This is a genomic window from Bacillus sp. LH1 (assembly GCF_057924895.1).
Map to the genome: position 1 here is coordinate 377,672 of NZ_CM175007.1, position 115,343 is coordinate 493,014.

Here is a 115,343-nt window from a genome sequence, read left to right on the forward strand (position 1 = left end):
CCTTGGTTTACATCAACGCGAATAGCGATGTCATTTCCTACACGTTCTCGTACAGCTTCAATACGTTTCACATCTTCTTTTACATTCGTACCAACTTTCATTTTGAAAGATTGGTAACCTTTTTGAATCATAGAAGCAGCTTCTTCAGCCATGTTTTCTGGATCGGCAATACTTAAAACGTGAGTGACAGGGAATTCTTCATGGTAGCGCCCGCCAATTAATTGATATACAGGTTGATTTAGTTTTTTGCCCATTATATCAAAACAAGCAATATCAATTGCGGCTTTCGCTGTTGGAACACCGTAAATTGTATTGTCCATCATGTCGTGTATTTTTTCGATATTCATTGGATTTTGCCCGATTAGAGCAGGGGTTAGCGTATGTTTTAAAGTATAGAAAGTACTTTCCCATGATTCACCTGTGACGTGATCATCAGCAACGCCTTCACCGTAACCGATAATACCTTCATCTGTTTCCATTTTGACGATAATAGAGGGCATATCAGAATAAGAGCCATAACTAATAACAAACGGATTGCGAAGCGGTAAACGAATTGCGTAAAGATGAATAGCTGTAATTTTCATTGAATAGAAACCCCTTCCTGTTTACAATAGTTTTATACATTTGATATAGTTGACGTTAAATAGTCGTTAATTAATGATAAGGAGTTAGAGAAAATGATGATAAAAATTGCAGTTGTCGGTTCAAAGGAGTTTATGGAGAACCTTTTTCCTATTGCTCAAAAATTAGAAGGAATAGAAATTGATCCATATATTTACCTTCATCCGGCGGAATCTTCTGAACTATTAAAGTGTTTAAAGCCTTGTGATGTCATCTTTTTCTCAGGTGCTTTACCTTATTATATGGCAAAAGAAATAAGAGAACAATTACGAATTCCAAGTACATACTTACAGCAAGACGAGACAACTGTCGCATCTTCAATTCTTTCTATCATGTATCATCAAAGTATTCAACCACATAACATTTCCATCGATTTAGTAGACCGCTCGTTTATTACAAATGTGTTCCATGATATCGGTATAAAAGAAAGCCCGCAAGTGTTGGATTATGAAAATATGCTGTGGAGTAAAGATGAGATAAATAGAGTTATCGATTTTCATGTAGCTAAATATCAATCTGGAGAGGCTCATTTAGCTTTAACTAGTATTCACGCTGTTTACGACGAGCTTCAAAAAATAGGTGTTCCTTCAGAGCGTATGATTGATCCAACACAATCCATTATACATGGGCTAAAAGATGCAAAAATAAAAGCTGAGTTAGCAAAAAGCTATTCAGCTACTGTTGGTGCTTGTATTATTTCTTCCTTAGAATTACGAACGAGTTTGCTTGAAAAACTAGATGTCATTTCAAAAGAACTACGTGGTTCATTTAAACAAGTGGATGAAATGACATGCATTTTGTATACAACTCGTGGTGATATCGAATCGATTATTAAAACAAATGCGATAGATAACTTGTTTGCGAGCATAGAAGGAACGATAGCTATTGGATTTGGTTATGGAAAAACCGTGAAAGAAGCGGAGCAAAATGCAAAAATCGCTCAAAGTTTTGCAAAGAATAATCTAATAGATCGTTGTTTTTATATACTAACAAGTGATAAAGATTTGTTTGGTCCGTTCCCGAAAGAACAGAGAGTACAAAGTTTGAAAAATGATAATCCGGAACTAATGAAAATAGCGAAGGAAACAAAGCTTAGTCCGGCCAACTTGTCAAAAATCATTCAATTTAGTCAATCGCACCCGTCATTGAAGTTTACAGCAGCTGACCTTTCTGAGTATTTACAAGTGACTCGAAGATCGACAGAAAGGTTGTTAAAGAAATTAGTTGATTACGGGTATGCTCATATTTGCGGCGAGGAAATGCCCTATCAACAAGGGCGACCTCGCGCACTATATGAACTGAATTTACCGCTATTTTTAAGCTTCTAGTTGAGCTTTTTGTTTCTTTAGTAGTTCTGCTTTTTCAATGTCTGATAGTTTTACAATTGTGAAGCCTGTTATACCATAAATGATTGAGATAATAGGTACGATGAAATTCAAAATAGCATAAGGGGCATATTCAAATGCACCTACGCCAAGTGTAGCGAGAATAAATACACCGCACGTATTCCAAGGAACGAAGACAGAAGTTAATGTTCCGCCATCTTCTAATGCTCTGGATAAGTTTTTTGAATGTAGTCCTTTTTCTGTGTATGCATTTGCGTACATTCTTGAAGGGACAACAATTGAAATATATTGTTCAGAGCAAGTAAGGTTTGTTGCAAAACAAGATGCGATAGTAGAAGCGATAAGCCCTTTTGCTGATTTCGCTAACTTTAAAATTTGATTTACAATTGAGCGAAGAATACCTGTATGTTCTAATACTCCTCCGAAAGTCATAGCGACAATTGTCATCGAGACTGTATTCATCATCGAATCTAAGCCACCGCGGTTAAATAGTTCGTCTACTAGCTTGTTTCCAGTGTCTATAACAAATCCAGCTTGGAGTGCACCGACAGATGCTGAGACAGAACCACCTTGAATAAAGACTTGTGATAAAAATCCTAAAATAATACCGACGAGAATCGCTGGTATAGCAGGGACCTTTTTAGCGACCAATACCATAACGACTACGGGTATAATGAGTAGGAAAGGTGAGATAACAAAGTTTTGTTGCAATACTTGTAACGTTTGATCGATACTCTTCGCATCAATATTGTTAGCGCCGAAGCTTCTTCCTAAGACCGCGTAGACGATAAGAGTAATAATTAAACCTGGAACTGTAGTAAATAACATGTGACGAATGTGTGCGAATAAATCTGTATTTGATAATCCTGCGGCTAAGTTAGTGGTATCTGAAAGCGGTGACATTTTATCGCCAAAATAAGAGCCTGAAATAATGGCACCAGCAACCATTGGAGCTGGGATTCCCATACTTAGGCCAATTCCCATTCCAGCAACACCAATTGTTCCCATTGTAGACCAAGAGCTACCAATTGCTAATGCAACGATAGAACAAATGACGGTAATGGAAACTAAAAATAGTGATGGAGTTAAAAGTTTTAAACCGTAATAAATCATCGTTGCGACGATTCCACCGCCAATCCAAGCACCAATTGTTAAGCCAACAAGAATAATAATGACGATAGCAGGTAATGCAAGACGAATCCCTTTATACATTGCTTCTTCAAGATCATTCCATTTGTAACCATAACGCCAAGCGACAATAGAAGCAACGGTTGTACCAATAATAAGTGGAACGTGAGGAGTTTGTTTTAATACAACAATTGTAACCATCATAACTGCAACGGTAATGATAATAGGGATAATCGCTATTCCAAAAGGTATTTCTTTTTTCATAAAGTTCCTCCTTGTTACGTATGTTTGTTTGTATTTTTAGAATTGTCGTAAAATAGACGTTTATTAGGTTATGATAACTAAAAGTTTATGTAAGCGTCAACATAAAAAACAGAAAATAAGGAATGTTCTAGTTGTTTGTTTAGTTTGTAATATAAGTGCAGAGTAAGCTTTTTAAGTATTTAAAAATAAATAATTGACTTTTTTCTTAAAATTCAATATGTTCATAAAAACATCTGTTTTTCATAAGTATAATTAACCCGGATCGTTTGTAATGTGGGAAGGAGACTGGAACGTTGAAAACATTAGAACTACAAGAGCGCTTAACGGAGATTTTTCAGCATTTACACGAAAACCCTGAAGTAAGTTGGAAAGAATATGAAACGACAGCGTATATTACTGACTTTTTAAAAGAAGAAGGAATTTCATATAGAACATTTGATGATTGTCCAGGTGTAATTGCTGAGATTGGAGGCGGGAATCCAGTTATTGCGATTCGTGCTGATATGGATGCACTTTGGCAAGAAGTAAATGGAGAATTTAAAGCGAACCATTCATGTGGCCATGATGCTCATATGACCATTGTAATGGGACTTATTTTACAATTGAAAAATATGAGATGGAAAAGTGGTACGGTTAGATTTATTTTTCAGCCGGCAGAAGAGAAGGGGAATGGTGCTTTGAAGATGGTGGAGAAAGGTGCTGTAGATGATGCTGATTTCTTATTTGGCGTCCATCTAAGACCAATTGAAGAACTATCTTTGAAACAAGCAGCCCCATCTATTCGCCATGGAGCAGCAGGATTTTTAGAGGGTATGATTCATGGGGAGGATGCACACGGGGCAAGACCACACCAAGGTGTGAATGCAATTGATGTCATTTCCATGATTAATATCGGTTTGAAAAATATTTGGCTGCCACCGCAAAGTTCCTATTCAGTAAAAATGACGAGATGCCAAGCAGGTGGTGATAATTTAAATATCATTCCGGGAAATGGTCATTTCAGTTTAGATGTAAGAGCTGAGAGTAATATACTATTAGAAGAATTAAAGAAAAAGATTGAGCATGTAATAGAATCAGCTGCATCGATGGGGTCGAAAACTTCATACGAATGGATGGATCTTGCACCAGGAGCAGAGGTTTCCGAAGAAGCAGAGCGCTTTATGCGTAAAGGTATTCTCGAAGTGTATGGGGAAGAGAGATGCACAGGGCCTCTCTATACGACAGGAAGCGATGATTTCCATTACTATACAGTGAAAAGACCACATTTAAAAGCTGTCATGCTTGGACTAGGAGCAGACCTACAACCTGGATTACACCATCCGTATATGAGGTTTGATCATAGTTGTATTATGGATGGGGTAGAAATATTGAAACAAACTGTATTGAAAGTGTTAGAAGACAGGGGCTAGAGAGCTCCTGTTTTTTTTGTCGTGAATTGTCGGCAAATCGATATATTTGAAAAACCGTTGATATATTTTGAGTTATGATAGATATATTGGGAAAATCGTTGATATATTTGAAGTTATGATAGATATATTGAGAAAATCGTTGATATAATTTCACGTACCTATTAATTTGATGAAAAATGAGCCTCCAGTACATGGTGTATAATAATAAGTACCATTTTTTAATAGGAGAAAACGAATGAACGAACAATATTACGATGCAGTTTTACATATAAAAACAGTCGGTGAGCAAAAAGGGTTTAACAAGTCTATGCATTATCATCGCTATGAACCGACACCGTATAGCGGGTTAGATGAGTTATTGAATCAATATGAAATACGAAGTAGCGACCGAATTGTAGACTTTGGGTGCGGAAAAGGGCGATTAAACTTTTATATGCATCATAAATGTGGTGCTTCAGCAGTTGGAATTGAAATGAATGAAGAGTTTTATAAAGAAGCGATGGATAATCGAGATCGTTATGCACGAAAGGCACGAAACAGTAAGGGGAAAATTCAATTCCAATGTTGTTTAGCGCAGGAATATGAGATTGATCCACATGATAATAGGTTTTATTTCTTTAATCCATTTTCTGTGCAAGTGTTTATGAATGTAGTAAATAACATTTTGCTTTCAGTAGAAGAAACGGGGAGAGAAGTGGATATTATTTTATATTATCCTTCTGAGGACTATATTTTCTTCTTAGAAAATCAGACTGCGTTTGAGCTGAAGAAAGAAGTTAGATTGCCAGGTGCTTATGAGAAGAATGGGAATGAGAGGTTTTTAGTTTATACATTAGGGTAATAAAAAAACAGGTGCCAAGGCACCTGTTTTTTTATTAGTTACGGATTAAGTAATCAAATGCACCTAAAGCTGCGTTTGCACCTGAACCCATAGAGATGATGATTTGTTTGTACGGATTATTTGTACAGTCACCTGCAGCAAACACTCCTGGTACGTTTGTAGCGCCGTGCTTGTCTGTTACGATTTCACCGCGAACGCGTTCAACTGTTTCGCCTAACCAGTCTGTGTTTGGCACAAGACCGATTTGTACGAATACACCTTGTAATTCAACGTGATGAACTTCTTCAGTTTCACGATCGATGTAAGAAATACCGTTTACTTTATCAGTACCAGTGATTTCTTTCGTTTGAACGTTTTTCAGAACAGTTACGTTTGGTAAGCTGTTAAGACGCTCTTGTAATACAGCATCAGCTTTTAATTCTGGCATGAATTCAAGAACAGTTACGTGCTTAACGATACCTGCTAAGTCGATAGCTGCTTCAATACCAGAGTTACCTCCGCCGATAACTGCTACGTCTTTTCCAGTGAATAATGGACCGTCACAGTGTGGGCAATATGCTACACCTTTATTTTTGAACTCAGCTTCACCTGGTACGCCAACATTACGCCAGCGAGCACCTGTAGAAACGATTACGCTCTTACTTTTCAGAATAGCGCCGTTTTCAAGTTCCACTTCAATAAGTTCTTTTTTCTCTAAACGTTTCGCACGTTGTAGATTCATTACATCGATGTCGTATTCTTTTACGTGCTCTTCAAGGCTTGCTACTAGCTTAGGACCTTCAGTCTTTTTCACGCTGATGAAGTTCTCAATGCCCATAGTATCCATTACTTGACCACCGAAGCGCTCAGCAACGATACCAGTGCGGATGCCTTTACGTGCTGCGTAAATTGCTGCACTTGCACCAGCAGGGCCGCCACCAACAACAAGAACATCGTATGGATCTTTATCAGAAAGCTCTGATGCATCTGGACCGTTACCCATTTTAGCTAAAATTTCTTCAAGTGTCATACGACCGCTTCCGAAAGATTCGCCGTTTAGGTAAACAGTTGGTACTGCCATAATGTCTTTGCTTTCTACTTCCTCTTTGAATGCAGCGCCATCAATCATAGTATGTGTAATACCAGGGTTAAGAACGCTCATTACGTTAAGAGCTTGTACAACATCAGGACAGTTATGACAACTTAGGCTGATATAAGATTCAAAATGATATTCGCCTTGAATGTTTTTAATTTGATCGATTAATTTTTGTTCAACTTTTGGAGCGCGTCCACTTACTTGTAGTAAAGCTAACACTAATGATGTAAATTCGTGTCCTAATGGAATACCAGCGAATACGACACCAGTGTTTTCACCAGGGCGGTTTACGCTAAAGCTTGGTGTTCTCTCTAATTCAACTTTTTCTACTGTAATCTTAGATGACATAGTAGCTAATTCGTCTACTAGAGATAACATATCTTTAGATACGTTATCGTCTCCTGCGCTTACTTTAAGTAAAATATCGTTCTCCATTAATTGAAGGTATTGGGATAGTTGTGTTTTTATATCTGCATCTAGTATCATTTTGATCGAACTCCTTAGATTTTGCCTACAAGGTCAAGGCTTGGTTTAAGTGTTGCAGAACCCTCTTGCCATTTAGCTGGGCAAACTTCACCTGGGTTGTTACGTACGTATTGAGCAGCTTTAATTTTGTTAACAAGAATGCTTGCGTCACGGCCGATACCGTCAGCATTGATTTCCATAGATTGGATAACGCCGTCTGGATCGATGATGAATGTACCACGAGCAGCAAGACCTTCTTCTTCCATTAAAACGTTGAAGTTTGTAGTGATTGTGCGAGTTGGGTCACCAATCATGATGTACTCGATTTTGCCGATAGTTTCTGAGCTATCATGCCATGCTTTGTGAGTGAAGTGAGTGTCTGTAGATACAGAGTATACTTCAACGCCTAAGTCTTTTAGAGTTGCGTATTGGTTTTGTAAGTCTTCAAGTTCAGTTGGACAAACGAATGTGAAGTCAGCTGGGTAGAAACAAACTACACTCCATTTTCCTTTTAAACTTTCGTCAGTAACTTGGATAAATTCTCCATTATGGTAAGCATTAGCTTTAAACGGTTTTACTTCTGTGCCGATTAATAACATATTAAAATTCCTCCTAAATGTTGGTTTTGAGCATCAAAAAATAGTGTGCTCATAAAATATATTTTTTAATTAACTATAATAATTCTAATTCGATATTAATTATCATATAGAAGTGGTTATTTTGTCAAGAGAATAAACCAACTTTATACCGATTTAATTAATATTTATTCTCAATTAAGGCTAACAGAGAATGGAAAGGTAACTTTAAGTTTATAAATTTTCAATGATTGTTTGAAAGAGTAGTGTGTATGTTAGAGATATGGTGTAAGTGTAAATTCTTAGGAAGGAAATATTTCTTAGAAGTTATGTATTTGAAAAGGAACTGCTTACTTCTATTTTACAAAGAATTGTGCGATAAATAAAATAAAATGAATCGAAATCTTTTTGAACAATTTTTGTCATCGCGAATATATAATTAGGAAGTATATTACGCTGATAGTTAGAAATATTGACTCAAAGTGCTAACGAGATATAATAAAACCTAGATATACCTTTCAAAAAGAAGAATACATATTTATAGGATGAAAAAATTCAACCTATTATTTTTTATAGCTTTTAGAAAACGCTTACAATTGGTGTGGAGGGGAAACCATGTCTAAGTTCACAAAGTATTTTTTAATGGAAGCTAAAGATGTGATTGCATATGTGAAAGAGAAATTATCTAAGTTTGAACATGCAAAGGGGTTACAGTGTAAAGAAATAGGTGATGGCAATTTAAATTATGTGTTCCGCGTTTGGGATGAAAAAGAGAACATGTCTGTCATCGTAAAGCAAGCTGGGGATACAGCTCGCATTTCAGATGAGTTTAAGTTGTCGACGAATCGTATTCGTATAGAATCAGATGTTTTGCAGTTAGAGGATGAGTTAGCACCTGGACTTGTTCCTAAGGTGTATTTATTTGATAGTGTGATGAATTGTTGCGTAATGGAAGATTTATCGGATCACACAATATTACGTACAGCACTTATAAATCATCAAATATTTCCGAGGCTTGCGGATGATTTAACTACTTTTATGGTAAATACACTTTTGTTAACATCGGATGTTGTAATGAATCATAAAGAGAAGAAGGAACTTGTGAAGAATTATATAAATCCTGAATTATGTGAGATTACAGAGGACCTCGTATATTCAGAACCATTTACAAATCATAATAAGCGTAATGAGTTATTTCCGTTAAATGAGGGATGGATTAGGGAACATATTTATAGTGATAAAGAGCTTCGTATGGAAGTAGCGAAACGTAAATTTTCTTTTATGACGAATGCACAGGCATTACTTCATGGTGATTTACATACTGGTTCTGTTTTTGTAAGAGATGATTCTACAAAGGTTATTGATCCTGAGTTTGCTTTTTATGGACCTATGGGATATGACGTTGGGAATGTAATGGCGAATTTAATGTTTGCTTGGGTGAATGCAGATGCAACGATGTCACCTGGAGCTGAGAAAGATACGTATATGGATTGGTTACAAACTACGATGGTAGAGGTAATTGATTTATTTAAGCAGAAGTTTTTAGGTGCTTGGGATATTCATGTGACCGAGATTATGGCGAGGGAAGAAGGCTTTAGCGAAGTCTATTTGCAATCTGTATTAGAGGATACAGCTGCAGTGACAGGTCTGGAATTAATTCGCCGTATTGTTGGATTAGCGAAAGTAAAAGATATTACTTGTATTGGGAATGAGGAAGCACGTGCTAGAGCGGAGCGAATTTGTCTTCAAGTAGCGAAGGGTTTTATTTTACGAGCGAATCAATATAGAACGGGCACAAGTTTTGTAGAAACGTTAAAAGAACAGTCAATGCACTACGCGAAGTAAGGGGAGAATATGATGGAAGAGCAATTAATACCAATTCAGTGGAAAGATGATGCTTTAGTTTTGTTAGATCAAACGTTATTACCAAATGAAATTGTCTATGAATCTTTTAAAACAGCTGAAAGTGTGTGGGATGCGATTCAAGTAATGAAAGTACGAGGTGCACCCGCGATTGGTGTTTCAGCTGCTTATGGAGTGTATTTAGGGATAAAGGAATTTGCTGAAAGTACGGAAGAGGGATTTATGGATGAAGTAAGAAAGGTATGTACATACTTGGCAACATCAAGACCGACTGCCGTAAATTTATTTTGGGCACTTGAAAGAATGGAAAGTGTAGCGACAGATAATATTCATTTATCAATCTCACAGCTGAAAAATAGATTACTAGAAGAGGCAAAAGAGATTCATAGAGAAGATGAAGAAATTAACCGTCAAATTGGAGAACATGCATTAACATTATTCCATGATGGAATGGGAGTATTAACACATTGTAATGCTGGTGCGTTAGCGACAACTAAGTATGGTACCGCGACAGCTCCCATGTACTTAGCGAAAGAAAAAGGATGGGACTTAAAAATCTATTCTGATGAAACACGCCCTAGATTACAAGGTTCAACGTTAACAGCATTAGAACTGCAGCGAGCAGGCATTGACGTTACTGTTATTACAGATAATATGGCAGCTATGGTCATGTCACAAGGGAAGATTGATGCGGTAATTGTTGGATGTGATCGTGTGGCAGCAAATGGTGATGTAGCAAATAAAATTGGCACATTAGGCGTATCTATTTTAGCTAAGTACTACAACATTCCGTTTTATGTAGCAGCGCCAACACCGACAATTGATTTAAAGACATCGACAGGAAAAGAAATTCCGATTGAAGAAAGAGATGCTTCTGAAGTGATTAATCGCTTCGGACAATATTCTGCTCCGAAAGAAAGTAAAGTATATAATCCAGCATTTGATGTTACTCCACATGAAAATGTAACAGCGATTATTACAGAAAAAGGGATTGTAAAGGCACCGTTTACGGAGAATTTAAAAAAGCTATTTCAATAAGTAGATAAATGTAAAAGTCAGTCATCATAAGCTTCATACTTAGGGGGATGTATATGTTATTACAAAAAGAAAGAGAAGAAATTGTAGCGTATGGAAAGAAAATGATTTCTAGTGGTTTAACAAAGGGAACGGGCGGTAATATTAGTATCTTTAATCGTGAACAAGGTCTTGTTGCGATTAGCCCAAGTGGTTTAGAGTATTATGAAACAAAGCCTGAAGATGTAGTTATATTAAACCTAGATGGTGAAGTAGTAGAAGGAGAGAGAAAACCATCAAGTGAATTAGATATGCACCTTATTTACTATAGGAAGCGTGAAGATATAAATGCGCTTGTGCATACACACTCTCCTTACGCGAAGACGATTGCATCATTAGGATGGGAGCTTCCTGCTGTATCGTATTTAATTGCTTTCGCAGGACCGAATGTGCGCTGTGCACCGTATGAAACATTTGGTACGAAGCAATTAGCGGAGGCTGCTTTTGAAGGCATGATTGATCGCCGTGCTGTTTTACTTGCAAATCACGGTTTAATTGCTGGTGCAAATAATATAAAAATGGCGTTTACTGTTGCAGAAGAGATTGAGTTTTGTGCTCAAATTTATTATCAAACGAAAAGCATTGGGGAACCAAAGCTATTGCCAGAAGATGAGATGGAGAATTTGGCGAAGAAGTTTGAAGGGTATGGGCAGCAGTAGAATGAAACAAAAACACCCTCAAGAAATCTTGAGGGTGTTTTTTAAGCTTTTTTAAGCAACAAATACATAAAGTAAGGAGCCCCAATTAAAGCAACGACAATACCTGCTGGAATGCCATTAGGATCAACGATATTTCGTCCGATTGTATCTGCTAATAATAATAGCCATCCGCCGATTAAAAGGGCGATAGGCATGAAGATTTGATGTCTTGGACCTACTAAAGATTTCGCGATATGAGGAGCCATTAATCCGATAAAGCTAATTCCTCCTGTTACGGAAACAGCTGCGGCTGCAAGTGCAACGGCTGCAACTAATAAGTACCTGCGTTCTTTTTCAATTTCAATTCCAACGCCAATTGCGACTGGTTCGTTTAATGCTAAAATGTTTAATCGATTTGCTTTATAGAAAACAAACGGAATGAATACGATTAACCATGGGAGCATTGCTAAAACGAAAATCCAGTCATCTCCCCAAATATTTCCGGCAATCCATTTTGAGATAAAGTCCACTTTCATACGATCAGCGGATGAAATAAGGACAATCATCGCTCCAGATAGTGCAAATGCAAAACCGATACCAGTTAATGTTAATCGTATTGGTTGAAGTCCAGTTGATTTACTATATGAAAACACGTAAATTAGAACAGCTGTCAGAAATGCCCCAATAAATCCAACGACAGGTAGTAAGTAAAGAAATGAACCTACGTCTATTGGAAAGTATAAAAAGAAAATAGCAACAGCAACACCAGCCCCAGAGTTAATACCAAGAATACCAGGTTCAGCTAAATCATTTCGGGTAATTCCTTGCAGAATAGCCCCTGATAAAGCGAGAGCCATACCAGCTAATAATGTAATGACAATTCTAGGTAGTCTTAAAGAGTATAAAACAAACTCCTCTTTAAAAGTCCCTTGCCCCATTAATGTTGGGAGTAGTCGATCATAAGATAAAGATGCTGAACCAAGTCCCATTCCAACTACAATGGTTGTGATGATTACTATAAGTAAAGCGAGTATAATGAGACGCTGTTTTCTTAAAATAGATTGCATCATGAGAATGTTTTTCCTCCTTTACGTACAATGAATAGGAAGAATGGTAACCCTACAATCGCGACAATTGCCGCAACTGGTGTTTCGTATGGAGCGTTAATAGTACGTCCGATTGTATCTGCAAGTAGCATAAAGGAAGCTCCAGCAATTGCTGACATCGGTATAACAAATCGGTAATCTGGACCGACAATTGGGCGTACCATGTGAGGTACCATTAAGCCGATGAATGCCATATTTCCAACAAGAGCTACAGATGCACCTGCAAGTAAGATAATAATGATAAATAAAATAGTTTTAATAACAATAATTTTTTGACCTAGTCCAATAGCCACTTCCTCACTGAAACTAAGAACTGTCAATTTTTTTGCTAGTAAGATAGCGATAAAGATACTAATTGAAATGACCGGAATAATAATTTTTAATTGGCTCCAAGTTGTTCCAATTACGCCCCCAGCAGTCCAAAGTGATACATCTTGTGAAATTTTAAAGTAAATGCCGATTCCTTCTGAAATTGCGAGTAGAAATGCTGAAACTGCAGCGCCCGCTAATACAATTCGAAGAGGAGAAAGGCCGCCTTTTTTCACCATACCAATTCCAAATACCATAATTGCGCCAATTGCAGCACCGATAAAGCAAGCTAATGTTAAGTAAAGATAGCTGATGGAAGGGTTGAAAGCAAGTGTCAGTGCAAGCGCAGCATTTGCTCCACCAGATAGCCCTAATAATCCAGGATCCGCAAGTGGATTTCGTGTTAATCCTTGCATAATTGCCCCAGAAACGGCTAATCCAGCTCCTACAAAAATAGCAGCAACTTCACGTGGTAAACGTATTTCTCGAATAATAGATATTTTGTCTCCTTTAGCGGAGGAAGTGAGTGCTAACCATACATCTTTTATCGAAGTATCTGCAGCACCTAATACCATTGCAACCATAAAAATAAGAAAGAATGCAATTAAGCTTAAAATTAGTTTGTATGTAAAAGCTATAGAACGTGGATTGTCATGATCTTTTGTCATTCGTTTCACATCTTTTCTGTTCATAGAATAAAGGAAGAGGAATTCTTAAATTAAGAATTCCTCATGTTTGTATTATTTACCAAGAAAGCTCTTCTTGAAGAAGTCTAGTTGGAAATCTAATGTAAGTGGATCATTGAAATAGAATTCCATCATGTTTGCTTCATATACGCGATTATTTTTTACTGCTGGGATGTTTTTATATGATTCTGTCTCTTGGAATGAGTTATCAGTATCTTTGTTTTTACTTACGATTAAGTAATCACCAGCAAATTCAGGTAATACCTCAGTAGATAATGCGTAGTAACCTTCTTTTAATGCTTTTTCTTTTACTTTTTCAGGCATTTTTAATTTCATTTCTTGGTACAGGATTTCTGTTCCACGGCCCCAGTTCTCGCCGTATACATAAAGCTGTTTGTTGAAGTTTTCTACAACAGAAACTGTTGCGTCTTCACCGATTTTTGCTTTAATTTCTTTACCAGCTTCTTGTGCACGTTTCTTGAAGTCATCAACCCAAGTTTTTGCTTCTTTTTCTTTATTTAATAACTTACCGATTTCTAAATGCTGTGTTAAGTAATCAACTTTTCCGTAAGTGTATGTTACAGTAGGCGCGATTTTCTTTAACTTATCGACATTTTTAACATTTGATAAACCGATGATTAAATCTGGATTTAGTTCAGCGATTTTTTCAACATTTTCATCAGATACTTCAGCAACATCTTTAAGTTTGCTATCAAAACGTGGGTTTTGTTTAGACCATGAATCTACCCCAACAAGATTTACACCTAATGACATTACGTTACCAGCGAATGATGATAATACAACAACGCGTTTTGGATTTGCAGGAACTTCTACTTTTTTACCATCTTCAGATTGGTATGTAATTGTTTCTGATTTGCTACCTTTTGCATCGTTCTTTTTGTCTGTAGAGCTATTGCTACAAGCGCTCATAACAAGAACGAAAAGGACTGTTAGTGAAATAAATAACTTTTTCATCGTCTTTCTCCTTTAACATAGATGATATGTGTATACAATAATTTGTTTAACTGCAATCTTTTTGAAATAGTAGTGGTAATGCAAAATAATTTATTAAAAATCTTGAATATGAGATTTTATAATATAGTAATAACCATATTAATGAAAGAAGATGTAATCTCAAATTTGCTAATTATTAACAAAATGATAATGATTATCACTATTGATTCTTTAAATAATATAATTTTATATAGGTGTATTGTCAATAGTAATTTTGATTGTAAATTTTGCGGAAACAGGTTATATTTTATTGAGAATGATAATCAACGATTAATAGCTGAGGAGTGAGCACGAATGAATCGAGAAGAATTGTTTGATGTAACCGTGATAGGCGGAGGACCTGCAGGGCTTTATTCAGCTTTTTATAGTGGACTCAGAGAAATGAGAACGAAAATAATAGAATTTCAACCACATTTAGGTGGAAAAATACATGTGTATCCGGAAAAAATGATTTGGGATGTAGGAGGACTATTGCCAGTTACAGGTGATAAGTTAATTGAACAACTTGTACAGCAAGGGTTAACATTTAAGCCGGAAGTTGTATTAGATACAAAAGTAGAATCGATTATTCGTAATCAAGATGGTACTTTTACATTAAAAACAAGTACTGGCGAAGAACACTTTTCAAAAACAGTTATCGTCGCAACAGGAAGTGGTATATTGAAACCGCAAAAGTTATCTATTGAAGGTGCTGAGCGATTTGAAGTATCGAATTTAAATTATACAGTTAAATCTTTAAAGCGTTTCAAAGGTAAAACAGTTATTATTTCCGGTGGAGGCAATTCTGCTGTTGATTGGGCAAATGAATTGGAACCAATTGCGAAAAAAGTGTATGTAACTTATAGAAAAGAAGAATTATCTGGTCATGAAGCACAAGTAAAACAACTTATGAACAGCTCAGCGGAGTGTTTCTTTAATACATCGATTACAAAATTAATTGCCGGTGATAATCATGAAGCGATCGAATATGTAGAATTAACAAATCATGAAACAGGTGAGGTTTCTCATTTACCTATTGATGAAGTTATTATTAATCATGGATATGAACGCGACATTACATTATTAGAAAATAGTGAGTTAGACGTTGCAATTATAGATAATTATTATATTGCAGGTAATGCAAATAGTGAGTCTTCAGTAGATGGATTATATGCTGCTGGAGATATTTTAAAGCACGAAGGGAAACTACACTTAATTGCAGGTGCATTCCAAGATGCTGGAAATGCTGTGAATAAAGCAAAACAATTTATCCAACCAGATGCAAGTGAGTACGGAATGGTTTCTTCTCATAATGAAGTATTTAAGAAGAGAAATCGCGAACTGATTAAGCAGATGATGAAATAATAAGGAACAAGTATACCCCCACGTATTTCTCTATTCAAGTGAATGAGAGATGTACGTGGGGGTTTTCCTGTTTACTATATTTTCTATCATTATAATGACACCGGTTTCATCAGTTCATATGATATGAACATTTTATTGGTAAAGCATCCTAGAAAACAATTTAGCTATGTTTTGCTTACACAGAACATGACTAAATTACGCTGTCCCTTTAGCGCGTTTATTAGGAAATGGCATATTTAGTATAGAAGCAATATACTGTTTTCCGTGTTTTCGAGCCAATGATTCTAATATTTGACGGACGCGTTTTGTAAGATGACCTTGTTTTTGGATGGCTTCACAATATGCGTCATAGAAGGCATATTTAGCCCAAAGGAAATCATCTTGTTGGAATAAGAAATGATTTTTGTACCATTCACCAATTGTATGATAACAATTGTTTTCATGTATTGCTGTGCTTTGAGAAAGAAAACGATCAGATAAAGATACATTCAAATGAGAAATTGTGTTTTCTGTTTCAACTTGCAGTGTTTTTTCTAACATTGTAATGATGTGACGAGTAGCCATATGTTAACTCTCCTTTGTGTAAATGGGTAATACCATTCTATATTTAAAAAATTCTTACTATATAATACTATACAATATATGGAATGCATCTACCTGCTTTTTGAACTGCATTTACAAAATCTTTTTTATTTGTTTACAAAAATAAAGTAAAGTAAGATACAGTATAGATGAAAAAATAATAAAGGAATGAACGCATTGTATATAACAATAGAAGAGACTGCGGAGTATTTGAATTTACCAAAATCGTATATTGAAGAGTTAATTCAGCAAAAGAAAATTCGTGCGCTATTCGATGGAGAGCAATATTTAGTAAATAAAGAACAATTCAATACGCATTTAGAACAAATGGAGAAATATAAGCAATTAGTGGAAGAAATATTGAACGAACCAATTCCAGAAGATATGGATGTTAAAGACGAAGATTAAACTATGGGAAATCCCTTATGAAGATATGCAGAAATGTATCTTCATAAGGGGTTTTTTGTTTGAAGATATCAAAAACATAAGGAGTTCTTAGCCTTTCTTCAAATTTTGATAGGTAGTAGTCTACCATGTTAAAAGCATATTTTTTTCTAGCTAGGACAAACATAGAGAACGTAACCTGTACAGATACATATACTATCAGTGCAAAAGCTTATAAATTAATGGAAGGGGTTTTCTCGTGAGTTTATTTCATTGTGATTTTTTGAAAGACTTAATTGGATCTTTTGTGAGAGTAAACAGGGGTGGTCCAGAATCTCAAAAAGGAACAATAATATCAGTATGTCAGGACTACTTCGTATTGAAGAATGAAAAAGGTGAGCTTTATTACTATCAACTTAAACATCTAAAAAGTATTACAAAAAATGCGAAAGAATGTGGATCAAGTGATTGTGAGTGGGAAGATTGCGCCTGTGCAGAAGATTTTGAAGCACTACTTGAAAGTTTCAAATATTGCTGGGTGAAAATTAATCGCGGCGGTCCAGAGAAAGTGGAAGGCATTTTGCAAGATGTTTCTTGTGACTTCGTAACATTAATCGTAAAAGAAGAAATTATATTAATTGCAATAAAGCATATTAAAAGTGTTAACTATAATGCTTTAGCATGCGGAGAGAGCGATGAGAGCGACGATAGTAAGGAAAGTAGCGATAATTCAGGTCGTGCTCGTGCACAAAGACAATCAAGTAGAGGAAGATAATAAGAAAGGGGGATACGAAATTGGAGAATGTATTATGCTGTGACCAAATTAAATGTTTAGTTGGTGAGACTGTAAAAGTAAACCTTCGTGGACCAGAAAGTCGAGTTGGTGAGCTCGTATCGTTAGGAAAAGATTATCTAACGTTACAGTTACCTCATGGTGAATTAGTATATTATCAGTTGAAACATGTGAAGAGTCTAGTGAAGAAAGTGAAAGAAAGTAAATGTGGCGATTGCTATAGTTCATGTTTCTGCTCTGATGAGGATACTTTTTTAGATATATTAAAAGACTTGAAGTATAAGTGGGTAAAAATTAATCGTGGCGGTCCAGAGTGTGTGGAAGGTTTATTAAGTGAGGTACACCATGGCTGTATTACACTAGTAAACGGTGATGAAGTTATTTATGTAATTAAGTCTCATATTAAGAGTGTGAGTCAAGTAGTTAAATGTAAAAAGAATGAAGATGAATAATGTTTAATAAATAAGAGGGGCATTATGAGGGAAAGAGAAGAACAATTTCTTATTTCGATAGTATGAAAAGGAATTACTTACTATTAAAACAGAACTTTGCCCTGATTATTTTTTTAGAAATGGAAGACAGATAAGAAGAAATTCGTAGGAAGGAGGATATAGATGAATGAGTTAAACAAAAGTATTGGAGAAAATATATATGTTAAATTAATCGGTGAAAAAAGATTTAAAGGTGTATTAATTGATGTAGGAAATGATATCGTTGTTCTTTACAATGGACAAGACTACGTATATATATCTTTATATCATGTACAATATTATAAGTTTTTAAGATCAAATGATGAAGAAATCTCAAAACCAGATGTGGATTCTGTAATTAAGAGAGAGTCTCCTTCAATTTCTTTGAGGAAAGTATTAAGTACATCTAAAGGGATTTTTACGGAAATTTATGTAGCCGGAAATGCTCCAATACATGGTTATGTTACAAGTGTGATGAACGATTATATTGTTTTTTATAGTCCAGTTTATAAAACTGTATATATATCTTTAAAACACTTGAAATGGTTAATTCCGTATAAAGAAAATCAAGTGCCTTATGCCCTCAATAAAAATGAACTCCCCGTGAATCCGTTAAATATTACGTTAGCTCGAACGTTTGAAGAACAGCTTATTAAAATGGCTGGGAAAATTATGGTGTTTGATTTAGGTGAGGAGTCCAATAAAATTGGAAAAATGGCGAAAATTGATGAAGGTCATATTGAAATATCAAAAGCACGTGATGCGAAAATGTATGTAAATATTCAACATGTAAAATCTGTCCATTGTCCGTAAGCTAGTTGAAAGGGCTGGCTTTTTCTTTTATATGCAGAAGAAAAGGTCGAGCCTATTTGTTTTAGTTTAATTTGGAGATGAGGGGAAAATGAATTGAATATAAGCATAGTATAGTGTGATTTTTTAAAAGGTAACTTTGCACTAACTTATAAACATTGTGTACGAGCTATCTTATTATATATTCAATTTATTTTTTGAGGAGGAGCTGCTCAACTAATTTATTAAAGGGGTTTTGTTTGTGGAGCAGTTTCCGAATTCGTTATCAATTACATTGCTTGGTAGTGCTGGTGGAGCAGCAAAAGCAGTTTTAGCAATTTTAAATCAAGCGATAGCAAATGAAAAAGATCCAATTTATGAAGTATTAAAGAATGCCAAATTTCATTTGGTGGATATAAAACAAAAAGATAGGACTTATTATGATGAGTTGTTTTCGAATCTGAAAGGTCAATTATATTTATATGAAATAAACCTTCAAAATGTAGTGGAATTTAAACAACATTTAAAAGAAAAAAGAACGAGTGTTGTGATTGATGTTTCAGGGGCAGATACAATTAGAGTATTAAGCTGCTGTAATGAACTAGGAATTTGTTATATTAACTCAGCCTTGGAAAATGAGGCAGTAGATCAGGACGATAGCTTAATTGGCTTTCAGCTTACGGAAAGATATACAAGGTTTGAGAAGGAGAAAGAGAAATTTACAAATACAAAAGCGATTATAGGTTCAGGTATGAATCCAGGTGTTGTTCAATGGATGGTTGTTGAGCTTATGAAGGAACGACCAAATGAAAGGCCAAGAGCATGTTATATTGTAGAACATGACACGTCATTTTTGAATGATACAGCACTTATAAAGCCACATACACTTTATGCTTCATGGGCAGTAGAGCGATTTTTAGATGAAGCAATCTGGAGTTATCCGATGTATATGAGCCATCATCGTCCTCTTTACTTTTATGAAGATGTATATGCTTCAGAGTATAAAGTGAAGTTAGGAGAAAAAGAATTCTATGGTTGTTTAATGCCACATGAGGAAGTATTAATTTTAGGGAAAAACTTTAATATGGAAGTTGGTTTTCTTTACCGAATTAATGAGTATACAACAAATATAATTAGACAGAACTTAGATCAAGTAGAAGATTTATGGAACTGGAATCGTAAAGTGTTTAATCCAGCGGAAGAAGAGGTTGCTGGAGAGGACTTGGTCGGTGTGTTACTCGTTTATGAAAATAGTGAGACATATATGTATAATGTGATGAATAGTAGCCAAGTTTTTCGTAAATATAAAACGAATGCAACGTATTTTCAGGTAGGGTGCGGGATTTATGCGGGCTTGTCCAGTTTACTTTTAGATCAATTTGAACAAGGTGCTTATTACGTTGAGGAGTTGTTATTAAATACAGAAAGTAAGTACGGTGAGTATTTAAATTTATATATGAAGGATTTTGTAATAGGGCATAATAATTTTACGGATGGATTGTTACATGACAGGGTAAGATGGATGTAAGTTGTTACCAAAAGGAAGGAGAGATCTCCTTCCTTTCAGTATTATAAGGTTAAATATTGCCCTGAAAGCAATTTCATACTTATACTTTAAGGAGATAACAATAAAAGTTTTTTGTATCGATCAAGGGGAGTTTTTATATGAATAAATACAAGAGCTTGATTTATGAAGAAAGAAGAGCCTTAAAGGTATTTATATTATTATTTTATATTATATTCTTTTTATATGACGCTATATATTATTTTGTATATCCTGCTATGAATATTAGTGGAACAGCGGTAGGTTGGCCAGAAGGTAGTCTTGGGATAGGTGTGCCTATATTTGTAATAGCATTATTTCCTATTTCTATATATCTTCAAAAAAGAGGGTATGTATATTCTGTAAAATATTTATTTTTATTTGGGTACATGTTTATCAATCTTGTGAATAATTTAATGATTTATTTGCGAACGGATAGACCTTTTGAACATGGCAGTATGGTAGAAATGTTATTAATTTTATTTGCCCCAGTTTTCGTGAATAGAAAATACTTTTATTTAGTGTCCTTTAGTGTAATTGGAAAGTACGTATTTTTCACATTGCTATTACAAGATTTAAAAGTGATAATTCCACTTGTTTTATGTGTATTTTATTTCATTATTTCACATTCTTTATTAAAACGATTTCAATCTTATGTAAGAACAGTGGTTGAAATGATGAACAATATGAAAGAGACGGAAAATTTAGCTGTGATTGGGACTATGTCTACAACAATTGCTCATGAAATTCGAAATCCGTTAACAGCGTTAAAAGGGTTTACGCAAATGCAAAAAGAAAGAAATCCAACTGATACGATGAGCTACGACATTATGCTACAAGAAATTGAAAGAGTCAATGGATTTGTTAGTGAATTGATGTTGTTAGGAAAACCAAAGCCAACAAATTATGAAAGGTGTAATATACGAGACATCATTCTATATGTTGTGCATCTAATGGAAAGTTATGCAACGCAATATAGAGTTAAATGTCATTTACAAGTAGATGGGAATTTACCGGCTATAAACGGTGATGATAAGCAATTAAAACAAGTGTTATTAAATATCATTAAAAATGGAATAGAATCAATGCCAGAGGGTGGAGAAATTCATATCCGTGCATATCAAAAAACGCAAGGACATTTGTGTATTTCTGTTGAAGACCAAGGATTTGGTATAGAGAATGAGAAGTTAGAAAAAATTGGCAAGGCGTTTTACACAACAAAGGAGACTGGTACAGGACTTGGATTAATGATTACATATAAAATTATTAAGGAACATCAAGGGAGTATCACGATCCAAAGTAGTGTAGGAGTAGGAACGAAAGTAGAAATTTTTTTGCCGACCTTTTAATGTATTGGGAGAAAAGATTTTTCAGAAAAGTGTTCTTGTTGTGTAAATATAAACATTTTATAAAATGTTTCAAGAAGGGTTTTTTTTATAAAATACTTCGTTTATAATGGAGGAAAATATCGACATGAGATTGATTGCTCATGTAGCGGTTCAGTAGTGTTATGAAAAGATAAGAAGGGGTGCACACGCATCCTTTTTTCTATGCAGATATTATGAAAGAGGTGGTATGATGGAATTAACATTAAATTCGACTGTATGTTTACACACGATTCAATTTCGAAAAGAGCAAAAGAATTATATTGTAAAAGATACAATTACAGGAGAAAAATATGAAATGCCGCCACTTTGGATTGATGCATTGGCAATGATGCGTGACGGTTTTTTATTGGGGGAAATTGAGGAGAAATTAAAAGAAGAGTATCCATCCGAAGAAGTGAATATGTTAGCATTCACGAGGCAACTGTTAGAACTAGAACTTGTTGAAATGGTAGATGGAGAAGAGATAGCTTGCACAAAGAAGAAAGAGATAGATTGTTTAGCTTGGGTGCGTCCTCGTGTGGAACAATTCTTTCTTAATTTAAATAGAAAATATAGAAGCAAAGACCAGTAGTGGCCTTTGCTTTTTTTATAGGCTATGTTTAAAAAATAACAGCAAATGCTCTTGCGAAAGCACCGTCACTATTTTTAATTTTTAAAGGTGCTGCTGAGAAAAAGAAACGTTTTGCTTCGATAGCATCTAGATTTGTTAAGTTTTCAATTAAGTAAATATCATTCCCTAGTAATATGTGATGAATCGGTGATGTTTCTGTTGTGACTTCATCAGGAGAAATGAAATCTAAACCGATAGATTTTACTTTTAATCGCACTAGTTCTTTAGCTAATTCTTCAGAAAGATAAAATGCTTCCTTCTCATAAGCTTCTGTATTCCATTTTGTGGATAGATTAGAATGAAAAATAACAATATCACCTTCTTTTATGTCAGTATTATGCAATACTGTCTTAGGTAATTTTCGCTCTTGAATATGTGTTACATCTATAAGAACAGCTTCACCTACAAATTGATCCAGCGGTAATTGATCGATGGTCGTTGCGCCTGAAATAAAATGCGCAGGAGCATCACAATGCGTGCCAACATGAACGACAGAATGAAAATCTGTAACTTGATATCCTGATTCTTCAACACTTGTAACAGCTTCTAGTTGTATTTTAGGTGTTCCAGGAAATTGAGACATATTATTTTCAAATGTTTGTGATAAATCAATTACTTTCATTTTACATACCTCCAATATATGTTTTTCAAATAATAAAAAGCTCATCCTTCAGTATCAAGAAAGATGAGCTTTACATGCTAGTTGAGTTTTATCTTCCAAAATGCATTGCATTTTGCAGGAATTAGCACCTATTCAGTTTGTATAAACTGAGGTTGCTGGGCTTCAAAGGGCCGGTCCCTCTGCCTCTCTTGATAAAGAAGTATTCAGTTTTTAAAATCGGAATTTTCCGATAGTTAAATTGTAATTCATTTCCTTTTTGCGTGCAATACAAAATAGGTATTCACCCAAATAAAGCTGCTCGCATATTGTAGCTTATGTAAATAGAATGCTGCGAAGGAGTGAGTGCAGTGACAGGAAATGTATTAAATTATTATGCTGGTGGTAATACAGCTAGGGGATTTCACAATTTATACGAAGAGAATTTAAAAGGATTAGACAGATTATTTATCTTAAAGGGTGGCCCAGGAACGGGAAAATCTTCTTTAATAAAGGCAATAGGTCGTGAATGGATTGAAAAAGGATATGATATTGAATTTTTACATTGTTCTTCTGATAATAAATCGGTTGATGGTGTAATTATCCCAAAATTAAAAGTAGGAATTGTTGATGGGACATCGCCGCATGTTATTGAGCCAAAAATGCCAGGAGTTGTTGAAGAGTATATAAATTTAGGAATTGCTTGGGACTCAGATAAACTAAGAAAGCAGAAGTTAGAAATTGAAAGATTTGTTTCAGAAGCAAGCAAAGCTTTTCAGTCTGCTTACGCACGTTTTAAAGAGGCATTGGTTATACATGATGAGTGGGAGAAGATATATATTGATAATATAGATTTTAATAAAGCAAATGAACTAACCAATCAGCTAATCCAGAAATTATTTGCAGATAAAAGCGGGAGACAATCGCTTGTAAAACATCGTTTTTTAGGAGCTGCTACACCGAAAGGAGCAGTTGATTTTGTTCCTAATTTAACAGAAGGGTTACCACATCGTTATTTTATAAAAGGGCGCCCAGGTTCTGGAAAATCAACGATGCTCAAAAAGTTAGCTAAGGCAGCTGAAGAAAAAGGGTTTGAAGTTGAAGTATATCATTGCGGATTTGACCCGAATAGTCTTGATATGGTTATCGTAAGAGAATTAGGTTTTGCAATTTTTGATAGCACCGCACCACATGAATATTTTCCAAGTCGCGAGGGTGATGAAATTATTGATATGTATGCCCTTATTGTTACGCCAGGGACGGATGAGAAATATGCGAAGGAAATTCGTGATGTTTCCATTCAATATAAAGCAAAAATGAATGAGGCGATGTCTTTCTTAGCGAAAGCAAAATCGATTCGTGATAAATTAGAACGAATTTATATTGCTGCTATGGATTTTTCAATAGTAGATGCATATAAAGAGGAGATTCAAAAAGAGTTTGAACGAATTGCTGCTACTGTAATTGAAAAGCAACAATAGACGTTTCATTAGGCTGTCAGTAATTTCTGACAGTTTTTTTAGTATGTAGTAAAATTAATAGTGTATTGTCGAATTTCCAAGGAAATAATCAAAAAATGGAGATGTTATGAAATGAGAGAGAAAATCGAGTTGGAGTTAGAAAGAATTGAAAAAGAGAATGATGTAAAAATTTTATTTGCGGTGGAATCAGGGAGTCGTGCTTGGGGGTTTCCATCGAAAGATAGCGATTATGATGTTAGGTTCGTTTATATACATCCGGTAGAATGGTATTTATCAATTCATGACAAACGAGATGTAATTGAATATCCAATTAGTGATGATTTAGATATAAGTGGTTGGGATATTAAAAAGGCGTTGCAACTATTCGCGAAGTCGAATCCTGCTTTACTTGAGTGGATTCGATCACCAATTTTTTATTCGAAAAACTCTAATTTTCCAGAACTACTTCAACAGATGAGTGAGAAGAATTTTGATCCAAAAGCAACGATATATCATTATTTACATATGGCTTCGAAAAATTATCGTGAATTTTTGCAAGGTGAGAATGTAAAGCTGAAAAAGTACTTTTATGTATTACGTCCCATTTTAGCTTGTAAGTGGCTAGAAGAGAAAACGACTTTACCTCCTGTAGAATTTGATCGATTAATTACAGAATTATCATTAGAACGTAGCGTATTAGATGAAATTGAAAAGTTGTTAATAAAGAAAAAAGCAGGTACTGAATTAGATGTTGGATTGAAAATTAAGGTGCTAAATCAATTTTTAGAAGAACAAATTCATTACTATCAGCAATATGTAAAAGGAATTGAAAAGGGATCAGGAATCGATATTGAGAGTTTAAATACATTGTTTCGAGATATGTTGTTTGAAGCATATGAAAAAGAGCACAAGTAAGTTTGTGCTCTTTTTATTTTGTAGGAATGAAGAAAACAGATATAGCTGCGATAAGACCTGCAAAGGAGAATAAGTAAAAATTCCATGCTAAGTCATATTGCATTGTCATAATAATACCGACGAGAATTGGGCCAGCAATTGCACCAACTCGGCCAAGCCCCAGTCCCCAGCCTAAGGAGGTAGCTCGGATATGTGATGGGAAGTATTGTGTTACATATGCATTTAATATTTGAGTAATACCGACTGATCCAATACCAGCAAGGCCAATTAAAAGATAAATGATTGTAACAGATGGTTTGATTGTTAATAGTCCGATACATATGGCTGCCATAAGATAAGAGATGCTAATAACAATTTTTGCTCCTATACGATCAGCAATTGCTCCAGCGAATAGTGCGCCGATAGCTGCGGTAATATTTAGCATAAGTAGAAATGACAGACTAGACCCAAGAGGATATCCTGCCTGGCGCATCATCTGTGGTAACCAAGTGTTTAAACCATATATTAAAAACATTCCCATTATATAAGTGATCCAAAAAAGTAGCGTTGCTTTTATGTATTCTTTTGAGAATAAAGTGAAAAATCCATTTTTCTTTCGTATAGTAGATGGGTCTTGATGAGTTTTATCTTTTACATGAAATTCAATTTGAAAACGATTAAGAATTTGGTTCACTTCTTCTTGGTGATTACGTGATAATAAAAATTGAATGGACTCGGGTAAATAGCGAATAATGAAAGGGATGAGGAGTAGTGGAATCATTCCGATACCAAACATAATTCTCCATCCGAAATCTTCTAACATAAGCATGGACAAAATAGCACCTAACACGATACCTAAAGGATAGCCAGTAAACATAAGAGCATAAATAAAAGATTGCCTTTTTTTTGGTGAATATTCAACAGTAAGTGCTGAAGCTGTTGGGATAACACCGCCTAATCCGATTCCTCCTATAAATCGAGATAATCCAAATAACTCAGGAGAAGGAGCGATAGCCGCTAAACCCATTGTGATAGAAAAAAGTGCTAAACAGCATATAAGCGTCCATTTACGCCCAATTAGATCTGTAATCGTTCCAACTAGAATAGCCCCAATAAACATCCCAAATAAAGCATAGCTTGCAATTGTACCAGCATGCGCTGGTGATAGCGCCCAGCTTTTGTCTTCTAGGAGCTTTGGTAGAACGGCACCGTAAATACCTAAATCATATCCATCAGCTAAAATGGCTAGCCAACAAATAAAAACAACAAGTTTTGTAATAGAGCTTGGAAAGATAGTTTCTGTAGATTCTAGATGAGGTGGAGCTGAAGGTTGCATAATATTCACCCCTTTTAATTTGTAGATGAATATATTATTTTATTTAATGTTAATATTTTCCTCCTTGTGTCGAATTTTATCTGAAAAGGGTTTATAACAAATAAAGAAGTTCAACAGTAATTTTGTTGAACTTCTTTATTTGTTTACTCATTATCAACTCGTTTTAACGGTTGATCTGCTGGGCCTTCAAGAACGTCTCCCTCAATTGAAAAACGAGAACCATGGCAAGGGCAATCCCAAGTACAATCACCATTATTCCATTCAACTTCACAGCCGAGATGTGTACAAGTTGTATCGACGATATGTAATTTTCCTTCTTTGTCCTTATAAGCACCTGCTCGTTTACCGTTAACATGTACGACAGATCCTTCACCAACTTCGAGATCTTCTGGCTTACGTAATGCGGTTTCAATCTTTCCTGCAATTAAATGTTTCGCAACATCAATGTTTTGGGAGAGGAACGTTTTTATATCTGGATTTGCATGGAAGCGTGATGGTGCATACAGTTCTTTATAGGGACTGTGAACTTTTAGGATGGAGTCCTTCAGTAGGTGAGCGGCAGCAGTTCCAGTTGTCATTCCCCATTTGCGATATCCAGTTGCAACAAATATATTTGGATTTCTTTCGTTAATATGTCCGATATAAGGAAGCTTATCTAGAGTAATTAAATCTTGTGCTGACCATCTATAAGGAACTTCATCTATTCCAAAAGTGGCTTCAGCAAAAGAATAGAGTGCTTCATAATGAAGCATCGTATTTATTCCCTGACCTGTTTTATGACTCTCTCCGCCAATCAAAATTAATTTTACTCCATTGTTTGTTATATAGCGTAAGGAGCGCTTTGGATCATCAATACTTAAATACATGCCACCTGGATACTCCGTTTTTGCTTTTATTGCAAGAGCGTAGGAGCGTTCTGCGTACATTCGCGTAAAGAAAAAGCTATTCGCATCATAAAAAGGAAAATGTGAACAAGAGACGACATATTCACAAGTGATATGATGGCCCTCTTTTGTAATTATTTGTGAATAATCGCCCTTTTCCACATCCATAGCTGTTGTTTGTTCGTAGACCTTTCCGCCCATCTCCACAAACTTTTCTAAAAGTGTTTTTAAATAAAGAAGGGGATGGAATTGTGCTTGATTTTTCATTACAAGCGCAGATTGTACTGGAATAGGAATCGATAGAGATTGAACATAGTCACAAGGTATATTTAATTTTTGATAAGCTTCATATTCTTTCGATAAATTTCTTAATCCGTTATCAGTAGTTGTATATAAATATGAATCTTCATTTGAGAAATTACAGTCGATTTTATATGTTTGAACAGTTTTATTTATGAATTGTAGAGCCTGATTATTTGATTCATAGTAAAGCCGGGCCTTTTCTACACCGAAATGATTTATTAATTCATCATAAATAAGATCATGTTGTGCTGTTACTTTCGCTGTTGTATGCCCAGTCGTTCCATTTAAAATACGACCAGAATCAATTAAAACAACATCGATGCCTTCTTTTGCAAGTAAATAGGCAGTAGTAATACCTGTAATACCAGCACCGATAATAGCAACTTTCGTCTTTATATTTTCGGATAAACGAGGGAAAGTAGGAAACTGAGTAGATTCAATCCAATAAGATAGCGGCAGTTGTGGAAATGTATCACTTGTCATTGCGGAAACCTCCTGATTTTAGAACAATTTTCCTTTTAATATTTCCATATTATATGAAATTCATGTGTGTTGTTTTAGAAGTAGTCTATTTTTATTAAAAGAGGTTATAAATTATTTTAATATAATTAATTAGGTGGGGCATTATGATGTAGTAGGATTTATATAAAACTAAATTCAAGTGATTCTGTTTGTTGATTACATAGGGAGTTATTGAATGAGATAGAGTCTATGGCGTTTAAGAAAATGTCTATATATAGTGGGTAAATCCTTATGGAATCTATACATTTTCTTTAGTGAAATAAAGTATGATTATAAAAATATAACCACATTTTATTACTAGGTCATAAAAGGTGTTGACAATATAGAAATTCTATTGTTATGATTCATCATGTGGAAAGGTTGATAGAGAGTAAAAAGAGAAATGTTTTTCATTGATAATAAAAGCGAAAAATAAGTGACGATAGAGTGAGTATATTTTCCTTATAGTAGATGCTTTTTGGATCATCTAGTAAAATCAATCTGGAAGCAAGAATTGATATATGTAAGTTGCGCAAGGCGCGGCATAAGAAAGGAGCAAAAGGATGAAGGAGCTTCATACGTTTGGGTGGTATGCAGCACGTGTATCACCACATTTGCCGAAAAAAGCATTTAAACCAGTGCCTACTCGTTTATTTGGTGGACTGGCTTATTTGCTTGTGGCATTGGCGGGATTAATATCGATTGGTGTATTTGAATTGAATGTGTGGGCGAATCTAGGAATTGCGATTGTTCTTGGATTATGTTTTGCTTCACTAGGATTTTTAGGGCATGAAATTTTACATGGAACTGTTGTAAGAAAGGCATGGCTTCGTGACTTCTTAGGCGCGATTGCATTTATGCCATTATCAACAGGGCCAAAGCTTTGGAGAAAGTGGCATAATGCAACGCATCATGTTCATACACAGCATGAAGAGAATGATCCAGATGCATGGCCGACACTTGAGAAACTTAAGAAGAGTAAGTTTTTGAGTTGGGTATATCGTATGCCTTTACATGTACGTTCATTCTTTAGTTTTCTGTCACTAACAATTCAATTTACATTGCATTCGACTCGAATGTTCTTTCATTTTATAAAAGAGTTCAAGTCATCCAATCAAAAATCTGTATGGCTTCAACTTCTTTTGCCTTGGACAGTTTGGATTAGTTTATTGTTTATTATGGGACCTGGAAAATGGTTATTTGCATATGTCATTCCGTTGTTAATTGCTAACTTTATTGTAATGGCATATATCGCAACAAATCACCGCTTAAATCCAATTGTTCCAGTAAATGATCCGTTAGCAAACTGTTTGTCAGTAACAGTGCCGCGCTGGGTAGACGTTTTACATTTCAATTTCTCATATCATACAGAACATCATCTGTTTCCCGCTATGAGTTCTAAATACTATCCGTTAGTAAAAGAGAAGATTAAAGAAATGTGGCCGGAACGCTATCATGAGATGCCGATGACAAAAGCTTTGGCAGCGCTATGGAATACACCACGTGTGTATTATCAAGGAAGTGAATTAGTGGATCCGCATAGAGAGCATTTCTATGGTTCTTTAGGAAATGGACTAGATCCTCATAATATTTCATATCGTGAGGAACATATAGAAGAAGAAAAGAGTATTAAAAAAGTAAATCAGTAAAAATTAATATATTTTTGCAATGAAAAAGCAAGCCATCTCAGGCTTGCTTTTTCTTATAAAGAAACTTCCTTTTTGTTCCTTTTATGGACTTGGACGGAGTTAGTTTCTTTTCGTTGTAGTCGTTTTTCTAAAAGATTAACAAAATAAGTAAATAGAAGAACAAGTATGAGATAGTATGCACCAACGATTATGTAAGTATCTAATTGTTGGAAATTACCTGCTGCAATTGATAAACCTGAACCCCATAATTCGGACATTCCTACATAAGCAACAAGTGAAGAATCTTTTAATCCGATAATAAATTGGTTTCCTAGAGGAGGAAGAGACAGACGAAATGCTTGTGGTAATATAATTCGTCGCATAGCTAAAGGATAAGGCATGCCTAAAGAGCGAGCTGCTTCTAATTGTCCCCGGTCAACGGATTGAATAGATCCACGGAAAATTTCCGTAATATATGCTCCGTTATGAATTGCTAAAGCGATTGCACCTGCCCAAAAAGGGGTGAAAACAACAACGGATGTAATTCCAAAATAGAGAATGGCAATTTGAACAATTAAAGGTGTACCACGAATAATAGCAATGTAGACATGAGCGATACTATTTAAAACTTTATTGTTAGAGATTCGAAAGAAAGCGAATAATAATCCAATTAATGAACCGAGTACTAGGGAAGTTAATGTTAATTGTAATGTGACAATAGTAGCCTTTAAGAGTGTGGGATAGGAAGAGATAAAAATTTCAAACATGCGTTTCACCTCATATTGTATAGATTTTAGTAGAGAATGAAATGCCCCACATAAAATGAACATTTAATCAGTGGGGCATTGTTTATGAATCTTTTGAATGGCTAACTTACTTCGTTTTTTCCTCTTCACCGAGAATATTACGCCCGAACCATTTTTTACTGATCTTTTCATACGTACCATCTTTAATGATTTCATCTAACGCTTTATTTACTTTCTCAACCATTTCTTTATCATCTTTGCGAATAGCAATTCCCATTTCATCAAGATTTAATGGTTTTCCGGCTTCTTTTATCTTCGATTTTCCTTCTTTTATCATACGTAGACCAACCATTTGATCCGTAATTACTGCGTCAACACGCCCAGGCTCTAAGTCCATAAGAGCAGTAATATCGCTGTCATATTCTGTGATTTGATCTGTATATTTTGCAACAAGATTTTTAAAGGTACTAGCTTTTACAACACCAATTTTCTTACCTTTTAAATCTTCTGGAGAAGAGATAGCGGTATTCTTTTTAGCCACAAAAATTTGGGCGCCAGATCGATAGTACGGATTTGAGAAACTAACAGCTTTTAAGCGCTCCTCTGTAATTGCCATACTACCCAGTATTACATCATATTTCTTCGCTTGAAGACCTTGAATCAGCGTTTCCCATGGGTTTGTAACGGGCGTAGCCTTCATGTTCATCTTTTTAGCAAGAGCTTCACCGATTTCTACATCAAAGCCGACAAGTTTGCCGTCATTTTCTTTATAGTTAAAAGGTTTGTATAATCCACTCATCGCATAGCGAAATTCTTTTTCACTATTTGATGAAGTAGTAGAGCTTTCTTTGCTACAAGCTCCTAGTATGAAGGATGTACATAGTGTAATGCTCGCAACAATGGTTAATAGTTTTCTTTTCATAAAACCCCTCCTATATATTGATCATACGGATGGTTTTTTAGTATGTTATTGAAATATTTTATTTGGATGATTAGTTGTGCACCGTATGAATGTATTCCTTTTCGTTTGAAACAAAAGTTACATTATAAAACGTTGCGTAAAAATTGTTTTGCCCGTTCATGTGATGGAGCTGAAAAGAATTGTACTGGCGGAGCATCTTCTACAATCTTTCCATCGTCCATAAAGATGACGCGATCAGCTACATCTTTTGCGAAATTCATTTCATGAGTAACAATAACCATTGTCATCCCTTCTTCAGCAAGTTCTTTCATAACTTGCAATACTTCTCCAACAAGTTCAGGGTCTAAAGCTGAGGTAGGCTCATCAAATAGCATAATCTTAGGGCTCATTGCAAGAGCTCGTGCAATGGCAATGCGCTGTTTTTGACCACCTGAAAGAAGATGAGGAGTTACATCCGCTTTATCTTGAAGGCCGACTTTTTGGAGAAGTTGATTTCCAATATCCTGTGCATTTGCTTTCTCTAATTTTTTTACGTGAATAGGTGCTTCTATGATGTTTTCTAGTGAGGTCATATGAGGAAAGAGGTTAAAGTGCTGAAAAACCATACCGACATTTTCACGGACTTTATTTAAATTTGAATGCTTTGGATCAATTCGCTCACCTTGTAAGTGAATTTCGCCTTCATCGTACATTTCTAAAAAGTTAAGACAGCGAAGTAATGTACTTTTACCAGAACCACTGGCACCAATTAAAACAACAACTTCTTTTTCTTTTACTTCTAAATCAATTCCTTTTAACACATCAAGTGAACCGAATGATTTTACTAGATTTCGAACTTGAATCATACAAAACCCCCAGTTAAAAATATATTTTACAAATGTTGCCCTGTATTTCTGTTATTAGTCATAAATTGTCAGAATCCTTTATTTTTTTCGTGCAATTTGATATTCAAAGAAATAATGATTTTTAAAATCTCTATATCCTTCTATAATGAAAATATGGATAATAATATATAGGTAGTATTTATATTGCTTATAAAAAGGGGGAAAGGGAAGATGGAAAAAGAAAGAAAAACATTTTCTTTTGGATTACGTACACAACTTATGCTATTCACTACAGTTTTAGCTTTCATTACATATTCAACAAGTATATTTTTTATTTACGTGATATACGATTATTTTCAAAGTTATGTAAGTCAAACTGTATATAATATTATCGTTATGTTATTAGGGGTAGTATGGTCTGGAATTTTAGCATATGGAGCAGCCGTATTTTTAATTAAACCGCTTCGCAAGTTAGAGGAAGCGGCAAGAAAAGCAGCTGAGGGTGATATTCGTGAAGATGTTCCATTACCGAAGACAGATGATGAAATTAAATCTTTAAGTGTTGCATTTAATATGATGTTAGGAAACTTAAGGGGCATGGTAAAAAATATTGATACAACATTTTCGTATACAAATAATCAAGTACAGCAGATTAGAAAACAAACAGGCGAAGCAACGAGACAAGCGCAAGGTGTATCTGAGACACTTGCAGAGATTTCTTCAGGCGCTGAGCAATCAGCGGCATCAATTCAAGCAATTGTTTCTGCTGTTGATACAACGACTTCTATTGCAAGTGAAGTAGAAGAAAAAGCGAAGCAGTCTGATACATTGTCTTCAGAAATGGTTGAAGCTTTAGGGCATAGTACTCGTGTCTTTACGTCTTTAATTCAAGGTATTCAAACATTGGCAAAAGAAAATGAAGATTCAATGCAAAATGTACAGAAGTTAGAAGAACGAATGAAACAAGTAGAACATATTGTGTCTGTTGTGAGTGCGATTGCTAGCCAAACGAATTTATTAGCACTAAATGCTTCTATTGAGGCAGCTCGCGCAGGAGAGCATGGAAGAGGCTTTGCGGTTGTTGCGGAAGAAGTACGTAAACTTGCTGATGAAAGTGATCATTCTGCAAGAAACATATCGCAGTTATTACGGAATATGCAAGATGAAGTACAACAAGTTGCAATGAAAATGACAGAACAAGTGAAAATAGCTAAAGAAGAGGCGAAACGTGGGGAAGCTACGGAATTAATTTTAAAAGAAATGTCATCAAGTGTTATGGAAGTAGCCGATGCAACTCAGCAAATTAGTAGTTATATGAATGAACAAGTGAGCCATATTCATCAAACAGGAGCACAAACAAAAGCTGTAGCAGCAATTGCTGAAGAAACGTCAGCTGGTTCGCAAGAAGTAGCACGTGTGACGCTACAACAATCTAAAAATATGATAGTAATCGATCAATTATTAAAGGATTTAGAGAAGCAAGCAACTGATTTGAAACAAACAATTGAACGATTTTCAATGTAAAAGGAAGAACAGAATATTGTTCTTCTCTTTTTTATTTAGCTTGATTTAATATTTACAGTTAAACTATGAACGTTTCCGCAACATTCTTTTCTGTCCCTTTCGGATGAAAATTATAGCGAGCTATAATATTAAAAGGGGTGTCTTTTATGAAAAAAGAAAAAAGACAACGGTTAATTAAACAATTTGTAAAGGAGTATGAAATAGATAAGCAAGAAAGATTAGTAGAATTGTTAGCAAAAAAAGATGTATTAGTAACACAAGCTACGGTTTCTCGCGATATTCGTGAGTTAAACTTAACGAAGGTACCTTCTCAAGAAGGATTAATGATATATAAAGTTTTCTCAGAAGAGCATTTACAAACTGATATAAAGTTAAAGAAAAAATTACGAGAAGTTGTTTTAAAAATTGATTGTGTAGATCAATTAATGGTTATTAAAACATTACCTGGTAATGCACATGTTATTGGTGTTTTATTTGATGAGTTAGATTGGAAAGAAAAAATAGGATGTATATGTGGAAATGATACATGCCTTATAATTTCACAGTCGAAATCAGATAGGGAGATTATAGAAGAAAGATTAAATTTAATTATTTAGATGCAAAAATCCTGTTTTTAATAAAATTAAAAACAGGATTTTTGTTTAAATACGGAAGTTAAATATTCAACATATATGCGTAATATATGTATTTTTTATTGAGAAAGCAAGATAGTTTGTTATAAAAATACATATTCGTATGATTTTAAAAAAATAACTTGTTTAATATTTCACAATGATAATGTGGATGCTTTCACAAAGATGAAAGTACAGAGCATTTATTATGTACTTGTAAGACATCAAACATATTTAAAAGGAGGTACAACAAATGAAACATCCGATACATGTTACTTCAGAAATTGGGGAATTACAAACGGTTTTATTAAAACGACCGGGTAAAGAAGTGGAAAACTTGACGCCAGATTATTTGCAACAATTATTATTTGACGATATTCCATACTTACCAATTATTCAAAAAGAGCATGATTATTTTGCACAAACGTTACGCAATCGGGGTGTTGAAGTTCTTTATTTAGAAAAACTAGCCGCGGAGGCGTTAGTAGATAAAAAACTTCGAGAAGAATTTGTTGATCGTATTTTAAAAGAAGGACAGGCCGACGTAAATGTTGCACATCAAACTTTAAAAGAATATTTACTTTCCTTTTCAAATGAAGAATTAATTCAAAAAATTATGGGCGGTGTACGGAAAAACGAAATTGAAACAAGTAAGAAGACACATTTATATGAATTAATGGAAGATCACTATCCGTTTTACTTAGATCCAATGCCTAATTTATATTTTACTCGTGATCCAGCAGCTAGCGTGGGCGATGGCTTAACGATAAATAAGATGAGAGAACCAGCGCGTAGACGTGAATCATTATTCATGGAGTACATCATTAAATATCATCCAAGATTTGCAAAACATAATGTACCAATCTGGTTAGATCGTGATTATAAATTTCCGATTGAAGGTGGCGACGAGCTAATTTTAAATGAAGAAACAATTGCGATTGGAGTATCTGCTCGTACTTCAGCTAAAGCAATTGAACGTTTAGCTAAAAATCTCTTTAGCCGACAAAATAAAATTAAGAAAGTGTTAGCAATAGAAATTCCAAAATGTCGAGCATTTATGCATTTAGATACAGTATTTACAATGGTTGATTATGACAAGTTTACAATTCACCCAGCCATTCAAGGGCCAAAAGGGAATATGAATATTTATATTTTAGAAAAAGGATCAGATGAGGAAACTCTTAAAATTACACATCGTACTTCTTTAATGGAAGCATTAAAAGAGGTATTAGGCTTAAGTGAATTAGTTCTTATTCCATGTGGAGGAGGAGATGTAATTGCTTCTGCTCGTGAACAATGGAATGATGGCTCGAACACATTAGCAATTGCGCCAGGTGTAGTTGTTACATATGATCGCAACTATGTATCTAATACGTTATTACGTGAACACGGTATAGAAGTGATTGAGGTGCTAAGTTCGGAATTATCTCGTGGTCGTGGGGGTCCACGTTGCATGAGTATGCCAATTGTTCGTAAAGATATTTAGTATAAATAACGGAGAAAGTAGGGATGAATTATGTTAATGACTAGACAAAATTTAAAAGGAAGAAGCTTTCTAGCAGAAAAAGATTTTACACAAGAAGAATTGTTATATTTTCTAGATTTGGCAGCAGAATTAAAAGAGAAAAAGAAAAATGGTATCCCGCATCATTATTTAGAAGGTAAAAATGTAGCGCTCTTATTTGAAAAAACTTCTACTCGTACGCGTTGTGCATTTACAGTAGCATGTACAGATTTAGGGGCAAATCCTGAATATTTAGGGAAAGGTGATATTCAACTTGGGAAAAAAGAATCTGTAGAGGATACAGCAAAAGTGTTAGGGCGTATGTTTGACGGAATTGAGTTTCGTGGATTTAATCATGAAACTGTAGAATCTTTAGCACAAAATTCTGGTGTGCCAGTTTGGAATGGATTAACAGATATGTGGCATCCAACACAAACACTAGCAGATTTATTAACAATTAGAGAACATATAGGGAAATTGAAAAATGTGAAGCTCGTTTACGTTGGCGATGGGCGAAATAATGTTGCTAATAGCTTACTAGTTGGTGGAGCAATCGTTGGAATGGATGTATGTATTTGCACACCAGAATCTTTATGGCCTGCACAAGAAGTAATTGATTTAGCAAAAAAATATAATGAACAAGTAATGATAACAAGTAATGTGGAAGAAGCTGTTGCGAATGCAGATGTAATTTATACAGATGTATGGGTGTCTATGGGGGAAGAAGAAAAATTTGCTGAACGTGTCGAGTTATTGAAACCTTATCAAGTAAATATGAAAATGATTAAAGCAACAGGGAATGAAAACGTGATTTTCTTACATTGTTTACCTGCATTTCATGATGTTGAAACGATGTATGGCGAAGAAGTTTATGAGAAATATGGGTTGAAAGAAATGGAGGTAACTGACGAAGTATTCCGCAGTAAACATTCAAAAGTATTTGATCAAGCTGAAAATAGAATGCATACAATTAAAGCGGTTATGGCAGCTACTTTAGGAAACATGGAGTAAAGAAGAAAGGGAGTCTTCCTTTCTTCTTTCTCCTCCTTTAGACACGATCATTCACTATTGCTTTTGTATTGTTATTGCAATTAAAGAGAGGTGAGTGGAATGGGTGAAGATAAGAAATTAGGGTTGTTTACACTAACGGCTCTTGTAGTTGGGTCTATGATTGGCGGTGGAGCCTTTAATTTAGCGAGTGATATGGCAAAAGGTGCTGGTGCTGGAGCCATTATTATTGGCTGGGTTATAACAGGAATTGGGATGATTGCACTCGGATTATCTTTTCAAAATCTAACTGTAAAACGGCCAGATTTAGATGGTGGTATTTTTAGCTATGCAAAAGCAGGGTTTGGTAATTTTATGGGGTTTAATAGTGCGTGGGGATACTGGCTATCTGCTTGGCTTGGGAATGTAGCTTACGGTACATTATTGTTTTCTTCATTAGGATATTTCTTCCCGATCTTTGAAGGCGGTCAAAATGTAGAATCCATTATTGGTGCAAGCGTATTATTGTGGTGTGTTCACATGTTAATTTTACGTGGAGTTCAATCAGCAGCCCTTGTGAATTTAGTAACTACAATCGCAAAATTAGTACCTGTATTTGTATTTATTGTCATAGGAATCTTTGCGTTTCATATTGATACGTTCTTAGATGGATTTTGGGGGCAAACTGGTTCTTTTTCATGGGGAGCAGTTGGCAGCCAAGTTAAAAGTACAATGCTTGTAACTTTATGGGTATTTATTGGGGTAGAAGGGGCTGTTGTTTTATCCAGTCGAGCAAAAAATAGAAGTGATGTAGGGAAAGCAACCGTTATTGGCTTAATTGGTACACTCATCATTTACATTTTAATCACATTATTGTCTCTTGGACTTATGCAGCAAGCAGACATTGCAGGTTTGAAAAATCCGGCTATGGCTTATTTGTTTGAAAGTGTTGTTGGAAAATGGGGTGCTATCTTTATTAATTTAGGTTTAGTCATCTCTGTATTAGGTGCTTGGTTAGGTTGGACTTTGCTCGCTTCTGAAATTCCATATTTAGCGGCTAAAGATGGAGTATTTCCAAAATGGTTCGCAAAAGAAAATAAAAATAAGGCTCCAGTAAATTCATTATGGATAACAAATGGTTTAATACAAATATTCTTGTTAACATTCGTCGTTTCTGATCAGGCGTATAACTTTGCATTCTCTTTAGCATCTTCAGCTATTTTAATCCCATATGCTTTTTCAGCATTTTATCAACTGAAGCATAGCTTAAAGTCTGAAGAAGCAGATCGAAATAAAAATATAATAATTGGCTTGATCGCAAGTATTTATGGCGTGTGGTTAGTTTATGCAGCCGGTTTAGAGTATTTATTATTAACAATGACTTTATATGCGCCAGGTATTTTTATTTTTTACAATGTTCAAAAGCAAAAGAGTTCGAAGCAAATATTTACTCGAGTGGAATTAGCATCATCCGTAGCAATTGGTGCTTTAGCATTCTTTGCGATTTATGGATTAATTACAGGCAGTATTACTTTATAAAGCGCTGTGAAAGCGAAATCAACTGGAGGGCTGGAATATGGCACGAAGAAAAATTGTAGTTGCACTAGGGGGAAATGCGATACAGTCTGGAGAAGCTACTGCGGGAGCGCAGCAAGAAGCGTTGGAAAAAACGGCAGAACAACTTGTGAAAATAATGGAAAATGATGTGGATATAGTAATTGCGCATGGAAATGGCCCACAAGTGGGGAATATTTTATTACAGCAAAAAGCTGCAGAAACGGAAAAGACACCTGCAATGCCATTAGATACTTGTGGGGCAATGAGCCAAGGGATGATTGGATATTGGCTGGAAAATGCAATTGAAAAGGCATTGAAAAAACGGAATATAAACAAAGATGTAGCAACGGTTATAACACGTGTTGTTGTGGATAAAAAAGATGAGGCATTTAAAAATCCAACTAAACCAATTGGTCCTTTTTATACAGAAGAAGAGGCCAGAAAATTAATGGATGAAACAAAAGCAGTGTTTAAAGAAGATGCTGGTAGAGGATGGAGACGTGTTGTTCCATCACCGAAGCCTGTAAGTATTCATGAACATAAAGTGATTAATTCTTTGGTCGAAGATGGAAACATAGTGATAGCTGTGGGCGGAGGTGGAATTCCAGTAATTGATTCTGAAGAAGGGTTAAAAGGAACTGAAGCGGTTATCGATAAAGATTTCGCTGCGCAGAAATTAGCAGAATTAGTAGATGCCGATACGCTCGTTATTTTAACTGCAGTTGATTATGTGTATGTAAATTATAATCAACCGAATCAAAAAAAATTAGAGCATGTCACAGTGAATCAATTAGAAGAATATATTGAAGAACAACAATTTGCTGCGGGAAGCATGCTTCCAAAAATCGAAGCTGCTATTAATTTTGTTAATACAAATCCAAAAAGAAAAACGATTATTACGTCTTTAGAAAAAGTATATGAAGCACTAGAAGAAAAAGCCGGTACTATTATTTCAAAACAGAATGTATGCATGTATGTTTAAATTATTATGTACGCTACTTAGTAGTAAAAAAAGAATGAGGTTAATAACTTCATTCTTTTTATTTATTAATATTTTTTGTACTCATTGTTCATAAAGTTTTCATGATGAAATCTGAATATACAAGTTAATTATGATAAAATTCAAATTGAATACGCTTTCTTGATTTTTCGCTCCAACATACAGCAAGAGAGAGGGAATTTTATGAATAGACGGAACGTAGTGAAAGACTTAAAGCAGTTCGAATTATTTGCTCATTTAACAGAAAAAAAATTGAAAGGCTTAACAGAGTTTGTTTATTGGCGAACTTATAAAAAAGGTCAATTTTTATTTTTAGAAGGGGATTCAAGGGAAAGAATTTACTTCATGTTAGATGGTTTTGTAAAGTTAGAGCGGGTTAATCAAAATGGGAACTTATTATACGATGACTATGTAAAGCGGTATTCTATTTTTCCTTATGGTGGTATGTTTACAGACAGAGGATATAACTATACAGCAGAAGCAATGACGGATGTGGAGGTATATTATATTCCAACGGTAATCTTTGAAGATATGGTAAAGTCCAGCAGAACACAATTGATGTACGTTGTTCAGCAATTATCATCTATATTAAAATTGAACGAAAATCGAGTGCAAAATATTACAATTCCTAATGCACAAGATCGTGTTATCCAAACGTTAAATTATTTAATGCAGGATTTAGGAGAACAGAGTGGAGAAAAGATTGTAATTTCATGTCCACTTACAACAATTGAAATATCCAAAATATCTGGAACATCTCGAGAGACAGTTAGCAGCGTATTAAAACAATTAAAAAATGATAGCATTGTTACAATTTTAGATAAAAAAATTACAATACATGATCCAACATATTTTGAAGAAATCTCTATGTGAAAATTGTATATTGATTTTTTAATTCATATTGTATATTAATAAGGTTCTTTATATATTTATAAGGAACTTTTTTACGTTATCCTCTATAAAAAGATTGTATAGTATGGTAATAATAGCTAAAATCGATAATAAAATACAAAGTGAAGGGGAGAAAGAATGATTCGTATTGAGTATGATCGATTAGTAGCTATTTGTTACAGTATAGGGGTTTTGTTATTATTAAAAATTCCAAATGATAATGAATTAATTGGGGAAAAACTATTCAATGTCTATAAGATTCCGATACATACGTATGTTTATATGGATTATAAAGTCTCAAATATATTGATTGTTTCTTTCATACTACATGTAATTGCATTTATATTATTTTTAAAATGGCTAGGAAAAAAGGAGTCTAGTACATTTAGAAAAATGAATAAAATAAAAGTAGTAGGTACTAGTATTTTGATTGTAATGATGCCGTTTATTTTAAATACAATCCTCCAGACATTGAATAAAACATGGTATTATGCAGGAAAAACAGGGGTAGAAGCAATAGAATATAAAAAAGAAGATAGCCAGTGTAGAATGGAGAAAAATGGAGAGAATATCCAACCGAAGTGCATTGTTACTTTAAAAAATTATCGTAATCATTCACAAGCATTAAAAGTTGTTTTATATGATAATGCAAACGAGAATTCAAAAAGCTATCCAGTACCGAAACCAGTCTATTTACAAAAACATGAGACAAAGCAATTTGAATTTCAAGTTCCTGTTTCTTATAATAGAGGTATTGAAAAAGATAAAGTACCAAATATTAAATTACATTCATTGCATGAAAATGATACGAAATACAATTAATCTGTAAGTAAAAGTTTATGAGTAGGAGCAAGAATTTGAAACGATATAGAAAATCAACTTGAATCATCCAACATACTGCGAGGTAACGGTATATTGGATGATTTTTTTATGTTATCCCCTTTTTTCACGTATGAAAAGGAGGAATACTTTGTTGGAAATGAAAAACATCACAAGGATCATACATAGTTTTTACTTTACGTAATCTGTGAAAGTTAGAGCCATAATAACTAGTTTGCCAATTTTTAATGTCGATATCGGGCCAGTTCACATAGTCACCTAGTGTATAAGGATCTAAGCTTTCTCGTAAACCTTTAACCCAGCGTATATTTCGATTTTCTTCATCATCGCATTTCCAAGAGGTAATGTATTCTTGAGCGATAATTGCTTTACGATGAAAATAAGCCGTTTCATTCGGCGAAATATTTTCAACAGCACCTATGAGCGATTGATGCCAAATACTAGCATCTTTATTTGGTGCATGAGAAAGAAAGGATTGCATGATTTGAATGCCTTTAAGGGGAATAGGTTTATAGACATAGGAACCAGAGCGCTTAAAATTTTCAGGGATGTTACCTCCATTAAAAAATTCAACAGCCTTTATATAAGGAACTTCTTCTATAAAGAGAGAGGGGCTACCAGTTTCAAGAAGAGGGGATAATAGGGAATGGAGTTCAGAGGGAGAACCGACAAACTCGCCTTGTGCTTCAATTTTATTTCGTTGCTTGGCGAATAATTCGATCGATGAAGTGAGACGTTCATCTATATAAGGTGCCCAGTTTTGCCACGCTTGAAATGCAGCAATAAAGTCTTCCCATTCCCATGTAATTGAGAAAATTGATACATTTTTTATCGGGTGGACTCGAAAAGTTAAGGAAGTGACAATTCCGAAGTTTCCACCACCGCCACCACGGCATGCCCAAAAAAGGTTAGAGTTTTCTTGTTCATTTGCACGAATGAGTTTTGCACCAAATTTTCCACACGCTTGTACCATTTCCACTTCCATTAATTGATCACATGTTAATCCAAATAAGCGCGAAAGCATACCAATACCACCGCCAAGTGCTAATCCAACAACTCCAACGCTTGCACTTGTACCAGCAGGAATTGTAACACCGTAATTCCAAAGTTCTTTATAAACAGTGCCAAGATTTGCACCAGCCTCAATTGTTGCTGTTAATTTCTCTGTATTAACAGTAATGCGATGCATTTCACTCACATCAATAATAAGTCCTCTATTTAAAAGAGAAAAATTTTCATAGCTATGACGTCCACTTCTTAACCGAAATGGTATATGACGTTCACGTGCCCATTTTAAGGCGTTACAGACATCCTTGTTATTTTGACAAAAAACAATAATACAAGGGAGTTTTGGAATACTTAAATTTAAATTCATTCGGGCTACGTCGTAGTCAGGATCTGTGGGAACAACGATACGACCTGTTAATTTTGTTTGCTTCAATTTATTACTCCTTTCTAAAATAATCAGAGTTTTTTATTAATATATGAAAAATGTCTGTAATATGCGTGGACAAGGAGAGGTGAAGAATGAGATTTACCTTTGTGAGAAATAAATAAAGCATAAGAATAAAGAATCTACATAGAGTTCAATGAAAACAGTTGCAAACTGTTCATATTTTGTTATGATAGTGTTACGAAAACGTTTGCATAAAATTTCCGATGGGATGCAAAAGGAGAGAATGACTATGAATAAGACATGGTGGAAAGAAGCGGTTGCTTATCAAATTTATCCACGAAGCTTTATGGATTCAAATGGTGATGGTATTGGAGATTTACAAGGTATTATTGCAAAACTGGATTATTTAAAAGATTTAGGTATAGATGTAATTTGGATTTGTCCAATGTATAAGTCGCCTAATGATGATAATGGTTATGATATTAGTGATTATCAAGATATTATGGATGAGTTTGGTACAATGGCAGACTTTGATGCTTTACTAGATGAAGTTCATAAGCGTGATATGAAGCTTATTATTGATTTAGTTATTAATCATACGAGTGATGAACATCCATGGTTTATTGAATCACGTTCATCTAAAGATAATCCGAAGCGTGATTGGTATATTTGGCATGATGGTAAAGATGGTGCGGAGCCAAACAACTGGGAAAGTATTTTTAATGGTTCGGCATGGGAATATGATGAAGAAACAGAACAATATTATTTACATTTATTCTCACGTAAACAACCAGATTTAAACTGGGAGAATAAAGAAGTTCGCGAAGTACTATACGATACGGTTAATTGGTGGCTTGATAAAGGTATTGATGGTTTCCGCGTTGATGCGATCAGTCATATTAAAAAAGAAGAAGGCCTCAAGGATATGCCAAATCCAAAAGGGTTAAAATATGTGCCATCTTTTGATAAACATATGAATGTGAAAGGTATTCAACCTTTATTAGAAGAGCTAAAAGAAAATACATTCTCTAAGTACGATATTATGACTGTTGGTGAAGCAAATGGTGTTAAGATTGAAGATGCTGAGCTTTGGGTTGGAGAAGAGCAAGGTAAGTTCAATATGGTATTCCAATTTGAACATTTAAGTTTATGGGATGCAGAGAAGAAGAAAGACCTTGATGTTGTAGGATTGAAAAAAGTATTAACGAAATGGCAAAAAGGATTAGAAAATAAAGGATGGAACGCTTTATATATTGAGAATCACGATAAACCACGTATCGTTTCAACATGGGGAGATGATAAACAATATTGGCGTGAAAGTGCAACAGCTCTAGGGGCGATGTATTTCTTTATGCACGGTACACCTTTTATTTATCAAGGCCAAGAAATTGGTATGACAAATGTTCAGTTACCAAATATTGAAGATTACGATGATGTAGCAATTAAAAATTTATATCGCGAGAAAATTGCAGAGGGCGTACCACATCAAGATATGATGGAGATTATATGGGCTTCTTGCCGCGATAATTCACGTACACCTATGCAGTGGAATGATGAGATGAATGCTGGTTTCACAACAAGTACACCTTGGTTTAGCATGAATCCAAATTACAAAGAAATTAATGTTGAAAAGCAAAAAAATGAAGAAAAGTCTATTTTCAATTTCTATAAGAAAATGATTGCCCTGAAAAAAGAGCACGATGTACTGAACTATGGTACGTATGATTTACTTTTAGAAGACGATCCACAAATTTATGCATATACACGTACGTTACAGGATGAAAAAGTCATTGTAATTAGTAATATCTCAAAAGAGGAAGCTGTGTATAATGAGGGTTCATTTGCACTAGAACGCAAACGTTTGCTTTTAAATAACTATGAAGTTGCGGAACATGAAGAAGTAACAACAATTGCTTTAAAGCCTTATGAAACAAGGGTTTATCGCATTTCATAATAAAAAAGGATGCTCTTTGAGCATCTTTTTTTATGAAAAAAAATAAATTTCTATTGCAAAGTGAAAACGCTTTTATTAAAATAGATTTATGAAAACGGTTGCGTAAAGATAAAAATAAAGTAACATAAGGAATCGTTTTCATAAAGGGAACAGAAATTATAATTTAAATCATTATGTTTTTATAAATAAAGGGGAGGAAGAACAGATGAAAATTACGTCTTTTGATTTTTGGCAAAAGTTCGGGAAAGCGTTATTAGTTGTTGTAGCCGTAATGCCAGCAGCTGGTTTAATGATTTCCATCGGTAAGTTAATTGGTATGTCTGCTGGGGATGTTAACGCAGTTCATACAATCGCTCGCGTAATGGAAGACATCGGTTGGGCAATCATTACAAATCTACACATCTTATTCGCAGTAGCAATTGGGGGATCTTGGGCGAAAGATCGCGCGGGTGGTGCATTTGCAGCGCTATTAGCATTCGTCTTAACAAACCGAATTACAGGAGCTATATTTGGGGTAAACGCTGAAATGTTAGCGGATTCAAAAGCGAAAGTTTCTTCAGTAATAGCGGGAGATTTAATTGTAAAAGATTACTTTACTTCTGTACTTGGTGCACCTGCATTAAACATGGGAGTGTTCGTAGGGATTATCACAGGTTTCTTAGGAGCTACTTTATATAACAAATATTATAACTATAATAAACTGCCACAGGCATTAGCATTCTTTAATGGAAAACGATTTGTACCATTCGTTGTAATTCTTTGGTCTACAGTTACTGCGATTGTATTATCACTTCTATGGCCATTCATCCAAAGTGGGTTAAATGAATTTGGTCGCTGGATTGCAGCTTCAAAAGATAGTGCACCAGTTGTTGCACCGTTTGTATATGGAACGTTAGAGCGTTTATTATTACCATTTGGTTTACACCATATGTTAACGATTCCGATGAACTATACAGAGCTAGGCGGAACATATACGATGCTAACTGGTTCAAAAGTTGGACAAGTTGTAGCAGGACAAGATCCATTATGGCTTGCATGGATTACAGATTTAAATAATTTATTAGCAAATGGAGATACGAAGGCATATAACGATTTATTAAATAATGTTGTACCAGCTCGTTTCAAAGCTGGACAAGTTATCGGCTCAACAGCAGCTTTAATGGGAATTGCATTTGCGATGTTCCGTAACGTTGATAAAGAAAAGCGTGCAAAATATAAACCAATGTTTTTATCAGCAGCATTAGCAGTATTCTTAACAGGTGTAACAGAACCAATTGAATTCATGTTCATGTTTATTGCTCCAGTATTATATGTTGTATATGCTATTACAACAGGACTTGCATTCGCGCTAGCTGATTTAATTAACTTACGTGTTCATGCATTTGGATTTATTGAGTTAATTACTCGTACGCCAATGATGGTTAACGCAGGTTTAACAAGAGACTTAATCAACTTTGTTATTGTTTCATTAGTGTTCTTCGGTCTTAACTTTACACTATTTAATTTCTTAATTAAAAAATTCAATTTACCAACACCAGGGCGTGCAGGTAACTATATTGATAATGAAGATGAGGCATCAGAAGGAACAGGAAATGTACAAGACGGTTCATTAGCAACAAAAGTTATCGATTTATTAGGTGGAAAAGAAAATATTGCTGACGTAGATGCTTGTATGACACGTTTACGTGTAACAGTAAAAGATTTAGATGTTGTTGCACCAGAAGCACAGTGGAAACAAAATGGTGCTTTAGGGCTTATTGTAAAAGACAAAGGTGTACAAGCGGTATATGGTCCGAAAGCTGACGTATTAAAGTCAGACATTCAAGATATGTTAGGTGCGTAATAATATGAAATTGCTAACTTTAAACTGTCATTCTTGGCAAGAAGAGAATCAAATAGAAAAGATACAATACCTTGCTACAGTAATTCAAGAAGAAGAGTACGATGTCATCGCATTGCAAGAAGTAAGTCAGTCCATACAAGCTGAAAATGTATGCGGTAACAAGAAAAAAGATAATTTTGGACTTTTACTATTAGAAGAGTTAAAAGCGCTACATGTAAAAGATTACAATATTACTTGGGATTTCTCTCATATTGGTTATGATGTGTACGAAGAAGGATTAGCAATTATAACGAAGCATAATATTATAAAAGAAGATACGTTCTTCATTTCAGAAAACGAGGATACAACGTATTGGAAAACGCGTAAAATTGTAAGTACAACAATTGCTTATAATGGTAAGGATATAACGTTTTACTCTTGTCATCTCGGTTGGTGGAATGATGAAGAAGAGTCATTCAAAGGTCAAGTCGATCGTTTGATGGAGCGTGTAGATAGCAATAAGCTCGCCTTCTTAATGGGGGATTTTAATAACAATGCTCGATTGAAAGGCGAAGGTTATGAGTATATGATGCAAAAAGGGTTGTATGACACATATGAATTAGCAATAGAGAAGGATGAAGGAACGACTGTCCAAGGTGAGATTGCTGGTTGGGATGAAAATAAACATAATTTGCGAATCGATCTAATATTGTGTAACCAAAGTAAAAAAGTTCATTCTTCAAAAGTTATTTTTAATGGTACAAACAGAAATGTAATTTCAGATCATTTCGGTGTAGAGGTTCAATTGGATATATAATAGAAGAAATCCTCACAGAGAATAAAAGCTGTGAGGATTTTTTTTAGGAATACAAGTATTTCCAAGAGAAAATACTTGTATTTTTTATGACATTTCATATATATTTGTTATTATTGAATGTAAAACCGATTTGGTCATTTTGTATTCATACTTTGACTCACTTCGTTATATAATGAAGTAAGTGAAAGTTAATGGGAAAAAATAGTACGTTTTTGGTTAATACACGATGTAGAAAGTGATATAATTGCAAAATGTATGTATCATTTTCTAAAGAAGGAAAAATATATAATTAGGTGATAACTTCTATGAAACAGATTTGGCGTATTTATAAGACAGATTTACGGAATGTAGCCAAACATTGGGCTGCAATTGTTATTGTTTTAGGATTAATGATTTTACCATCGTTATATGCATGGTTTAACATTAAAGCTTCTTGGGATCCATATGGAAATACAAAAGAGGTTCCCATTGCAGTTTCTAACCAAGATGCAGGCTCTAATTTAAGAGGGAAAGATATCAATATCGGGGACGAGATTGTAGATTCTCTGAAGAAAAACAAAAATCTTGGTTGGAAGTTTGTAGACGAAAAGCAGGCAATTTACGGAGTTGAACGCGGGGATTACTATGCAAGCATTACAATCCCAAAAGACTTCTCTGAAAAAATTGCAACTGTTCTGGATGAAAATCCACAGAAACCAGAACTGGATTACTATGTAAATGAAAAGGTAAATGCGATTGCACCGAAAATTACAGCAAAAGGTGCATCAGGTATTACGGAAGAAATTAGTAAAAACTTTGTTAAAACAGCAAACGGTGAGATTTTTAAAATTTTCAATGACCTTGGAATCGATTTAGAAACAAACTTACCAAGTATCGAAAAAGTAAAAGATCTTGTATTTAAGTTAGAAGCGCAGTTCCCAGAAATGAATACACTTATGGATAAGGCGTTAGATGATGCAACTCGAGCAGAAGATGTTGTGAAAGTGGCGCAAAAAGATTTACCTGTTGTAGAGAGTGTAATAAATGATGGGCAGGAAGCATTGGCGAATTTAGATAAGTTCTTTGCAAGACAAGATCAAACATTAAAAAACGCTCCAGGAACGATAAGAAATGATTTAGTAGCAGCAAAAGGCGTTATGGATAGTGCAGCTGCATTTACTGACTTTTTAATGAATCCAGGTGTAGAACTAAATATTCCTGACTTGTCTGGAATGAATGGATTACCTGAATTCCCAGCGAGACCAGATCTTTCTAAGTTGAATAGTGATGGTTATAAGAGTATAGCGCAAAATATTAATCAAACAGTAAATAATGTTTTAAGTTCATCACGTGCAGGAACAGCTTATGGGAAAAGTGTTTTAAATGGATTGCAAAATGGTCAGTTTGATCCAGAACAAGCAAAGAGAGATTTAAATGCGGTATCAGAACGATTACAAACTAGTACAGATGGTATTTCATATCTTATTAATTTCTTTACTGAACTTCAAAAATCGGCGACTACTGATTTTGGTCAAAGCTTTTTCAAAGGGCGAGTGGATCACTTAACTAATGTTAAAAAAGGTATGGAAAATGCAAATAACGGTATTAAAGATATTGTAAATGTTATTGGCAAAGGACAAGAAGTAAAGAAAGATGTAACAGATGTAGCGAATCAAAAATTAGATGCAGCAAATGGATTAATTGATCAAGCTGAAAAAGATTATAATGAAACGTTTGTAGCAGATTATAAAAAAGCAGTTAGCACAGTCGATCAAGCTAAAGTTGATGCAAATGCAGTATATGATAATGCAAAAGCAGATTACGATAAAGTAAAAAATGGTATTGAGGGTGCAAAAGCAGATTTACAGAAAGCAAAAGAAGATGTACAAAATAGAGGTATTAACGGTTTAGATTCAACGAAAGTAGCTTTAAATAGCTTAAATGGTCAATTCCAATCTGGAATCGGTTTAATTGATGATATGATTCCAGTTCTAGAAAGTACAAATAAGGTTTTAGCGGATGTAAATAGTGATAAAAACCTTAATAATGGAATCGCAAAATTAAACAAAGCGAAAAGTAGTCTGCAAAAAGGTGTAGATGCAACGAATAAGGGGATTACACTTCTTAACAATGGCCAGAAACCTACAAAAGATGTAATTGAAAGTATTAACAACGCTGCGAAGGGCGGATCAGCTCAATTAACAGATGTATTATCGACGTATGATTCAGAAATTGTACCTAATTTCAATACAGCAATAGCTCGTACAAAAGAGATGTCGAAAAATACAACTCAAATTTTAAATGATGCAGACAAAAAGCTTCCAGATGTTAAAAAATTACTAGAAGATTCATCAAAAGGTTTAGTAGATGGTAAAAAGAAATTAGCAGACATTAAAGCTGAAATGCCGGAGACTGAGAAAAAGATTAAAGAATTAGCAGATAAAATTCGTGATTTTGAATCTGAAGAGGATTTAAAAGACATCATACGTTTATTGAAAAATGATGTTGAAAAGCAAAGCGATTACTTTGCGAATCCAGTAAATTTAAAAGAAAATAAATTATTTGCGATGCCGAATTACGGTTCAGCGATGTCACCATTCTATACAGTGCTTGCATTATGGGTAGGCGCATTATTAATGGTTTCATTATTAACGGTAGAAGTACACGAAGAGGGCGCGAATTATAAGAGCCATGAAATTTACTTCGGACGTTTATTAACATTCTTAACGATAGGTCTTTCACAAGCGTTTATCGTATCGATGGGAGATATATTCTTACTCGGTACGTACGTAGTCGATAAGTTCTGGTTTGTGTTATTTAGTTTATTTATTGGTGGAGTCTTCGTTTGTATCGTATACTCACTCGTTTCTATTTTCGGAAACGTTGGGAAATCGATGGCGATCATTTTACTTGTACTACAAGTAGCAGGATCGGGCGGAACATTCCCAATCCAAATGACACCAGCGTTCTTCCAAGCGATTTATCCGTTCTTACCATTCACATACGCAATTAGCGCAATTCGTGAAACAGTTGGCGGAATGCTTTGGGATATCGTAACGCGAGATTTACTTGTGTTAAGTGCTTTCGTAGTAGTTATGATTGTGGCTGCGTTATTACTGAAAACACCAATTAACAAATCAAGTGAAAAATTTGTTGAGAATGCAAAAGGAAGTAAAATCATTCACTAAAATAAAAGGTTCCTACCGATAGAGGTAGGAACCTTTTTGTTTAATCAAATTTTAATTTTTTTAATGCTTCTGCGAACGGGTTGTTTAATGGTTCTTCTTCTTTGTTCTGTTGTTTCATATATTTTTGAACGTCGCGCTTATCAGCTTTGTTTCCAGATTCTTTTTTACGTCTTTCTTGGAATGTTGATAATTTCTCGCGATAGCCACATTTACATGCAAAGATTTGTCCTGCACCCTCACCACGTAATTCTAGTTTCTTCTTACATTGCGGACAGCGAGCGTTTGTTGTACGAGATACATTTTTACGATGACCACATTCACGATCTTGGCATACGAGCATTTTTCCCTTTTTGCCGTTTACTTCTAGCATTGGTTTACCGCAATCTGGACAAGACTTCGTTGAAATGTTGTCATGTTTATATTTTTTATCGCTTGATTTAATTTCAGAAACGATTTCTTTCGTATAGTTCTTCATTTCAGAAATGAATACTTCTTTTTTCAATTTACCTTTTGCGATAGCCTCAAGTTTTTGTTCCCATTCACCAGTTAGTGTAGGAGATTTTAATTCTTCTGGTACTAAATCAAGTAACTGGCGACCTTTTGAAGTAATGTGAATATCTTTACCGCGTTTTTCAATTAAGAATGAATTGAATAGCTTGTCGATAATGTCTGCACGTGTCGCTACAGTACCTAATCCACCAGTCGATTTTAACGTATCAGCAAGTTGTTTATTTTGCGTATCCATATATTTTGTAGGATTCTCCATTGCTGAAAGTAAAGTCGCTTCGTTAAATCGTGCAGGTGCTTTTGTTTGACCTGATGTTTGCATAATTAACTTTACAGCTAATGTATCGCCTTTCTCAATGTGAGGTAGAAGTTGCTCTTTTACGTCATCAGTTACATCATCATCTTCAAAGCGATTTTCATATACTTCTTTCCAACCGGCATGTAGAATTGTTTTTCCGCGCGCAATGAACGTTTCATTGCCAACCTTTGTGCGTAACGTTAGTTGCTCATATTCGAATGCCGGGAATAACACAGCTAAGAAACGTTTTACAACTAAATCATAAATTTTGCGTTCTTTATCTGTGAATGCTGAGAAGTTAACGTATCCTTCTGTTGGAATAATCGCATGATGATCGCTTACTTTACTATCATCAACAAATGATTTGTTAGGTTTGATAGGCTTTTGTAATACTTTATGTGCGAAGGGACGGTATTCTCCAACACCACATGCTTTTAGACGTTCTGGAAGTGTTCCAACGATATCAGATGAAATGTAGCGTGAATCTGTACGAGGGTACGTTAGTACTTTATGCTGTTCATACAATTTTTGCATAATATTTAATGTTTCTTTAGCAGAGTAACCGAACTTTTTATTCGCATCACGTTGCAATTCAGTTAAATCGTAAAGACCAGGAGAGAATGACTTCTTCTGTTTCTTATCAATTTCCACAACAGTAGCATTTTGTTTATCTAAACGTTTTACAATACCATCGATTTTTTCTTTATTAAAACTACGGCTATTGCCATTTGCATCTTGCCAAGTAAGTTTGAGCTTCTCCATTGTTTGAGCTTCGATGCCGTAGTAAGTTTGTGCTTTGAAGTTCTTTATTTCATCCTCACGACTAGCAATCATAGCAACAGTAGGGGTTTGTACACGGCCGCAATTTAACTGGGCATTAAAGCGAGTCGTTAAAGCACGAGTTGCATTAAGACCGATATACCAGTCAGCTTCTGAACGCGCAACTGCTGAAGCGTATAAATTGTCATAGGCTTTACCTGGTTTTAAATTTGCAAAACCATCTTTAATTGCTTTATCGGTTACAGAAGAAATCCATAAACGTTTGATTGGTTTATTTAGCTTAACTTTATCGATAATCCAGCGTGCGACTAATTCCCCTTCACGTCCAGCGTCTGTTGCCACAATAATTTCATTTACATCTTTTCTAAGTAGCTGACTTTTTACAGCATTAAATTGTTTACCAGTTTGTTTAATAACCGTTAATTTCAAACGCTCAGGTAGCATCGGTAAATCTTCTAAATTCCACTTTTTATATTTCACATCATAACTTTCTGGATCTGCTAATGTAACGAGATGACCTAAAGCCCAAGTTACAATATATTTATTACCCTCAAGATAGCCGTTTCCTTTTTTATCACACTTCAGTACACGAGCAATATCTCGTGCAACGGAAGGTTTTTCAGCGATTACAACGCTTTTTGACATATTAAAAACATCCTTTCAAATTTCCATAAGTTAAATATAGCATACATCTTCTTGAGATTCAGTTTCGCTCCATATTTCAGCTGTTTTTAATGGAGTTAACAAAATCCCAACTGATTAAAGTTTCACTTTATCAGTTGCCTCTATATCAAATAGAAAAGTAAAGAACTTGTTATTTTACTAGAATAAGAGTAGACTTTGAAGTAGATGAATAAGAAACACATGGGAGTTTGTGGATACAAACTGAGAGTATGGCTACTAGTCCGTCATTGACCATTTGAACCTGTTGGATAATGCCAGCGTAGGGAGAGTGTAAAAGCACATATTCAGGCACTTTGCGTACGCGCAAAGTGTCTTTTTGTGTATCTCCCATCATTATAGTTAGGAGATGAAAAGGATGAATATGAAAGAAATTAGTAAAGTAGTGGATTTGGTGAGAGAATCTAATCCGCTTGTTCATAATATTACAAATGTTGTTGTAACAAATTTTACTGCTAACGGTTTGTTGGCACTTGGGGCATCGCCTGTAATGGCGTATGCAAAAGAAGAAGTGGCAGAAATGGCTAGCATTGCTGGAGCGTTAGTATTAAATATGGGAACACTTCGTCCTGAAGAAGTAGAAGCGATGTTACTTGCCGGTAAATCAGCAAATGTGAACAATGTACCAGTACTGTTTGATCCAGTTGGTGCAGGAGCAACATCGTATCGGACAGAAGTTGCGAGACATATTCCGGCTGAAATTGAATTAGCGAGTATTCGCGGAAATGCAGCTGAAATAGCGAACGTTATTAATGAGAGATGGGAAATTAAAGGGGTAGACGCTGGTACTGGAAATGGCAATGTTGTAAGTATTGCAAGGCAGGCAGCAGATGAACTAAATACAGTTGCGGTCATTACTGGAAAAGAAGATGTTGTTACAGATGGAGAGAGAACTATTGTTATTCGAAATGGTCACCCTATTTTAACGAAAGTTACGGGAACAGGTTGTTTACTAACTTCTGTAATAGGAGCATTTGTAGCAGTGGAAAAAGATTATGTAAAAGCAGCAGTAGCAGCATTAACGTTTTATGGTGTAGCTTCGGAACTGGCAGCTGCTAAGACTGTGGAAAAGGGACCTGGTAGTTTCCAAATTGAATTTTTAAATCAGTTAGCGAATACTACTTCTAGTGATATTGAGAAGTATGGAAAGATTGAGGAGTTAGAGTAAGAGGGAGTGAAAGAAATGGCACGCATTGAAATAGATAAAATGTCTAAGCTATTGCAAGTGTATTTTATTATGGGAAGTAATAACTGCACGAGGGATCCTTTAGCTGTATTGAAAGAAGCGTTAGATGGTGGAGTGACAATTTTTCAGTTTCGCGAGAAGGGGGAAGGTTCTTTAATCGGAGAAGATAGAGTGCGCTTTGCAAAAGAATTGCAGACGCTTTGTAATGAATATAGTGTTCCTTTCATTGTAAATGATGATGTAGAATTAGCCATTGAATTAGATGCAGATGGTGTTCATGTCGGACAAGATGATGAAGGAATTACATCTGTTCGTGAAAAAATGGGAGATAAAATTATCGGCGTATCTGCTCATACAATTGAAGAAGCACGCTTTGCAATCGAAAATGGAGCAGATTATTTAGGCGTTGGACCTATTTTCCCAACGAGTACGAAAAAAGATACGAAAGCGGTTCAAGGAACGAAAGGATTAGCCTATTTTAGAGAACAAGGAATTACAGTGCCAATCGTTGGTATTGGTGGGATTACAATTGAAAATACAGCGGCAGTTATAGAAGCGGGTGCGGACGGTGTTTCAGTTATTTCAGCAATTAGTTTAGCTGAATCTGCGTATGAAAGTACGAGAAAATTAGCTGAAGAAGTAAAGAGAAGTTTGTAGGGAAGGACGTGTAGTATTTTAAGTGCTACATGGAGAAATAGACTGCCCAAAAATTTAAACAAACATTTGATTAAAAAAGCACAAACCTTTTTAAATAAAGGTTTGTGCTTTTTCTTTAAAACATAATTGAAATTAAGAGCATTCCAATTCCGATAGAAGTAAATGTTGCGATTAAGCCAGGAATCATAAAACTATGATTTAATACGTATTTACCGATACCTGTTGTACCAGTACGGTCAAAGTTAATAGCAGCAACGATTGTTCCATAGTTTGGAATGAAGAAATATCCATTTACTGCAGGGAACATAGCAATCAGTAGCGCTGGTGGAATGCCAAGAGATAGTCCAAGTGGCATTAAGGCACGTACTGTTGCAGCTTGGCTGTACAGTAAAATAGATAGAATGAATAGTGCGATGGCAAATAGCCAAGGTGCACTTGTTACTAAATGCTGAATGGATCCTTGAATCATATTTAAGTTTCCGTTAAAGAAAGTATCTCCCATCCAAGCGATACCGAAAATAGCAACAACTGCTGTTGCTCCTGCTTTAAAGACGTTACCAGACACAATGCTTTCTACATTTGGTTTACAGAAAATAATAATAAGAGCCGCGATAGTTAACATAACCATCTCAATTGTGTTCGGCATGGAAAGACGAGCTAACTTCCCATCAACTATCCATCCTGGACGAAGTGCTTCAAATGAACCAAGAAGTACAACAAGGAAGGTTCCTACTAGGAAAAGGATAACTGATAATTTTGCGCCCTTTACACCTACAAATGCTTTTTTCTCTTCAAGCTTAGGAATCATTCCTTCTTTTAATCGTTTTAAGTATTCAGGGTCTTCATTTAATTCTTTTCCCATCTTACTAGCAACGAATGCAGCTATCATACAAGCGATGAAAGTAGAAGGGATACTTACTTTTAAAATATCTAATAAGGTGATTTTATAGTCAGCTAACATTGCTAAAAGAGCAACTGTGGCAGCTGAAATTGGACTAGCTGTAATTGCTTGTTGAGAAGCGATTACGGCAATCGACATTGGGCGTTCCGGTCTAATCCCTGATTCACGAGAGACTTCTGCAATAACAGGAAGTACAGAATAGGCAACGTGACCAGTACCTGCACATAGTGTGAATAAATAAGTAACAATTGGAGCAAAAAAAGTAATACGCTTTGGATTTTTTCGTAATGCCTTTTCAGCTAGATGAACAAGATAGTCCATTCCTCCAGCAGCTTGCAAAGCACCAGCAGCTGTAATTACTGCCAAAATCATAAGCATTACATCGATAGGAGGCGCGGTTGGTTGTAGGTGGAAGACAAAAACGAGTATTGCCATACCAACTCCACCCATTACTCCTAAACCAACTCCGCCTAGGCGTGCACCAATAAAAATACAGAGTAACAAGGTAAGAAATTGTAGCCAAAACATGATAAACTACCTCCGAAATTCATTAGTTAAGATATATTCGAATAGTTTAATTTGAATGAAAATTAAATAAATACCCGAAGAAATCCTTGTTATTTATACATTTTTTATTATATAACACAAAAAAAGTAACATTCACGTACTTTTTGAAATTATTTCGAAAAAGCAATGCATTAAAAATTTGTATTTATATCTCTAAATAAGTAGACATTTTGATTTATATGTTGTAATCTTTGAAAGAGAATAAATTAATTCTCATAGAACTCCCATATCGTTCAACTCGTTCAGCGAGAAAGGCAAACTGATGGAAACATGAGGACGCAAAACTACAGGAGCTAAGGTCGAAAGGCTACGCTAGCCAGTTACCGGACGGATAGGGTTGGTCTTGGCCAATGCTTTTACATTGGCTTTTTTTTATTCTCGAACATATTGAGAAACATTTTCAAACAAAATATCCATATATTTTGTTTTTTTGTTTGTGTTGATTAAGGAAGGTGGATATTAATGAAAAAATATTGGCATAAGTTATCGTTCCTTCAAAAGAACGTCTTATTAACCGTATTAGTTATTTTGACACTTGTTGGAAGTATGGGTGCATTAAGTTTCAATATGTTTCAAAATAGTATGATGTCTTTATTTGAAAGGCAGTCTATTGAAACAGGAGAAATAGTATTGAAAAAACTGGATGTAGAATTAGTTAGAGACATGGCGAAAGATCCTACAGCCGAAAAAGTGAAAAAAGAAAAGTTAACAGAGAAATTAGATGAAGTATCAAAAGAATTGAAAAGCGTTGGACAAACGTATGTTACAGGAGCAAAGCCGAATGAAAAGCGAGAATTACAACTCGTTGGTTTGACTACAGAGTTAACAAATGCGTTTCCTATAAAGCCGGGAGATTATTATGAACAACCCGCTCATTGGATGAAGGCATACGATAAAGTGATTGATACGAAAAAGGCTCAAATGACAGAAGTATATGAAGATGAAATAGGTTCGTGGGTGACAATATTAGAACCAATTACAGATGGAGAAAACAATATTATTGCAATTGTTGCCGCTGACTTAGATGCTTCCATTGTTCCTATTACAAAAGAGAAGTTTATGATACAGGGTTTACTCTTTATCATTATTTCATTAGCAATTGCGACTATTACTCAATTCTTTATCGTGCGTCACTCGCTAGCTCCATTAAAAGATTTACGAGAAGGGTTACGTAAAATTGGTGAAGGTGACTTGAGTATTAAATTAAAAGAAAGACCAGATGATATTGGAATTATTAATGTTTATTTCAATAACACGATTGAAAAGTTTAAAGGGATTATAGATAAAGTAAGGCAAACAGCTGAGCAAGTTTCTTCTTCTTCACAAGAATTGTCGGCGAGTACAGAGGAAAACAGCATGGCAGTTCAAGAGATTGCAAGTTCTATTGAAGGTTTAAGAGTAGGGGCACAGTCTCAAAAAACTTCAGTACAACAATGTTTAGGGATTGTACATGGAATGGAAGATAAGGTAGAAGAGATAACTGGGGCTGCGAAACAAGTTGCGGTTGCTTCTGAAGGTATGGAGCAACATTCAATTGAAGGTAATGAAGTGATTGGACAAATTATTAATCAAATGAGTTTAATTCAAAATGCAGTACAAGATTTATCTTCCATCATTTATTCGTTAGAAACAAGGTCAAAAGAAATTAGTGATATCGTAACTGTAATTACAGGTATTTCAAATCAAACAAATTTATTAGCTTTAAATGCTTCTATTGAGGCTTCACGTGCTGGAGCAGCTGGAAGAGGGTTTGCAGTTGTTGCTGATGAAGTACGAAAATTAGCAGAACAAACTGAAGCGTCTGCAAAAGATATAGCGAAATTAATTGGTGAAACACAAGCTGAGACAGAAGATGCTGTAGTTTCCATGCAAAAAGGTTCAAAAGAAGTAGAAACTGGAATTTCACTTGTTCAAAGTAGTGGAGATTTCTTCGAAAAAATCTCCAAATCAGCGCAATCTGTTACAGATCAAGTAAAAGCTGTTTCGGGTAATTCGAGTGATATTTTACAAAATAGCCAGAATATCGTTCAAGTCGTAAATGAATTATCACATATTGCAAATACTTATGCCAACAGCAGTAGTAATGTTGAAGAAAGCATGAAAGAGCAAGAAATATCAGTACAAGATATTGCAGAATTAGCGACTTCTTTAAGTTGGCTCTCTCAGGAATTACAAGAGCTTATTGGTGAGTTTAAAAGCGAATAAGGAGAAAGTTCAATTCTAATCAAGGGGGTATCTCCGCTACTGATTATGAATTGAACGAATCTGCCCTTTAATAAGGGATAAAAAAGGTGTGAATTTTCACACCTTTATTATATTTAAGAGAGGAATTTACATAAATATGAAATTAGCAATTTCTTATAGTGAGATGGTAAAAGAATTTTTAGGAAAAGTAGAAGGAAGTATTAAAATACCTAAAGATGTGCAAGGAACAGAACTTAGGATAAAAAGGAAAACGGAACTGTTTTCAAATTTGACTCACATTGTAGATTTAATAGGAGCGACTGCAACGTGGTTATATCATATTTCTAAAGAAAAACATATTGTCGTGCTTTATCATGTAAGAGGAAGTTTATTTCCGATTACTATTGAAGTTTCTAATTTTCTCTCCTATGAAAGTTTAAATTTACAAATTGAAGAGCAACTGGAGCAAATTAAAGAAATGAATGAGGAAGAAATAGAAGAGTTTCAAAACGGTAATACGTTATATGAAATGTCACCTATTATTATTGGTGAAACATATTATGAGCTAAAAGACACGAATACATTACAATTTGTATTTAGTAAAAATATGCAAAGTGTAGAAATAATATTTAATAGTGTTAATTGGAAAGAGACAACAATTACTCGTTATGCACAACAAATACAAGGTGTTTTAATTAATAAATCACAAAATAATAATAATCATATAAATAATTTTAATGTTATTACAGAGGCCGAGATGGCACTTTATAGTCAAGTGAATGATACGACAGCAGTATATCCTGAGAAAAGTATCGTCGATATGTTCTATAATACTGTTACTCAATTTCCAAATCGTATAGCTTTATCTTCAAGGGAAGGTACTTTAACTTATGAGGAGCTAAATAAAAAAAGTAATCAAATAGCTCATATGTTAATTAAAAACGGCGTCCAATTAGGAGACTATGTTGGAATATTTATGAAACGTAGCATAGACACAGTAGTAAGTATGGTAGCTATATTAAAAGCTGGTGCAGCGTATGTTCCGATTGATCCAGATTATCCGGAAAGTAGAATACAGTACATTATTCAAGATAGCCAAGCGAAAGTTATATTGATGAAAGAGACGCCTATAACATGTGATGGGGTTCAAACAGTTTCAATGTATGATAGTGAAACTTATGAAGATACAGATGTAAAGTTGTCTATTCATTATGATGATGTAGCTTATATGATTTATACATCTGGTTCAACAGGGAATCCAAAGGGAACGATGTTAGCTCATAGAGGCGTTGTTAATCTGTATACTTGGATGAAAAAGCAATATGAATTGACAGAAGAGGATGTATTTGCCCAATTTCCTTCATTTAGTTTCGATGCTTCTGTATGGGAGTCATTTGCTTCTTTATTCTGTGGAGGAAACTTATATGTACTATTAGAGGAAGAGCGATTGTCTGTAGAAGCATTTGCAAATGCAATCTATAAAGTGAAAGCAACTTCAATCTTGGCATTAGCAACAATTTTTGTTCGACAAGTAGCAACTTATTTAGCAGAAGAAGATATATATAAGCTAGCTTCCCTAAAAAGAATTGCGATTGGCGGTGAAATGTTGCCTGTAGAGGTTATTAAATTGTGGAGAGAAAGAATAGGTACAAATGTTGAAATTCATAATGTATACGGACCGACAGAATGTACTGTAGTGACGACAACCTATAAAATACCTAGTCAGTTAAATGAGGATGTTGCGAGTATTCCCATTGGTAAACCATGTGCTAATTATCAAGTTATGATTTTGGATGAGAATATGAATCTTTGTCCAATTGGTGTACCTGGTGAATTATATATAGATTCAGTGGGATTAGCAAAAGGGTATTTTAATAAGCCTAATAAAACAATTGAAGCTTTTATTCCGAACCCTTTTAATCCTATAGTTAATATATATAAAACAGGTGATATCGTTAAGTTGCTAGAGGATGGAAATATAGAGTTTTTACATCGGAAAGATGATCAAGTAAAAATTAGAGGACATCGTATTGAACTAGGCGAAATCCAAAGTAAAATTTCTCAAAATCATAATATAAAAGAAAATGCTGTTTTTGCTAAGAAGAGTAAGGAAGGTAGCCAATATTTAATCGCGTTCTATACAACTTTAAATAAAAAAGAAATACCAGAATTAGTTTATCAGTTACAAGAGCAATTACCAGATTATATGGTGCCATCTAAACTAATTTATATTAATGAATTACCACTTACACCTAATAAAAAGATTGATGTTAAGAAGTTAGCTCAGTTAGAAGAAAAGTATGAACCGGTTCGGCTACAAGAATATGTTGCACCTTCTAATAAAGCAGAAAAACAAATAGCGAACGCCTGGGCGGAAGTATTAGGAATTTCAAAAGTTGGAGTGCATGATGATTTCTTTACAATTGGTGGACATTCATTAAAAGTATTACGAGTCTTAACATTGTTAAAAGAAGATTTCTCACATTTAACAATTCAAGATTTCTTTAAAGAAAGAACGATATATGGATTAGCTCGAATTGAGCGAGAAGTAAAAGTAGAGAAAGAAGAAGTATTTCGTGAATATAAAGTGATTCACGAACCAGATACTATCACGTATGCAAACGTTTTGGAAGAAAACCAGATTTCAAATGTCTTTTTAACAGGAGCTACTGGTTATTTAGGATCACACATATTATATGAATTGTTGAGAGATACATCTGCTACTATTTATTGTTTAGTAAGACCAACTAAAGATGTGCAGCAAAGAATTATAGATACATTAACAGGCTACTTTAATGATATATGTGAAGAATGGTTACAGCGTATACAGGCCGTAGCTGGTGATCTTGGAGAAGAGTATCTTGGGATGAGCGAAGAAGAATTTATGTTCATCAGTTCTAAGATGGATACGATAATTCATTGCGGTGCAGATGTAAGACATTTTGGAGATGTAAAACAATTTGAAAATATAAATGTCCAAGGAACTAGCCGTATGCTAACATTAGCGGAGAAAGGTGCTACATTCCATTTTATTTCTACAATTGGTATCCCGTTAGAATTAGCGGTAGATCAATGGGATACATACATGAAAACTGGTGATTTTAATTACAGTGTAGACTTAGAGAATGTATATTCAAATAGTAAACTACAAGCGGAAAACATTGTTCGTGAAGCAATGAAAAATGGTTTGCGTGGAAATATTTATCGTGCAGGTAATTTAGCATGTCATTCAGAAACAGGTTCGTTCCAACAAAATATTGAAGGAAACGCATTTTATCGTCTTATTAAAACAATGCTATTAATTGGGAAAGCACCAAATGTGAAGTGGAAAGTTGATTTCACACCAATTGATTTTGCTAGTAAATCAATTGTATCGTATTTGCAAGATGCGCAAATTATAGGAGAGACGTTACATATTTGTCATCCACATCAAATTGAGTTTGAACAATTTATACAGCTAATTGGAGAGTGTGGATACAATCTTGAAATGGTTCCACTTTCAGAATATGTAAATACCGGACTTGCATTAGCGAAGGGAAATGAAGTAATAGCAGAGTTAATTGCTTCTCAAGTTGCAGGAGATGGAGCGCAGCAATCTGAAATTGTAATGGGTACGCGTAGAACGAATAAATGGATTAAGAAAAAAGAATTGATAGTACCAGCAATTAATAAAGAATTTATTCAGCAGTTATTAGCTCATGGTGAAAAAGTTGGTTATTTTCCAAAAATAATGAAATGATTATGCATGCTTTTGTTTGTTCAATAAAATAAATCATGCTACAATGAAAACGAATTAAGGACCGGGGAGCCAATTGGCTGAGAGGATGTAAGTAAACATCGACCCTCAACCTGATCTGGATAATGCCAGCGTAGGGAGTTACTTAAAGTGATGTAGCATATGTTATTCTGTAATAACTTGCATACAAGGCTTTCCTACGCAGTAGGAAAGCCTTTTCTTATTTTTGAAATTTATTTTTATAAGGGGGATTTTATTATGTCACAACAAGTTACAATGTCATTTTCAGTAGTACCACAAGCAAAAACGAAAGATGTATATTCTGTTGTCGATAAAGCAATTGAAGTTGTGCAACAATCGGGAGTTCGTTATGAAGTAGGGGCAATGGAAACAACTTTGGAAGGAGAATTAGATGTACTTCTTGATGTCGTTAAACGTGCGCAACAAGCTTGCGTCGATGCTGGAGCAGAAGAAGTGATTACTTCTATTAAAATCCATTATCGTCCAAGCACTGGTGTAACGATAGATGAAAAGGTTTGGAAGTACCGTGATGAATATGCAAAACCAGAAGCAATCTAAACTTATTACAACTATTTGGCTTATCCTTCTCATTGCGATATGGGAAGGATCTGTTTCATTATTTAAAATCGAACCGTGGATTTTACCAAAGCCTTCTGCCATTGTTCAAGAATTAATTGGGATGAAAGATTTACTATTACCAAATACGATGCAAACACTGCAGGAAGTTATAATTGGACTATTCTTTGCAATTTTATTGGGGACGAGCATCGCAATTATTATGGACGTTATACCGTTATTTCGTATTTTAATAAATCCATTGCTCGTTATTTCGCAAACAATTCCAATTGTTGTACTTGCACCGCTATTTATTATTTGGTTTGGATATGGGATGTTGCCGAAAGTAATGGTCGTAATACTCGTTTGTTTCTTCCCAATTGCGCTTAGTATTTTAGAAGGTTTTCAAACAGTAGATAAAAACATGTTGAAACTGTTACAAACAATGAAGGCGACAAAATGGCAAGTTTACCAGAAAGTAAAATTTCCAGCAGTGCTTCCATACTTTTTCTCAGGTTTAAAAATTGCAGTTACATATAGCGTAATGGGGGCAATTATCGGAGAATGGCTCGGTGCAAGTGAAGGATTAGGCGTTATGCTTACGAGGGCTACAAAATCCTTTTTGACTGCCCGAGTATTTGGTGTTGCAGCAATCATCGTTATGGTGACATTATGCCTGTATTTTATCGTAGAGTTTATGGCAAGAATAACAGCACCATGGATATATAGAAAGGACGGCAGAAAATGAAAAAAGGTTTGAAAGTTATGTTAGCTGCCTTAGTAGCGGTAGGTGTGGCTGGATGTAATCCGGCGAAGAAAGAAGAAAGTGCAAGTAAAGATCAAAAAGTAAAAGTAGTATTAGATTGGTTTCCAAATACGAATCATACTGGCTTGTATGTAGCGCAAACGAAAGATTATTACAAAAAGCAAGGATTAGATGTAGAAATTATTCAACCAGGTGACAATGTAACAGCAGAGCAAATGATAGCATCAGGAAAAGCAGACTTCGCAATAAGCGCACAAGAAAATGTAACGTTAGCTCGTGTGGAAGGAATTCCTGTTGTATCTGTAGGAGCGATTATTCAGCATAACACTTCAGCGTTTGCATCGCTTAAGAAAGATAATATGACGTCACCGAAAGATTTTGAAGGTAAACGTTACGGCGGCTGGGGAGGACCAGCGGAAGAAGCGACATTAAAGACGATTATGGATAAACATCAAGCTGATTTTAATAAAGTTGAAAAAATCATCTTAGGACAAACAGATTTCTTTAAATCAATCGGTCGTGATGCAGATTTCGAATGGATTTATTACGGTTGGGATGGTATTGAAGCGAAGCGCCAAGGAAAAGAGTTAAATACGATTATGGTGAAGGACTTAGATCCAGCGCTTGATTTCTATAGTCCTGTTATTATTACGAGTGAAAAACATACGAAGCAAGATAAAGACTTTGTGAAAAAGTTTATGAGTGCAACGACAGAAGGTTATAATTTTGCAATTAAGGAACCGAAAGAGGCTGCTGATATTTTAATTAAAGCTGTTCCAGATGTAAATAAAGATTTAGTTCAAGAAAGCCAAAAATGGTTAAGTACGAAGTATCAAGATGATGCTAAAGCATGGGGAGTACAGAAGGAAGAAATTTGGACGAATTACATGAATTTCTTATATGACAACAAAGTTATTAAAAAGAAAATCGATGTAAAAGATGCTTTTACAAATGAATTCCTTCCAAGTGAAAAATGAGCGGATTACAAATAAAAAATATAGTGAAATCTTTTGACGGAAAGAATGTATTAGAGAATATTAGTGCCTCTATACAAGAGGGAGAGTTTGTTTCCTTTGTAGGACCAAGTGGTTGCGGGAAAAGCACATTATTAAACATGATTGCAAATGTTGAAAAACCAACAAGCGGGAACGTAACGTATAACGATAAGCAAGTACAAGAGCAAGATGTTGTTAGTTATATGCCACAACAAGATTTATTACTACCGTGGCGATCAGCTTTGCAAAATATCGTTCTTCCGTTAGAAATTGAAGGAAAGCCGAAAAAACAAAGGCTGACAGAAGGAATGGAAGCATTAAAGCAGTTCCAACTAGATGAATATGCAGACCATTATCCAGATGAATTATCTGGTGGTATGCGTCAAAGAATTAGTTTTCTGCGCACATATTTATGTGAAAAGCCAATTATGCTGCTGGATGAGCCTTTTGGTAAATTAGATGCATTTACAAAAATGGAAGTACATAGCTGGCTTTTAAACTCTTGGCATCAAGAAAAGCAAACAATCGTTATGGTGACACATGACTTAGATGAGGCAATCTTGCTTTCAGATCGCGTATTTATTTTATCTCAAAGACCAGCGTCAATAGTTGGCGAGGTACAAGTGAAATTACCTAGGCCGAGAACGATGGATATGTTAACATCACTCGAATTAAAAAAGGATAAAGAAGAGATTTTAAGTGTGTTAGCTCCTTATATGAAAAAATAGAAAAAGCTGATGTTTTAATTTTAGACGAACCGACTAATCATTTGGATGTAGAAACTAAGATGGCTTTACAGGAAGCGTTACAACAATACAAAGGAACGGTTTTAATTGTCTCACATGAACCTTCTTTCTATGAATCGTGGATAACAAAAGTATGGAATATAGAAGATTGGAATACTGAACAATATGAATAAAGAAAAGGCATTAGCTTTTAGGAGCTAATGCCTTTTCTTTGTGATTAACATGATTTTCGAGAACTCTTACATGAGAATTGTATGAAGAAGCACTCTTATGGTGCGCTTATAAGCGTGCTTTTTCTTTTGTTATATTTATAATACGAAAGCCTTTCCCTAACAGGTGACTATCTTTCTTTATATATATAGATAGTTCAAAATGGAATGAAAATAATTCCTTTATGTAAAGGATAATATGGATATTATAGGAAGACAATAGAAATTAAAGGAAATTCATGTAAAATTCAAATGAACTTCATATAAACTTCATATTAGAAATTAAATATAATTATAATAGGTTATTATGATATTTTTGATTTTTCGTAAAATTAAAAGTTTGAATTTAGGAGGTATTGCTCAAACCTAAATTCAAACTTTAGTGAATTAATTAATGGATATTACGTCTAGTTTTCGCTAATGACGGTATTTAAAAGTTCGGCAGGATTACCTGTTCCTGCACCGCCAATTGTAATAGATCCACCAGGAGGAATTTCACCATTCCATCCTGCGTTCGTAATTACATAATGATTATTTGTTTTACTACTAATTTTAGAATCCCAAACTTGTGTTAAATTACCGCTATAATCAAATTCTAATTTCCAATTTTTAATAGGAGTCGTTCCATTATTTTTGATTATAATCGAGAAGTTATAACCGCTGCCCCAATTCGAAGTGACTGAAAATGTAGCAGTACCATTTCCATCAGGAGGTGTCGTATTAGCTTCATCCGTTTTGACAGTAAGAGCGGTAGGTTGTGATTTATTTCCAGCAGCATCTTTGGCAATTATTGAAAATGTGTATTCCGTATTAGGTTTTAAGTTTTTAATTGTAATGCTATTTGTTGTTGTACTCCATTTCTCTTCTCCAGCAGTAATTTCATATTCCATAACTCCTACGTTATCAGTAGATGCAGTCCAGTTTAATTGAACTGAGTTTGAATTTTTATTCGTAACTACAACGTTTTTAACATTCGTTGGTGGCTCAGTATCTTTTTGACTAATAGGTCCACCAAGTAATTCTTTTACTAGCGTATCAAGTAATTTTGGACCACTGCAACTATATTTTGGACTTGTACGGCAATCTCCGCTTAGTTCCCAAAACATTGCTCCACTTAAACCTTTCGTCTTTATATAGTCTGTTTTGTATTTCATAGATTCATTGTCATCGTAGCTAATAAATGTGCCTGTAGTTGCATTATATAAATAAGGTACTTTAGCTGTGTCATTCCAGTAGCGTACAAAACCATTTTTATTAACGTAATTGGCTGCTAAATCACCGTAATCATACACACCTGTGTCACCGGTAGAATAATCATCCCAAGTACCTTTAGAAGCAAGTTTCCCATCACTACCTGGTTTGCAAGGTTGATATTGTCCGTTATTTTCTTTGCCACAACTTTTCCAGCCACGTCCGTAAAAGGGTACGCCTAATACTAGTTTATCGACTGGAACACCTTCATTTGTATAAACATTTATAGCACCATCTACGTAAAAATTCGTATTTGCTGCTGGGTCATTTGGATCCTTATATAGAGCTGCATTATGATTAGAAGTAGCTTCCCATCCGCCGTGGAAATCATATGTCATAATATTAATCCAATCGAGTATTTGAGAAATTTTCTTTAGCTCTGTATGATCAGCGTAGCGTTGGCTTGCGCCTGAAGCGATTGTTAGTAAATATTGTTTGCCATCTTCAGCACCTGCTTTATTCAAAGCATTTCGGACATCTTGAAGAAGGAGAGTGAAATTTTGTTTATCTTCAGGACGATAACTACCACCAGGAATCGTTTCAACGCCCGGATATTCCCAGTCTAAATCTACGCCATCAAACCCATATGCGCGAAGAAAAGCTACTGTAGATTCAGCAAATACTTTTCTTGTTTTTTCATCAGCGGCCATATCAGAAAAGCGGTTAGACCAAGTCCAGCCACCAACGGAAATAATTGTTTTTAAGTGAGGATATTTAGCTTTTAATCGTTTTAGTTCCCCGAAATTTCCGCAACGGGCATATTTATCGCAATCTTCCCAAGTTGTCCCTGAGCCAGGATACGATTTGGTAACATCAGCCCATGGTTCACCGAGTACGAGAGTACCATTAGGAACCTCTTTATTTTGCAATGGTACACCAGATTCTTTACAGTTCCACGTTTGTTTATTTGGATTATCAGGATGAGTAGAAGGGTTTCCATGTTTTCCATTCCAACAAATATCCGCGAAAGCATAGTTAAGGTGAGTAAGCTTTGATGCATCAATGTCAGCAACTTGATAATTACGTCCGTAAACGCCCCACGAAGGAAAGTACCCAACAATTTTTTGACTTTGCTTTGGTGAATCTGCTAATGCGAGATTTGGAGTAATAAAATTTGTGAGAAAAAGAGGTAAGAAAAGTAGTAGAGATAGTAATAGCAGTGTGAATTTTTGAGACCTCATAGCCATTTCTCCTTTCAAAATAAAAGATATATTTAAAGGCATACGCCAATAAACCAAAATGAATCTAGACGTATGAAACATCTAGATAAAATGATCAGACATCACGAAGTCTATACAAGGGAGCTGGGGGTGATTAAATCGTAACAAATGTAAGATTTAGTGTAAACGCTTTATTAAGTTGAAAAAGACTTTCTCAATACAAAAAGGCTTGAATACAAACTATATATGAAAACTAAAGATTGGTATGGGAAGAAAAAGCTCATTATAAATAAATTTGAGAAAAAATTGTATGGAGCCAATTATTAAAGACGTAGAAAGATCAGGAAATATCATGTAAAATAATAGTAAAAATATGTAAAGGAGGGAATAGTGTGGATGTGTTTTTGAACATTGCTGAAGAAAAAATTCGACAAGCAATACGGAATGGTGATCTTGATTATCTTCCGGGAAAAGGAAAACCACTACAATTAGAAGATCTTTCAATGGTACCTCCAGAACTTAGAATGAGTTATAAAATTTAAAAAAATGCGGGAATGATTCCACCAGAAATGGAACTACAAAAAGATATATTAAAAATAGAGGATCTAATTGCTTGCTGTTATGATGAAGAAGAGAGAAAGAAATTACGAGAAGAGTTTACAGCAAAAACTCTTCGTTTTCAGCAGGTAATGGAAAAGAGAAAGATTAAAGATAGTTCAGCTTTTCGTATGTATCAAGGCAAATTATTTCGTAAATTACGCTAAGAGGGATAAGATGACTACATTTAAAACGATAGAAGAATTAGCGACCTATATCGAAGAACAACAATTGGTACTTCTGTTTATTAAAACGGAAAATTGTGGTGTTTGTGATGTTATGCTAAGAAAAGTAAATTGCGTATTAGAGAATTATGATTACGTAGAGAAAATAGAGATATTACTACAAGACATGCAAGAGATTGCGGGGCGATATGGAGTATTTACAGGGCCAACAATTTTATTATTTCATAATGGAAAAGAAATTCTTCGTGAATCACGCTTCATTTCACTTGAAAATCTAGAGAGAATCATTCAATTATTCGAGGAATAGGGGAGGCTTTTATATGGGATTTATTATTGTCATACTATTATTTGTTGTAGTTGGAATAATCGTAACAGCAGTTCGATCGAACAAAAAGAAGGTGAACTTGGCGAAACAAAATAACATACATAATTCATCTAACAGCTCATCACCATTATTTTTCTTTGCTGGATCGGATAATGATAGCTCGCATGATGGCGGTTCACATGATTGTGGAGGCTCTTTTGGGGGAGATAGCGGAGGAAGCTGCGGTGGCGGTGGGGATTGATGAAAATGCGCCTTATATAGGCGTATTTCTTTTTAAACAAACGTTTGATTAGTCGGCTTACATATACATAAACACAGTTAAACAAACGTTTGATTAATATTTTTAACATACTAAGGGGAATGGAAATGAAAAGGGAACCGAAAGTGAAAAATAAGGGGAAAGTAGTGTTATTTTTATTAGCTGCGGGAGGCGTATTTCTTGTTAAATTAGCATTTAAATTTGGAACAATACATATGATTCGAACTTGGTTTGAAAGTACGTTTTCTTAAATAAGGAATATAGCCTCTTGCGATAGAGGTTTTTGATTTGTTATTATTAGACTGAACGGTCGGTTTAAAGAGGTGTGAATATGAGAAGAAGCGCAGAAGAGATAAAGAAAGAAATTGCATACAAAGCAGAAAGTCTATTTTCACAGAAGGGCTACGCAGCTACATCTATGGAAGAGATTTGTGAAATTACAGAGCGAAGTAAAGGAAGTATTTATTATCACTTTAAAAGTAAAGAAGAATTATTTTTATTTGTAGTGAAACAGCATACGTATGATTGGCTTGAAAAATGGAATGAAAAAGAGAAGTTGTATAGCACTAGTACTGAAAAACTATATGGTCTCGCGGAATATCATGTAGAGGACATACAGCAACCAATTTCAAATGCCATAGAGGAATTCTCTATGAGTCAAGTTGTAAGTAAAGAGATTTTGGAGGAACTATTAGCTTTAACTAGAGAATCATATGTTATGTTTGAGAAATTAATTGAAGCAGGTATACAGTCTGGAGAGTTCCGTGAAGATAATACTCGTGATCTTATGTATATTGTGAATGGATTATTATCAGGGCTTGGAGTACTTTACTACGAGCTAGATTATAAAGAGTTGAAGCGTATTTATAAAAAGGCAATAGATGTATTGTTAAAAGGAATGGCAGCTGAATAATAGGTCAGTTGCTTTTCTTACAAAATAAATTAGACTGAACGGTCGGTTTGTGAAAGGGGAATGAAAATGAACGCTTTATTTAAAAACCGAGCATTTATGCTCGTTATGGCGTCTGATATTTTACAACAATTTGCAATTTGGATCAGAAATATGGCTCTTTTGTATTTTATAATGGAGCGAACGAATAATGATCCGGTTTCTGTTTCTTTGTTATCAGTTATGGAATATGCACCTATTTTTATTTTCTCGTTTATCGGTGGTGCGCTAGCTGATCGCTGGAATCCGAAAAGAACAATGGTCACTGGAGATGTGTTGAGTGTACTGTCTATTATAGGAATTGTCCTGTTGTTAAAGCTGGATTATTGGCAGGCTATATTTTTTGCAACACTCATTTCCGCGATTGTAGGTCAGTTTTCTCAGCCCTCATCTTCGCGTATATTTAAGCGCTATGTAAAAGAAGAACAGGTAGCAAATGCGATTGCATTTAACCAAACATTACAGTCATTATTTCTAATTTTTGGACCAGTGGTAGGATCGCTTGTGTATACACAACTTGGTTTATTTACGTCACTATATAGCTTAATCATTTTATTTTTGTTATCTGCTATCGCCCTTTCATTTTTACCAAAATGGGTTGAAAAAGAGCAAGTGGCGAGAGATTCATTAAAAAATGATATAAAAGAAGGTTGGAAGTATGTTCTTCATACGAAAAATTTACGTATGATTACGATCACTTTCACCATTATAGGCTTAGCTGTTGGATTAACAACTCCATTAGAGGTGTTTCTTGTAATAGAACGCCTTGGAATGGAAAAGGAAGCAGTTCAATATTTAGCTGCAGCTGATGGAATAGGTATGTTAATTGGTGGTATTGTTGCTGCAATTTTCGCTTCAAAAGTGAATCCGAAAAAAATGTTTGTATTCGGTATGGGCATATTAGCAATGTCATTTTTAGTAGAAGGGCTATCTACATCATTTTGGATTACTAGTTTCATGAGGTTTGGAACAGGTATTTGTTTAGCTTGTGTTAATATTGTTGTCGGTACGCTTATGATTCAACTTGTACCAGAAAATATGGTTGGAAGAGTAAATGGGACGATTTTACCACTGTTTATGGGGGCAATGCTAATTGGAACTTCACTAGCTGGAGGATTAAAGGAACTAACTTCACTAGTTACTGTGTTTTGTATAGCAATGGCACTTATTTTATTAGCGATAGGGCCAGTTCTACGTATGCAAATAAAAAAAGAAGATGTTGCTAATAAAGAGGCACTAACAAATTCGTTAGCTTCGAAATAACTATTGTAAGGGAGCAATATTGCTCCCTTTTTCTTTGAGGAACTTTTGACAACTATATGAGCCAATTATATACTGATGTTGTAAAAACGATTTTACAGGTTAGGAGCAATGGTGTGAAAAATCAAATCTATGAATTACGCACTGAAAATAATATTTCACAAGGCGCATTAGCTGATAAATGTAAGGTTTCTAGACAAACGATAAATGCAATTGAGAATAATAAATATGATCCAAGTTTAGCGTTAGCATTCCGTTTAGCTGAAGTATTAGGAACAACTGTTGATAAATTATTTTTGTACAAGCAGTAGAGTCGTTCATTATAAGTCGCACCTTTAAAAATAAAAAAGATCCTCTTCTTATGAGAAGAGGATCTTTTCTTATAGCGTTTTAGTCTTTGGACTAGGTGGTGTAACGGATGTATTATTTTCTGGAACTCTAGTTAGTAAGAATCCTCCGATAATAAACAGAACAATAATACTAAGAACACCAGCGTTTGTTTTTCCTGTTAATTGGGTTGTAACACCGACTAATACCGGACCCATAATTGCGGCAAACTTGCCAAATATATTATAAAATCCGAAGAATTCATTAGCAGATTCTTTAGGTACTAGTTTTGCAAAGTATGAACGACTTAGTGCTTGAATACCACCTTGAGATGTAGCAACTAACATTGCTAAAATCCAAAAATCAAGTGTCGTTTTTAAAAAATAAGCATATGTGCAAATAATGATATAAATAATGATACCGACATATAACATTTTTTTACCAGTAAATGTTTCAGATAATTTTCCGTATAGTAAAGCAAATGGACAAGCGACAATTTGTGTTACAAATAATATGATTAATAGATTCGTTGCACTAATACCGAGATCGGTTCCGTAAGCGGTAGACATAGTAATAATTGTGTCGACTCCGTCAATATAGAAAAAGTAAGCGATTAGAAACATAAATACAGTTTTATATTCTTTAATATTTTTAAAAGTATCAGCAAGACGTTTGAAGCTCATTCTAATAGGTCTTGGATGACGCTCAATATAGTGTGTTTGCTCTACGTTTTTTAGCATTGGAATTGTAAATAATCCCCACCAAAGAGCTGTTATTGCAAAGGAAATTTGACTAGCAATGCCGACCGATAAGGGAATAGTTCCTTTTTGGGAAAGAATAATAAGAGCGATACAACCGATAAAAGGAATTGTACTCCCGATATAACCTAATGCAAATCCTCTTGTAGAAATTCGGTCCATTCTATCTTCAGAAGTGACGTCTACTAAAAATGCATCATAGAAAATATTTGCTCCAGCAAAGCCGATTAAGGCGAGCATATAGCACCCTAGCAATAAGTACCACTGAGAGGTTGGAACGACTGCTAACATACTTGTAAATACGATACCGAGTCCAAAGAAGAATGTGAAAAAACGTTTTTTAAATCCTTTATAATCAGCAACTGTGCCAAGAATAGGAGCAAGTATAGAAATTAAAAGTGTTGCGAATGAGTTTGCATATCCCCAATATGCTGTTGAAGTTGCCCCAGATAGTCCAGCTTCTTTTGCAGCTGCTTTAAAGTAAATTGGAAATAATGCAGTTGTAATGACGAGCGAGTATACGGAGTTCGCCCAATCGTATAATATCCAGCTTTTTTCTTGTCTGGACATTTTTTTCATATAATGTTCCCCCTTAAATTTGTTTTACTAACAGTGTACAAAAATAAAAATTATAAAAAGAGAAACAGTGATGAAATTTACATAACTTTTACATATATACACTGTTCTTTACAATTGGAGTAAATCCTCTACAATTGCTCCGTCTGTTTCACCTAAGTGTAAACCGAGTAGTCTAGCGATAGTTGGACCTTCATCAATAAGTCTCATATACGGGACGGTAACGCCACTTTTTATTCCTTTCCCAGCAGCGATAAAAATTGTTTCATAGTTAGGTTTTGTTGGAGAGTATCCATGCGTACCAAATGTATATTTTTTACTAGGCGTAACATCTTTTTCGGTAATTTCTTTTATAAAATCTCCTGTATAGTTTTCAGTGAAATAATACCCTTCTCGTGCTTCTAACATGAATAAACAATTACCGTCTGCACCGCAGTCTTTCGCAGCTTCATCATGAAGTATAAATTCAATTCCGTTTTGTTTATTTTGAAGTAGCTCTTCAAGGAGTAGTTGTACCTCCCGAATTGTATCCGTATCATTTTTGTCCTTTACATATACATAGGCAGAGCCGTCGCAACTTTGGCAATAGGCTTTCCAGTCTACTAATTTTCTTTTTTTATTAAGAGATATAAGTCCTCTTTGATGGAATAGCACATTTAATTGTATGGATTTGTTTTCACTTAAAGCGCTATGATCACCAAGGGCAATAATTGTACTTTCTTCGTATAAGTCACTTTCTTTTAGTGCTTGAATAATTTTCCCTAGACGTTCGTCGTGTCTCTGGATAGCAGCTATTGTTTCGTTAGATTCAAAGCCGTGATAGTGTCTTTGTGTGTCTAGATCGGTGAAATGTACGAACATGATATTAGGCTTTTTCGTCTGGATTGTATGCACAGCAGAGGCGAGGACGAAATCATCCAGCTCTGGTTGTGATAAACCATTTCTTATATAGCCGAAACGACGATTTAAATCTAATTGGTATAGTGGGCTACCGCTAAATAAGGAAACTAACACTTGATTTTGCCAAGGTCTATTTGGAAAAATTTCTGGTAAATTGTAATCGATGTTCGCTCTTCCAGTAACAGGCCATAGAAGGGCAGCTGTCGTTAAATTTGCTTTGCGCGCTTCATCATACAATGTTGTTCCTTTTATTGATTTTCGGTACCAATGCCAATCAGGTGATTCACGCCCTGGTTGAAGTAACGTATTGCTAACAACACCGTGCTTGTTAGGGTAATTACCGGTTACGATTGTTGAGTGGCTTGGATATGTTACAGAAGGATAAATTGGTTCTACTTTTTCGACAACCGTGCCCTTTTTTATTAGAGATTGGAAATGAGGTAGTTTTTGTAGTATAGGAAAATCTAAAGCTGATAAACAGTCGAATGATAAAATAATGACATGGTTTGTTAATGCTTTATCCATAAAGTTCCCTCCTGATTATATAAAACCTATTCTTATATATTACTATTAATACCTAGTAATAAAAATATATTTTTATGTGAAAATTTATTATTTATTTTCAGAAAAATTAAACATATAATTAAGTATAAGGGAATCTATGGAAGGAGGAAACACTATGGATTGGTTAGATGGATTTGGTATCTTTTACATCATTGGCGGAATCACGATTATCCTTGTATTTGCTATTTCATATTTACTAAAGAAACGGTTTCCAGACAAACAGTTCGATATTATATTTGCACTTAGTTTAATACTTCTTTGCTTAGCGTCCTTTCCCGTTACAATGATTGTTATTGGTGGGTGGGAAGGAATGGGATATGGATTTATTGGTTTCTTCGTCCTACTTGGTACACTTATCGGTATGATTGCACATCAACTTGTGAAAATTACGCGGAAAAGCTACGTATAAAACTGCAAAAAATGAAAAGAATATATAAAAATAAGAAAATTAGCTATTGTTTTAAAAAAGAATTTGTATTATGATAATCAACAAATTTATTTCGTTATAACGATGAAAAAGGACTAGTACATGTTCAACCTTTTTAGCAGAGAGAGAATCCGTCAGGCTGAAAGATTCTTAAAAAGGCAATATGGAACCTGCCTTTGAGTTCTGCATATGCAGCGGGAATTTCCCGTTATCAAAAAGAGAGCATGCGCAATTTTTGTGCATGAATCAGGGTGGTAACGCCGACAAAGCTCGGTCCCTATTTAGGGACGCGGGCTTTTTTGTATTTTCTAGAAGGAGGAAGACTGACTATGGCAAAAGAACAAGTGCAAGCCATTACGAAGATGGAAGAGGACTTTGCGCAGTGGTATACCGATATTGTAAAAAAAGCCGAACTTGTTGATTATTCAAGTGTAAAAGGATGCATGATTTTACGTCCGTATGGTTATGCCTTATGGGAGAATATGCAGAAGGTGATGGATGAGAAGTTAAAAGAAACTGGCCATGAAAATGTATATATGCCAATGTTTATCCCAGAGAGTTTATTGCAAAAAGAGAAGGATCATGTTGAAGGATTTGCTCCTGAAGTAGCATGGGTTACGCATGGTGGAGATGAAAAGTTAGCGGAAAGACTTTGTGTACGTCCTACATCTGAAACTTTATTCTGTGAGCACTTTTCAAAAATTGTGCAATCCTATAATGATTTGCCAAAGTTATATAATCAGTGGTGTTCAGTAGTTCGTTGGGAGAAGACAACTAGGCCGTTCCTTCGTACGACTGAATTTTTATGGCAAGAGGGTCATACAATCCATGAAACGGCAGAAGAATCGCAGGCTGAAACATTAAATATTTTAAACTTATATGCTTCTTTCTGTGAGGATTATTTAGCAATACCAGTTATTAAAGGACAAAAAACAGAAAAAGAGAAGTTTGCTGGAGCAAAGGCAACTTATACAATTGAAAGTTTAATGCATGATGGAAAAGCACTTCAAACAGGAACCTCTCATAACTTTGGGACGAATTTCTCAGAAGCATTTGATATTAAGTTTTTAGATCGTAACGGTAAGTGGCAATATGTGCACCAAACATCTTGGGGTGTATCAACAAGAATGATAGGCGGGCTAATAATGGTTCATAGTGATAATAATGGACTTGTAATGCCACCAAAAGTCGCTCCAGTGCAAGTTGTTATTGTACCAATTGCTCAGCATAAAGAAGGAGTTTTAGCAAAAGCAACAGAGTTACAAGCACATATTCAAAAGGTTGCACGAGTAAAAATAGATGCTAGTAATAAAACACCAGGCTGGAAATTTAATGAGTATGAAATGAAGGGGATTCCAATTCGATTAGAAGTTGGCCCTAAAGATATTGAAAAGAATCAAGTTGTACTTGTAAGAAGAGATACGAAGGAAAAAGAGTTTGTACCAATGGATCAATTAGAAGAACGTATTCCAGCATTACTTGAAGAAATTCATATTGCTTTATTTAATAAAGCAAAAGCATTTCGCGATGAGAATACGTATGTTGCGACAAATTTCGAAGAGATGAAAAAAATAGCTGATGAAAAGCAAGGCTTTATTAAGGCAATGTGGTGCGGGGAATTAGCTTGTGAAGAAAAACTAAAAGAAGAAGTTGGCGTATCTTCACGTTGTATGCCTTTTGAGCAAGAGCATTTAGCTGAAGAATGTATTTGTTGTGGTAAAGAAGCTAAACAAATGGTGTATTGGGGAAAAGCGTATTAATACTTTTTCTGATAGGTGATAAAAGGACTTTGGGCTGCATAATAAAATGTAATCCAAAGTCCTTTTTAATTTTATACAGTATTTCATGTACTTTTTAGATGGAAGGATGTTGTTCTTATTTTACGTTTTTACGACGAATAAACAGTAACATACCAATTAGGAATGTTGAAAGCCCCATTAAAATAGATATAGGGTAATGCGTTGCAGTATTAGGTAATTTATCACCTTGTTTTTTCGTATTATCTTTTACATTACCCCCTTGAGAACCGTTGCCCTCCTGAGAATTGCTATCGCCTTTAACACGATTGCCACCTTGAGAGCCATTACCCCCTTGAGAACTGCTATCACCTTTAACACGATTGCCGCCTTGAGAGCCATTGCCGCCAGAACCGTTACCACCAGAACCGTTACCGCCAGAACCATTGCCACCAGAGCCATTGCCGCCAGAACCGTTACCGCCAGAACCATTGCCACTAGAGCCGTTGCCGCCAGAACCATTGCCACCAGAACCGTTACCGCCAGAACCGTTACCGCCGGAACCATTACCGCCAGAACCGTTGTCACCAGAGCCACTGCCGCCAGAACCGTTGCCACCAGAACCATTGCCACCGGAACCGCTGCCGTCAGAGCCACTACCACCAGAACCGTTACCGCCAGAACCGTTGTCACCAGAGCCACTGTCGCCAGAGCCGTTGCCACCAGAACCATTGCCACCGGAACCGCTGCCGTCAGAGCCACTACCACCAGAACCGTTACCGCCAGAACCATTGCCACCAGAACCGTTACCGCCGGAACCGTTGTCACCAGAACCGTTACCGCCGGAACCATTGCCACCAGAGCCACTGCCACCAGAACCGTTACCGCCGGAACCATTGCCACCAGAACCGTTACCGCCAGAACCATTGTCACCAGAACCAGTATCGTCCTGAGAACCGTTATTTCCTGGAGGTATATTATTATCCTTTGAGTTTCCTTCTGCAAAATGATCGCTATTTTGTACAATGGCGTTTGTTAATGGTTGGAAATTTTCAGTTGTAGCATTACCGATATTTAAACCGCTAAAAAAAGATAAAGAGAGTGTTGATGCTAAAATGAAGATTTTCGTCATGGTTTTCCTCCTAAGAAATTAATGTTCCATCTAAAATACATCCCTTTGTAATATTTCTTAGGAAAAAGAGTTTTATGCAAAAAAAACTATATATAGAAAAAGGTGGTGTATTTGTCAAAGCAGAAAAGAGTTAATGTAGATTTCCTACAAATAGTAGAGGGGGAGAATTTACATTCATAACGGTAGAGGAAGTGGCAGCAGATGAAAGAGTATATAGCGTTTGATATTGGCGGTACGCAAATTAAGTATGGTATTGTTTCAGAAATAGGGAGAGTATTAAAGCGTCAAACAGTTGCAACAGAAATTCATTTAGGCGGAGAACAAATTATTCAAAAACTTATATATGTATCCAAAAAAATAATGAATGAACATACTATTACCGGAATCGGTATTAGCACTGCGGGAATTGTTGATATTAATAAAGGAATTGTGACGGGAGGTGCGGATCATATTCCGGGATATAGTACTATTCCTATTATTGATAGATTGCAAGAGATATTAAAAGTTCCAGTATCGATTGACAATGATGTGAATTGTGCAGCGTTTGGAGAAAAGTGGAATGGTAGTGGAAGAGAGAAAGATAACTTTATTATGCTCACCCTTGGAACAGGGATTGGGGGAGCAATTTTTATAGATGGAAAATTGTACCGAGGACATTCATTTAGTGCTGGTGAATGGGGGAATATGTTAATAGAAGAAAAAACGTTTGAAGAGGTTGCTTCGATTTCAGGATTAATTCGACTTGTAAGCAAATATAAAGGCAAAGGCAAGTGGAATGGGAAAAGAATTTTCGAGTTGTATGATAAAGGAGATCGGGAAGTTGCTCAAGCAGTTGGGATTTTCTTTAAACATTTGGCAATCGGAATTAGTAATCTTGCTTATATTTTTAATCCAGAAACGATTATTATTGGTGGAGGAATTACCGATAGAGGAAATGAGTTTTTAAAAGAAGTAAAAGAAGAGGTCAGTAAATACTTAAATCAAGAGATTTATAATAATTGTGAGATTGAACTTGCGCAAAACGGTAATTGTGCAGGAATGATTGGTGCTATTTACCACTTCTTACATCATCATAAGTAAATTATATGAATGTTTTCATATAACTGAGAATTTATCCTTTTTATCGCTAGGTAAATAATGCTACAATATAAGAGAAGAATACAATATTTTCCGATTCGGAAAATGCTTTGTAGAAAGGGAGAAACTTCATGCCTATTATTTTAGAAAAAGGTCAAAAGATCGATTTAACGAAAGGACAACCAAAAGTAGCAAAACTACAGGTTGGCTTAGGCTGGGATCCAATTGGGCAATCAGGTGGATTTCTGTCTTCATTATTTGGAAGTAAACCAAATGTAGATTGTGATGCATCTGTTGTTATGTTAGAAGGAAATCGTTTTTTAAACAAAAATGATTTAGTTTACTTCGGAAATAAACTTTCTACTTGTGGTAGTATTATTCATTCAGGAGATAATTTAACAGGTGAAGGCGCTGGTGATGACGAAACAATTTTCGTAGAATTACATAAAGTTCCAAGCCGTATTAATCGTTTAGTATTCGTTGTAAATATTTATGACTGTGTAAATCGTCGTCAAGATTTCGGGATGATTCGTAATGCATATATTCGTATTCAAAACCCGCAAACTGGTGAAGAATTAGCACGCTATAATTTATCGGATAATTATGCTGGCAAAACAACTCTAATTGCAGGTGAAATGTATCGTCACGGAAGTGAATGGAAGTTTTCAGCAGTTGGAGAAGGCACGCAAGATAAAAACTTAAGTGAGATTGTATCACGTTATCAATAAAATAACCGAGGAGGAATTGTATATGGCATCAATTTCATTGAAAAAGGGACAAAAGGTAGACTTAACAAAAACGAATCCAGGTCTTTCGAAAGTTCTTGTAGGACTTGGTTGGGACACGAATCGTTATGACGGACAAAACGATTTCGACTTAGATGTTAGTATTTTCTTAGTAGGCGCGAATGGTAAAGTTTCAGGAGCTGAAGATTTCGTTTTCTATAATAATCCAAAAGGTGCGAATGGTGCTGTAGAGCATTTAGGAGATAACCGCACTGGTGAAGGTGAAGGCGATGACGAAGCGATTAAAGTAGATTTGAAAAATGTTCCTGCTCACATCGAACGTATTTGTTTCACAATTACAATTTATGATGGAGAAGGCCGTAGCCAAAACTTCGGACAAGTTTCTAATTCTTTCGTACGTATTCTTGATGAAGAAAAGAATGCAGAATTAATTCGTTACGATTTAGGAGAAGATTTCTCTATTGAAACAGCCGTAGTAGTAGGTGAATTATATCGTCATGCAGGTGATTGGAAATTCAATGCAATCGGAAGTGGATTCCAAGGTGGATTAGCGTCTCTATGTAATAACTTTGGTTTAGATGTAGAGTAATAGATTTGATTTATATATCCATCGGTGAAATGTATGTTTACTGATGGATATATTTTTAAAGATAAAAATATAGAGGTGAATATAGATGGTTATTCAATTACAAAAAGGCCAGAAAATCGATTTAGGTAAGACAAGCCCTGGTTTAACAAAAGCAGTAATTGGTCTTGGATGGGATATTAAATCTTATGACGGCGGAGCCGATTTCGATTTAGATGCATCTGCCTTTTTATTAGATGCAAACGGAAAATGTACGAAGGAAACTGATTTTATCTTCTATAATAATTTACAGTCTCCTTGTGGATCTGTTTTACATACAGGAGATAACCGTACAGGTGAAGGTGAAGGTGACGATGAGCAACTTGTTGTGGATTTGAAGAAAGTTCCAGCAGATGTGCACAGAATTGCTATTACAGTTACGATTTATGATGCAGAAGGCCGTAGTCAAAATTTTGGGCAAGTAGGAAATGCGTTTGTTCGTTTAGCGAATGAAGAAACGAGTGAAGAAGTTCTTCGTTTTGATTTAGGGGAAGATTTCTCCATCGAAACAGCAGTTGTCTTTTGTGAATTATACCGTCATAATGGACAGTGGAAGTTTAATGCAGTAGGAAGTGGATTCCAAGGTGGTTTAGGTGCGCTTGTAAGAGCGTATGGCTTGGATGCATAGAAAGGAAACGATATTCGTTTCCTTTTTTTGACCTTTCTATAAATCTAGCAAAGAATAGGGGATAAAGGTAAGATGAGTATTTTGCAAGGAATCCTTGATACGTATGCTCAGTTTTTCGACTTGGACATGTGGATTAAAGTGTTGCAGGATCCAGTATCTTGGGGATTAATTGGTACACTTGTTGTACTTGAAGGATTATTATCTGCTGATAACGCACTTGTGTTAGCGGTAATGGTAAAACATCTTCCGGAAGAAAAACGTAAAAAAGCATTATTCTATGGACTTATTGGAGCTTATGTGTTCCGCTTTATTGCGATTGGAATCGGAATGTTCTTAATTAAATTATGGTGGGTAAAACTTCTTGGTGCACTTTACCTTGCTTGGTTATCAGTAAAATACTTTATTGATAAGCGTAAAGGTGCAAGTGAAGAAGACGAAGCTCACGGTATGAATCAAAATAGTATTCTCTTTAGAATGTTTGGTGTCTTCTGGGGAACAGTTGCGATGGTTGAATTAATGGATATCGCATTCTCTGTAGATAGCGTACTTGCTGCATTTGGTGTATCTAATGAAGTTTGGATTTTACTATTAGGCGGAATGCTAGGTATTTTAATGATGCGTGGTATTGCTGGTGTATTCTTAAAATTGTTAGAGCGTATTCCAGAGCTTGAAACGACAGCATACATTTTAATCTTAATTATTGCAGCAAAAATGTTACTGTCTTTAATCGAGATTGAGATTAGTCATACACTATTCTTTATTATTTTAGTTGTAGCATTTGGAGCAACATTTATACTTCACTACATGAAGAATTCTGGACAAGCTAGAGAAGAAGTTGCAGCTACTAAAGAAGACAATAAATAATTGAAATGGGTTTGCTCGTTTTGCGAGCGCCCATTTTTTATAACCAAAAATAGTTTATAATAGAAGAAGGACTTAGAAAAAACGTAAATGTTTTTGGAGGTGAACTGTTGTGTTTTCACGTTTTACACTTCAACCATATGCATTAAAAGACGAATCAGATTTAAAGCAATTTGAAACGCTTTTAGAAAAACGCCCACAATATGAGCTGACAGAGAATGAGATGAAATTTAGTTATATAGCATGTCGAATCCTTGGCGTTCCTAATGATGTAGATGAATATTTTAATGAACTGTTTGATTATAGTGAAGCGAAAGGAATCGAAGTTTTACACGAACAAAATTTAAACAAAGTGATTGATTCGGAAAAGCTTCGTCATATTCAAGAAGTGTTCGGATTACATCAAGAAGCACCAAATGGTCTGACAGTAAATAGGCTAGTTGCACACTTATCTGGGAAACAACTTTTACCGAAAGTAGACAATCCTGATTTACAGCATTACATACATACGACGTTTATTTCACTATTGAAATTATATGAGAAGCAACATAATCAGTCGTTAAAGACAGAAGGCTTCCGTCGTTTCTTAATCGACATAATTAAACTAAGCGAAAATTACGTAGCGAAGTGGTTCTCTACGATTAATTATAAGAAACAAATGCCGCGTATCATTTGGTACGGTGATGCACAGGAAAGCCGTATATATTTCTTATACTTTCTTATTATGCTCGGTTGTGATGTGCTTTATTATCACCCAGAAGGAAAAGATGGATTTGAAAATATTGATGAAGAGGGAAGAACTTTTGTTGTATCTCATTCAAGTCGCATTTCGCTTGAACCATTCCCTGATCGTCGCCGTGAGCGTGTTGCAACAGTAGCGTATCAAGCTTCGAAAGAAATTGAACAAGTACTTCACCACGATAATTCACTGCTGTACAAGCCGTGGCAATTCCGTTCCTATACACCTGTAGCACGTACGTTAAAAACGACATATGATGAACTCTTTTTAATTACGAAAGAAAAGGCATTTGTACGCCCAACATTCTTTGTTGAAAATAAACATATTTATATTCCTTCTTTATTTGCGAAAATATCAGGCGTTTCAAAGAATGATAAAGAATATTTTCAACGATTAAAGGCTGTTACATCATTTGATAACAGTTTACTAATTAATACATTCCCATTTACGAAAGAGCAAAAAGCAAACTTCCAATATCATTATCGAGATGCATTGGACCGAGCTGGAAAATTGCATCCTGATCTAATTATGAATAGCCATTGGTGGCCGCATAAGCGTTTACCGGAAGGTTTACAGCATGGGATTGCAGAGGCGATTATCCATACGTGCGAAAGTGAAATGTGCAAACCAATTGCGAAAGAGACGAAACAAGATGTAGCGCTATATGTTTTCGCACAACTTTCTCAAATACCACCGAATATTTTAGAACAGCTTGAGAAATTTGATTATTCACAAGATGTACCGAAAATTGTTATATTTAATAATGAGAAGAGCGGAGAATTAACTCGTTCTGACGCTGTTTTATTACTATTTTTGAATCAAATTGGAGTAGATGTATTCCATTTCAATCCAACGGGAAGAAACGATATTGAACCGTATATTGAAGCGGGGGCATTTGATTCACATTGGCTTGAAGAGGTTAATTTCGATCTTGAGTTTCATGGTTCATCAGCCTATAAAAATTTATCACAAACAATAAAAGGACTATTTCGTCCATTTTTATAAGGAAAGGGAGAATACCATATGAATAACCCAGTCGTACTAGATCCGAAAACAGAATTAAATGAACAAACAGCACAAGATGTTCGCTTACAACTTAGACAAGATGCGGATGTACAACGTATTTATAATGCGGTAGATATTAAAGATCAATTAGAATTAATTGAACTTGGAAAAGAACCTTCTATGGAAATTTCACGTTTTGCTGATCAAATTTTACATACAATGTCATTATCAAAGATAGAAGATTCTGGTGAATTATTAAAACAGCTTGGTAAAATTATGGACCGATTTGATAGTAAAGACTTTGCGGAAGAAAAAAGTGGTTTCTTCTCACGTATGTTCAAAAAAGCGGATAAAATGATAGAACAAATCTTTAGTAAATATCAAACGATGGGCCGCGAAATTGATAAAGTTTATGTGGAAATTACGAAGTACCAAGATGAGATGAAAAAATCAATTGGTACGTTAGATGGCTTGTATGAGCAAAACTTAAAATATTATTTAGACTTAGAGAAGTACGTAGTAGCAGGAGAAATGTTATTAGAGCGTTTAAATACAGAGTTAGTTCCGATGTATGAAGAGCGTGTACGTAATAATGATCAATTAGCAGGTATTGAATTAGAGTCGCTTAAAAACTCTGTTGAAATTTTAGAACAGCGTATTGACGATTTAGAAAAAGCACGTATGGTTGCGTTACTTACAGCACCACAAATTCGTATGATTCAACGTGGTAATAATAAATTAATTGGTAAAATCAATACAGCATTTATTACAACGATTCCTATCTTTAAAAATGGTATCATTCAAGCGGTAAATGCCAAGCGCCAAAAGCTTGTTGCAGATTCTATGGCTGAACTGGATCGCCGTACAAATGAATTACTTAAGAAAAATGCACAAAATATCGCAACGCAAAGTGTAGAAGTAGCGAGATTATCAGGTTCTTCTAGTATTAAGATGGAAACACTTGAGGAAACTTGGAACATTATTTCAAGAGGTATGCAAGAAACACAACAAATTGAAGAACAAAATAAACGTGAGCGTGAAGAAAGCCGCAAGCGTATGGCTACATTAACAGAGAATATCAAAAAAGAATTACAAGGATAAAGTGAAACTTTAATCAGTGGGGTTTTGTTCATCACCACCGATTATTAGCCTTCACCAATTGGACACTTATGGGCAGTTAATCCATCACCTAACTTCTTTGCTCAAACTGAATTTTGAGGTGGGAGTTTTACTGCACGGAAAATAGCAGGATAAATGAAAAGGCAATGAGGAATATTCCTCATTGCCTTTTAGTTTTTCTTCACTAATTTAATGATTTCATTCACAACAAGCGGAATGATACTTAATAAGAGAACAAATCCCCAATCTCGCATCGTTAATGCATGTACACCGAATATATTTGCAAGGGGCGGGATGGAGATGATACAAACTTGCATAAGAACACCGATAAGGAGGGAGAAGACTAAATATTTATTTGTAAAGATCCCAATTGAAAAAATCGATTTCGTTCTTGAACGCAAGTTAAATGAATGAACGAGCTGAGAAAAACTAAGAACGACAAATGCCATCGTTTGAGCGTGTAATAGAGCATCGTCATCAATTCGCTCTGGGAAAAGAGGAAATAAATTTGTATCTCCAGTATAGAATTTTGCTCCGGCGATAAAAGCTATTAGCGTTAAAAGTCCAATGATAACTCCATTGAAAATCAGGAAAGGAACGCTGCCGCTAAATAAGCTTTCTTTTGCATGTCGTGGTTTTTCCTTCATCACATCTGGGTCTTCAGGATCAACCCCAAGTGATAATGCAGGCAGTGTATCTGTAATTAAATTCACCCACAAAATGTGAATAGGTCGTAGTGGTGTTGCCCAGCCGAGTAAAATGGCTAAAAATAAAGCGATAATTTCTCCGAAGTTACAAGAGAGTAGGAAGAGAATTGATTTTTTTATGTTGCGATAAATATTTCTACCTTCTTCAACGGCTTTCACGATAGATGAGAAATTATCATCTGTTAACACGACATCTGCTGCCCCTTTTGCAACGTCTGTTCCTGTAATGCCCATCGCTACGCCAACATCAGCTTGCTTTAAAGATGGTGCATCATTGACACCGTCACCAGTCATAGAAACGATATTTCCTTTCGCGCGTAATGCCTTTACAATTTTCACTTTATGCTCAGGAGAGACTCTAGCGAATACATTTAAATGATTAATTTTGCTAGCTAGTTCTGTATCAGAAACGTTATCTAATTCAGTTCCAATCATAATTTCCGATATTTCTTCAGCAATGCCAAGTTCTTTGGCAATTGCAAAGGCGGTATCTTTATGGTCACCAGTAATCATAACTGTGCGAATACCGGCTTTTTTACATTCTGTAATTGAATCTTTCACTTCAGTTCGTGGTGGATCAATCATACCGACAAGACCAATAAAGATAAGATTTTCTTCAAGATGGTTTATATCCACATTGTTTGAATTGTATTGTTTAAATGCGAATGAAAGTACTCTTAAAGCTTCTTGAGACATTGCTCCGGCAGCTTCTAATATTTGATTTTTATCAGAATCAGTTAAAATCTCGATTTTGCCGTTTTTAAAAATATGGGTACATCGAGGTAAGAGTTTATCAATAGCGCCTTTCGTCATGCTATAGTAGCCTTCATCGTATGTATGTACGGTTGACATCATTTTACGATCTGAATCGAAAGGTACTTCGTTAACACGTTCATGTATTTTTTCTAAATGATCTTTTTGCATGTTAAAAGTGGTTCCAGCAACGAGAAGTGCAATTTCAGTCGGGTCTCCCGTTTGTGATTCGTTAGTGTAAGAAGCATCATTACATAGCACCATATTTTCTAACAATAGACGTTGCGCATCATTATTTACATTTAAACTTTCTAAGCGATCGTATGTGTTATCACTATAAAAGTGAGTAACGGTCATTTTATTTTGCGTTAACGTACCTGTTTTATCTGAACAAATAATTGTGACAGAACCGAGGGCTTCAACAGCTGGTAGTTTCCGAATGATAACGTTTTGTTTAATCATACGTTGCACACCAATTGCAAGAACGATGGAAACGATAGCTGGCAAGCCTTCTGGAATAGCTGCAACGGCTAAACTAATAGCAGTCATAAACATTTCTAACGTATCCCGGCCTTGTAAAAAACCGATGAGGAACATAACTATACAAATAGCTACAGCGACAAAGCCTAAATATTTTCCGACTTGTGCTAAGCTTTTTTGAAGTGGTGTCATATCATCGTCTGCTTCATGTAAAAGGGTAGCAATCTTACCAATTTGTGAGTTCATTCCAGTTTCAACAGCAACACCGACGCCTCTTCCGTATGTTACAAGAGTGGACATAAATGCCATGTTTTTTTGATCGCCGAGTGGTACTTGCTCATCACTTTGCATGGAAGGGTGGTAGATTGCATCTTTATCAACAGGGACAGATTCGCCAGTTAGAGCAGATTCTTCAACTTTTAAATTTGCGGTTTCAATAAGGCGTAAATCGCATGGGATATATCGTCCGGCGTCGAGCATAACGATATCCCCTGGAACGACGTGCTCAGATGGAATTTCTTTTAGTTCACCATTTCTCTTGACGATAGCTTTAGGTGTTGCCATCTTTTTCAATGCCTCTAAAGCTTGTTCTGCTTTCGATTCTTGGACAACACCGATAACAGCATTTAAAACTACAACAAGCGCGATAATACTGGCATCCGCCCATTCACCTACAAAGGCAGAAATAAGGGCAGCAATAATAAGGACATATACGAGGACGTCATTAATTTGGGCGAAAATACGCTGCCATAAAGTGCGTTTTTGTTTTGTAGCTAATTCATTAGAACCGTATTGCTTTAAACGTTCACTTACAATCTCATCTGTTAAACCGTTTTGTTCGTTTGTTTCTAGGTCAATCAATGTTTGATCTTTCGTCTTACTGTACCAATTGCTCATAAGTAAGCACCTCCAGTAAAAACAGTTAGCAATGGTAGTGTTGCTATTATTTGTGAGTAGTATGTATGGAGAAAAAATCTAAGGTGAGGTTCTACTTCTATTGTACAATATTTTACAGTTGGTTGAGGGAAAGAGAAGAGTTGTCATGAATTTGTTGGAAATAAAAAAGAGCCTCATAATAAGAGAGGCTTTTTTACTTTTTAATTAATGTACCTAATTCTTCTGTAATAGCTTGCATTTCACTAATGCTGAATGTTTCACGTTTCATAACATGATCATAAATGTCACGTAAATCTTCGTACATTTCTTCGTTAAAACTAGCAGCTCTCATCGCTCCAGCATTAACCATACGTAATTTTTCTTTAATAGCTTCGACCATGTATTCAACGTTTTCTTCTGACTTTACGGATAAATCCACCGAAGTGTCCCCCTTTAAAATAACATAAGGCTATCTTAACATTTTTTATCATTTTCGTTAATGAATCTTTTCAATCCCATTAAATTAGTAGGGATTTCCTTTATATTTAATAATTGGTTGTTTATACTATAAGTATATATGAAGAAATGCACCAAGAAGGGAAGAAACAAAAATATGGTTCAAGTATTGTTTGTTTGTCTTGGGAACATTTGCCGTTCTCCGATGGCAGAAGCGATTTTTCGAAATCTTGTCGTAAAAGAGGGACTTGAAGAGAAAATTGTCATTGATTCTGCAGGAACTGGAGATTGGCATGTTGGTCATCCGCCACATAAAGGAACACAAAAAATTTTAAAAGAAAATGCAGTCACTTTTGAAGGAATTAAAGCAAGGCAAGTAGAAAAAGAAGACTTAACAAAGTTTGATTATATTATTGCCATGGACAACAAGAATATAGCAGATTTAAAAAGTTTAGGTAAAACTGGAGGCTATATTGGTAGGCTGTCCGACTTTGTTCCAGACGGTGGCTGGACAGACGTTCCTGACCCTTACTATACAGGGAATTTCCAAGAAGTATATGACCTTGTAACAGAAGGGTGTGCAAAGCTATTAGCTTTCATTCGAAATGAACAAGGAATATGAGGAAGCTTAGAAAGAAATACTTTCTAACATAAGAAATGAAAGGGTGAAGGAATATGGCAAAGAAAAATAATATTGCTCGAAACATTGCGATTGGTGTAGCTGCAGGTGTAGCTGTATCCATGTTAAAGAAAGAAAACCGTGAAAAAGTAAAAAATACAGCAGAAAAAGCAAAAACAAAGATGATTGAAATTGGTGAAAATGCAAAGATCAAAGAAAAAGTGCAAACTGTTACAGATAAAGGACGCGAACTTGCTGATTTCAATGTGGTAAAAGCGAAAGTAGCAGAAATTAAAAAATTAACGCCATCTGTTGTAGAGACGTTAAAAGAAACGAAAGAAATTTTTAGTAAGAAAAAAGTTGAGCCAGAAGAAAAGCCAGAAACGATTGAAATTCAAGCTGTATCTCCAAAGGTAGATGAGCTGAAAGCAGAAGAAGAGCCAGTAGTTGCTGAAGATGGTGGTATGAAAGAAGCGCGTGAATTATTTATAAAAGACTCAAATGCAGTGGAAAAAAAAACTGAAGCGTACATTGAGTTAAAGCAAGATAAAGAAGAGAAGAAAAGCGTTTAAACATATATGAGAAAAATTTTAGAAAAGGTGAGAAGAAATCGTACTTATTCGTTTGGTAAAGATTTATATGACCGGACGATGCGCGATGATGTAGCGGGCTTGGCAGCACAGCTCGCTTATTTCTTCTTGCTTGCAATTTTTCCTGGGCTCGTTTTCTTAATTACGCTTCTTGGATTTATTCCCATTCAAACAGAGGATGTGCTTAGTTTATTAGAGGTTTATGTACCAGATGATGCAATGAACTTAATTGAGGTAAATGTAGATAAAGTTGTAAACCAGCAAAATGGTGGTTTATTATCATTTGGTTTATTATCCATGTTATGGTTTGCCTCAAATGGTGTTAATGCGGTTATGAATGCTTTTAACCGCGCTTATGACGTAAAGGAAACACGTTCTTTTATTACAACAAGAGCGTTATCAATTGTGTTTACATTAGCTATTATTTTTATGATTGTCTTTGCGTTAATTGTTCCGGTATTCGGACAAGTTATTGGAGCAGCAGTGTTTAAAGCACTCGGTTTATCAGATAGTTTTTCTTTCGTATGGAGCATTACACGATTAGTAGCGAGTTTCTTCGTACTATTTGCTTTGTTTAGTTTCTTATATACATTTGCACCAGATCGAAAGTTAAAAAGAAGAGAAGTTATTTCAGGGGCGTTATTTGCTACTGTAGGATGGATTGTGGTGTCTTACTCATTTGCTTATTATGTAGATAAGTTTGCGAATTACGCCAATACATATGGTGGTCTCGGTGGTATCATTATTTTAATGTTATGGTTTTATTTAACTGGATGGGTAATTTTACTTGGCGGTGAAATTAATGGTTTACTCCACCATTATAGAACCGGTGACAATAATTCCCGTAATGAATAATGAGTTCTTGTTCCATAATAAAAAGGAACAGGGGGGATATTTCATGAGTAATAATAAAAAGAACCATAATAATAAAAGTAATAATAAACAAAAGAGCAGTTCGCATCCAAAGCATAAAACGAGTAGCAGTGCGAACGGTCATAATAGCTATCACTAAAAAAAACGGGTCCTCTATGAGGGACCCGTTTTATTTGCTTCCTTTTAGTAATCGTAAGCCATTCAAAATGACAAGAATCGTACTTCCTTCATGACCAATAACACCGAATGGAAGAGCTAAAAATTGCAAGAAGTTTGAACAAATTAGCATGGCAATAACGGCTAGCGAAAAGATTACGTTTTGCTTCACAATACGGTTCATTTGTTTTGATAAACGAATTGCTTGGGAAAGGCGAGATAGTTCGTTCTTCATCAGTACAACATCTGCAGTTTCTAAAGCTACATCTGTTCCTTCTCCCATTGCGACACCAATGCTAGCAGTAGCTAGGGCAGGTGCATCATTTATACCGTCTCCAACCATTGCTACTGTACCGTATTTTTCTTTTAACTTTTTAATCGTTTCAACTTTTGTTTCTGGTAAGCATGATGCGTAATATTCCTTTATATTACTTTCAGAGGCAATTGCTTTTGCCGTTTCTTCATTATCTCCAGTAATCATAATTGCTTCGACACCAATGCTTTGTAAATCACGAATAGCAGCTATTGTTTCTTGGCGAAGCGTATCTTTTAAAGCGATAAGTCCAAGAATGCCTCCCTCATCACTAATATAAACGACAGTTTTACCTTCTTTTTCAAGTGAGGCAGAAATACCATTATGAAATGTCTTTGTTTCTTCACCGATAAAATCAGCTTTACCTATTTTATAAGCGTTGTTTTCCAATATTCCTTTTAGACCAAAACCAGTTACATCTTCAACCTTTTCTGGTTTTTTTAAAGTAATGTCGTACGCATGTTGTGCATATTTAACAATGGATTCAGCTAAAGGATGTGTAGAGTGACTTTCAATTGATGCTGTAATATAAAGTACTTCTTTTTCTGTTATATTTTCTCGAACATATACATCTGTTACGGTAGGTTTACCTTCTGTTAATGTTCCTGTTTTATCAAACGCGATTGCTTTCACAGAAGCAAGGCGTTCTAAATGTATACCGCCTTTAAAGAGAATACCGTTTCTCGCTCCGTTAGAAATGGCTGATAACGTAGCTGGTGTAATGGCAGCTACGAGCGCACAAGGAGATGCGACTACAAGTAAGATCATAGCGCGATAAAACGTTTCATTCCAGCTCCAGTCAAGTAAGAAATGAGGAACGAACATCATAAGCGCAACAACGAGTAGTACACCTTTTACGTATGTTCCTTCAAACTTTTCAATGAATAGTTGTGATGGTGATTTTTCACTTTGTGCACTTTGGACGAGACGGATAATCTTTTGGAATAATGTTTGATCGCTCGGCTTCGTAATTTTAACTTCGATAGCACCACGTAAATTTACAGTACCTGCAAATACTTCATCGCCATGTCTTTTCTCATTTGGAATAGGTTCTCCTGTGATTGCTGCCTCATCGATATTTGTTTCACCGTTATGAATCGTACCGTCAGCAGGAACACGTTCACCGGGTTTAATTAAAATAATGTCGTTAATTTGTAACTCTCCAACAGGAACACGTTCCTCAGTTCCGGTGGAAATACGTAATGCTTCTTCAGGCTGTAAGTCAAGAAGAGCGGAAATTTCTTTTTGGCTCTTACTTAACGTATAAGATTCCATAGCACCGCTGAGTGCAAAGATGAAGATTAAAATAGCCCCTTCTGCCCAGTAGCCAATAATTGCAGCACCAATAGCTGCAAAGAGCATTAGCATTTCAACATTTAGCTCTTTTTCTTCAATCGTATCTTCAATTCCTTCTTTTGCTTTTGCATATCCACCAACTATATAAGCAAGGATATAGCAAGTAATACCTACATTCATTGCATCGTTCTTTGTAAATAACCAACCAACTAAAATAAAAATACCAGATGCTACTGCAAATACAAGTTCATAATGTTTTTTTAATGTGTCCCATAAAGAGGGATGAGAAATTGTTTCTTTTGCGTGTAACGTTTTTACTTCTGAGTTCATTACTACTCGCTCCTTCCGAATTCTTATTGAGAAAAATAATCAAAATCGAAACCCCTATAAAACGACGAAAGCTGCCATCCATAATGGATAGCAGCATTTCTGTTGAATCTGTTTTTAATAGTTATTATGTTGTAATTATTCTATAGTATATCATATGTTTTTATGAGATGGTACGGTTTTGTTTCAAGTATAAACGGAAAACTTGTGTTTTCGCAATTCCTTTGGTATATATGAATATTGTTCATAAAAAGGTCGGAAAGGAAGACAACAAGTGAAGACAGAGAAATTTTTTACCCATCCGATTGGCGTATTTATTGCTGCAATAGTAGCAACTTTTTTATGGGGAAGCGCATTTCCTTTTATTAAGTTAAGTTATGCTGAACTTGGAATTCAACCACAAGAAGTTGGAGAACAAATATTATTTGCCGGTTATCGCTTCTTGTTATCTGGAGTCATGCTCTTATTATTCTTTAAAGTGTTAGGAAAAGATATGAGCTTCAAAAAAGGAACGGGGAAACAGTTAATACAAATTGGTTTATTCCAAACGTTTCTTCAATATATCTGTTTTTACATTGGAATGAGTTATAGTTCGGGAATTGAAGGAGCTATCATTTCAGGGACATCATCATTCTTTCAAATTTTACTCGCCCATTTTTTATATAAAGATGATGCCCTCAATATGAGAAAAATAATTGGCGTATCGATTGGCTTTTGTGGCGTCGTTTTAGTAAATGTGCCGAGTGATGGTAGCTTATCATTTCATTTTGGAATCGGAAGCTTATTACTTCTTAGTGCAGCAATGCTGTATTCATATGGAAACATATTAGCGAAAGAAGGTAGTAAAACGTTAGATGTTGGCTATATGACAGCATACCAAATGATGTTTGGTTCTATAGGATTATTATGTATAGGGGCTTTACAAGTTGGAGTAATGCCATTTACATTTAGTCTACATGCACTACTTATGCTGATTTATTTATCTTTCTTATCTGCAGCTGGTTTTTGCATTTGGAATACAATTATGAAGTACAATAAGGTTGGAAAAGTATCTATGTATATGTTCTTTATACCCGTATTTGGTGTGTTATTATCGAGCATGATTTTAGGTGAAGCAATTCATTCATTTGTGTTACTCGGTTTAGCATGTGTAGCCGCGGGAATTATTGTGGTAAATCGGACGCCAGCTAAGCAAAAAATAGAGAAAGAAAAACAAGTAGCATAGAAAGCAGAAAAGCGATTACAATGGAAGAACAGTACTGTTCTTCTTTTTTATAGAAAAAGGATAATAGACTAAGTGTAACGAAAAAAGATACAAAAAGCATTTATTGAGGAGAACATATTATGAATCTACTTTACGTGGTGTTAATTGGGCAAATACTTCTTTTTTTAATTGGTGCAATTTATGCAATGCGGCAGACAAAAAGAACGAAAGATAATATGCCGTTACCTTTAGCAATCCGTCTTATTCTTAGTTTTTCTTTAACAGGTAGTGCAATTTGGATATGGTTACAAGATCCATCTGTAGAGTATAGTACGTGGGTTGCACTTGGTATGACTTTATCGACTGTGGGAGATTTGTTTATGGCTGGGCTGATTCCAATTGGTCACAGGTTAATTGGTGGGATGGTTACTTTCGCTCTTGCTCATTGTTTTTATGTAAAAGCATTTTTGCAAACAGGAATTTCGTGGAATGGTTTTTGGATTGGCTTACTCGTATATGGGCTCTTTCTAATTGTAGGATGGTTCTTCTTTATCCGAAATGATAAACAGGATAAATTGTTTACGATAGGAGCTCTAATTTACGGATTGTGGGTTGGAGGAATGGCTTGCTTTGCATTCGCCTTATATTATGAAAATACAGGAATATGGTGGATACCAGCGTTTGGTGGTTTACTGTTTGTGATTTCTGATTTTATTATTGGCGTGACAGATATCGGAGGGCGTAAATTGAAGTATGAGCCACTTTGGATTTGGTTTACATATGTAGCTGCTCAAATGTGTATTGTATATGTGGGATTATAAAAAGATACTCTCAAAATAGTGAATAGACTATTTTGAGAGTATCTTTTTTGCTTGTTTAATTTGATCAGTATTACCATTTTGAAATTTCTAATATTATAATTTTATAATTCAGAATTTTGTAGAAAAATATCGGTTGTATTATTTATAATAAAAGTAAAAAGATGATGAGATGGTGAAATGATGCAAAAGAAAAAACGTTGGCGTGAATTCTTTGGAACTATTGCAATTGCATGTTTATTGGTGTTTTTGGCGAAAATTTTTGTGTTTTTCCCTACGACTGTAAAAGGAGCATCTATGAGGCCAACGTTGCAAGATGGAGATAAGGTAATTGTTAATAAGTTAGCAAAACAATTTGAAAGCTATGGGAGAGAAGATATTATTGTTGTGAAAACAGATAATTTTTATGTCAAAAGAGTGATTGGATTATCTGGAGATATAATTGAGATGAGAAATGATCAATTATATGTAAATTCTGAAGTGAAAGATGAAGAGTATTTGGATAGTAATAAAAAACAAGCAGAAAAAAAACTTATGAATTTAACAGAGGACTTTGGACCAATTACAGTTCCCGAAAATAAGATTTTTGTTATGGGAGATAATCGCTTAATAAGTAAAGATAGTAGAAATGGTTTAGGTTTTATTGATAGAGAAGATGTGTTAGGAAAGTTAGCAGGCATTTATTATCCGTTTGAACATATGAAAATAATAAAGTAAAAAACCAAGCAAATTTTAGTTTGCTTGGTTTTTTTTGTTAAACAGTAGGAGATTCGTTTGATACAAAAATATCTTCATGTTTCTTTGTAGTACTTAAAACGAATTTATGTTGTAGCAATTGTAGTTTAAATAATGCCAAAGGATCATGATATGTTTCTGGATTGCTTCTTAGCGTTGCTAATGTTTGCTCGTCTTCCTTTATCTCAAGTTGAGCTGCATCTACATTTTGTTTCAATATATTAAGTGGATCTTTGAAGAACATCATGATATCACGTTCTAATGCACCTTCAAATACTTCAAATTGAAGGAAGAATTGTTTTGAAATTGTGTGAGCAATTTCTGTATAGTCTTCTGTTTCAATATATTGTTTATATTTGTTGGCGAGCATAGATTGGTTTTTTTGCATATTACCAAATAATTTTCCGGCACTTTTTAAGAAAAACTGTGTCGGTGTAAAGCGTAATAAAATATTGATGTTCGTTACTGTAATTCGATTTGTCATTCGTACAACATCTCGATTCCAATCATCTAATAATTTGAAATCGCAAGGAAGTTTCATACGTTCTTCTTTATATAATTTATTAAACGTTTCACTCATTTCATCTAAATAAGCTTGAGCTTGAATAAATTCATTATGTGCTGTTTCAATCCATTCTTGAATAGACCCAGTAAATTTAGGAAGAAGTACCTGTTGTACATGCTTTTGAACTCGTTCATTCATTGCAGCATTTAATTCTTCATGAACTAATTTGAAATCACTATCTTCTTGAACAAGATCAGAGCAGCTCTGTAATAATTCAGGAATTTGAGAATGTATATCTCGTGTAATTTCTTCTTTCGTTAAAAGATAGGATTCGGTAATAGAACGAATTTTATCTTTTTCAAGAGCAGTAAGGTTATTAATAAATCCAGTAAGTTTCACTGAGATGTGTTTATTCCAGCGTACGGATTTTACTAATGTATTTTCTAATTCCACACGTTCATTTATGAGATAAGCAATTGTCTTTTGCGTAAACCATATTAGCTTTTCTATACGTTCTTTTTCTATATCGCGTTTTGCAAGATTAGAAAGAATAGATTCTGTTACATCTCCAAGTTGCTGGCTACTCTCTTGCGAAGGAGAGTATGGGAAGAATTGTGCATCTGGAAAATGTACTTTAAGTTTACTAATTAGTTTTTCATCAGTAGTCGTATTATTTGTGTGTGATACGAAGTGAATTTGTAAGTTTGGTACTTGTTCACGTAAATAAATTAACGTATCAATTTCTTGACTATGCAATGGTGAAGAAGAATTTAATACGTATACAAGGCTATCTGCTGCTTGTAAGTATTCAAAGTATGCATTGTTTTTATCCAATTGTCCTTGAATAGATGGTGTAATAAGAAATGTAAACTTATTTTTTCTTAAAAACCTACTTGGTAGCTTAATTTCTATACATTTTTTCTCAAGTTCTGACTGAGCAGATGTAGCCGTTATTTGATGGAATTCATCAAGGTTAGGGATATTTCTTATATCTAACTCGGTAAATTCTGTTATTTCAGTTTGACTAGCGTCTTTAAATAGAATAGGAGTTGTTAAAGTTTCAGTTAAGATGTTCTCTCCCAATATTGAATTAACAAATGATGTTTTATCATGGTCACTAGTTCCAGCTATTAGTATTGGTGTGACATTTAAATCACATAGTTCATGGACGAGTAGCGTAAATTGATGACTTAAATCTACATCATTTTTCTCAGCCCATACAGCGATTGTTTCGAATAAATGAGAAACTGTTTCCATATTTACATCTGCTTCAGCTGATGTATTAGAAAGTAAGGATCCAGCACTTTTTACGAGTAATGATTCTAAAGTTGTAGGTGAGACTTCATTCCATGCTAACACTGCTGCAGAGACAACTAGAGAATCTTTTGCTTTCGTTAAACTGAACCAATTTGTTAATAAATTTGGTACAAGTCCGTTTAATTCATGCATAAAATGATTTCCGGTAATTAATGCAAAGTATGTTTCTTGGTAGCGAGTAGAGATTTCATTCCAATCGTCATTATTGTCTGTTTCAATATGCAAGAATAAATGATTAATACTTTGAATCCAAGGAAGGTATAAGGATTCATGTTGATAGCTATTCCAAAGAGCAATAACAAGTTCTTTAAATTGAGCTTGATCAACAGCATATAGAGCTTTTAAAGACTCATAGAAATATTCAGGCTTAATATTTTTTGTAAATCCTTTGTTTATGTAAGTTATTAACGTATCAAACCAGTGTAAAGATTGTGTTCGGATACCTTCTTGAACAGCTAGTTCGATAGCGTTGTTCCAATCTTCTTGTTTTTCATAGAAAGAACGTGCAATTGCAGTAATATTTGGGTAATCCGGTTGGAATGCAACAGCTTCACTAATCGTCTTAAAAGCAAGTCCTAAACGATCTTGTTCGATATAAAGAGAAAGAAGTTGTAAGGAAACCTCCATCGTAAGAGTCGTATCTTCCGTTTGAATAGATTGATAAATTTCTTCTGCCTTTGGTAAGAATCCTAGTTCAAAATAAGCATCTGCAATATTTTTTGTCGCCCAAAGTGCAAGAGCATTATTTACTTTTTCCCATTTAAATATAGCTGCTTCAAAATCTTTATTTTGATAATAAAATTCACCTTGAGCAAATCGAATATTAGAAATGTTGGAGAATTCATTTTTAGATTCATTTATATATGCTTCACCGAGTACTTCCGATGCAGGAGTAGAAGTTTCTTCTGTTAAAAATGTTTTATAGTAAACTTTTTGAATAAATTGATTTTCAATGGTCATGTTCGTTCCCCCCTGTATAATTTAGAAAAATGATGTTGTATGTAAAAGGGTGTATGTTCTTTTAATAGGTAGAAGTTGCATTATATAGACCAAACTATGTTTTTGCTAGATATATCATTTTTCTTGAGAGTTAAACCGTTGCGAAAAGTAACTTTCCTTTATTGTAACAAAAAAACACGCATATGAATTTTTATTTTTTATCGGGTTATTTGCGGGCAATAAGAATCTAATCTCAAAATTGGTGAATGTAAGTGAGTTATGTGGAGTCGGGATGTCTGTAAAAGCAAGATTGGCATAGGTTAATAATTAGTAGAGGATGAACAAAACTCCCACTGAGTAAAGTTTTTCTTTATCTCTGTTAAAGGAAAGAATAGAAGTAGAGTTCATTATAAAAACAATGTATAGTGAATATGTATACCATGTTTGCCTTAAAGATAGAAAGGGTACAATGTGGAATAACGACCGTGCATAGGATGTGTCTTCCGAATGGAACAACATATTGGCGAGTTAATCGCGCATTATGGCTATTTTGGAATTGTTATAGCTTTGGCTGGTGGGATTGTCGGATTACCGATACCAGACGAGTTTTTATTGACCTTTGTTGGTTATAATGTTTCAAAAGGAGTTATGTCAGGAACTGCTGCTTTTTTAAGTGGGCTGGCTGGTGCGATGTTAGGGATCACGTTAAGCTACATATTAGGTTTAAAACTTGGGCTCCCTGTTTTAAAGAAATATGGGCCGAAAATTAGAATTAAAGAACATCACATTGAAAAAACACATATTTTATTTGAAAAATATGGGCCATTTCTTTTAATGATTGGTTATTTTATACCGGGCGTACGTCATTTAACAGCATATTTTGCTGGGGTATCAAATTTGACACTTTGGCGTTTTTGTTTGTACGCTTACGGTGGTGCGCTCATTTGGATAAGTGTTTTTATTGGGCTTGGCTGGAAGTTAGGCGAGAAGTGGCGCTTCGTTGAGTATAGTTTACATCATTATGGAATATGGATTTTATTAATTTCAGCAGTTGTTACATGTTTTGTATGGTTGTACATAAAGAAAAAGAAAAACCGCTAATAGCGGTTTTTTTAGCTGAAAGCAATAAATAATACACCAGCTGTAATAAAGACTACACCAACGCCGGTCATAAAGTTTAACTTTTCACCGAGGATAATCATAGCGAGAATGATAGAAAATACGACGCTTAATTTATCGACAGGAGCTACTTGTGAAACCTTTCCTGTTTTGAGGGCAAGAAAATAAAATAGCCATGAAGAAGCACCTGCAATCCCACTTAATGTGATAAATAGCAGTGCTTTTTTATTTAGCAGTACGTCGCCGATATTTTGAAATTTACCTTGTATGATAATAACGCCTATCATAAATAATGCCATAATAATAGATCGAATTGTTGTTGCAACGTTTGCATCGATGCCGTCTAAACCAAACTTTCCAAAAATCGATACAAGGGCAGCAGCAATTGCTGATAATAGTGCAAATAAGAGCCACGAACTCATAGTAAAATTCCTCCAATCTTACAGTATTATACATGAAAATGATTCTCATGTATAAAGTTGAAGCAATTGAGCTTATAGGAAGCACGACTTCAACTTAACTTCTTGCTCCACCTGAATTTTAAGGTGGGAGTTTTACTGCCTGTAAATAGTGGGCTAAATAGCGAAATAATCCCCACCTTATATTTTTAATAAGGTGGGGATTATTATACTACTCTGCAATTTCCTCATATAAAAAGTACGTTACATTATAAATATGTTCTACTTCATCGTCTGTCATAAACAGTAATTCGTCACGCTCAATCCCTTTTTTCTTTTCAATAAACTCAATCATGTTTTTGCGTTCTTCTCTCTTCATCAATTTTATTTCTCCTCTCAATCTGTTTTAATACAGTTTATTTAAGTTAATGCTATTATATAACAGAATCTTTAGAAAGTTCCACCTATTTTATTGTTTTTTTCAAAAGAACTTTTCGACAAAACAAGCCCACCTAAGGGGGGCTTGTTTTATTTTATAGTCGTAAAAACTCAGGCTCCGTCGTACCAGCACCATCGATGTAATAAATTGTGTCGGGGTTGATTTTTATCAATACGTAATTAGGGTCTTCAGGGCCGAGTAACCAACGTTTTAAGCTATTATTCCAAAACTTGTTTTTTAATGTCGAGTCTTCCTCAATTGAAGCCAATCCTTCAACTTCAATATAATCTTCATCTAATTTTTTCCCTTCTCGTCCGAGTAGTACATGGACATTAGGATTTTGTTCAATATCTGTTATCTTTTTTGATTGTCGATCTGTTGCAACATACAGTACAAAATCTTCATGGAAAAACATCATAAAGGCGCTATGAGGTTTCTCATTTCGTACTGTAGATAATACACCAGTACGTTGACCTTGAATAATAGTTGCGATTTTTTCTTTTAAGTGCATAATTTTAACCCCTTTTCACAATTTATAATTCTGTCTGTTTAAACAAGATAATTTAAATATCTTTCATACTGTTTTCTTCAATCCGATTTTTTAAACGTAATTGTGATGAAATCGGACAAGTTAGGAGAAGAATAATAATAATATTGAGGAGAAATACATACGATGGAAGGATGAAAAACATGTTTAATAAAATATTTCTTATAGTAGCGCTTATAGGTGTACCACTATCTGTACTTGGAAAAACACTTCATTGGCCAGAAACAATTATGTTCGCTGTGTATTGTGTTACGATTATCGCATTAGCTGGTTTTATGGGTAGAGCAACAGAGAGTCTAGCAATTGTTTCTGGTCCTAGAATAGGCGGATTATTAAATGCTACTTTCGGTAATGCTGTTGAACTTATCATTTCAATTTTTGCACTTCAAGCAGGGTTAATTGAAGTGGTGTTAGCTTCTTTAACGGGATCTGTACTTGGAAATTTATTATTAGTAGGAGGGTTATCCTTCTTTGTTGGAGGTCTTAAATACAAAAGACAAAGTTTTAATGTATATGATGCAAGGCATAATTCAGCTTTATTAATATTTGCTGTTGTTGTGGCCTTTGTTATTCCAGAGATCTTTTCAATGAAGATGGACGCTGGCAAGACGTATCAATTAAGTATAGGTGTTTCTATTATTATGATTATCATGTACCTTGCTGCATTACTATTTAAGTTAGTTACGCACCGTGGTGTATATCAACATAAAAGTGACGAAGTAGCGCATGAAGAAGAGCCAGAGTGGTCGAAAGGGAAGGCGCTACTTATTTTAGCGATAGCAACACTAGCGGTAGCTTATGTGTCAGAGGCACTCGTGCATACTTTTGAAACTGTTGCAAAGTCATTTGGCTGGTCAGAGTTATTTATAGGGGTTATTATCGTTGCAATTGTTGGGAATGCAGCGGAACATGCGTCTGCAATTATTATGGCTTATAAAAATAAAGTAAATATTGCAGTTGAAATTGCAATAGGCTCTACATTACAAATCGCCATGTTTGTTGCTCCTGTATTAGTATTACTATCTATGTTCTTCGCGCAAAGGATGCCTTTAGTATTTACCATACCAGAACTTGTGTCTATGATTACAGCCGTTTTCTTAACGATTGCGATTTCCAATGATGGAGATACAAACTGGTTTGAAGGAGGCACTTTACTAGCGGCGTATGTCATTATGGGAATTGGTTTTTATTTATTATGAAAAATAGGCATAACAATTGCGCTCAGAGAAAACAATAAACGAAGTAGTATATATACCTACATAGGAAGGAGCCAGACAGGTGAAACGAGTATACAGCATATGTCTTTCAACTATGGTCTCGTTTATTTTATTATTTCCTAACATGAGTTTTGCAAAGACAACAGTAGGAACAAAAATGCCTTCATCTGTTTTAAATATTTCAAAAGACAATACATTTCCAAATGATGCGCAAGATTTGCCACGTTTACAACCAAGTAAATTTGCTCAAGAGCTATTGAAAACGGCTAATATTAAAATTGAAAATCCAGACTTAATTCGGATGTTTAATGAAACGACAATTTCAAATGCGCCACTTGCAGTAGGGTATCGGGCAAAAATTTATTTAGGTCAATGGGCCTTACATTATGAATCAGTAGACACATCGATTAATTGGGAATATAAACAAGTGAATCGAAATGTGTATGATAATCGCGGAGGAGACCGTTTATATCCACTTCGCTATAAGCAAGAAACACAAAAGACGGTTGAAGGCGATTTAACAGCAGATATGAAAGATGCTGCAGATGTGAAAAAAATGATGCTTCTCAAAGCACTTGAAAAAGTACAATTACCTCTTTCGTTTAAGACAACTATTGGTTATGGTACTGGACATGAGCGTGTGTATAATATTAGTCCGAGTCAACTTGGATATTTATACGCTTATACACCAGCAGTAAATGAAAAGGGAAAAGTAACATTTGGAGAAGTGTATCTTGTATTAAAGGGAAATCAAAAAAGACTTGTTGTGAAAAATATTACTTCTCAAGGAATTGGAGCGGCAATTCCAATTCATGATCATTTGTTTTTTAAATTTATTTCTTCTTCTCACTCGCAATAACATAAAAAACGTCAGCTTATAAGCTGACGTTTTTTTTATAATGTAATGTTTGCTGTTTTTGATAAGAAATCTTCTGTCGGATAGTAGCTGTTTTTTACAAGAACATTTGGTCCAAGACATTTTACTGCAGGACAGTGGCAGCTTAATGATTTTGCTGTTTTTGAAGTGCTCCATTTTTCATACGCTTCTTGTAATGTGTGTGTTTGTATGTTTCCTAGAAGTGGAACATCACCAAAGTCCGTTACAATAATATTTCCATCGAAAATATTTACATTTAAACGAGAACGGCCATCTGGATCATTACGAACAGTTACATTTTTGCTCTCTTGCAATTTTTTAAATGTAGCTATGTCTTTTTCGTCATCGCTACAAGCATAGAAAGGTAAAGTTCCAAATAGCATCCATACATTTTCATCGCGAATTTCTAGTAAATGTTCAATCGCATCACGAATTTCAGCTTTTGTTAAAATCTCTAGATTACTCGCGAAGTCACTTGGATACATTGGATGAACTTCATGACGTTTACAGCCCATCTCTTCGACGATTTGGCGGTGAATATGTTCAATATGTGGTAGAGTTCTTTTGTTTAGCATTGTTTCGGCCGATACAAGTACACCTGCATCTGATAGAGCCTTACTATTTGTAATCATTCTTTCAAATAATTTTGCACGTTGTTCGTAAGTAGGCTTACGCTCCATCATTGCAAATCCGCCTTCAACGAAGTCATCAATTGTTCCCCAGTTATGAGATATATGCAATACGTCTAAATAAGGAATAATCTGTTCGTAACGTGCTAAATCTATAGTTAAGTTAGAGTTGATTTGAGTGCGAACGCCTCGTTCATGGGCATATTTTAAGAGTGGTGTTACATAGTTGTCGACGGATTTTTTTGAAAGCATAGGTTCGCCGCCAGTAATACTTAAAGAACGTAAATGAGGAATCTCATCTAATCGTTTTAATAAAAGATCCATCGGAAGCGGATTTGGGTCTTTCGGCTGTAACGTGTAACCAACAGCGCAATGCTCACAGCGCATGTTGCATAACGTCGTCGTTGTAAATTCAACATTTGTTAATAGTAGTTTGCCGTACTCTTCAAGGTCCATATACGCTTCCCATGGATCGTAAGAAGGAGTAATCGGCTTCATTTTTTGTGATATCGTCATATGAAATACTCCTTTGACTATTGAAATAACAATTTGTCCATTCTCTATAATAGAAGAATATGTGCTTTTTATAAAGTGAAACTTTTTAGCATGGAAAGAGAGAGGGCTTACATTATAGTGGATGACTGTGACAAAATTGATGAAATTTCATGCCCATAGCAATCGTTTTTGCGGTATAATAAAAGCAACTCGAATTAAAAGGAGAGTGCCTTCATGGGAAAAGCAATTCAAGATAAAGATACACAATTAGTATATTTAAAAGAACGTTTAAATATGTTCATTGAAGTAATTGATACAATTGAACCTGAAGAAGTTGAATTAGAAGATGTAGATCGTCTTCTTGCAATGTTAGATGAATTAGAATTAAAATGTGAGCAATTTAAAAAAGACGAATAATATATTAAAAAGGCTACCAATTCCAATTTGGTAGCCTTTTTCTGTTCGGGTAATAGAAGGACGATAGAAAAAGAGGTATAATCAAGTTGTGAAAAATTTCATTTATGCTCTAATAGCGTGAAACAAATAAATAGCTAAAGAGCATAACAATTGAATTTTCAGCTCATAACGTTTTGGTAGCGTTCACAATTGAGGGGGAAGTAACAATGGAAAAGCTTCAAGAAAGCATGTATCAACTAATTGTTGAAACGTCAACGAACTTACCGAAAGATGTTCGTCGTGCGATTCAACAAGCGAAAGAGCGAGAAAATGCAGGGACTCGTTCTGCGATGGCACTTGGCACAATTACAAATAATATTAAAATGGCTGATGATAACATCTCGCCGATTTGCCAAGATACAGGGATGCCAACGTTTAAAATTTATACACCAGTTGGTGTGAATCAATTAAAGTTGAAGGAAGCTATCTATAATGCGCTTGAGCGGGCGACAAAAGATGGTAAACTTCGTCCCAATTCTGTTGATTCTCTTTTTGGAGATAATAGTGGAAATAATTTAGGACCAGGTACACCGGTGATTAAGTTTGAACAATGGGAAAAAGATTATATTGATGCACGTTTAATCCTAAAAGGTGGTGGCTGTGAGAATAAAAATATTCAATATAGCTTACCGTGTGAACTAGAAGGACTTGGACGAGCTGGCCGTGATTTAGAAGGGATTCGTAAATGCCTTCTTCATGCAGTATATCAAGCACAAGGGCAAGGATGTAGCGCTGGTGTAATTGGTGTTGGTATCGGGGGAGACCGCACATCAGGTTATGAATTGGCAAAAAATCAATTATTCCGTACATTAGATGATGTCAATCCAGTACCAGAGTTACAACATCTTGAAGAGTACGTATTAGAAAATGCGAATAAGCTTGGCATTGGTACGATGGGATTTGGCGGAGAAACAACTTTACTTGGTTGTAAAATTGGCGTCTATAATCGTTTGCCAGCTAGTTTCTATGTATCTGTTGCGTATAATTGCTGGGCATATCGTCGCCTTGGTGTGAAAATCCATCCTGAAACAGGAGACATTATGGATTGGCTATATCAAGAAGGTGAAGATACACTTCAGCATGAAGTACAAGAAAAAACAGAGCAACGTGAGATTGTATTACAAGCACCAATTACAGAAGAGCAAATTCGTGAACTTCGCGTTGGTGATGTTGTAACAATTAATGGCATGATGTATACAGGTCGTGACGCAATCCATAAGCATTTAATGGATAATGATTGTCCAGTAGATTTAAATGGACAAATTATTTACCACTGTGGTCCAGTTGTTGTGAAAGATGAAAATGACAATTGGCAAATTAAAGCGGCAGGTCCAACGACAAGTATTCGTGAAGAACCGTACCAAGGCGATATTATGAAGAAATTTGGTATTCGCGCTGTCATTGGAAAAGGCGGTATGGGTGCGAAAACATTAGCGGCTTTAGAAGAACACGGCGGTGTATATTTAAACGCAATCGGTGGTGCAGCGCAATATTATGCTGAATGTATTAAAGAAGTGAAAGATGTTGATTTCTTACAATTTGGTATTCCAGAAGCAATGTGGCATTTACGTATCGACGGGTTTAAAGCAGTTGTAACGATGGACTCGCATGGTAATAGCTTACATGCAGATGTTGATAAAACATCACTTGAAAAATTAGCTAGCTTTAAAGAGCCAGTATTTAAGTAAATAAAAAATGCATCTCGAATGATTCGAGATGCATTTTTTTGGTATATATAGAAAAACATGTTCAGCATGAAAGAATGCGTAGCAACAGAAACTACAAGTACGATTATATATGGAAAGGAGACTATTTATGAAATATAAATGGTTATATATCGGTCTCATTTTTTCAATTATGATGGCACTTGTTCCAGTTTCAGCACTGGCTTATACAAATACTCCACATAACTGGGGAATCCCGCGTCCTAAAAATGAAACAGTACCAGATGCAGGAAAGTTATATACAGATTTACTACAAAAAAATGGCGGGTTTTATTTAGGAGATACGAAGAAAAAAGATATTTATTTAACATTTGATAATGGATATGAGAATGGATACACAGGGAAAATATTAGATGTATTAAAAGAGAAAAAAGTACCAGCAACTTTCTTTGTAACGGGGCATTACATTAAAACGCAAAAAGATTTATTGTTAAGAATGAAGGATGAAGGACACATTATTGGAAACCATTCTTGGAGTCATCCTGATTTTACAGCGGTAAATGATGAGAAACTTCGTGAAGAATTAACGAGTGTAACGGAAGAAATTAAAAAAGTAACTGGGCAAAAAGAAGTGAAATATGTACGTCCTCCGCGCGGTGTATTTAGTGAAAGAACGTTAGCTCTTACGAAAGAAATGGGCTATTATAATGTATTTTGGTCACTTGCATTTTTGGATTGGAAAGTGGATCAGCAAAGAGGATGGCAATATGCGCATAATAATGTTATGACGATGATTCATCCAGGATCTATTTTATTACTTCATGCAATATCAAAAGATAATGCAGAAGCACTTGCAAAAATCATTGATGATTTGCGCGAGAAAGGGTATCATTTTAAAAGTCTAGATGACTTAGTAAAAGGCAATCAACCGTAAGCATGTATGCTTACGGTTTTCTCATGCTATAATGATGTGTAAAAAGGATGGGGAAACGTATGTGGAGCGAGCATGTTACGTTAGAGTATCCGTATCATTTTGAAGAAGTATTAAAACGTTTAGCTTTTGATCCTCTTAACGTCATTCAATTAGATGAGAAAGTTATTTATATCCCGCTTTGTATAGACGAGGAACAGGTTGTTGTTCGCTTACAAGGGATTGGTACTGTTCAAAATCCACAGTTTTGGATTTCTAGTCAGACAGGAGATCCAGAGAAAATCATGAAACGAATGAGGGCCATTTTTCATTGGAATGAACCGTTTCAAGATATACAAAATCATTTTTTAAACACATCATTACGTCCACTATTTGAAACATATGCTTATACTCCAATTATTTTAGAATTTGATTATTTTGCTTGTCTGCTTCGCTGTATCATTCACCAACAAATAAATTTGAAATTTGCTACTGTGTTAACAGAACAATTTGTGAAACGGTATGGAACAGAGAAGAACGGTGTATTCTTTTTCCCCACTCCGGAAATAGTAGCAAATATTTCAATAGAAGAATTGAGAGAGCAGAAGTTTAGTCAGCGAAAGGCTGAATATATAGTAGGATTAGGTCGAAGTATTGTCAGTGGTACATTAAATTTAGCGAGTATAGAAAATGGGACGGAAGAAGACATTTCAGCACAATTGTTGCCAATTAGGGGAATTGGTGCATGGACAGTGCAAAACTTTTTAATGTTTGGGCTTGGACGGAAAAATATGTTCCCGAAAGCGGACATTGGGATTCAGCGTGCAGTGCAAGGTATATTTCAATTAGATGATAAACCTGATGATGCATTTTTAGAAAAAGTGAAACAAGAGTGTGAACCATACTGCAGTTATGCAGCGTTATATTTATGGAAAAGTATAGAGTAGAGGTGTAATAATGATACAAAAGCAACATGAGAGTAAGTTGGAAGTTGGTCAAACGTTTCCTGTGACAATTAAACGTCTTGGGATTAACGGAGAAGGCGTTGGTTATTTTAAGAGACAAGTTGTTTTTATTCCAGGGGCATTACCAGGAGAAGAAGTTGTTGCAGAAACAACGAAAATTCAGCGTGGCTTCGCTGAAGCGAAAGTGAAAAAAGTTCGTAAAGCTTCACCGCATCGTGTGAAAGCACCGTGTCCAGTATATGAGGAGTGTGGCGGTTGTCAGCTGCAACATTTAGATTATAAAGAACAATTGAATCAAAAGCGTGATATCGTTGTACAAGCATTTGAGAAGTACATGAAAAATAGTATGGAAGAGAAAATTCGCCCAACGCTTGGCATGGAAAATCCATGGCATTATCGTAATAAGAGTCAATTACAAGTGGGGCGTAAAGACGAAAAGGTTATTACAGGGCTGTATAAACAAAACTCACATCAGTTAATTGATATCGCTCACTGTATGATTCAACATAAAGCAACGAATGAAGCGACAAAAGTTGTAAGACGTATTTTAGAAAAATTAAATGTTTCTATTTACAATGAGAAAAAACAAAAAGGTTTAGTACGCACAATTGTAACACGTACTGCAGTTCAAACAGGGGAAGTACAAGTTACACTTATTACAACAAAAGAAGAATTACCAAATAAAGAACAATTTATTGCAGAAGTACAAAAACAGATGCCAGCGGTTAAATCAATTATGCAAAATGTAAACTGGCGTAAAACATCTGTTATTTTTGGCGACAAGACATTTAAATTAGCTGGAAAAGAAGTCATTCAAGAAACACTTGGCGATTTATCATTTGAATTATCAGCACGTGCATTCTTCCAGTTGAATCCAGAGCAAACAGTTGTTTTGTATAATGAAGCGAAAAAAGCAGCTGCGTTAACAGGAAACGAGAAGATTGTGGATGCGTACTGTGGTGTTGGTACAATCGGTCTTTGGCTTGCAAATGATGCAGCGGAAGTACGTGGTATGGATGTAATTCCAGAAGCAATTGCAGATGCAAGAAAAAATGCAAAGCGTCACGGATTTACAAATACGAAATATGAAGCAGGTAAAGCTGAACAATGGTTACCGAAATGGGTAAAAGAAGGATGGCGTCCAGATGTAATTGTTGTCGACCCACCACGTACAGGTTGCGATGATAAATTACTGGAAACAATTTTAAAAGTGAAGCCGAAACAAGTTGTGTACGTGTCTTGTAATCCTTCTTCATTAGCACGTGATGTACAAGCATTAATGAAGAGCTATGAAGTGGAGTATGTGCAACCAGTTGATATGTTCCCGCATACAGCTCACGTAGAAAATGTAGTGAAGCTTGTTAGAAAGTAAAGTTTATTAATATTCCCTCATGGTATGAGGGAATATTTTCTATGAAGGAGAATATTATGCATAATTATAAATTAACGATTCAGTACGACGGCGCACGTTTTAAAGGATGGCAACGTCTTGGTAATAACGATAATACAATTCAAGGAAAAATCGAAAGTGTCATATCTGAAATGGTCGGAAAAGAAATTGAAATTATCGGTTGTAGTAGAACAGACGCTGGTGTACATGCTTTGAATCAAGTTGCTAACTTTCAAAGTGATGAGAAGTTAGTGGAACATAAAGTGAAAAAATATTTAAATCAATATTTACCTAACGATATTAGCATTACGAATGTGGAAGAAGTACATGATCGTTTCCATGCTCGTTACAATTCTAAAGCAAAAACATATCTGTATAAAATTTGGAATGAAGAGCATACAAATCCATTTATGCGTAAATACAGCATGCATGTGAATAAAAAATTAAATGTGAAAAGCATGAAAGCAGCTGCAAAACATTTAGTTGGTTCACATGACTTTACTGCTTTTTCAAATGCGAAATCAAAGAAAAAATCTATGGTTCGAGAAGTATATACACTTGATGTGATGGAAGAGGCAGGGTTTGTACAAATTAGAGTAAGTGGTAACGGCTTCCTTCATAATATGGTAAGAAAAATTGTCGGGGCATTAATTGAAGTTGGATTAGGACAATTAGATGCTGAAGCAATTCCAAACATTTTAGAGGAAAAGCAGCGCAATCAAATTAATTGTCTTGCTGAGGCAAGTGGGTTGTATTTAGAGAATGTTGAGTTTTAATGGCAAATAAAAAAATCGGGCTAAGTAGCTCGATTTTTTTAGTATTAAGAAGATTTTTCGTTTTTTATACGTATCTTCAAATTCCAAAAAGCAGCAAGCATAATAGCTGCAAAGGAGCCAAAAATTGTTCCTAATAGCTTTGCATAAGGAGAGCTGCTTACATCGGCATTAATGAATAACATCATACAGAGCATGGCAGGGAAAAAGTATAAGTATTGTAATAACTTTAATTTTTTATCATTACTCATATATATAGCCCCTTTCTAGCATGTTATATGTTTATTATAACATATTTTACCAAGTCATTTTTACACTTGGAGACATGTTTATTTCATATGTGTAAATGCAGTTTTTTAATTCGATATTGTAAGTTTTGCCTACTTAATCCTAAAAATTTTGCAGCTTGTGAGATGTTGCCATGATTCTCTTTAAGAATTTGGTTAATGTAGTTCTTTTCCATTTTTTCTATTGTGTGTTTTAAAGTTTTAGGTGCATCAGTATTGTGAGTAGTTAGTGCATGTTGCATATTGAATTCTGTTTTTATTCGTTCGCGAAAGCGAGTAGGAAGATGAAACGCTGTAATGATAGTTTCATCTTCTATCAAGTTCATGGAACCTTCAATTATATGTTCCAACTCCCGTACGTTTCCAGGCCAATCGTAGGCATAGAAAAATTCTCTTACATTTACATCTACATCGGTTACGTTGAGCCCGAATTGAGTATTATATTTTTCAATAAAGTGCTGAACAAGAGCTGGAATATCTTCTTTTCTTTCACGTAAAGGCGGAAGACATAAAGTAACGACGCTTAATCGGTAATATAAGTCTTCTCTTAATCGATTATGTGCGATGGCTTCAAAGGGATCTTCATTGATAGTTGCTATAATGCGAACATCAATTTCTTTTTCGTGTGTACCTCCGATTCTTCGTATTGTTTTTTCTTGTATAGCCCGCAGCAACTTAGCTTGAAGTATTGGGCTTAATGAATTGATTTCATCTAATAACAAAGTTCCTCCGTTTGCTTCTTCGAATAAGCCTGATTTATCTATTGCTCCTGTAAAGGCACCTCGATTTGTGCCAAATAGTAGGCTTTCCATTAAGGTATCAGGTATAGCGGCACAGTTTTGTGAAATAAAGGGTTTTGTTGAACGCTGACTTTCATTATGGATGCTTTGTGCAAATAGTTCTTTACCAGTGCCTGTTTCTCCTACTAGAAGTATGGAGGAAGATGTACGAATTACTCTTTTTCCTTCTGTAATGATTGATTGAATGGCTTCAGAATCACCAATTATGTGATCAAAGGTAAATTTAGTACTTTGTTTTCGAGAAGGACCTATTTTTATCGTTTGCTTTAAGTTACTAATTTCTTTTGATATTTCAATAGCGCCTTTAATTTTTCCATTTTCTATTATAGGGAAAGTATCGTTAATCGTTGTAATTTCTTGTCCTTTATTGTTAAAATACGTTTGTTTTATATTTTTCTTTGTTTTTCCAAATTTTAATGCCTCTATAAGAGTACTATTTTTATTTTCCTCAAATGCGAATACTTCTAAAGGACTTTTATATAGCACATCTGAGCGCTCCATTGATTCAATTTCCATCATTTTGCGGTTATAGATAATCGTCTTACTTTCCTCGTTAATAATATGAATTCCGATGTCGAGTTCATTGAGTAAAGTTTCATATAGCATATTCATTTCAATGATCTGTTTTAAATTAATTTCTTCTGTACGCATAGATTATCTTCTCCTCATTCCACCCTATGAAGACTGACTTTTTATAATTTTATTAAAATTCTTATAAAATCGCAAAAATTTTTTGCTATTTTCCTTTTAAAATCTCTGAAATGATAGAAAAATTTTGCGGTTATGAAGTTTTTTTTTTGAGAAACCTTCATTTTAAATAGGAATTGGAGATTGGTACGCATTTTGCATAAATAATAATTGATATATCTAAAGGAGGGATATGCAACGTTTCAGTACCAACTAATAAGAAGGAGGAGTGTATAAAGTGAAGACGGTTATAGAATGCGTGTATAGTCCTTGTTACGGGAAAGTAGAGAAGTTATTTGTTACGGAAAGTTCTTACGTATACGAGTGGGAGAAATTAGCATTAATTGAAACAATAGATAAACAGAAAGTAGAAATTAAGATAGGGATCAGTGGTTATATTGAATCATTAGAAGTAGTAGAAGGACAAGCTATTGCTGATCAAAAGTTATTAATAACAGTAAGGGATGACCTTTTAGTAACAGGCAGTGATTAATGTAAGTGACGTGTATTTTTGCTCTTTTAAATCATTATTTTTACGGTGAATAATTTTAAAAACGCTTACATTAAATGGGTTTACAAAGTGAAAAGGGGGGATTTATATGATGAATCAAAATCAAGGATTAAAAAGAGAATTGAAAAGCAGGCACATATTTATGATTGCACTTGGAGGCGTTATTGGTACCGGTCTTTTTTTAGGATCTGGGTATACAATTCATGAAGCTGGGCCTGGAGGAGCGATTGTAGCATATCTTGTTGGAGGATTTGTTATGTATTTAACGATGCTCTGTCTTGGAGAGTTAGCTGTTGCAATGCCTGACGCAGGATCTTATCAAACGTATGCTACGAAGCATATTTCCCCTGCAGCGGGTTATGTAGTTGGATGGATGTCATGGTTAAACTGGTCAGCTACGATAGGGATTGAACTAATTGCAGTTAGTATTTTAATGAAACGATGGTTTCCTGATGTACCTTCATGGATTTGGTGCGTAGTGTTTGCAGTACTCCTCTTTGCTATTAATGCGTTATCTTCAAGAAGTTTTGCGGAAGTTGAATTTTGGTTTGCAAGTATTAAAGTAATTACGATTATTGCATTTATTATTTTGGGCGGGGCAGCAATGTTTGGTTTTCTAGATATGAAAGGAAATGAACCAGCACCGATGTTCTCTAGTTTTACTGATTATGGTGGATTGTTCCCCAATGGATTATCAGCCATTTTAATTACGATGATTGCAGTTAATTTTTCTTTCCAAGGAACAGAATTAGTTGGTATTGCAGCAGGTGAGAGTGAAAATCCAGAGAAAACAATCCCGAAGGCAATTAACAATACAGTTTGGCGTATACTTGTTTTCTTTGTACTATCTATTTTTATTCTTGCTGGACTATTCCCTTGGCAACAAGCGGGAGTAATTGAAAGTCCATTTGTAGTTGTATTTGATAAAATTGGTATTCCTTATGCAGCAGATATTATAAATTTTGTTATCATTACAGCAGTGCTATCCGTTGCGAATTCAGGGTTATATGCAACTTCTCGTATGCTATGGTCTATGTCTAATCAAGGAATGATTAGTCCGATTTTTGGTAAGTTATCTAAAAACGGTGTTCCTATTTATGCATTGATTGTAAGTACAATTGTAGGCTGCCTTTCATTACTATCAGGTATTTATGCGGAAGATACAGTTTATTTATGGCTACTTTCTATTGCCGGGTTCGGGGCGATATTAGTTTGGGCATCTATTGCTCTATCTAACTTATTAGCTAGAAGGTCATACATAAAGCAGGGCGGGGATGTGAAAGAATTGAAATTTAAAACACCATTGTATCCATTTGTACCACTTCTTGCATTAGTATTAAATTTAACAGTAATCGTTGGAATGGCCTTTATTCCAGAACAAAGAATGGCATTGTATTGTGGTATTCCATTTATGATTGTTTGTTTACTGTTTTACCGTGCGACAAGAAATAAGGCACGTAAAGTAGAACATATTGAAAAGACAAATACGACGGAAGTAGAGAGCTTATAATATGAATTAATTTGGAGACTGTAAGATTTGTAAACAGTCTCTTTTTTTGTGAAAATAAAGCTGGAAACATACTATGTATGCAAAGGGGAATTAGCGATGAATCCAGAAGTTTCGCAGTTGTTAAAACAAATAGATTCAAGGAAAGAGGAATTGTTAGAACTTACAAAAACATTAATTCGTTTTGAAACACCAGCACCACCAGCGAGAAATACAAATGAAGCGCAAGAATTTGTTGCAGATTTTTTAAGAAAACTAAATTTTAGTATTGATAAATGGGATGTATATCCTAATGATCCGAACGTTGTTGGTGTGAAAAAAGGGGCAAAAAGTGACTCATATAAAAGTCTTATTATTAATGGACATATGGATGTAGCTGAAGTATCGGCAGATGAGGCGTGGGAAACAAATCCGTTTGAGCCATTTATAAAAGATGGTTGGTTAGTTGGACGTGGTGCAGCTGATATGAAAGGGGGACTAGCTGGAGCGCTATTTGCTATTCAGCTATTACAAGAAGCTGGTATTGAATTACCTGGAGATTTAATCTTTCAATCCGTAATTGGAGAAGAAGTTGGAGAAGCTGGTACACTTCAATGCTGCAAAAGAGGTTATGATGCTGATTTTGCAGTCGTAGTGGATACGAGTAATTTACATATGCAAGGACAGGGCGGCGTAATTACTGGCTGGATTACTGTGAAAAGCCCTCAAACGTTTCATGATGCAACGCGTAGGCAAATGATTCATGCTGGAGGACGTTTATTTGGAGCGAGTGCAATTGAAAAAATGATGAAAATTGTGCAAAGTTTGCAAGAATTAGAGCGTCATTGGGCAGTTATGAAAACATATGAAGGCTATCCGTCTGGAACAACAACAATTAATCCAGCTGTTATTGAGGGTGGAAGACATGCAGCTTTTATTGCGGATGAGTGCCGGTTATGGATAACAGTGCACTTTTATCCGAATGAAACACATGAACAAATAATAAAAGAAATTGAAGAGTATATCGGTAAAGTAGCAGCTGCCGATCCATGGCTAAGTGAAAATCCACCACAATTTAAGTGGGGCGGAGAATCAATGATTGTGGATCGTGGCGAAATTTTCCCTTCTTTAGAAATAGATAGTGAACATACAGCTGTAAAAACGCTTAGCTCAGTACATGAATCAATTCTTTCTAAAAATGCAATTTTAGATATGTCTGCAACGGTAACGGATGGTGGTTGGTTTAGTGAATTTCATATTCCAGCGATTATATATGGACCAGGTACATTAGAAGAAGCACATTCTGTAAATGAGAAAGTTGAAGTTGAACAGTTAATTGAATTTACAAAAGTGATAACAGCATTTATATATGAATGGTGCCACACGGAAAAATAGATTTGTACAGTAAAATCGTACGAGTATGTATACTTGTACGATTTTTTATTGAACTATTTCAGTGTTGAATATAAACAACTGAAATAGTTCTTTATTTTTCTATGTCTTTCGTTTTAGTTCAATTAATTTCTCTTTCGCTAATTCAACGGCAATCGCATCATCTAAATAGCCAATTGGAAAGAGATAGTCGGGAATAATATCTGTCGATAATATGAAATAAAGTAATGCGCTCCCAAGAACTGCACGTTCTTCTTTTGAAATGGTTTCATTACAAAATTGTTGATACATATCTGTTAATTGTTCAATAAAAGGACCAGCACTATCAATTTGCTCTAATTTGCTTGCAAAACTGTCATGAATACGTTTTTCGCCTTCTGTTGTCTGGGCATAGCGTTCGTAATTTTCGAGTTCTTGTTTTACGCGAGTTGTAGTGTAATCGAAATCGAATAAGTTAGAGGATTGCAGAGTTTGCTGAATGGTATCAAGAGATGTGTACATATCCGTCTTTTCTTTATTAATGTGAGGAGAATCAGGATACATTTCATCAAATAACAATTGGGGTGGAACTTGTAGACATTCTGCGAATTTTTGTAGGTGTTTTTGTTTTGGCGGTTGTTTACCATTCATAATTCTTGAGATTGTTGCGGGATCAATATTTGTAAGCATTCCGAGTTGGCGCATAGATAAGGCACGTTCTTTTAAAAGTTTTTTTATTAATCTACTAAGCCGCTCATTTGGATTTTCTTTAGGCATAGCGAAGGCACTCCTTTTTATTGTTGAAAAAATGTTGAGCATTTATTACATGTATATGAAACAGACAGGCACAGTTGCTCAACATTTTCATAAGATGCATGGA

The 115,343-nt window shown here is 35.1% G+C and carries 101 protein-coding genes, 4 pseudogenes, 4 riboswitches and 1 other annotated feature (1 of these 110 cut by a window edge); of the genes and pseudogenes, 73 read left to right on the forward strand and 32 right to left on the reverse strand.

The window, feature by feature from the left end; translation table 11 throughout:
- Positions 1 to 584, reverse strand: the 5' portion of a protein-coding gene (locus tag ACX9TM_RS02015; protein ID WP_065211606.1) for a mandelate racemase/muconate lactonizing enzyme family protein. 526 nt of this gene lie to the left of the window's left edge; only the first 584 of its 1,110 coding nucleotides appear in the window; the start codon lies at positions 582 to 584; the stop codon falls past the left edge of the window.
- Positions 585 to 677: 93 nt separating this feature from the next.
- On the opposite strand from ACX9TM_RS02015, the gene ACX9TM_RS02020 reads away from it, so the two are divergent.
- Entirely contained in the window at positions 678 to 1,949 is a 1,272-nt protein-coding gene (locus ACX9TM_RS02020) for a hypothetical protein (RefSeq protein WP_000972808.1), read from the forward strand.
- On the opposite strand, the gene nhaC is transcribed toward ACX9TM_RS02020, so the two are convergent.
- Positions 1,938 to 3,359 carry a Na+/H+ antiporter NhaC gene (nhaC, locus tag ACX9TM_RS02025; RefSeq protein ID WP_065382496.1) on the reverse strand — a complete coding sequence of 474 codons (1,422 nt, stop codon included), beginning with the start codon at positions 3,357 to 3,359 and terminating at the stop codon, positions 1,938 to 1,940. The genes ACX9TM_RS02020 and nhaC overlap by 12 nt on opposite strands.
- Positions 3,360 to 3,652: 293 nt before the next feature.
- On the opposite strand from nhaC, the gene ACX9TM_RS02030 reads away from it, so the two are divergent.
- Positions 3,653 to 4,768 (forward strand): M20 peptidase aminoacylase family protein, encoded by a 1,116-nt coding sequence (locus ACX9TM_RS02030; protein WP_000853516.1) that lies wholly within the window; start codon positions 3,653 to 3,655, stop codon positions 4,766 to 4,768.
- A gap of 235 nt (positions 4,769 to 5,003) precedes the next feature.
- Complete coding sequence (locus ACX9TM_RS02035) at positions 5,004 to 5,609, forward strand: SAM-dependent methyltransferase (RefSeq protein WP_001005626.1); 606 nt, start codon at positions 5,004 to 5,006, stop codon at positions 5,607 to 5,609.
- Between the two features lie 34 nt (positions 5,610 to 5,643).
- Here ACX9TM_RS02035 and ahpF read toward each other — a convergent pair whose 3' ends face one another.
- On the reverse strand, positions 5,644 to 7,170 hold the full coding sequence (ahpF, locus tag ACX9TM_RS02040) for an alkyl hydroperoxide reductase subunit F (protein ID WP_000599516.1): 1,527 nt from the start codon (positions 7,168 to 7,170) through the stop codon (positions 5,644 to 5,646).
- Between the two features lie 14 nt (positions 7,171 to 7,184).
- A complete protein-coding gene (ahpC, locus tag ACX9TM_RS02045) occupies positions 7,185 to 7,748 on the reverse strand; it encodes an alkyl hydroperoxide reductase subunit C (protein ID WP_000924420.1) in 564 nt (187 codons plus the stop codon).
- A gap of 591 nt (positions 7,749 to 8,339) precedes the next feature.
- Between ahpC and mtnK the strand changes: the two genes are divergently transcribed.
- The 3 genes from mtnK to ACX9TM_RS02060 are packed head-to-tail and all read left to right on the forward strand — an operon-like array spanning position 8,340 to position 11,320.
- The gene (gene mtnK, locus ACX9TM_RS02050) at positions 8,340 to 9,569 is read left to right on the forward strand and encodes an S-methyl-5-thioribose kinase (RefSeq protein WP_065381875.1); all 1,230 of its coding nucleotides are present in this window, start codon (positions 8,340 to 8,342) and stop codon (positions 9,567 to 9,569) included.
- Between the two features lie 9 nt (positions 9,570 to 9,578).
- Positions 9,579 to 10,625, forward strand: a complete 1,047-nt coding sequence (mtnA, locus tag ACX9TM_RS02055; protein ID WP_025690395.1) for an S-methyl-5-thioribose-1-phosphate isomerase — start codon at positions 9,579 to 9,581, stop codon at positions 10,623 to 10,625.
- A gap of 53 nt (positions 10,626 to 10,678) precedes the next feature.
- Positions 10,679 to 11,320, forward strand: a complete 642-nt coding sequence (locus ACX9TM_RS02060; protein ID WP_000926557.1) for an L-fuculose-phosphate aldolase — start codon at positions 10,679 to 10,681, stop codon at positions 11,318 to 11,320.
- A 41-nt stretch (positions 11,321 to 11,361) separates the two neighbouring features.
- On the opposite strand, the gene ACX9TM_RS02065 is transcribed toward ACX9TM_RS02060, so the two are convergent.
- Genes ACX9TM_RS02065 through ACX9TM_RS02075 form a run of 3 tightly spaced genes read right to left on the reverse strand, consistent with a single transcriptional unit; the run spans position 11,362 to position 14,375 of the window.
- On the reverse strand, positions 11,362 to 12,369 hold the full coding sequence (locus ACX9TM_RS02065) for a FecCD family ABC transporter permease (RefSeq protein ID WP_000983751.1): 1,008 nt from the start codon (positions 12,367 to 12,369) through the stop codon (positions 11,362 to 11,364).
- A complete protein-coding gene (locus tag ACX9TM_RS02070; RefSeq protein WP_002025239.1) occupies positions 12,366 to 13,406 on the reverse strand; it encodes a FecCD family ABC transporter permease in 1,041 nt (346 codons plus the stop codon). The genes ACX9TM_RS02065 and ACX9TM_RS02070 overlap by 4 nt, the downstream gene beginning before the upstream one ends.
- Positions 13,407 to 13,454: 48 nt before the next feature.
- A complete protein-coding gene (locus ACX9TM_RS02075) occupies positions 13,455 to 14,375 on the reverse strand; it encodes an iron-hydroxamate ABC transporter substrate-binding protein (RefSeq protein ID WP_000732597.1) in 921 nt (306 codons plus the stop codon).
- A gap of 333 nt (positions 14,376 to 14,708) precedes the next feature.
- Between ACX9TM_RS02075 and ACX9TM_RS02080 the strand changes: the two genes are divergently transcribed.
- Entirely contained in the window at positions 14,709 to 15,758 is a 1,050-nt protein-coding gene (locus ACX9TM_RS02080; RefSeq protein WP_001078299.1) for an NAD(P)/FAD-dependent oxidoreductase, read from the forward strand.
- Positions 15,759 to 15,953: 195 nt separating this feature from the next.
- Here the strand turns inward: ACX9TM_RS02080 and ACX9TM_RS02085 are convergent, their stop codons facing one another.
- Complete coding sequence (locus tag ACX9TM_RS02085) at positions 15,954 to 16,322, reverse strand: hypothetical protein (RefSeq protein WP_000235476.1); 369 nt, start codon at positions 16,320 to 16,322, stop codon at positions 15,954 to 15,956.
- Between the two features lie 186 nt (positions 16,323 to 16,508).
- Here ACX9TM_RS02085 and ACX9TM_RS02090 point away from each other — a divergent pair, with 186 nt between their 5' ends.
- From ACX9TM_RS02090 to ACX9TM_RS02120, 7 genes are all read left to right on the forward strand, one after another.
- Positions 16,509 to 16,748, forward strand: a complete 240-nt coding sequence (locus tag ACX9TM_RS02090; RefSeq protein WP_002025240.1) for a helix-turn-helix domain-containing protein — start codon at positions 16,509 to 16,511, stop codon at positions 16,746 to 16,748.
- A gap of 235 nt (positions 16,749 to 16,983) precedes the next feature.
- Complete coding sequence (locus ACX9TM_RS02095) at positions 16,984 to 17,499, forward strand: spore coat protein B (protein WP_000051525.1); 516 nt, start codon at positions 16,984 to 16,986, stop codon at positions 17,497 to 17,499.
- A gap of 20 nt (positions 17,500 to 17,519) precedes the next feature.
- Positions 17,520 to 17,969 (forward strand): spore coat protein B, encoded by a 450-nt coding sequence (locus ACX9TM_RS02100; RefSeq protein WP_000432509.1) that lies wholly within the window; start codon positions 17,520 to 17,522, stop codon positions 17,967 to 17,969.
- 162 nt (positions 17,970 to 18,131) lie between these two features.
- Positions 18,132 to 18,800, forward strand: a complete 669-nt coding sequence (locus tag ACX9TM_RS02105; protein WP_001004284.1) for an LSm family protein — start codon at positions 18,132 to 18,134, stop codon at positions 18,798 to 18,800.
- A 238-nt stretch (positions 18,801 to 19,038) separates the two neighbouring features.
- On the forward strand, positions 19,039 to 20,304 hold the full coding sequence (locus tag ACX9TM_RS02110) for a hypothetical protein (RefSeq protein WP_000434719.1): 1,266 nt from the start codon (positions 19,039 to 19,041) through the stop codon (positions 20,302 to 20,304).
- Between the two features lie 137 nt (positions 20,305 to 20,441).
- Positions 20,442 to 21,668 (forward strand): ATP-binding protein, encoded by a 1,227-nt coding sequence (locus ACX9TM_RS02115; RefSeq protein ID WP_065381874.1) that lies wholly within the window; start codon positions 20,442 to 20,444, stop codon positions 21,666 to 21,668.
- Positions 21,669 to 21,897: 229 nt separating this feature from the next.
- The gene (locus ACX9TM_RS02120; protein ID WP_000424116.1) at positions 21,898 to 22,278 is read left to right on the forward strand and encodes a hypothetical protein; all 381 of its coding nucleotides are present in this window, start codon (positions 21,898 to 21,900) and stop codon (positions 22,276 to 22,278) included.
- 28 nt (positions 22,279 to 22,306) lie between these two features.
- On the opposite strand, the gene ACX9TM_RS02125 is transcribed toward ACX9TM_RS02120, so the two are convergent.
- Entirely contained in the window at positions 22,307 to 22,939 is a 633-nt protein-coding gene (locus ACX9TM_RS02125; protein ID WP_006926178.1) for a cyclase family protein, read from the reverse strand.
- Positions 22,940 to 23,024: 85 nt separating this feature from the next.
- Positions 23,025 to 23,137: riboswitch (SAM riboswitch) on the reverse strand.
- Positions 23,138 to 23,286: 149 nt separating this feature from the next.
- On the opposite strand from ACX9TM_RS02125, the gene ACX9TM_RS02130 reads away from it, so the two are divergent.
- Complete coding sequence (locus ACX9TM_RS02130; protein WP_000147460.1) at positions 23,287 to 24,396, forward strand: PRK06851 family protein; 1,110 nt, start codon at positions 23,287 to 23,289, stop codon at positions 24,394 to 24,396.
- Between the two features lie 111 nt (positions 24,397 to 24,507).
- Complete coding sequence (locus tag ACX9TM_RS02135) at positions 24,508 to 25,290, forward strand: nucleotidyltransferase domain-containing protein (protein WP_001208237.1); 783 nt, start codon at positions 24,508 to 24,510, stop codon at positions 25,288 to 25,290.
- 13 nt (positions 25,291 to 25,303) lie between these two features.
- Here the strand turns inward: ACX9TM_RS02135 and ACX9TM_RS02140 are convergent, their stop codons facing one another.
- Positions 25,304 to 26,605, reverse strand: coding sequence for an MFS transporter (locus ACX9TM_RS02140; RefSeq protein WP_001183078.1), 1,302 nt, complete (start codon positions 26,603 to 26,605; stop codon positions 25,304 to 25,306).
- 143 nt (positions 26,606 to 26,748) lie between these two features.
- A complete protein-coding gene (locus ACX9TM_RS02145; RefSeq protein ID WP_065381873.1) occupies positions 26,749 to 28,275 on the reverse strand; it encodes an FAD-dependent oxidoreductase in 1,527 nt (508 codons plus the stop codon).
- A 581-nt stretch (positions 28,276 to 28,856) separates the two neighbouring features.
- Between ACX9TM_RS02145 and desB the strand changes: the two genes are divergently transcribed.
- Positions 28,857 to 29,942, forward strand: a complete 1,086-nt coding sequence (gene desB / locus ACX9TM_RS02150; protein ID WP_000661226.1) for a Delta(10) desaturase DesB — start codon at positions 28,857 to 28,859, stop codon at positions 29,940 to 29,942.
- A gap of 53 nt (positions 29,943 to 29,995) precedes the next feature.
- Here desB and ACX9TM_RS02155 read toward each other — a convergent pair whose 3' ends face one another.
- The 3 genes from ACX9TM_RS02155 to ACX9TM_RS02165 form a co-directional block, all read right to left on the reverse strand.
- Positions 29,996 to 30,751: an amino acid ABC transporter permease gene (locus tag ACX9TM_RS02155; protein ID WP_002025246.1), complete on the reverse strand. Its 756-nt coding sequence runs from the start codon at positions 30,749 to 30,751 to the stop codon at positions 29,996 to 29,998.
- Between the two features lie 43 nt (positions 30,752 to 30,794).
- Positions 30,795 to 31,589 carry an ABC transporter substrate-binding protein gene (locus ACX9TM_RS02160; protein ID WP_000823765.1) on the reverse strand — a complete coding sequence of 265 codons (795 nt, stop codon included), beginning with the start codon at positions 31,587 to 31,589 and terminating at the stop codon, positions 30,795 to 30,797.
- Between the two features lie 122 nt (positions 31,590 to 31,711).
- Positions 31,712 to 32,434 carry an amino acid ABC transporter ATP-binding protein gene (locus ACX9TM_RS02165; protein WP_000616927.1) on the reverse strand — a complete coding sequence of 241 codons (723 nt, stop codon included), beginning with the start codon at positions 32,432 to 32,434 and terminating at the stop codon, positions 31,712 to 31,714.
- A gap of 375 nt (positions 32,435 to 32,809) precedes the next feature.
- Between ACX9TM_RS02165 and ACX9TM_RS02170 the strand changes: the two are divergent.
- The 9 genes and pseudogenes from ACX9TM_RS02170 to ACX9TM_RS02210 all read left to right on the forward strand — a co-directional run.
- Positions 32,810 to 32,995 (forward strand): annotated as a pseudogene (locus ACX9TM_RS02170) (HAMP domain-containing protein); the annotation flags it as partial.
- 369 nt (positions 32,996 to 33,364) lie between these two features.
- A pseudogene (locus ACX9TM_RS02175) lies at positions 33,365 to 33,937 on the forward strand (methyl-accepting chemotaxis protein); the annotation flags it as partial.
- Positions 33,938 to 34,083: 146 nt separating this feature from the next.
- A complete protein-coding gene (gene argR / locus ACX9TM_RS02180; RefSeq protein WP_000711824.1) occupies positions 34,084 to 34,533 on the forward strand; it encodes an arginine repressor in 450 nt (149 codons plus the stop codon).
- Positions 34,534 to 34,801: 268 nt separating this feature from the next.
- Entirely contained in the window at positions 34,802 to 36,034 is a 1,233-nt protein-coding gene (arcA, locus tag ACX9TM_RS02185; protein WP_000682331.1) for an arginine deiminase, read from the forward strand.
- Between the two features lie 30 nt (positions 36,035 to 36,064).
- Positions 36,065 to 37,063 (forward strand): ornithine carbamoyltransferase, encoded by a 999-nt coding sequence (gene argF / locus ACX9TM_RS02190; RefSeq protein WP_065381872.1) that lies wholly within the window; start codon positions 36,065 to 36,067, stop codon positions 37,061 to 37,063.
- 99 nt (positions 37,064 to 37,162) lie between these two features.
- Positions 37,163 to 38,578, forward strand: a complete 1,416-nt coding sequence (arcD, locus tag ACX9TM_RS02195) for an arginine-ornithine antiporter (RefSeq protein ID WP_000503412.1) — start codon at positions 37,163 to 37,165, stop codon at positions 38,576 to 38,578.
- Positions 38,579 to 38,615: 37 nt separating this feature from the next.
- Positions 38,616 to 39,578, forward strand: coding sequence for a carbamate kinase (gene arcC, locus ACX9TM_RS02200; RefSeq protein ID WP_065381871.1), 963 nt, complete (start codon positions 38,616 to 38,618; stop codon positions 39,576 to 39,578).
- 201 nt (positions 39,579 to 39,779) lie between these two features.
- Complete coding sequence (locus ACX9TM_RS02205; protein ID WP_001081905.1) at positions 39,780 to 40,469, forward strand: Crp/Fnr family transcriptional regulator; 690 nt, start codon at positions 39,780 to 39,782, stop codon at positions 40,467 to 40,469.
- Positions 40,470 to 40,625: 156 nt separating this feature from the next.
- Positions 40,626 to 41,309 (forward strand): hypothetical protein, encoded by a 684-nt coding sequence (locus tag ACX9TM_RS02210; RefSeq protein WP_000619186.1) that lies wholly within the window; start codon positions 40,626 to 40,628, stop codon positions 41,307 to 41,309.
- Positions 41,310 to 41,433: 124 nt separating this feature from the next.
- Here the strand turns inward: ACX9TM_RS02210 and ACX9TM_RS02215 are convergent, their stop codons facing one another.
- Positions 41,434 to 42,768: an FAD-binding oxidoreductase gene (locus ACX9TM_RS02215; protein ID WP_000814898.1), complete on the reverse strand. Its 1,335-nt coding sequence runs from the start codon at positions 42,766 to 42,768 to the stop codon at positions 41,434 to 41,436.
- A gap of 244 nt (positions 42,769 to 43,012) precedes the next feature.
- Here ACX9TM_RS02215 and ACX9TM_RS02220 point away from each other — a divergent pair, with 244 nt between their 5' ends.
- The 4 genes from ACX9TM_RS02220 (at position 43,013) to ACX9TM_RS02235 (ending at position 50,483) form a co-directional block, all read left to right on the forward strand.
- Positions 43,013 to 44,677, forward strand: coding sequence for a glycoside hydrolase family 13 protein (locus ACX9TM_RS02220; RefSeq protein ID WP_001044710.1), 1,665 nt, complete (start codon positions 43,013 to 43,015; stop codon positions 44,675 to 44,677).
- Positions 44,678 to 44,882: 205 nt separating this feature from the next.
- Positions 44,883 to 46,520: a PTS transporter subunit IIBC gene (locus ACX9TM_RS02225; protein WP_000705560.1), complete on the forward strand. Its 1,638-nt coding sequence runs from the start codon at positions 44,883 to 44,885 to the stop codon at positions 46,518 to 46,520.
- A gap of 4 nt (positions 46,521 to 46,524) precedes the next feature.
- On the forward strand, positions 46,525 to 47,316 hold the full coding sequence (locus tag ACX9TM_RS02230) for an endonuclease/exonuclease/phosphatase family protein (protein WP_065381870.1): 792 nt from the start codon (positions 46,525 to 46,527) through the stop codon (positions 47,314 to 47,316).
- 305 nt (positions 47,317 to 47,621) lie between these two features.
- Positions 47,622 to 50,483 (forward strand): YhgE/Pip domain-containing protein, encoded by a 2,862-nt coding sequence (locus tag ACX9TM_RS02235; RefSeq protein ID WP_065381869.1) that lies wholly within the window; start codon positions 47,622 to 47,624, stop codon positions 50,481 to 50,483.
- Positions 50,484 to 50,523: 40 nt separating this feature from the next.
- Here ACX9TM_RS02235 and topB read toward each other — a convergent pair whose 3' ends face one another.
- Positions 50,524 to 52,713, reverse strand: coding sequence for a DNA topoisomerase III (gene topB, locus ACX9TM_RS02240; RefSeq protein WP_065381868.1), 2,190 nt, complete (start codon positions 52,711 to 52,713; stop codon positions 50,524 to 50,526).
- 209 nt (positions 52,714 to 52,922) lie between these two features.
- A riboswitch (TPP riboswitch) is annotated at positions 52,923 to 53,035 on the forward strand.
- A 72-nt stretch (positions 53,036 to 53,107) separates the two neighbouring features.
- On the opposite strand from topB, the gene thiM reads away from it, so the two are divergent.
- Positions 53,108 to 53,917: a hydroxyethylthiazole kinase gene (gene thiM, locus ACX9TM_RS02245; RefSeq protein ID WP_001056115.1), complete on the forward strand. Its 810-nt coding sequence runs from the start codon at positions 53,108 to 53,110 to the stop codon at positions 53,915 to 53,917.
- 15 nt (positions 53,918 to 53,932) lie between these two features.
- Entirely contained in the window at positions 53,933 to 54,592 is a 660-nt protein-coding gene (gene thiE / locus ACX9TM_RS02250; RefSeq protein WP_000090962.1) for a thiamine phosphate synthase, read from the forward strand.
- 115 nt (positions 54,593 to 54,707) lie between these two features.
- Here thiE and ACX9TM_RS02255 read toward each other — a convergent pair whose 3' ends face one another.
- Positions 54,708 to 56,021, reverse strand: coding sequence for an anaerobic C4-dicarboxylate transporter family protein (locus ACX9TM_RS02255; RefSeq protein ID WP_000498700.1), 1,314 nt, complete (start codon positions 56,019 to 56,021; stop codon positions 54,708 to 54,710).
- A gap of 282 nt (positions 56,022 to 56,303) precedes the next feature.
- Positions 56,304 to 56,388, forward strand: a riboswitch (cyclic di-GMP riboswitch).
- A gap of 134 nt (positions 56,389 to 56,522) precedes the next feature.
- Here ACX9TM_RS02255 and ACX9TM_RS02260 point away from each other — a divergent pair.
- The 7 genes and pseudogenes from ACX9TM_RS02260 to ACX9TM_RS02290 form a co-directional block, all read left to right on the forward strand.
- Entirely contained in the window at positions 56,523 to 58,265 is a 1,743-nt protein-coding gene (locus ACX9TM_RS02260; RefSeq protein ID WP_000761079.1) for a methyl-accepting chemotaxis protein, read from the forward strand.
- A gap of 136 nt (positions 58,266 to 58,401) precedes the next feature.
- Positions 58,402 to 61,983 (forward strand): non-ribosomal peptide synthetase family protein, encoded by a 3,582-nt coding sequence (locus ACX9TM_RS02265; protein ID WP_065381867.1) that lies wholly within the window; start codon positions 58,402 to 58,404, stop codon positions 61,981 to 61,983.
- Positions 61,984 to 62,035: 52 nt separating this feature from the next.
- Positions 62,036 to 62,137: riboswitch (TPP riboswitch) on the forward strand.
- A gap of 101 nt (positions 62,138 to 62,238) precedes the next feature.
- On the forward strand, positions 62,239 to 62,559 hold the full coding sequence (locus ACX9TM_RS02270; protein WP_000082906.1) for an MTH1187 family thiamine-binding protein: 321 nt from the start codon (positions 62,239 to 62,241) through the stop codon (positions 62,557 to 62,559).
- Entirely contained in the window at positions 62,531 to 63,304 is a 774-nt protein-coding gene (locus ACX9TM_RS02275; protein ID WP_001057166.1) for an ABC transporter permease, read from the forward strand. The genes ACX9TM_RS02270 and ACX9TM_RS02275 overlap by 29 nt, the downstream gene beginning before the upstream one ends.
- Positions 63,301 to 64,299 carry an ABC transporter substrate-binding protein gene (locus ACX9TM_RS02280; protein WP_000715573.1) on the forward strand — a complete coding sequence of 333 codons (999 nt, stop codon included), beginning with the start codon at positions 63,301 to 63,303 and terminating at the stop codon, positions 64,297 to 64,299. Before ACX9TM_RS02275 ends, ACX9TM_RS02280 begins: the two co-directional genes overlap by 4 nt.
- A complete protein-coding gene (locus ACX9TM_RS02285; RefSeq protein WP_000016088.1) occupies positions 64,296 to 65,045 on the forward strand; it encodes an ABC transporter ATP-binding protein in 750 nt (249 codons plus the stop codon). Before ACX9TM_RS02280 ends, ACX9TM_RS02285 begins: the two co-directional genes overlap by 4 nt.
- Positions 65,042 to 65,236 (forward strand): annotated as a pseudogene (locus ACX9TM_RS02290) (P-loop NTPase family protein); the annotation flags it as partial. The gene ACX9TM_RS02285 and the pseudogene ACX9TM_RS02290, both read left to right, overlap by 4 nt.
- Before the next feature lie 443 nt (positions 65,237 to 65,679).
- Here the strand turns inward: ACX9TM_RS02290 and ACX9TM_RS02295 are convergent.
- Positions 65,680 to 67,704: a glycosyl hydrolase family 18 protein gene (locus ACX9TM_RS02295; RefSeq protein WP_001257487.1), complete on the reverse strand. Its 2,025-nt coding sequence runs from the start codon at positions 67,702 to 67,704 to the stop codon at positions 65,680 to 65,682.
- Between the two features lie 371 nt (positions 67,705 to 68,075).
- Here ACX9TM_RS02295 and ACX9TM_RS02300 point away from each other — a divergent pair.
- The 7 genes and pseudogenes from ACX9TM_RS02300 to ACX9TM_RS02330 all read left to right on the forward strand — a co-directional run bounded on the left by ACX9TM_RS02300 (position 68,076) and on the right by ACX9TM_RS02330 (position 71,569).
- Positions 68,076 to 68,447, forward strand: a pseudogene (locus ACX9TM_RS02300) (DnaJ family domain-containing protein).
- A gap of 10 nt (positions 68,448 to 68,457) precedes the next feature.
- Complete coding sequence (locus tag ACX9TM_RS02305) at positions 68,458 to 68,772, forward strand: thioredoxin family protein (RefSeq protein ID WP_000206515.1); 315 nt, start codon at positions 68,458 to 68,460, stop codon at positions 68,770 to 68,772.
- Between the two features lie 13 nt (positions 68,773 to 68,785).
- Positions 68,786 to 69,031 (forward strand): hypothetical protein, encoded by a 246-nt coding sequence (locus ACX9TM_RS02310; RefSeq protein ID WP_000505774.1) that lies wholly within the window; start codon positions 68,786 to 68,788, stop codon positions 69,029 to 69,031.
- A gap of 125 nt (positions 69,032 to 69,156) precedes the next feature.
- Complete coding sequence (locus ACX9TM_RS02315; protein ID WP_000817981.1) at positions 69,157 to 69,300, forward strand: hypothetical protein; 144 nt, start codon at positions 69,157 to 69,159, stop codon at positions 69,298 to 69,300.
- An 80-nt stretch (positions 69,301 to 69,380) separates the two neighbouring features.
- Entirely contained in the window at positions 69,381 to 69,962 is a 582-nt protein-coding gene (locus ACX9TM_RS02320) for a TetR/AcrR family transcriptional regulator (RefSeq protein ID WP_001254439.1), read from the forward strand.
- Positions 69,963 to 70,028: 66 nt separating this feature from the next.
- Entirely contained in the window at positions 70,029 to 71,261 is a 1,233-nt protein-coding gene (locus ACX9TM_RS02325; protein ID WP_000992579.1) for an MFS transporter, read from the forward strand.
- Positions 71,262 to 71,317: 56 nt separating this feature from the next.
- The gene (locus ACX9TM_RS02330; protein WP_002023181.1) at positions 71,318 to 71,569 is read left to right on the forward strand and encodes a helix-turn-helix transcriptional regulator; all 252 of its coding nucleotides are present in this window, start codon (positions 71,318 to 71,320) and stop codon (positions 71,567 to 71,569) included.
- Positions 71,570 to 71,638: 69 nt separating this feature from the next.
- On the opposite strand, the gene ACX9TM_RS02335 is transcribed toward ACX9TM_RS02330, so the two are convergent.
- Both ACX9TM_RS02335 and ACX9TM_RS02340 read right to left on the reverse strand, forming a co-directional pair.
- The gene (locus ACX9TM_RS02335; protein ID WP_000738812.1) at positions 71,639 to 72,922 is read right to left on the reverse strand and encodes an MFS transporter; all 1,284 of its coding nucleotides are present in this window, start codon (positions 72,920 to 72,922) and stop codon (positions 71,639 to 71,641) included.
- A 108-nt stretch (positions 72,923 to 73,030) separates the two neighbouring features.
- Positions 73,031 to 74,344: an alkaline phosphatase family protein gene (locus ACX9TM_RS02340; protein WP_065382295.1), complete on the reverse strand. Its 1,314-nt coding sequence runs from the start codon at positions 74,342 to 74,344 to the stop codon at positions 73,031 to 73,033.
- Positions 74,345 to 74,498: 154 nt separating this feature from the next.
- Between ACX9TM_RS02340 and ACX9TM_RS02345 the strand changes: the two genes are divergently transcribed.
- The gene (locus ACX9TM_RS02345; protein WP_000383850.1) at positions 74,499 to 74,792 is read left to right on the forward strand and encodes a YesK-like family protein; all 294 of its coding nucleotides are present in this window, start codon (positions 74,499 to 74,501) and stop codon (positions 74,790 to 74,792) included.
- A 93-nt stretch (positions 74,793 to 74,885) separates the two neighbouring features.
- Positions 74,886 to 75,092, forward strand: a binding site (T-box leader).
- Positions 75,093 to 75,139: 47 nt separating this feature from the next.
- A complete protein-coding gene (gene proS, locus ACX9TM_RS02350) occupies positions 75,140 to 76,570 on the forward strand; it encodes a proline--tRNA ligase (RefSeq protein WP_001040977.1) in 1,431 nt (476 codons plus the stop codon).
- A 115-nt stretch (positions 76,571 to 76,685) separates the two neighbouring features.
- Here the strand turns inward: proS and ACX9TM_RS02355 are convergent, their stop codons facing one another.
- A complete protein-coding gene (locus ACX9TM_RS02355) occupies positions 76,686 to 77,678 on the reverse strand; it encodes an LPXTG cell wall anchor domain-containing protein (protein ID WP_077393127.1) in 993 nt (330 codons plus the stop codon).
- A gap of 201 nt (positions 77,679 to 77,879) precedes the next feature.
- Here ACX9TM_RS02355 and ACX9TM_RS02360 point away from each other — a divergent pair, with 201 nt between their 5' ends.
- From ACX9TM_RS02360 to ACX9TM_RS02390, 7 genes are all read left to right on the forward strand, one after another.
- Positions 77,880 to 78,758, forward strand: coding sequence for an ROK family protein (locus ACX9TM_RS02360; protein ID WP_000666119.1), 879 nt, complete (start codon positions 77,880 to 77,882; stop codon positions 78,756 to 78,758).
- Between the two features lie 128 nt (positions 78,759 to 78,886).
- Positions 78,887 to 79,483 (forward strand): TerD family protein, encoded by a 597-nt coding sequence (locus ACX9TM_RS02365; RefSeq protein ID WP_001121595.1) that lies wholly within the window; start codon positions 78,887 to 78,889, stop codon positions 79,481 to 79,483.
- Between the two features lie 22 nt (positions 79,484 to 79,505).
- Entirely contained in the window at positions 79,506 to 80,090 is a 585-nt protein-coding gene (locus ACX9TM_RS02370; RefSeq protein WP_000146726.1) for a TerD family protein, read from the forward strand.
- 85 nt (positions 80,091 to 80,175) lie between these two features.
- Positions 80,176 to 80,754, forward strand: a complete 579-nt coding sequence (locus ACX9TM_RS02375) for a TerD family protein (RefSeq protein WP_000236643.1) — start codon at positions 80,176 to 80,178, stop codon at positions 80,752 to 80,754.
- Between the two features lie 72 nt (positions 80,755 to 80,826).
- Complete coding sequence (locus tag ACX9TM_RS02380) at positions 80,827 to 81,618, forward strand: TerC family protein (protein ID WP_000025704.1); 792 nt, start codon at positions 80,827 to 80,829, stop codon at positions 81,616 to 81,618.
- Positions 81,619 to 81,727: 109 nt separating this feature from the next.
- Positions 81,728 to 83,359, forward strand: coding sequence for a YceG family protein (locus tag ACX9TM_RS02385; RefSeq protein WP_000492859.1), 1,632 nt, complete (start codon positions 81,728 to 81,730; stop codon positions 83,357 to 83,359).
- Positions 83,360 to 83,377: 18 nt separating this feature from the next.
- Positions 83,378 to 84,460 carry a toxic anion resistance protein gene (locus ACX9TM_RS02390; protein WP_001064409.1) on the forward strand — a complete coding sequence of 361 codons (1,083 nt, stop codon included), beginning with the start codon at positions 83,378 to 83,380 and terminating at the stop codon, positions 84,458 to 84,460.
- A gap of 188 nt (positions 84,461 to 84,648) precedes the next feature.
- Here ACX9TM_RS02390 and ACX9TM_RS02395 read toward each other — a convergent pair whose 3' ends face one another.
- Positions 84,649 to 87,315 (reverse strand): cation-translocating P-type ATPase, encoded by a 2,667-nt coding sequence (locus tag ACX9TM_RS02395; protein ID WP_065381858.1) that lies wholly within the window; start codon positions 87,313 to 87,315, stop codon positions 84,649 to 84,651.
- 193 nt (positions 87,316 to 87,508) lie between these two features.
- Positions 87,509 to 87,733 carry a DUF1128 domain-containing protein gene (locus tag ACX9TM_RS02400; protein ID WP_000366196.1) on the reverse strand — a complete coding sequence of 75 codons (225 nt, stop codon included), beginning with the start codon at positions 87,731 to 87,733 and terminating at the stop codon, positions 87,509 to 87,511.
- 174 nt (positions 87,734 to 87,907) lie between these two features.
- On the opposite strand from ACX9TM_RS02400, the gene ACX9TM_RS02405 reads away from it, so the two are divergent.
- The 3 genes from ACX9TM_RS02405 to ACX9TM_RS02415 are packed head-to-tail and all read left to right on the forward strand — an operon-like array spanning position 87,908 to position 89,814.
- Positions 87,908 to 88,372, forward strand: coding sequence for a low molecular weight protein-tyrosine-phosphatase (locus tag ACX9TM_RS02405; RefSeq protein WP_000250916.1), 465 nt, complete (start codon positions 87,908 to 87,910; stop codon positions 88,370 to 88,372).
- Positions 88,373 to 88,425: 53 nt separating this feature from the next.
- The gene (locus tag ACX9TM_RS02410) at positions 88,426 to 88,941 is read left to right on the forward strand and encodes a DUF4075 domain-containing protein (protein WP_001085387.1); all 516 of its coding nucleotides are present in this window, start codon (positions 88,426 to 88,428) and stop codon (positions 88,939 to 88,941) included.
- A 6-nt stretch (positions 88,942 to 88,947) separates the two neighbouring features.
- Entirely contained in the window at positions 88,948 to 89,814 is an 867-nt protein-coding gene (locus ACX9TM_RS02415) for a YihY/virulence factor BrkB family protein (RefSeq protein WP_001226536.1), read from the forward strand.
- A 187-nt stretch (positions 89,815 to 90,001) separates the two neighbouring features.
- Here the strand turns inward: ACX9TM_RS02415 and ACX9TM_RS02420 are convergent, their stop codons facing one another.
- Positions 90,002 to 91,927 (reverse strand): heavy metal translocating P-type ATPase, encoded by a 1,926-nt coding sequence (locus ACX9TM_RS02420; RefSeq protein ID WP_065381859.1) that lies wholly within the window; start codon positions 91,925 to 91,927, stop codon positions 90,002 to 90,004.
- A 271-nt stretch (positions 91,928 to 92,198) separates the two neighbouring features.
- Between ACX9TM_RS02420 and ACX9TM_RS02425 the strand changes: the two genes are divergently transcribed.
- The 3 genes from ACX9TM_RS02425 to lepB all read left to right on the forward strand — a co-directional run bounded on the left by ACX9TM_RS02425 (position 92,199) and on the right by lepB (position 94,663).
- Entirely contained in the window at positions 92,199 to 93,149 is a 951-nt protein-coding gene (locus tag ACX9TM_RS02425; protein ID WP_065381860.1) for a DMT family transporter, read from the forward strand.
- Between the two features lie 119 nt (positions 93,150 to 93,268).
- Positions 93,269 to 93,949, forward strand: coding sequence for a lysoplasmalogenase (locus ACX9TM_RS02430; RefSeq protein WP_001051080.1), 681 nt, complete (start codon positions 93,269 to 93,271; stop codon positions 93,947 to 93,949).
- A gap of 177 nt (positions 93,950 to 94,126) precedes the next feature.
- Complete coding sequence (gene lepB / locus ACX9TM_RS02435) at positions 94,127 to 94,663, forward strand: signal peptidase I (protein ID WP_065381861.1); 537 nt, start codon at positions 94,127 to 94,129, stop codon at positions 94,661 to 94,663.
- A gap of 37 nt (positions 94,664 to 94,700) precedes the next feature.
- Here lepB and ACX9TM_RS02440 read toward each other — a convergent pair whose 3' ends face one another.
- Positions 94,701 to 97,463 (reverse strand): tetratricopeptide repeat protein, encoded by a 2,763-nt coding sequence (locus ACX9TM_RS02440; protein WP_000151418.1) that lies wholly within the window; start codon positions 97,461 to 97,463, stop codon positions 94,701 to 94,703.
- Positions 97,464 to 97,949: 486 nt separating this feature from the next.
- On the opposite strand from ACX9TM_RS02440, the gene ACX9TM_RS02445 reads away from it, so the two are divergent.
- Positions 97,950 to 98,543, forward strand: coding sequence for a DedA family protein (locus ACX9TM_RS02445; RefSeq protein ID WP_000434872.1), 594 nt, complete (start codon positions 97,950 to 97,952; stop codon positions 98,541 to 98,543).
- Positions 98,544 to 98,554: 11 nt separating this feature from the next.
- Here ACX9TM_RS02445 and ACX9TM_RS02450 read toward each other — a convergent pair whose 3' ends face one another.
- From ACX9TM_RS02450 to ACX9TM_RS02460, 3 genes are all read right to left on the reverse strand, one after another.
- Positions 98,555 to 98,983 (reverse strand): EamA family transporter, encoded by a 429-nt coding sequence (locus tag ACX9TM_RS02450; protein ID WP_000100295.1) that lies wholly within the window; start codon positions 98,981 to 98,983, stop codon positions 98,555 to 98,557.
- A 208-nt stretch (positions 98,984 to 99,191) separates the two neighbouring features.
- Positions 99,192 to 99,338: a BH0509 family protein gene (locus tag ACX9TM_RS02455; protein ID WP_000817786.1), complete on the reverse strand. Its 147-nt coding sequence runs from the start codon at positions 99,336 to 99,338 to the stop codon at positions 99,192 to 99,194.
- 154 nt (positions 99,339 to 99,492) lie between these two features.
- Positions 99,493 to 99,909: a pyridoxamine 5'-phosphate oxidase family protein gene (locus tag ACX9TM_RS02460; protein WP_000550220.1), complete on the reverse strand. Its 417-nt coding sequence runs from the start codon at positions 99,907 to 99,909 to the stop codon at positions 99,493 to 99,495.
- A gap of 179 nt (positions 99,910 to 100,088) precedes the next feature.
- Here ACX9TM_RS02460 and cax point away from each other — a divergent pair, with 179 nt between their 5' ends.
- Both cax and ACX9TM_RS02470 read left to right on the forward strand, forming a co-directional pair.
- Positions 100,089 to 101,144, forward strand: a complete 1,056-nt coding sequence (cax, locus tag ACX9TM_RS02465) for a calcium/proton exchanger (protein ID WP_000482137.1) — start codon at positions 100,089 to 100,091, stop codon at positions 101,142 to 101,144.
- Between the two features lie 79 nt (positions 101,145 to 101,223).
- Positions 101,224 to 102,021, forward strand: coding sequence for a YfkD famly protein (locus ACX9TM_RS02470; protein ID WP_002083605.1), 798 nt, complete (start codon positions 101,224 to 101,226; stop codon positions 102,019 to 102,021).
- A 35-nt stretch (positions 102,022 to 102,056) separates the two neighbouring features.
- Here the strand turns inward: ACX9TM_RS02470 and yfkAB are convergent, their stop codons facing one another.
- Positions 102,057 to 103,184 (reverse strand): radical SAM/CxCxxxxC motif protein YfkAB, encoded by a 1,128-nt coding sequence (gene yfkAB, locus ACX9TM_RS02475; protein ID WP_033695428.1) that lies wholly within the window; start codon positions 103,182 to 103,184, stop codon positions 102,057 to 102,059.
- 213 nt (positions 103,185 to 103,397) lie between these two features.
- Here yfkAB and ACX9TM_RS02480 point away from each other — a divergent pair, with 213 nt between their 5' ends.
- From ACX9TM_RS02480 to truA, 6 genes are all read left to right on the forward strand, one after another.
- Positions 103,398 to 103,580: an SE1561 family protein gene (locus ACX9TM_RS02480; RefSeq protein WP_000513558.1), complete on the forward strand. Its 183-nt coding sequence runs from the start codon at positions 103,398 to 103,400 to the stop codon at positions 103,578 to 103,580.
- Positions 103,581 to 103,786: 206 nt separating this feature from the next.
- Complete coding sequence (gene fumA, locus ACX9TM_RS02485; RefSeq protein WP_000413523.1) at positions 103,787 to 105,307, forward strand: class I fumarate hydratase; 1,521 nt, start codon at positions 103,787 to 103,789, stop codon at positions 105,305 to 105,307.
- A gap of 127 nt (positions 105,308 to 105,434) precedes the next feature.
- Entirely contained in the window at positions 105,435 to 106,217 is a 783-nt protein-coding gene (gene pdaA / locus ACX9TM_RS02490; RefSeq protein ID WP_000875956.1) for a delta-lactam-biosynthetic de-N-acetylase, read from the forward strand.
- Between the two features lie 59 nt (positions 106,218 to 106,276).
- Entirely contained in the window at positions 106,277 to 107,140 is an 864-nt protein-coding gene (locus ACX9TM_RS02495; RefSeq protein ID WP_065381862.1) for a DNA-3-methyladenine glycosylase family protein, read from the forward strand.
- 10 nt (positions 107,141 to 107,150) lie between these two features.
- On the forward strand, positions 107,151 to 108,530 hold the full coding sequence (rlmD, locus tag ACX9TM_RS02500; RefSeq protein WP_000615206.1) for a 23S rRNA (uracil(1939)-C(5))-methyltransferase RlmD: 1,380 nt from the start codon (positions 107,151 to 107,153) through the stop codon (positions 108,528 to 108,530).
- A 56-nt stretch (positions 108,531 to 108,586) separates the two neighbouring features.
- A complete protein-coding gene (gene truA / locus ACX9TM_RS02505; protein WP_000553118.1) occupies positions 108,587 to 109,324 on the forward strand; it encodes a tRNA pseudouridine(38-40) synthase TruA in 738 nt (245 codons plus the stop codon).
- 44 nt (positions 109,325 to 109,368) lie between these two features.
- Here the strand turns inward: truA and ACX9TM_RS02510 are convergent, their stop codons facing one another.
- Both ACX9TM_RS02510 and ACX9TM_RS02515 read right to left on the reverse strand, forming a co-directional pair.
- Complete coding sequence (locus ACX9TM_RS02510) at positions 109,369 to 109,572, reverse strand: hypothetical protein (RefSeq protein WP_000063860.1); 204 nt, start codon at positions 109,570 to 109,572, stop codon at positions 109,369 to 109,371.
- Between the two features lie 83 nt (positions 109,573 to 109,655).
- On the reverse strand, positions 109,656 to 111,059 hold the full coding sequence (locus ACX9TM_RS02515; RefSeq protein WP_001258445.1) for a sigma-54 interaction domain-containing protein: 1,404 nt from the start codon (positions 111,057 to 111,059) through the stop codon (positions 109,656 to 109,658).
- A gap of 274 nt (positions 111,060 to 111,333) precedes the next feature.
- On the opposite strand from ACX9TM_RS02515, the gene ACX9TM_RS02520 reads away from it, so the two are divergent.
- From ACX9TM_RS02520 to ACX9TM_RS02530, 3 genes are all read left to right on the forward strand, one after another.
- The gene (locus tag ACX9TM_RS02520) at positions 111,334 to 111,588 is read left to right on the forward strand and encodes a biotin/lipoyl attachment domain-containing protein (RefSeq protein ID WP_000859480.1); all 255 of its coding nucleotides are present in this window, start codon (positions 111,334 to 111,336) and stop codon (positions 111,586 to 111,588) included.
- 106 nt (positions 111,589 to 111,694) lie between these two features.
- The gene (locus ACX9TM_RS02525) at positions 111,695 to 113,116 is read left to right on the forward strand and encodes an amino acid permease (RefSeq protein WP_000981865.1); all 1,422 of its coding nucleotides are present in this window, start codon (positions 111,695 to 111,697) and stop codon (positions 113,114 to 113,116) included.
- 48 nt (positions 113,117 to 113,164) lie between these two features.
- Positions 113,165 to 114,487, forward strand: a complete 1,323-nt coding sequence (locus ACX9TM_RS02530) for an acetylornithine deacetylase (RefSeq protein ID WP_139256971.1) — start codon at positions 113,165 to 113,167, stop codon at positions 114,485 to 114,487.
- Positions 114,488 to 114,586: 99 nt separating this feature from the next.
- Here the strand turns inward: ACX9TM_RS02530 and ACX9TM_RS02535 are convergent, their stop codons facing one another.
- Entirely contained in the window at positions 114,587 to 115,240 is a 654-nt protein-coding gene (locus tag ACX9TM_RS02535) for a helix-turn-helix domain-containing protein (protein ID WP_001123715.1), read from the reverse strand.
- Positions 115,241 to 115,343 lie beyond the last annotated feature (103 nt).

Coding starts and splice junctions, on each gene's coding strand:
- ACX9TM_RS02525 (WP_000981865.1), top strand. CDS start 111,695: ATGATGAATCAAAATCAAGGATTAAAAAGAGAATTGAAAAGCAGGCAC.
- ACX9TM_RS02155 (WP_002025246.1), bottom strand. CDS start 30,751: ATGTTCATTTTATGTGGGGCATTTCATTCTCTACTAAAATCTATACAA.
- cax (WP_000482137.1), top strand. CDS start 100,089: ATGTTTAATAAAATATTTCTTATAGTAGCGCTTATAGGTGTACCACTA.
- ACX9TM_RS02330 (WP_002023181.1), top strand. CDS start 71,318: ATGAGCCAATTATATACTGATGTTGTAAAAACGATTTTACAGGTTAGG.
- pdaA (WP_000875956.1), top strand. CDS start 105,435: ATGAAATATAAATGGTTATATATCGGTCTCATTTTTTCAATTATGATG.
- ACX9TM_RS02075 (WP_000732597.1), bottom strand. CDS start 14,375: ATGAAAAAGTTATTTATTTCACTAACAGTCCTTTTCGTTCTTGTTATG.
- ACX9TM_RS02295 (WP_001257487.1), bottom strand. CDS start 67,704: ATGAGGTCTCAAAAATTCACACTGCTATTACTATCTCTACTACTTTTC.
- ACX9TM_RS02360 (WP_000666119.1), top strand. CDS start 77,880: ATGAAAGAGTATATAGCGTTTGATATTGGCGGTACGCAAATTAAGTAT.
- ACX9TM_RS02395 (WP_065381858.1), bottom strand. CDS start 87,315: ATGAGCAATTGGTACAGTAAGACGAAAGATCAAACATTGATTGACCTA.
- ACX9TM_RS02450 (WP_000100295.1), bottom strand. CDS start 98,983: ATGAGTTCGTGGCTCTTATTTGCACTATTATCAGCAATTGCTGCTGCC.
- ACX9TM_RS02355 (WP_077393127.1), bottom strand. CDS start 77,678: ATGACGAAAATCTTCATTTTAGCATCAACACTCTCTTTATCTTTTTTT.
- ACX9TM_RS02310 (WP_000505774.1), top strand. CDS start 68,786: ATGGGATTTATTATTGTCATACTATTATTTGTTGTAGTTGGAATAATC.
- ACX9TM_RS02165 (WP_000616927.1), bottom strand. CDS start 32,434: ATGATTCAAGTTCGAAATCTAGTAAAATCATTCGGTTCACTTGATGTG.
- fumA (WP_000413523.1), top strand. CDS start 103,787: ATGGAAAAGCTTCAAGAAAGCATGTATCAACTAATTGTTGAAACGTCA.
- ACX9TM_RS02445 (WP_000434872.1), top strand. CDS start 97,950: ATGGAACAACATATTGGCGAGTTAATCGCGCATTATGGCTATTTTGGA.
- ACX9TM_RS02160 (WP_000823765.1), bottom strand. CDS start 31,589: ATGAAAAGAAAACTATTAACCATTGTTGCGAGCATTACACTATGTACA.
- ACX9TM_RS02285 (WP_000016088.1), top strand. CDS start 64,296: ATGAGCGGATTACAAATAAAAAATATAGTGAAATCTTTTGACGGAAAG.
- rlmD (WP_000615206.1), top strand. CDS start 107,151: ATGATACAAAAGCAACATGAGAGTAAGTTGGAAGTTGGTCAAACGTTT.
- desB (WP_000661226.1), top strand. CDS start 28,857: ATGAAGGAGCTTCATACGTTTGGGTGGTATGCAGCACGTGTATCACCA.
- ACX9TM_RS02085 (WP_000235476.1), bottom strand. CDS start 16,322: ATGGCTACTCGTCACATCATTACAATGTTAGAAAAAACACTGCAAGTT.
- ACX9TM_RS02320 (WP_001254439.1), top strand. CDS start 69,381: ATGAGAAGAAGCGCAGAAGAGATAAAGAAAGAAATTGCATACAAAGCA.
- ACX9TM_RS02510 (WP_000063860.1), bottom strand. CDS start 109,572: ATGAGTAATGATAAAAAATTAAAGTTATTACAATACTTATACTTTTTC.
- arcA (WP_000682331.1), top strand. CDS start 34,802: ATGAAACATCCGATACATGTTACTTCAGAAATTGGGGAATTACAAACG.
- arcD (WP_000503412.1), top strand. CDS start 37,163: ATGGGTGAAGATAAGAAATTAGGGTTGTTTACACTAACGGCTCTTGTA.
- ACX9TM_RS02375 (WP_000236643.1), top strand. CDS start 80,176: ATGGTTATTCAATTACAAAAAGGCCAGAAAATCGATTTAGGTAAGACA.
- ACX9TM_RS02495 (WP_065381862.1), top strand. CDS start 106,277: ATGTGGAGCGAGCATGTTACGTTAGAGTATCCGTATCATTTTGAAGAA.
- ahpC (WP_000924420.1), bottom strand. CDS start 7,748: ATGTTATTAATCGGCACAGAAGTAAAACCGTTTAAAGCTAATGCTTAC.
- ACX9TM_RS02390 (WP_001064409.1), top strand. CDS start 83,378: ATGAATAACCCAGTCGTACTAGATCCGAAAACAGAATTAAATGAACAA.
- ACX9TM_RS02380 (WP_000025704.1), top strand. CDS start 80,827: ATGAGTATTTTGCAAGGAATCCTTGATACGTATGCTCAGTTTTTCGAC.
- ACX9TM_RS02305 (WP_000206515.1), top strand. CDS start 68,458: ATGACTACATTTAAAACGATAGAAGAATTAGCGACCTATATCGAAGAA.
- ACX9TM_RS02210 (WP_000619186.1), top strand. CDS start 40,626: ATGATTCGTATTGAGTATGATCGATTAGTAGCTATTTGTTACAGTATA.
- ACX9TM_RS02140 (WP_001183078.1), bottom strand. CDS start 26,605: ATGCAACCTTCAGCTCCACCTCATCTAGAATCTACAGAAACTATCTTT.
- yfkAB (WP_033695428.1), bottom strand. CDS start 103,184: ATGACGATATCACAAAAAATGAAGCCGATTACTCCTTCTTACGATCCA.
- ACX9TM_RS02460 (WP_000550220.1), bottom strand. CDS start 99,909: ATGCACTTAAAAGAAAAAATCGCAACTATTATTCAAGGTCAACGTACT.
- ACX9TM_RS02145 (WP_065381873.1), bottom strand. CDS start 28,275: ATGACAAGTGATACATTTCCACAACTGCCGCTATCTTATTGGATTGAA.
- ACX9TM_RS02065 (WP_000983751.1), bottom strand. CDS start 12,369: ATGATGCAATCTATTTTAAGAAAACAGCGTCTCATTATACTCGCTTTA.
- ACX9TM_RS02515 (WP_001258445.1), bottom strand. CDS start 111,059: ATGCGTACAGAAGAAATTAATTTAAAACAGATCATTGAAATGAATATG.
- ACX9TM_RS02125 (WP_006926178.1), bottom strand. CDS start 22,939: ATGAAAGTAATTGATTTATCACAAACATTTGAAAATAATATGTCTCAA.
- ACX9TM_RS02415 (WP_001226536.1), top strand. CDS start 88,948: ATGAGAAAAATTTTAGAAAAGGTGAGAAGAAATCGTACTTATTCGTTT.
- ACX9TM_RS02480 (WP_000513558.1), top strand. CDS start 103,398: ATGGGAAAAGCAATTCAAGATAAAGATACACAATTAGTATATTTAAAA.
- ACX9TM_RS02070 (WP_002025239.1), bottom strand. CDS start 13,406: ATGAACAGAAAAGATGTGAAACGAATGACAAAAGATCATGACAATCCA.
- ACX9TM_RS02135 (WP_001208237.1), top strand. CDS start 24,508: ATGAGAGAGAAAATCGAGTTGGAGTTAGAAAGAATTGAAAAAGAGAAT.
- ACX9TM_RS02365 (WP_001121595.1), top strand. CDS start 78,887: ATGCCTATTATTTTAGAAAAAGGTCAAAAGATCGATTTAACGAAAGGA.
- ACX9TM_RS02260 (WP_000761079.1), top strand. CDS start 56,523: ATGAAAAAATATTGGCATAAGTTATCGTTCCTTCAAAAGAACGTCTTA.
- ACX9TM_RS02060 (WP_000926557.1), top strand. CDS start 10,679: ATGTTATTACAAAAAGAAAGAGAAGAAATTGTAGCGTATGGAAAGAAA.
- ACX9TM_RS02275 (WP_001057166.1), top strand. CDS start 62,531: ATGAATATGCAAAACCAGAAGCAATCTAAACTTATTACAACTATTTGG.
- mtnK (WP_065381875.1), top strand. CDS start 8,340: ATGTCTAAGTTCACAAAGTATTTTTTAATGGAAGCTAAAGATGTGATT.
- ACX9TM_RS02370 (WP_000146726.1), top strand. CDS start 79,506: ATGGCATCAATTTCATTGAAAAAGGGACAAAAGGTAGACTTAACAAAA.
- ACX9TM_RS02235 (WP_065381869.1), top strand. CDS start 47,622: ATGAAACAGATTTGGCGTATTTATAAGACAGATTTACGGAATGTAGCC.
- ACX9TM_RS02220 (WP_001044710.1), top strand. CDS start 43,013: ATGAATAAGACATGGTGGAAAGAAGCGGTTGCTTATCAAATTTATCCA.
- ACX9TM_RS02340 (WP_065382295.1), bottom strand. CDS start 74,344: ATGGATAAAGCATTAACAAACCATGTCATTATTTTATCATTCGACTGT.
- thiE (WP_000090962.1), top strand. CDS start 53,933: ATGGCACGCATTGAAATAGATAAAATGTCTAAGCTATTGCAAGTGTAT.
- ACX9TM_RS02205 (WP_001081905.1), top strand. CDS start 39,780: ATGAATAGACGGAACGTAGTGAAAGACTTAAAGCAGTTCGAATTATTT.
- arcC (WP_065381871.1), top strand. CDS start 38,616: ATGGCACGAAGAAAAATTGTAGTTGCACTAGGGGGAAATGCGATACAG.
- ACX9TM_RS02265 (WP_065381867.1), top strand. CDS start 58,402: ATGAAATTAGCAATTTCTTATAGTGAGATGGTAAAAGAATTTTTAGGA.
- thiM (WP_001056115.1), top strand. CDS start 53,108: ATGAATATGAAAGAAATTAGTAAAGTAGTGGATTTGGTGAGAGAATCT.
- ACX9TM_RS02430 (WP_001051080.1), top strand. CDS start 93,269: ATGAATCTACTTTACGTGGTGTTAATTGGGCAAATACTTCTTTTTTTA.
- ACX9TM_RS02345 (WP_000383850.1), top strand. CDS start 74,499: ATGGATTGGTTAGATGGATTTGGTATCTTTTACATCATTGGCGGAATC.
- truA (WP_000553118.1), top strand. CDS start 108,587: ATGCATAATTATAAATTAACGATTCAGTACGACGGCGCACGTTTTAAA.
- argF (WP_065381872.1), top strand. CDS start 36,065: ATGTTAATGACTAGACAAAATTTAAAAGGAAGAAGCTTTCTAGCAGAA.
- ACX9TM_RS02405 (WP_000250916.1), top strand. CDS start 87,908: ATGGTTCAAGTATTGTTTGTTTGTCTTGGGAACATTTGCCGTTCTCCG.
- mtnA (WP_025690395.1), top strand. CDS start 9,579: ATGATGGAAGAGCAATTAATACCAATTCAGTGGAAAGATGATGCTTTA.
- ahpF (WP_000599516.1), bottom strand. CDS start 7,170: ATGATACTAGATGCAGATATAAAAACACAACTATCCCAATACCTTCAA.
- nhaC (WP_065382496.1), bottom strand. CDS start 3,359: ATGAAAAAAGAAATACCTTTTGGAATAGCGATTATCCCTATTATCATT.
- ACX9TM_RS02420 (WP_065381859.1), bottom strand. CDS start 91,927: ATGAACTCAGAAGTAAAAACGTTACACGCAAAAGAAACAATTTCTCAT.
- topB (WP_065381868.1), bottom strand. CDS start 52,713: ATGTCAAAAAGCGTTGTAATCGCTGAAAAACCTTCCGTTGCACGAGAT.
- ACX9TM_RS02020 (WP_000972808.1), top strand. CDS start 678: ATGATGATAAAAATTGCAGTTGTCGGTTCAAAGGAGTTTATGGAGAAC.
- ACX9TM_RS02325 (WP_000992579.1), top strand. CDS start 70,029: ATGAACGCTTTATTTAAAAACCGAGCATTTATGCTCGTTATGGCGTCT.
- ACX9TM_RS02440 (WP_000151418.1), bottom strand. CDS start 97,463: ATGACCATTGAAAATCAATTTATTCAAAAAGTTTACTATAAAACATTT.
- lepB (WP_065381861.1), top strand. CDS start 94,127: ATGATGCAAAAGAAAAAACGTTGGCGTGAATTCTTTGGAACTATTGCA.
- ACX9TM_RS02410 (WP_001085387.1), top strand. CDS start 88,426: ATGGCAAAGAAAAATAATATTGCTCGAAACATTGCGATTGGTGTAGCT.
- ACX9TM_RS02225 (WP_000705560.1), top strand. CDS start 44,883: ATGAAAATTACGTCTTTTGATTTTTGGCAAAAGTTCGGGAAAGCGTTA.
- ACX9TM_RS02080 (WP_001078299.1), top strand. CDS start 14,709: ATGAATCGAGAAGAATTGTTTGATGTAACCGTGATAGGCGGAGGACCT.
- ACX9TM_RS02105 (WP_001004284.1), top strand. CDS start 18,132: ATGAATGAGTTAAACAAAAGTATTGGAGAAAATATATATGTTAAATTA.
- ACX9TM_RS02280 (WP_000715573.1), top strand. CDS start 63,301: ATGAAAAAAGGTTTGAAAGTTATGTTAGCTGCCTTAGTAGCGGTAGGT.
- ACX9TM_RS02455 (WP_000817786.1), bottom strand. CDS start 99,338: ATGAAGAGAGAAGAACGCAAAAACATGATTGAGTTTATTGAAAAGAAA.
- ACX9TM_RS02315 (WP_000817981.1), top strand. CDS start 69,157: ATGAAAAGGGAACCGAAAGTGAAAAATAAGGGGAAAGTAGTGTTATTT.
- ACX9TM_RS02230 (WP_065381870.1), top strand. CDS start 46,525: ATGAAATTGCTAACTTTAAACTGTCATTCTTGGCAAGAAGAGAATCAA.
- argR (WP_000711824.1), top strand. CDS start 34,084: ATGAAAAAAGAAAAAAGACAACGGTTAATTAAACAATTTGTAAAGGAG.
- ACX9TM_RS02255 (WP_000498700.1), bottom strand. CDS start 56,021: ATGTTTTGGCTACAATTTCTTACCTTGTTACTCTGTATTTTTATTGGT.
- ACX9TM_RS02335 (WP_000738812.1), bottom strand. CDS start 72,922: ATGAAAAAAATGTCCAGACAAGAAAAAAGCTGGATATTATACGATTGG.
- ACX9TM_RS02270 (WP_000082906.1), top strand. CDS start 62,239: ATGTCACAACAAGTTACAATGTCATTTTCAGTAGTACCACAAGCAAAA.
- ACX9TM_RS02120 (WP_000424116.1), top strand. CDS start 21,898: ATGGAATTAACATTAAATTCGACTGTATGTTTACACACGATTCAATTT.
- ACX9TM_RS02035 (WP_001005626.1), top strand. CDS start 5,004: ATGAACGAACAATATTACGATGCAGTTTTACATATAAAAACAGTCGGT.
- proS (WP_001040977.1), top strand. CDS start 75,140: ATGGCAAAAGAACAAGTGCAAGCCATTACGAAGATGGAAGAGGACTTT.
- ACX9TM_RS02090 (WP_002025240.1), top strand. CDS start 16,509: ATGAACGCATTGTATATAACAATAGAAGAGACTGCGGAGTATTTGAAT.
- ACX9TM_RS02535 (WP_001123715.1), bottom strand. CDS start 115,240: ATGCCTAAAGAAAATCCAAATGAGCGGCTTAGTAGATTAATAAAAAAA.
- ACX9TM_RS02115 (WP_065381874.1), top strand. CDS start 20,442: ATGAATAAATACAAGAGCTTGATTTATGAAGAAAGAAGAGCCTTAAAG.